The organism is Chryseobacterium geocarposphaerae (assembly GCF_002797535.1).
GTDB classification, from domain to species: Bacteria; Bacteroidota; Bacteroidia; order Flavobacteriales; family Weeksellaceae; genus Chryseobacterium; species Chryseobacterium geocarposphaerae.
Map to the genome: position 1 here is coordinate 1,441,788 of NZ_PGFD01000001.1, position 115,343 is coordinate 1,557,130.

102 protein-coding genes and 1 tRNA gene (2 of these 103 cut by a window edge) are annotated in these 115,343 nt (G+C 34.5%); 43 read left to right on the forward strand and 60 right to left on the reverse strand.

The features are described from left to right. On the reverse strand, positions 1-1,481 hold the beginning of the coding sequence (locus CLV73_RS06375) for an alpha-2-macroglobulin family protein (protein WP_100376013.1). It extends 4,435 nt beyond the left edge of the window; the window shows 1,481 of its 5,916 coding nt (coding positions 1-1,481); it begins with the start codon at positions 1,479-1,481; its stop codon lies beyond the left edge, outside the window. Between the two features lie 18 nt (positions 1,482-1,499). Between CLV73_RS06375 and CLV73_RS06380 the strand changes: the two genes are divergently transcribed. The 4 genes from CLV73_RS06380 (at position 1,500) to CLV73_RS06395 (ending at position 4,163) form a co-directional block, all read left to right on the forward strand. Continuing rightward, entirely contained in the window at positions 1,500-2,255 is a 756-nt protein-coding gene (locus CLV73_RS06380; RefSeq protein WP_100376014.1) for a UbiA prenyltransferase family protein, read from the forward strand. 3 nt (positions 2,256-2,258) lie between these two features. Then, entirely contained in the window at positions 2,259-3,338 is a 1,080-nt protein-coding gene (recF, locus tag CLV73_RS06385) for a DNA replication/repair protein RecF (protein ID WP_100376015.1), read from the forward strand. 102 nt (positions 3,339-3,440) lie between these two features. After that, on the forward strand, positions 3,441-3,815 hold the full coding sequence (locus CLV73_RS06390; RefSeq protein ID WP_100376016.1) for a four helix bundle protein: 375 nt from the start codon (positions 3,441-3,443) through the stop codon (positions 3,813-3,815). Between the two features lie 54 nt (positions 3,816-3,869). Beyond that, entirely contained in the window at positions 3,870-4,163 is a 294-nt protein-coding gene (locus CLV73_RS06395) for a hypothetical protein (protein WP_100376017.1), read from the forward strand. On the opposite strand, the gene CLV73_RS06400 is transcribed toward CLV73_RS06395, so the two are convergent. From CLV73_RS06400 to CLV73_RS06410, 3 genes are all read right to left on the reverse strand, one after another. Continuing rightward, positions 4,141-6,168, reverse strand: coding sequence for a recombinase (locus tag CLV73_RS06400; RefSeq protein ID WP_100376018.1), 2,028 nt, complete (start codon positions 6,166-6,168; stop codon positions 4,141-4,143). The two genes, CLV73_RS06395 and CLV73_RS06400, sit on opposite strands and share 23 nt — an antisense overlap. Before the next feature lie 90 nt (positions 6,169-6,258). Next, positions 6,259-6,903, reverse strand: coding sequence for a monofunctional biosynthetic peptidoglycan transglycosylase (gene mtgA / locus CLV73_RS06405; RefSeq protein ID WP_100376019.1), 645 nt, complete (start codon positions 6,901-6,903; stop codon positions 6,259-6,261). Between the two features lie 42 nt (positions 6,904-6,945). Beyond that, a complete protein-coding gene (locus tag CLV73_RS06410; protein WP_100376020.1) occupies positions 6,946-7,992 on the reverse strand; it encodes an ABC transporter substrate-binding protein in 1,047 nt (348 codons plus the stop codon). 59 nt (positions 7,993-8,051) lie between these two features. Here CLV73_RS06410 and CLV73_RS06415 point away from each other — a divergent pair. Continuing rightward, a tRNA-Arg gene (locus tag CLV73_RS06415) sits at positions 8,052-8,125 on the forward strand. On the opposite strand, the gene CLV73_RS06420 is transcribed toward CLV73_RS06415, so the two are convergent. The 4 genes from CLV73_RS06420 to CLV73_RS06435 all read right to left on the reverse strand — a co-directional run bounded on the left by CLV73_RS06420 (position 8,091) and on the right by CLV73_RS06435 (position 12,446). Further along, positions 8,091-9,662, reverse strand: coding sequence for a recombinase family protein (locus CLV73_RS06420; RefSeq protein ID WP_100376021.1), 1,572 nt, complete (start codon positions 9,660-9,662; stop codon positions 8,091-8,093). The genes CLV73_RS06415 and CLV73_RS06420 overlap by 35 nt on opposite strands. A gap of 99 nt (positions 9,663-9,761) precedes the next feature. Then, entirely contained in the window at positions 9,762-9,989 is a 228-nt protein-coding gene (locus CLV73_RS06425) for a hypothetical protein (protein ID WP_100376022.1), read from the reverse strand. 1,093 nt (positions 9,990-11,082) lie between these two features. Further along, positions 11,083-11,277: a cold-shock protein gene (locus tag CLV73_RS06430; RefSeq protein ID WP_100376023.1), complete on the reverse strand. Its 195-nt coding sequence runs from the start codon at positions 11,275-11,277 to the stop codon at positions 11,083-11,085. Between the two features lie 50 nt (positions 11,278-11,327). Then, positions 11,328-12,446 carry a DEAD/DEAH box helicase gene (locus tag CLV73_RS06435; RefSeq protein WP_100377006.1) on the reverse strand — a complete coding sequence of 373 codons (1,119 nt, stop codon included), beginning with the start codon at positions 12,444-12,446 and terminating at the stop codon, positions 11,328-11,330. A gap of 430 nt (positions 12,447-12,876) precedes the next feature. Here CLV73_RS06435 and CLV73_RS06440 point away from each other — a divergent pair, with 430 nt between their 5' ends. Beyond that, positions 12,877-13,824, forward strand: a complete 948-nt coding sequence (locus tag CLV73_RS06440) for a beta-1,6-N-acetylglucosaminyltransferase (protein WP_100376024.1) — start codon at positions 12,877-12,879, stop codon at positions 13,822-13,824. A 149-nt stretch (positions 13,825-13,973) separates the two neighbouring features. Here CLV73_RS06440 and CLV73_RS06445 read toward each other — a convergent pair whose 3' ends face one another. From CLV73_RS06445 to CLV73_RS06465, 5 genes are all read right to left on the reverse strand, one after another. Beyond that, entirely contained in the window at positions 13,974-15,077 is a 1,104-nt protein-coding gene (locus tag CLV73_RS06445) for a calcium:proton antiporter (protein ID WP_100376025.1), read from the reverse strand. 45 nt (positions 15,078-15,122) lie between these two features. Next, complete coding sequence (locus CLV73_RS06450) at positions 15,123-15,392, reverse strand: heme oxygenase (protein ID WP_100376026.1); 270 nt, start codon at positions 15,390-15,392, stop codon at positions 15,123-15,125. A 4-nt stretch (positions 15,393-15,396) separates the two neighbouring features. Beyond that, positions 15,397-15,609 (reverse strand): hypothetical protein, encoded by a 213-nt coding sequence (locus CLV73_RS06455; RefSeq protein ID WP_100376027.1) that lies wholly within the window; start codon positions 15,607-15,609, stop codon positions 15,397-15,399. A gap of 125 nt (positions 15,610-15,734) precedes the next feature. Then, on the reverse strand, positions 15,735-15,953 hold the full coding sequence (locus CLV73_RS06460) for a hypothetical protein (protein ID WP_100376028.1): 219 nt from the start codon (positions 15,951-15,953) through the stop codon (positions 15,735-15,737). 107 nt (positions 15,954-16,060) lie between these two features. Then, the gene (locus CLV73_RS06465; RefSeq protein ID WP_228424259.1) at positions 16,061-16,621 is read right to left on the reverse strand and encodes a helix-turn-helix domain-containing protein; all 561 of its coding nucleotides are present in this window, start codon (positions 16,619-16,621) and stop codon (positions 16,061-16,063) included. Positions 16,622-16,784: 163 nt separating this feature from the next. Between CLV73_RS06465 and CLV73_RS19160 the strand changes: the two genes are divergently transcribed. The 5 genes from CLV73_RS19160 to CLV73_RS06485 all read left to right on the forward strand — a co-directional run bounded on the left by CLV73_RS19160 (position 16,785) and on the right by CLV73_RS06485 (position 21,268). After that, entirely contained in the window at positions 16,785-16,916 is a 132-nt protein-coding gene (locus CLV73_RS19160) for a hypothetical protein (protein ID WP_262496325.1), read from the forward strand. Further along, the gene (locus CLV73_RS06470; RefSeq protein WP_100376029.1) at positions 16,917-17,945 is read left to right on the forward strand and encodes a glycoside hydrolase family 130 protein; all 1,029 of its coding nucleotides are present in this window, start codon (positions 16,917-16,919) and stop codon (positions 17,943-17,945) included. A 43-nt stretch (positions 17,946-17,988) separates the two neighbouring features. Further along, positions 17,989-20,283: a glycosyltransferase gene (locus CLV73_RS06475; RefSeq protein WP_100376030.1), complete on the forward strand. Its 2,295-nt coding sequence runs from the start codon at positions 17,989-17,991 to the stop codon at positions 20,281-20,283. Between the two features lie 92 nt (positions 20,284-20,375). Further along, positions 20,376-20,801: a DUF1896 family protein gene (locus CLV73_RS06480; RefSeq protein WP_100376031.1), complete on the forward strand. Its 426-nt coding sequence runs from the start codon at positions 20,376-20,378 to the stop codon at positions 20,799-20,801. Positions 20,802-21,052: 251 nt separating this feature from the next. Continuing rightward, complete coding sequence (locus tag CLV73_RS06485) at positions 21,053-21,268, forward strand: hypothetical protein (protein WP_100376032.1); 216 nt, start codon at positions 21,053-21,055, stop codon at positions 21,266-21,268. A 691-nt stretch (positions 21,269-21,959) separates the two neighbouring features. Here CLV73_RS06485 and CLV73_RS06495 read toward each other — a convergent pair. The 8 genes from CLV73_RS06495 to CLV73_RS06530 all read right to left on the reverse strand — a co-directional run bounded on the left by CLV73_RS06495 (position 21,960) and on the right by CLV73_RS06530 (position 32,133). Next, positions 21,960-22,553, reverse strand: coding sequence for a Crp/Fnr family transcriptional regulator (locus CLV73_RS06495; RefSeq protein WP_100376034.1), 594 nt, complete (start codon positions 22,551-22,553; stop codon positions 21,960-21,962). Positions 22,554-23,496: 943 nt separating this feature from the next. After that, on the reverse strand, positions 23,497-23,880 hold the full coding sequence (locus tag CLV73_RS06500; protein WP_262496326.1) for a very short patch repair endonuclease: 384 nt from the start codon (positions 23,878-23,880) through the stop codon (positions 23,497-23,499). 31 nt (positions 23,881-23,911) lie between these two features. Next, the gene (locus CLV73_RS06505) at positions 23,912-25,765 is read right to left on the reverse strand and encodes an ATP-dependent nuclease (protein WP_100376036.1); all 1,854 of its coding nucleotides are present in this window, start codon (positions 25,763-25,765) and stop codon (positions 23,912-23,914) included. Next, complete coding sequence (locus CLV73_RS06510) at positions 25,728-27,326, reverse strand: response regulator receiver domain (RefSeq protein ID WP_100376037.1); 1,599 nt, start codon at positions 27,324-27,326, stop codon at positions 25,728-25,730. Before CLV73_RS06510 ends, CLV73_RS06505 begins: the two co-directional genes overlap by 38 nt. 3 nt (positions 27,327-27,329) lie before the next feature. Then, positions 27,330-30,311, reverse strand: a complete 2,982-nt coding sequence (locus CLV73_RS06515) for an ATP-binding protein (protein WP_100376038.1) — start codon at positions 30,309-30,311, stop codon at positions 27,330-27,332. Continuing rightward, positions 30,278-31,366: a DNA cytosine methyltransferase gene (locus CLV73_RS06520; RefSeq protein ID WP_100376039.1), complete on the reverse strand. Its 1,089-nt coding sequence runs from the start codon at positions 31,364-31,366 to the stop codon at positions 30,278-30,280. The genes CLV73_RS06515 and CLV73_RS06520 overlap by 34 nt, the downstream gene beginning before the upstream one ends. Before the next feature lie 155 nt (positions 31,367-31,521). Then, positions 31,522-31,848 (reverse strand): hypothetical protein, encoded by a 327-nt coding sequence (locus CLV73_RS06525; RefSeq protein WP_228424261.1) that lies wholly within the window; start codon positions 31,846-31,848, stop codon positions 31,522-31,524. A 24-nt stretch (positions 31,849-31,872) separates the two neighbouring features. After that, the gene (locus tag CLV73_RS06530; RefSeq protein ID WP_100376040.1) at positions 31,873-32,133 is read right to left on the reverse strand and encodes a helix-turn-helix domain-containing protein; all 261 of its coding nucleotides are present in this window, start codon (positions 32,131-32,133) and stop codon (positions 31,873-31,875) included. A gap of 946 nt (positions 32,134-33,079) precedes the next feature. Here CLV73_RS06530 and CLV73_RS06535 point away from each other — a divergent pair. Both CLV73_RS06535 and CLV73_RS06540 read left to right on the forward strand, forming a co-directional pair. Then, a complete protein-coding gene (locus tag CLV73_RS06535) occupies positions 33,080-33,895 on the forward strand; it encodes a helix-turn-helix transcriptional regulator (RefSeq protein ID WP_100376041.1) in 816 nt (271 codons plus the stop codon). Between the two features lie 127 nt (positions 33,896-34,022). Next, positions 34,023-34,505 carry a DUF6265 family protein gene (locus tag CLV73_RS06540; protein WP_100377008.1) on the forward strand — a complete coding sequence of 161 codons (483 nt, stop codon included), beginning with the start codon at positions 34,023-34,025 and terminating at the stop codon, positions 34,503-34,505. 56 nt (positions 34,506-34,561) lie between these two features. On the opposite strand, the gene CLV73_RS06545 is transcribed toward CLV73_RS06540, so the two are convergent. From CLV73_RS06545 to CLV73_RS06560, 4 genes are all read right to left on the reverse strand, one after another. Beyond that, positions 34,562-35,104: a DUF421 domain-containing protein gene (locus CLV73_RS06545; RefSeq protein ID WP_100376042.1), complete on the reverse strand. Its 543-nt coding sequence runs from the start codon at positions 35,102-35,104 to the stop codon at positions 34,562-34,564. A 145-nt stretch (positions 35,105-35,249) separates the two neighbouring features. After that, entirely contained in the window at positions 35,250-35,990 is a 741-nt protein-coding gene (locus CLV73_RS06550; RefSeq protein ID WP_100376043.1) for a hypothetical protein, read from the reverse strand. Between the two features lie 208 nt (positions 35,991-36,198). Then, a complete protein-coding gene (locus tag CLV73_RS06555; RefSeq protein ID WP_100376044.1) occupies positions 36,199-36,711 on the reverse strand; it encodes a helix-turn-helix domain-containing protein in 513 nt (170 codons plus the stop codon). Between the two features lie 243 nt (positions 36,712-36,954). Next, positions 36,955-37,875 (reverse strand): hypothetical protein, encoded by a 921-nt coding sequence (locus CLV73_RS06560; protein WP_157798735.1) that lies wholly within the window; start codon positions 37,873-37,875, stop codon positions 36,955-36,957. A gap of 396 nt (positions 37,876-38,271) precedes the next feature. On the opposite strand from CLV73_RS06560, the gene CLV73_RS06565 reads away from it, so the two are divergent. From CLV73_RS06565 to CLV73_RS06570, 3 genes are all read left to right on the forward strand, one after another. Further along, positions 38,272-38,700 carry a MauE/DoxX family redox-associated membrane protein gene (locus tag CLV73_RS06565; RefSeq protein WP_100376046.1) on the forward strand — a complete coding sequence of 143 codons (429 nt, stop codon included), beginning with the start codon at positions 38,272-38,274 and terminating at the stop codon, positions 38,698-38,700. Positions 38,701-38,807: 107 nt separating this feature from the next. Then, a complete protein-coding gene (locus tag CLV73_RS18875) occupies positions 38,808-38,966 on the forward strand; it encodes a hypothetical protein (RefSeq protein WP_157798736.1) in 159 nt (52 codons plus the stop codon). A 13-nt stretch (positions 38,967-38,979) separates the two neighbouring features. Next, on the forward strand, positions 38,980-39,288 hold the full coding sequence (locus tag CLV73_RS06570; protein ID WP_157798737.1) for a hypothetical protein: 309 nt from the start codon (positions 38,980-38,982) through the stop codon (positions 39,286-39,288). Positions 39,289-39,373: 85 nt separating this feature from the next. Here CLV73_RS06570 and CLV73_RS06575 read toward each other — a convergent pair whose 3' ends face one another. The 3 genes from CLV73_RS06575 to CLV73_RS06585 all read right to left on the reverse strand — a co-directional run bounded on the left by CLV73_RS06575 (position 39,374) and on the right by CLV73_RS06585 (position 45,344). Further along, complete coding sequence (locus tag CLV73_RS06575) at positions 39,374-40,729, reverse strand: RagB/SusD family nutrient uptake outer membrane protein (RefSeq protein ID WP_100376048.1); 1,356 nt, start codon at positions 40,727-40,729, stop codon at positions 39,374-39,376. A gap of 30 nt (positions 40,730-40,759) precedes the next feature. Continuing rightward, positions 40,760-43,954 (reverse strand): SusC/RagA family TonB-linked outer membrane protein, encoded by a 3,195-nt coding sequence (locus tag CLV73_RS06580; protein WP_100376049.1) that lies wholly within the window; start codon positions 43,952-43,954, stop codon positions 40,760-40,762. Positions 43,955-44,045: 91 nt separating this feature from the next. After that, complete coding sequence (locus tag CLV73_RS06585) at positions 44,046-45,344, reverse strand: TlpA family protein disulfide reductase (protein WP_100376050.1); 1,299 nt, start codon at positions 45,342-45,344, stop codon at positions 44,046-44,048. Between the two features lie 663 nt (positions 45,345-46,007). Between CLV73_RS06585 and CLV73_RS06590 the strand changes: the two genes are divergently transcribed. The 9 genes from CLV73_RS06590 (at position 46,008) to CLV73_RS06630 (ending at position 56,441) form a co-directional block, all read left to right on the forward strand. Continuing rightward, positions 46,008-46,910, forward strand: a complete 903-nt coding sequence (locus CLV73_RS06590) for a HEPN domain-containing protein (protein WP_157798738.1) — start codon at positions 46,008-46,010, stop codon at positions 46,908-46,910. 736 nt (positions 46,911-47,646) lie between these two features. Then, entirely contained in the window at positions 47,647-48,708 is a 1,062-nt protein-coding gene (locus tag CLV73_RS06595; RefSeq protein WP_100376052.1) for a hypothetical protein, read from the forward strand. A gap of 333 nt (positions 48,709-49,041) precedes the next feature. Further along, entirely contained in the window at positions 49,042-49,548 is a 507-nt protein-coding gene (locus CLV73_RS06600; RefSeq protein WP_228424263.1) for a hypothetical protein, read from the forward strand. Positions 49,549-49,925: 377 nt separating this feature from the next. Then, positions 49,926-50,828: a bacteriophage abortive infection AbiH family protein gene (locus tag CLV73_RS06605; RefSeq protein WP_100376053.1), complete on the forward strand. Its 903-nt coding sequence runs from the start codon at positions 49,926-49,928 to the stop codon at positions 50,826-50,828. A gap of 24 nt (positions 50,829-50,852) precedes the next feature. Beyond that, entirely contained in the window at positions 50,853-51,788 is a 936-nt protein-coding gene (locus CLV73_RS06610; protein ID WP_100376054.1) for a hypothetical protein, read from the forward strand. A gap of 13 nt (positions 51,789-51,801) precedes the next feature. After that, on the forward strand, positions 51,802-52,602 hold the full coding sequence (locus CLV73_RS06615; RefSeq protein WP_157798739.1) for a DUF2971 domain-containing protein: 801 nt from the start codon (positions 51,802-51,804) through the stop codon (positions 52,600-52,602). Positions 52,603-52,636: 34 nt separating this feature from the next. Continuing rightward, positions 52,637-53,458, forward strand: a complete 822-nt coding sequence (locus tag CLV73_RS06620) for a hypothetical protein (RefSeq protein ID WP_100376056.1) — start codon at positions 52,637-52,639, stop codon at positions 53,456-53,458. Positions 53,459-53,602: 144 nt separating this feature from the next. Then, a complete protein-coding gene (locus tag CLV73_RS06625) occupies positions 53,603-55,495 on the forward strand; it encodes an AAA family ATPase (RefSeq protein ID WP_100376057.1) in 1,893 nt (630 codons plus the stop codon). After that, positions 55,488-56,441, forward strand: a complete 954-nt coding sequence (locus CLV73_RS06630) for a hypothetical protein (RefSeq protein ID WP_157798740.1) — start codon at positions 55,488-55,490, stop codon at positions 56,439-56,441. The genes CLV73_RS06625 and CLV73_RS06630 overlap by 8 nt, the downstream gene beginning before the upstream one ends. Before the next feature lie 154 nt (positions 56,442-56,595). Here the strand turns inward: CLV73_RS06630 and CLV73_RS06635 are convergent, their stop codons facing one another. The 3 genes from CLV73_RS06635 to CLV73_RS06640 all read right to left on the reverse strand — a co-directional run bounded on the left by CLV73_RS06635 (position 56,596) and on the right by CLV73_RS06640 (position 59,122). After that, positions 56,596-57,600 carry a site-specific integrase gene (locus tag CLV73_RS06635; protein WP_317044604.1) on the reverse strand — a complete coding sequence of 335 codons (1,005 nt, stop codon included), beginning with the start codon at positions 57,598-57,600 and terminating at the stop codon, positions 56,596-56,598. Positions 57,601-57,633: 33 nt separating this feature from the next. Continuing rightward, positions 57,634-57,813 carry an Arm DNA-binding domain-containing protein gene (locus CLV73_RS19195; protein ID WP_317044605.1) on the reverse strand — a complete coding sequence of 60 codons (180 nt, stop codon included), beginning with the start codon at positions 57,811-57,813 and terminating at the stop codon, positions 57,634-57,636. Positions 57,814-58,162: 349 nt separating this feature from the next. After that, on the reverse strand, positions 58,163-59,122 hold the full coding sequence (locus CLV73_RS06640; protein WP_100376059.1) for a hypothetical protein: 960 nt from the start codon (positions 59,120-59,122) through the stop codon (positions 58,163-58,165). Positions 59,123-59,443: 321 nt separating this feature from the next. Here CLV73_RS06640 and CLV73_RS06645 point away from each other — a divergent pair, with 321 nt between their 5' ends. Together CLV73_RS06645 and CLV73_RS06655 are read left to right on the forward strand one after the other, a co-directional pair. After that, the gene (locus tag CLV73_RS06645) at positions 59,444-59,731 is read left to right on the forward strand and encodes a MerR family transcriptional regulator (RefSeq protein WP_100376060.1); all 288 of its coding nucleotides are present in this window, start codon (positions 59,444-59,446) and stop codon (positions 59,729-59,731) included. A 654-nt stretch (positions 59,732-60,385) separates the two neighbouring features. Next, positions 60,386-60,967, forward strand: a complete 582-nt coding sequence (locus CLV73_RS06655) for a Crp/Fnr family transcriptional regulator (protein ID WP_100376062.1) — start codon at positions 60,386-60,388, stop codon at positions 60,965-60,967. A gap of 444 nt (positions 60,968-61,411) precedes the next feature. Here CLV73_RS06655 and CLV73_RS06665 read toward each other — a convergent pair whose 3' ends face one another. Together CLV73_RS06665 and CLV73_RS06670 are read right to left on the reverse strand one after the other, a co-directional pair. After that, positions 61,412-62,059: a response regulator transcription factor gene (locus tag CLV73_RS06665; RefSeq protein WP_317044606.1), complete on the reverse strand. Its 648-nt coding sequence runs from the start codon at positions 62,057-62,059 to the stop codon at positions 61,412-61,414. Next, positions 62,056-62,685 (reverse strand): sensor histidine kinase, encoded by a 630-nt coding sequence (locus CLV73_RS06670; RefSeq protein WP_228424265.1) that lies wholly within the window; start codon positions 62,683-62,685, stop codon positions 62,056-62,058. The genes CLV73_RS06665 and CLV73_RS06670 overlap by 4 nt, the downstream gene beginning before the upstream one ends. Before the next feature lie 2,045 nt (positions 62,686-64,730). On the opposite strand from CLV73_RS06670, the gene CLV73_RS06680 reads away from it, so the two are divergent. Then, a complete protein-coding gene (locus tag CLV73_RS06680; protein WP_100376065.1) occupies positions 64,731-65,867 on the forward strand; it encodes a helix-turn-helix domain-containing protein in 1,137 nt (378 codons plus the stop codon). A gap of 182 nt (positions 65,868-66,049) precedes the next feature. After that, positions 66,050-67,489, forward strand: coding sequence for a serine hydrolase domain-containing protein (locus CLV73_RS06685; protein ID WP_100376066.1), 1,440 nt, complete (start codon positions 66,050-66,052; stop codon positions 67,487-67,489). Positions 67,490-67,776: 287 nt separating this feature from the next. Here CLV73_RS06685 and CLV73_RS06690 read toward each other — a convergent pair whose 3' ends face one another. Both CLV73_RS06690 and CLV73_RS06695 read right to left on the reverse strand, forming a co-directional pair. Further along, on the reverse strand, positions 67,777-69,318 hold the full coding sequence (locus tag CLV73_RS06690; protein ID WP_100376067.1) for a DHA2 family efflux MFS transporter permease subunit: 1,542 nt from the start codon (positions 69,316-69,318) through the stop codon (positions 67,777-67,779). A gap of 125 nt (positions 69,319-69,443) precedes the next feature. Next, positions 69,444-70,163: a hypothetical protein gene (locus CLV73_RS06695; protein WP_100376068.1), complete on the reverse strand. Its 720-nt coding sequence runs from the start codon at positions 70,161-70,163 to the stop codon at positions 69,444-69,446. Positions 70,164-70,750: 587 nt separating this feature from the next. Between CLV73_RS06695 and CLV73_RS06700 the strand changes: the two genes are divergently transcribed. Continuing rightward, entirely contained in the window at positions 70,751-71,929 is a 1,179-nt protein-coding gene (locus CLV73_RS06700; RefSeq protein WP_100376069.1) for an acetyl-CoA C-acyltransferase, read from the forward strand. Positions 71,930-72,207: 278 nt separating this feature from the next. On the opposite strand, the gene CLV73_RS06705 is transcribed toward CLV73_RS06700, so the two are convergent. The 4 genes from CLV73_RS06705 to CLV73_RS06720 are packed head-to-tail and all read right to left on the reverse strand — an operon-like array spanning position 72,208 to position 76,406. Further along, positions 72,208-73,797: an MFS transporter gene (locus tag CLV73_RS06705; protein ID WP_100376070.1), complete on the reverse strand. Its 1,590-nt coding sequence runs from the start codon at positions 73,795-73,797 to the stop codon at positions 72,208-72,210. 3 nt (positions 73,798-73,800) lie between these two features. Then, on the reverse strand, positions 73,801-74,847 hold the full coding sequence (locus tag CLV73_RS06710) for an HlyD family secretion protein (protein WP_100376071.1): 1,047 nt from the start codon (positions 74,845-74,847) through the stop codon (positions 73,801-73,803). A gap of 9 nt (positions 74,848-74,856) precedes the next feature. After that, entirely contained in the window at positions 74,857-76,164 is a 1,308-nt protein-coding gene (locus CLV73_RS06715) for a TolC family protein (RefSeq protein WP_228424267.1), read from the reverse strand. Positions 76,165-76,202: 38 nt separating this feature from the next. Then, positions 76,203-76,406: a hypothetical protein gene (locus CLV73_RS06720; RefSeq protein ID WP_100376073.1), complete on the reverse strand. Its 204-nt coding sequence runs from the start codon at positions 76,404-76,406 to the stop codon at positions 76,203-76,205. 89 nt (positions 76,407-76,495) lie between these two features. Between CLV73_RS06720 and CLV73_RS06725 the strand changes: the two genes are divergently transcribed. Beyond that, entirely contained in the window at positions 76,496-77,275 is a 780-nt protein-coding gene (locus CLV73_RS06725) for an AraC family transcriptional regulator (protein ID WP_100376074.1), read from the forward strand. A 71-nt stretch (positions 77,276-77,346) separates the two neighbouring features. Here the strand turns inward: CLV73_RS06725 and CLV73_RS06730 are convergent, their stop codons facing one another. After that, on the reverse strand, positions 77,347-78,096 hold the full coding sequence (locus CLV73_RS06730) for an NUDIX hydrolase (protein WP_100376075.1): 750 nt from the start codon (positions 78,094-78,096) through the stop codon (positions 77,347-77,349). A gap of 413 nt (positions 78,097-78,509) precedes the next feature. Between CLV73_RS06730 and CLV73_RS06735 the strand changes: the two genes are divergently transcribed. The 6 genes from CLV73_RS06735 (at position 78,510) to CLV73_RS06760 (ending at position 90,634) form a co-directional block, all read left to right on the forward strand. Then, complete coding sequence (locus CLV73_RS06735) at positions 78,510-80,768, forward strand: TonB-dependent receptor (RefSeq protein WP_228424269.1); 2,259 nt, start codon at positions 78,510-78,512, stop codon at positions 80,766-80,768. A 10-nt stretch (positions 80,769-80,778) separates the two neighbouring features. Then, positions 80,779-83,070 (forward strand): glycoside hydrolase family 3 protein, encoded by a 2,292-nt coding sequence (locus CLV73_RS06740; protein ID WP_100376077.1) that lies wholly within the window; start codon positions 80,779-80,781, stop codon positions 83,068-83,070. A gap of 87 nt (positions 83,071-83,157) precedes the next feature. Further along, complete coding sequence (locus CLV73_RS06745) at positions 83,158-84,324, forward strand: esterase (RefSeq protein ID WP_100377010.1); 1,167 nt, start codon at positions 83,158-83,160, stop codon at positions 84,322-84,324. A 382-nt stretch (positions 84,325-84,706) separates the two neighbouring features. Then, positions 84,707-85,582, forward strand: coding sequence for an alpha/beta hydrolase (locus CLV73_RS06750; RefSeq protein ID WP_100376078.1), 876 nt, complete (start codon positions 84,707-84,709; stop codon positions 85,580-85,582). Between the two features lie 113 nt (positions 85,583-85,695). Next, positions 85,696-88,158: a glycoside hydrolase family 3 C-terminal domain-containing protein gene (locus tag CLV73_RS06755; protein ID WP_100376079.1), complete on the forward strand. Its 2,463-nt coding sequence runs from the start codon at positions 85,696-85,698 to the stop codon at positions 88,156-88,158. Between the two features lie 763 nt (positions 88,159-88,921). Continuing rightward, positions 88,922-90,634 carry an RICIN domain-containing protein gene (locus CLV73_RS06760; RefSeq protein ID WP_100376080.1) on the forward strand — a complete coding sequence of 571 codons (1,713 nt, stop codon included), beginning with the start codon at positions 88,922-88,924 and terminating at the stop codon, positions 90,632-90,634. 134 nt (positions 90,635-90,768) lie between these two features. Here CLV73_RS06760 and CLV73_RS06765 read toward each other — a convergent pair whose 3' ends face one another. From CLV73_RS06765 to CLV73_RS06800, 8 genes are all read right to left on the reverse strand, one after another. After that, positions 90,769-91,785 carry a serine hydrolase domain-containing protein gene (locus CLV73_RS06765; protein WP_100376081.1) on the reverse strand — a complete coding sequence of 339 codons (1,017 nt, stop codon included), beginning with the start codon at positions 91,783-91,785 and terminating at the stop codon, positions 90,769-90,771. Positions 91,786-91,870: 85 nt separating this feature from the next. Next, positions 91,871-93,211, reverse strand: coding sequence for a S41 family peptidase (locus CLV73_RS06770; protein WP_100376082.1), 1,341 nt, complete (start codon positions 93,209-93,211; stop codon positions 91,871-91,873). A 45-nt stretch (positions 93,212-93,256) separates the two neighbouring features. After that, positions 93,257-93,775 (reverse strand): hypothetical protein, encoded by a 519-nt coding sequence (locus CLV73_RS06775; protein WP_100376083.1) that lies wholly within the window; start codon positions 93,773-93,775, stop codon positions 93,257-93,259. A gap of 169 nt (positions 93,776-93,944) precedes the next feature. Beyond that, on the reverse strand, positions 93,945-95,363 hold the full coding sequence (locus CLV73_RS06780) for a S41 family peptidase (RefSeq protein ID WP_157798741.1): 1,419 nt from the start codon (positions 95,361-95,363) through the stop codon (positions 93,945-93,947). A gap of 91 nt (positions 95,364-95,454) precedes the next feature. Continuing rightward, a complete protein-coding gene (locus CLV73_RS06785; RefSeq protein ID WP_100376085.1) occupies positions 95,455-96,975 on the reverse strand; it encodes a serine hydrolase domain-containing protein in 1,521 nt (506 codons plus the stop codon). A 202-nt stretch (positions 96,976-97,177) separates the two neighbouring features. Next, a complete protein-coding gene (locus CLV73_RS06790; protein ID WP_100376086.1) occupies positions 97,178-97,864 on the reverse strand; it encodes a CPBP family intramembrane glutamic endopeptidase in 687 nt (228 codons plus the stop codon). Positions 97,865-97,932: 68 nt separating this feature from the next. Further along, the gene (locus CLV73_RS06795; protein ID WP_100376087.1) at positions 97,933-98,514 is read right to left on the reverse strand and encodes a Crp/Fnr family transcriptional regulator; all 582 of its coding nucleotides are present in this window, start codon (positions 98,512-98,514) and stop codon (positions 97,933-97,935) included. Positions 98,515-98,573: 59 nt separating this feature from the next. Then, positions 98,574-99,038, reverse strand: coding sequence for a winged helix-turn-helix transcriptional regulator (locus CLV73_RS06800; protein ID WP_228424271.1), 465 nt, complete (start codon positions 99,036-99,038; stop codon positions 98,574-98,576). 27 nt (positions 99,039-99,065) lie between these two features. On the opposite strand from CLV73_RS06800, the gene CLV73_RS06805 reads away from it, so the two are divergent. Both CLV73_RS06805 and CLV73_RS06810 read left to right on the forward strand, forming a co-directional pair. Beyond that, a complete protein-coding gene (locus CLV73_RS06805) occupies positions 99,066-99,857 on the forward strand; it encodes an SDR family oxidoreductase (protein ID WP_100376089.1) in 792 nt (263 codons plus the stop codon). A 23-nt stretch (positions 99,858-99,880) separates the two neighbouring features. Beyond that, a complete protein-coding gene (locus CLV73_RS06810; RefSeq protein WP_100376090.1) occupies positions 99,881-100,198 on the forward strand; it encodes a nuclear transport factor 2 family protein in 318 nt (105 codons plus the stop codon). Between the two features lie 164 nt (positions 100,199-100,362). Here the strand turns inward: CLV73_RS06810 and CLV73_RS06815 are convergent, their stop codons facing one another. The 7 genes from CLV73_RS06815 to CLV73_RS06845 all read right to left on the reverse strand — a co-directional run bounded on the left by CLV73_RS06815 (position 100,363) and on the right by CLV73_RS06845 (position 107,808). Then, a complete protein-coding gene (locus CLV73_RS06815; protein ID WP_100376091.1) occupies positions 100,363-101,940 on the reverse strand; it encodes a Na+/H+ antiporter in 1,578 nt (525 codons plus the stop codon). Positions 101,941-102,018: 78 nt separating this feature from the next. Next, on the reverse strand, positions 102,019-102,555 hold the full coding sequence (locus CLV73_RS06820; protein ID WP_100376092.1) for a dihydrofolate reductase family protein: 537 nt from the start codon (positions 102,553-102,555) through the stop codon (positions 102,019-102,021). A 70-nt stretch (positions 102,556-102,625) separates the two neighbouring features. Further along, positions 102,626-103,360 carry a helix-turn-helix transcriptional regulator gene (locus CLV73_RS06825; RefSeq protein ID WP_100376093.1) on the reverse strand — a complete coding sequence of 245 codons (735 nt, stop codon included), beginning with the start codon at positions 103,358-103,360 and terminating at the stop codon, positions 102,626-102,628. 21 nt (positions 103,361-103,381) lie between these two features. Continuing rightward, on the reverse strand, positions 103,382-104,167 hold the full coding sequence (locus tag CLV73_RS06830) for a hypothetical protein (protein WP_100376094.1): 786 nt from the start codon (positions 104,165-104,167) through the stop codon (positions 103,382-103,384). A 198-nt stretch (positions 104,168-104,365) separates the two neighbouring features. Next, positions 104,366-105,496 carry an L-dopachrome tautomerase-related protein gene (locus tag CLV73_RS06835; protein ID WP_100376095.1) on the reverse strand — a complete coding sequence of 377 codons (1,131 nt, stop codon included), beginning with the start codon at positions 105,494-105,496 and terminating at the stop codon, positions 104,366-104,368. 132 nt (positions 105,497-105,628) lie between these two features. Beyond that, positions 105,629-106,564, reverse strand: a complete 936-nt coding sequence (locus tag CLV73_RS06840) for an NADP-dependent oxidoreductase (RefSeq protein ID WP_100376096.1) — start codon at positions 106,562-106,564, stop codon at positions 105,629-105,631. Positions 106,565-106,734: 170 nt separating this feature from the next. Then, the gene (locus CLV73_RS06845; RefSeq protein WP_100376097.1) at positions 106,735-107,808 is read right to left on the reverse strand and encodes an L-dopachrome tautomerase-related protein; all 1,074 of its coding nucleotides are present in this window, start codon (positions 107,806-107,808) and stop codon (positions 106,735-106,737) included. A 241-nt stretch (positions 107,809-108,049) separates the two neighbouring features. On the opposite strand from CLV73_RS06845, the gene CLV73_RS06850 reads away from it, so the two are divergent. Both CLV73_RS06850 and CLV73_RS06855 read left to right on the forward strand, forming a co-directional pair. Continuing rightward, positions 108,050-109,225: an ImmA/IrrE family metallo-endopeptidase gene (locus CLV73_RS06850; RefSeq protein ID WP_100376098.1), complete on the forward strand. Its 1,176-nt coding sequence runs from the start codon at positions 108,050-108,052 to the stop codon at positions 109,223-109,225. A 10-nt stretch (positions 109,226-109,235) separates the two neighbouring features. After that, positions 109,236-109,721 (forward strand): hypothetical protein, encoded by a 486-nt coding sequence (locus CLV73_RS06855; RefSeq protein ID WP_100376099.1) that lies wholly within the window; start codon positions 109,236-109,238, stop codon positions 109,719-109,721. 90 nt (positions 109,722-109,811) lie between these two features. On the opposite strand, the gene CLV73_RS06860 is transcribed toward CLV73_RS06855, so the two are convergent. From CLV73_RS06860 to CLV73_RS06880, 5 genes are all read right to left on the reverse strand, one after another. Next, entirely contained in the window at positions 109,812-110,702 is an 891-nt protein-coding gene (locus tag CLV73_RS06860; RefSeq protein ID WP_100376100.1) for a helix-turn-helix domain-containing protein, read from the reverse strand. Between the two features lie 57 nt (positions 110,703-110,759). Next, a complete protein-coding gene (locus tag CLV73_RS06865) occupies positions 110,760-111,593 on the reverse strand; it encodes an alpha/beta fold hydrolase (RefSeq protein ID WP_100376101.1) in 834 nt (277 codons plus the stop codon). Positions 111,594-111,725: 132 nt separating this feature from the next. After that, the gene (locus tag CLV73_RS06870; RefSeq protein ID WP_100376102.1) at positions 111,726-112,550 is read right to left on the reverse strand and encodes an SDR family NAD(P)-dependent oxidoreductase; all 825 of its coding nucleotides are present in this window, start codon (positions 112,548-112,550) and stop codon (positions 111,726-111,728) included. Between the two features lie 189 nt (positions 112,551-112,739). Continuing rightward, on the reverse strand, positions 112,740-113,279 hold the full coding sequence (locus tag CLV73_RS06875; protein WP_100376103.1) for a carboxymuconolactone decarboxylase family protein: 540 nt from the start codon (positions 113,277-113,279) through the stop codon (positions 112,740-112,742). A gap of 32 nt (positions 113,280-113,311) precedes the next feature. Continuing rightward, positions 113,312-114,046, reverse strand: coding sequence for a hypothetical protein (locus CLV73_RS06880; RefSeq protein ID WP_100376104.1), 735 nt, complete (start codon positions 114,044-114,046; stop codon positions 113,312-113,314). A 211-nt stretch (positions 114,047-114,257) separates the two neighbouring features. Here CLV73_RS06880 and CLV73_RS06885 point away from each other — a divergent pair, with 211 nt between their 5' ends. Next, entirely contained in the window at positions 114,258-115,061 is an 804-nt protein-coding gene (locus CLV73_RS06885; RefSeq protein ID WP_100376105.1) for an SDR family oxidoreductase, read from the forward strand. A gap of 37 nt (positions 115,062-115,098) precedes the next feature. Beyond that, positions 115,099-115,343, forward strand: the beginning of a protein-coding gene (locus tag CLV73_RS06890) for a helix-turn-helix domain-containing protein (protein WP_100376106.1). 673 nt of this gene lie beyond the right edge of the window; 245 of the gene's 918 nt are visible here — the first part of the coding sequence; its start codon is at positions 115,099-115,101; its stop codon lies off the right edge, out of view.

Here is a 115,343-nt window from a genome sequence, read left to right on the forward strand (position 1 = left end):
CCTTCGGCTTTAGTGAACGTCTTATTTCCAACAAATTCATAAAATGTAAGAGTTTCATTAACAGCAGGTTTTCCGTTCTCACTATTCACCAATTTCAATTCATCAGACAGCGGATTATTATTTGTTTTTTTCTGATAAATAATTTTATTATCTGAAACCAGGAAATAAAAATCTTTCTCATCTTCACTGTCCTTATTGTCAATTCCGGAAACAGAATATTCCGCGACATAAATCCCGGAAGGAAGCGGCTTTATTTCCAAAGATGTTTTATGGGTTTGAAAATCTTTCGAATCGTTTAATGGATATGCTTCTTTTCTAACCAGACTTTTTTTAATTTTATTCAATGGGTTTCCATAAGAATTTTTTGCATACTGTAAAAACGATGTCAGATCCTCCTTCACTTCATAAATACTGATTGAAAACGCAGAAACATTCTTGTATTCAGCTACAAAGTGAATCGGCTTATTACTTTGTGTCTGTGCTTCATATTTAATATTCAGAGAAGGATTCAGAATCTGGCTTTCCTTATTTTTAATATTATCAATAAAAGGAGATTTTGGATATTGAGTCTTTGCCTGATTAATGAATTCAATCGCTTCCTTTTCTTTATTCTTACCTACCAGTTCATCCACAATATCACCAATAATCAAAACTTTGTAATCACCATTAACGTCAGATTTCAAAAGAGTTTTAAGCTGCTCCAGTTTATCCTTACATCGAGTAAAATCACAATTATCCTGCAATTTTTTGTGCATGAAATACAATTTGGGATTTCCTGTATTTTGAGCAATTAGCTCATCATAAATTCCATTAATAATGGTATGGTTTGCTTCCAGCTCATTTTTAGTAAAAAGATCTCTACTGGAAAGAAAATCTATTTTTTTAACGGAATACCAATCCCATAAGGTTGGGAAATAGGAAATATAATCATTATATGAAAAAACCTGCTCGTATTTTTTAAGAGCTATTTTTTTCATTTCAGCTTTTTGCTGATCAAGCTCCTGATAATTTTTATTCAGATAGTTTTTAAAATCAAGCTTACTCCAGGTTTCAATTTCTGAAGTATTCTGAGAATTGATATTCGTCCGGCTTTCAATCTCCCAGGAATGTTCATTATAATAATCCATGAGAAAGCTGTTCAACAGTATCTCAAATACAGTTTTATCTTCTCCTTTCAGCTGTTTCTGAACCTCTGTCAGTTTTTTAAAAAGCTGACTTACAGAATCGTTTTTTTCATCATCTCGTGTCCGATTCACAATGTTGAATTCTGCTTTCAAAGACTGTATAAGCTGTACAATATTATTTTCTTTCATCGCCTGTTTTTGTATGTCTAAAATGATGGGTAGACTGGATTTGTAAATGCCCTTCTGGGAATTAGCGGATACTTTTTTCCACTGTTCATCATAATATTTCTGGGCAAAAACCGCAGAAAAATTCAATAGGAACAGCAAAAGCAGAAAAATCTTGGATTTTTTTTTCATAAATGTTATTTTTGATAAATGAACCTTCTAAAAATACTGAAAAAATCCGTCATTGACAGTCAATTGTATGTGTCTTTAATGGGAACTCTTTTTGCAGTGTTTTTCATGGAAGAGCAAAATACATTCCGTTTACCCAGTGTTGTTCTAATTTTCATCACCTATTTCAGCGGTTATCTTTATACAAAGTATCAGCACACTAAATATTTTTTTAAAATTTTAATGTTAAATGGTGTTGCAGGTATCATATGCGCTTTTCTGATTTATCATAATCACAATGAAATAAGACTGGTGAAATGGTTTGTTATTGTTGTTTTGGGATTGCTTTACAATAGTTTCTTTCTTGATGTCTATATCCGTAAAATTCCTCTTTTAAAAGTATTTTATGTAGGCTTGGTCTGGGCTCTTGTCAATTGCTGGCTTACTTTACCTGAGTTTAATTTCCCTATATTTTTTATCAGCCTATTTTTTATTACAGCATTGGTTTTGCCTTTTGACATTCGGGATATGAAACGGGATACAGTACAGACTTTTCCCATGCTGATCGGGGTTCAGAATACAAAATACATTGCTTATTTACTCATTTTTATGAGCAATATTATTGCTATATTATATTTAACTCCTCATTATTCCATTCCTTTTTTTCTGTCGGGAATTATTTCTTATATTTTTATTTATTTTTCTGAAAATGAGAGAAGTGACGCTTATTTTTCATTCGGAGTAGAAACCTGCTCTGCACTTCCTTTTTTATTTTTACTAATAATGGAGTATTTTTGACGAATGATTATTAAGAGACTTTCCCTGTACAATTTCAAAAACCATTCTGAGAAAAAATTTGAATTTTCTCCGCAAATCAACTGTTTTGTGGGAAACAACGGTGTAGGGAAAACCAACATTCTGGATGCACTGCATTATCTTTCTGTGGGCAAAAGTTTTTTAGGCAACACAGATCTTAATAACATTCTGAAAGATGAAGATTTCTTCACCATTGATGCTGAGATCCAAAGTGAAGACAGTGAAGACAACATCAAAATCCTTCAGCCTAAAGAAGCAAAAAAAGTCATTAAAAAGAATGATAAAAGCTACGATAGAATGGCAGATCATATCGGATATTTGCCCAGTGTGATGATTTCTCCATATGATTCCAATTTAATTTCAGATTCAGGGGAAAGCAGAAGAAAATTCTTGGATTCCATGATTTCCCAAACAGATTCAGAATATCTTTTTGATTTAATTCAATATCAAAAAGCGATTCAGCAGAGAAATGCCTTATTAAAATATTTCGCTAAAAATCGTGTCTGGGATAAAGATTCACTGGAAATTTATGATGATCCGATTTCTAAATTCGGAACTAAGATTTTTGAAAAAAGACGGACTTTTGTTGAAAAGCTGAATCCTATCGTTCAGAATTTTTATCAAATTATTTCCGGCGGAAAAGAAACGGTTTCTGTTATCTATGAATCTCATTTACTAAACGATTCTTTTGAAAGCCTATTAAAGGAAAGTCTGGAAAGGGACAGAATGCTTACCTATACATCAAAAGGAATTCATAAAGACGACCTTTTGTTTGAAATGGATTCAGTATTGATCAAAAAAATCGGTTCACAGGGACAGCAGAAATCATTCTTAATTTCATTAAAACTGGCACAAATGAGTCTGGTAAAGGAATTAACAAATAAAACTCCGATCCTTCTATTAGACGATATTTTTGATAAACTGGACGACCACAGGGTTTCTCAATTGATTGAGCTGGTAAACCGGGAGAATTTCGGACAGATTTTCATAACCGATACTCATAGAGAACGTACGGAAAGTGTGGTAAAAAAAATAAATGAGGAGAGTATAATTTTTGAGATATAATTGAAATGTTGCTTTCTAGGTTCGGGATTCGAGATACGAGTTTTTGATTGAGTATTCAATGTTGATCCACTATCAAATTTAGGAATAACAATAAACACAACTATGAGTTACAAAAATTTAGACATCTACAAAATGGCTTTTAATTTATTTATAAAAACGCATAAAGCCTCTTTTTTGCTTCCCAAATATGAATTACATGAATTAGGAAGTCAGTTAAGAAGATCTTCAGATTCAGTTATAACTAATATTGTGGAAGGATATGGAAGATCTCATTATAAAAATGATTATTTCCGTTTTCTTGTATTCAGCCATGCTAGTAATGATGAAACGATATGTCATTTAGAGAAAATAATCATGTTATATCCTGAATTTTCGTCAGAATTTGAAGTTTTAAAAACAGAATATAATTCTTTAGGAGGAAAGATAAACAATTATAAAAAATGGGTAAAAGAAAACTGGAATGAAAATAACGCTTAAGTTATTGTAAAACTTATAACCCGAATCTCAAAACCCGAAACACGTATCTCATTTATGAAGAAAAAAAAACGCGAATACCAATCCTCAGAACTTGTAAAATCTTTTGCAAGAATTCACGGTTTTGAAAGCAAACTGGTTGCTTTTGAAATTAAGGATTTTTTGGAAGAATACCTTGATGAAAGCCTTTTCCGTGAAATAAAAAGTGTGAATATTGAAGACCGCTGTGTAATCATAGAAATCAATTCACCTTTATTAAAACATGATTTTCAGCTTCGCAAAAGCTTTTTTCTGAAAAAATTCCAGGCTCAGTTTGGGGAAGATAAATTTAATGATCTTCAGATTTTGTAATCGTACTATTTCTTAAATCATCTGCTCTCTGATCTAATTTTGAGCGTAACGGGATAAAGAACCTCAACGGATTTTTCAAAAAGTATCTGAAAATTTCTTTATAAATTTCACTTACCTGACCAAAGTTTAATTTTCTGGATCTAAACGCTAAAAACATTGACAGTGTGAAACTTACCAGAAAGTTAAAGAATCCAATAAGAAAAACCGTAACAAAGGAAATCCAGAATGTATAAGAATCTACTGAAAAGTCCTTTCCGTAAAGACCTAAAGCAAAGTTTCCGGCTGCAAAGGTAATGTGGCGAATATCCAAGTCTAATCCTAAAAATAATCCAACCGGAGCAGTTGCGCCTAAAAATACCCCGAACCAGAAATTAGATATAATTCCCGGCCAGTTTTTAGCATAATATTTTGAAAGACCTTTAGCAAATTTTTTTCCAAAGAATTTTCTGATGGACAGGTTTTTGGCAATACGTTCAGGAATCTGATAAAAAACAGAATTGTTCCCGATATTTCCGGAAATAATCCCCGAAATAAAAAGATAAAATCCGGCAATACTTGCATGCAGAATTGCTTTTGACTTAAACGGATCCAGATCTTTCAGCAGTTTATCTGCTCTGTCTACCGCCATATTCTGAGAGGTAAAAACATCTAACCCATAAATGATAGCCAGTGCAATAGGAAAAGAAAGCAAAACATTACCTACAAAAGCAATAAACTGACTTCTGAACAGTTGAGAAACAAGGTGGGCAAATTCTGTATTATTTCTGGTTCCTCCACCTTCTTCCGAAAGCACTTTGGTCATTGTTGCCGCCGTCATGGCAGGCTGCTTGGTTGCCAGTGTGAATCCCATCAGATAAATCATGATAAATCCCATTGCATAATTCATTGAGTATAAAAAAGCATGGAAAAAATCACTTCCCGGAAAGTATCCGTAAAGCATTTTTAATACACACAAAGCTCCTACAATAATCCCTCCTCCACTGGCTTTATAGAACATTTTCATATATTCTTTCCGGGAAGAAGTAATGTAATGACTTCCTGTTTCCGCTGTGTGATTGGTGATAAGATGAGAAATCAGCCTTGTACTGTCATTGACAAGCTCAGAAATATTATTTTTATGAGATTTATACCTTATAATATTGAATATCAGTTGTTTTGAATTGATAAAAACATCTTTATCTTCATCAATGACCAGCAACTGAACTATTTCATAAATTCTATTGGTCTGCTGACGAATCTTCAGTAAAGACTGATTAATTTTACCCGAAATACCATATTTTGCCGAGTTTTTAAAGGCAATCGTTACAAATTCCAGACATTGTTCTGCGTAGATTTTTATCTGCTTATATCGGCTGTCTTTGGAATGAAGCTGTAATTCCGGATTATTATCAAGTTCTTCAGCAAGCCCTTCCAATTCATTTTGCAACGCCAAAAAAGGATTATCAAAATTCCTATATTCCGGTGCCATTCTTACCACCTCAACTTCCATTGCCATTCCTGTAGCACGCCAAGAAAGGATATTCATGGCAAAGATCAGCTCTTTTTTGACTACGGATTTGGTAATAAAATCTGAAGCTCCAAGAAGTTTTAAAAACTCATCTACTTCATTTTCGGGAAGATTATGGAAAAACTTAAGATCTTTTTGTGGGCTTAAACTTACATTATCAATCATATACCACACCGTATTTTCATTTTCTACAGGTGGCAGTACTTTATTTAAGATTCGCTTTTTAAGCTCAGGAAAAAAGGAGTTTTCGGATAGAATATTCGCTTCTGTTAGCGATAAATTAAAAGGTCTTCCTTTAAAGATATTATGAATATAATATTTAAAATTTTCAGTAACCTGAGAATTGCTTTTAAAAAAATTGAGTACATCTGTAAAGTCTGCCCTTTTAATACTCTCCAAGAAATCTGCAAATGGTTCTAGAGAGAGGGTTTCGTTCTTAAAGGAAAAATATTTTTTAAGAACAGACTCAAAGTTTGTGCTGGAATTAAAAAGCTTCATCACTACAAAGATACTAAACTTGTTTAAACTTCTTAATAACAATAAAAAGATACCCAACTTAAATTCTTAAGCTGGGTTAAATTTTCGCTTTTATTTCAGACTTACATTCCTCATCTGTCTCATGATCCAGTTATGCTTTCTGGTCAGATATGGCGAAGGATTTTTGGGATCATATTTTTTGGGATTAGGTAAAACAGCGGCAATCCAGGCTGCTTCAGAAGTTGTAAGATCTTTGGATGATTTTCCAAAATAATATTTTGAAGCGGCTTCTATTCCAAATACCCCCTGTCCCATTTCAATAGAATTCAGATATCTTTCTAAAATGATATCCTTACCCCAAACTTTTTCGATAATAAAGGTATAGACTGCTTCCAATCCTTTTCTCAACCAGCTTCTTCCCTGCCAGAGAAAAATATTTTTTGCTGTTTGCTGCGAAATCGTACTGCCACCTCTTATTCTTTTTCCTTTCTCATTATGCTTCATTGCCTTTTCAATGGCAGAATAGTCGAACCCATCATGCATAAAAAACTTTTGATCTTCGGATGCAATGACGGCTTTCTTTACTTTGTCTCCCATTTCATCATAAGAAACATAATCTCTTTGAAGTTTTCCATACTCAAAAAGTCCTCCGATCTGTGTAATGGTAATTGGTGGGTTGAAAAATCTTCCCCAAACAATAAATAAAACATTCAGAATAAGGATTATAAAAATAATCCGCTTAATTTTTTTCCACATAAGTTCTAAAAAAGAGACACAAAAATAAATAAATCCTTCAAGTTATTTTACTTCTTTCATATAAGTAAGCTGATAATCTGGTAATAATTCCGGATGAAAAATTTTAATATAATCTTTCAGTACCCAATCTGCTCTTACAATACCGCTTTCGAAGAAGTCGTTAGCTTTTTCTTTTTCTCTGCCTCCAATTCCGTAGACATAACCTTTATTAAAAACATTCAGTTTACCATAAAACGGATTCATATTCAGCATCTCTTTTTTAGAGATATGGTTTCCTGCATTTACCCAGTACTTCACGCTTTTAGCTTTTGAAAACACTTCCTCAAAGCTCATTGGTACGGCTTTCTCTTCTGTATTGTTATTCAGAATATATTGAGCATTCGCATCTGAAATATAATTAGCTACCGATGTTTTCCCTCCCGGCAGATACCAAACATCACCGTACATTTCATTCGCCAGAACCAAAGGCTTTTCTTTTGCTTTTAAAGCTAATTTTCTGAGCTCATTATAATTTTTTTCTATTTCGGTGTATTCGGCCTCCGCTTTTTTATCAATTCCGAAAAGCTTTCCAAAAAGCTTTAAATAAGCAGTTTTTTCCAATGGTTTCTGTTCCTTATACTCATCCAGGAAAATCACCTGAATCCCATTGTTTTTCAATAATTGATAAGTATTGTCAAAGCTGGCAATATGATTGGTAAAAATCGCGTCCGGTTTTAGAGATATAATCTTTTCCACATCATATTTCTGTTCATTTCCTACATTCTGTATACTTCCCCTTTTTATTTTCCCTTGAATTTTTTCAGAAAAAATATATTCCGGACTGGATACCCCAATAATCAAATCTTCAGCTCCGAGTTCCGAAATATAGCCTGCCATACTTGCATTTAACAAAATCACCTTCTTAAAAGGAATCTGATTTTTCTTAAAATCGTAGGTGAAATTTCCCGATTTTAGTTTTAAAGCCTCTCCGGTTTCATTGTATTGTACATATTCTGATACAGAAATCCATTGTGAGGATGAAATTTTTGATTCTCTTTTACAAGAGATTAGCGCACAAATGGCCAATATTAGAAAAATTCTTGATTTCATCTTTCAAAGAAAAGAAAAAAGCACTATATTTGCAAACCTTTAAACAACAAGGAAACAACGGCCTCGTGGCGCAACTGAATAGCGCATCTGATTACGGCTCAGAAGGTTACAGGTTTGAATCCTGTCGAGGTCACAAGACGGGGATTAAGATTTTTCAAATTTTGATCCCCTCTTTTTTTCTCACCTAATTCCTTCTTAATCAAGAAAATACTTTTAGCAAAACTATTCATTTTAGCGGTTCGAAAACTACTTCCGTCAAAAGTTAACTTTTCAGGAAATATCGAACCAACAATCGCGCGTTTATCAATCAGATTGGCATTTCTATAACGATCTGCTACATTTGTTACAGCATGTAATGCCAAAGAAAGTTTTGTTTCAATTTCACTCTCTGGGCTTTTCTTTATCAAACCTAACTTTTCTTTTAATTCGTCCAGTTCACTCTTATACCTATTCTTAATGTCTCTAAAATCATCCTCATCGATTTTATCAGATAAAAACATATCTCTTGCTTTTGAGATTCTTTCATTTAGAGAGTTGATTCTATTTGTAATAGTAGATCTTTCATCTTTTATCGTTGATGAAACACTTTTGAAATTATGTAGAATTATCGTATTTAAAATTTTTCTAATACCAGGCTGAAACTCATATTTTGAAAGTTCACTTTCAAATAGTTCATTAACTAAATCAGAATTATGTCTAAATCCACAGGCAGAACTGCAATGATAGTAGTAGTAATGCTTTTTTCTTCCTTTTGAACCGCTCGCAGTAAGATTGTTCCCACATTTAGGACAGAGCAAAATTCCTCGCAAAGGGTATCTTTCATCATTAATTGCTTTTTCTCCTGGCAACCTCAGGTCCTTGGTCCCTTTTCGCCGTAAAACATTTTGAACCTTCATAAAGAGCTCTTCTGATATTAACGGCTCGTGTTTTCCCTGCACTATTTTCTCCTCTTCTTTTCCATTAGCACGTAATAATAACTTCCCACAATAAGCTACATTCTTTAAAGCTTCCATAAAAGCATTTAAAGAAATATTCTTCCCATCACGTTTGTTCATTTCAACACGCACTATAGCTGTAGGTAAATGACCTTTGGCCACTTGTTTAAATGCCCATATTATATTAGAAGCTTCCGGCTCCTTTATAGCAACGTATTTCCTTCCATCTTCTGTGCATTTATTAATATAGCCATAAGGAGCAATTCCCATCATTCTACCTTCCTTTATAGCTCTCCTCATACCATTTGTTACATTCAAGGCTATTCGATCGTTTTCAACTTCAGGTGTAGATAAGTAAATTGCTAACAACACCTTATTTTCAGGGATGCTCAAATCCAAAGATTGCTCAATGGCCTGAGGAGTGATATTTTTCTTTTTAAGATGACCGATCATGTGATATGCGTCGCTTGTATTTCTATTAAATCTGTCCCATTTTGTAAAAAGCAACAACCGTCCTTCTTTCTCTGCTTTCCTCCTGCTAAATTCAAGGATATATTTTTTCCATTCAGGACGTTCAAAAGACTTTGCTGAATGATCTTCAAAAATCACCTTACCAATTGTTAATCCGGATCGAAAGCAATGACTGCGCAGCCTCTCCTCTTGATCTCTTTGTGAATACCCTTTATCCGCCTGTTCATCTGTGGAAACCCGTATATACAAATCAGCAATAGTCATAATGGAAAAAATTTAAAATTGGAAATCAATATAAAATCAAACGACACTGTAATAAATTGATTATTAAAGCATTTTAGAAAACTAAATTACAAAAAAGATTTATTTAGCAGAGAAAACCTCTTTCAAAGTTATTTTTACTATAATGTTCAGAAACTGCATTAGCTCAGTTACCTCTTCGTTAGTTAAATCAAAACCCGAATCTATCAACATTTTCTCTGACTGCTCCAATGTCAACTCTTCAAATTTCATAATAGGTTCCAGCTCAAATTTTTCTGTGCAGTCTCCTTTATGATTTTTTAAAGATTTTTTCCTTTTGTTAGCAGCCATCTTATATATTCTAAAAACAGAAATGAATATATTCAGCTGGTAATAAAATGGATGTTGAATCTTGTGCAAAGGGGTAATTTGACCTATAGTTTCCTATTCACTATAAAAGAGAGGGTTAAAAGGATTAAGAAAATCTGTCACGGAGAGAGAAGGAGTCCTGTCCGAACTATTTTTACCAATTTTATCCTTCTTTGAAAATATTAAATAAGCTTCATCTTTCAGCAAGCTAACAAAAAATTATTAGGAACATACAAATTGCAAGTAAAAATGCATTAAGACAATATTAGTACACAAAACCTACAGGATATTGTCACAGCTAAAACGGCTTTCACGCTGGAGAATTGAATAAAAGCCATGTACTTTCAGTTCATGGCTAAAACTTTTTACTCATTGTTCTGTATCAGCAGAAATAGTAATCTAATAATATTGACGATTGTTTCACGATAACCGATGTTAATATATTTCTGATTTTTATTTCTACTGTGGGATAATGTTCTGCGACCGTATACTGGCATTCATTTCTTCTGAATGATCCTGTGGACAAACTTAAATTATTATTTGTATATGTACGGATTCAACATAAAGTGGAGACTTCTTGGAAAAATGTATTTCGAAGCACTAAAACTATTTTGCCTATGATCAAATTGACTAAGGTTTGCTCTATAATAAATTTCATATATTTTACTGTTTAAAGTATGTCCGGATCCTGTATGAATTGGTACTCTCTCATATTCATTGATATTCTGTAATTTTAAATCTATCAATAACAAATATAAATCCTGAGGTACTAAGAAATTGGAATTGAGATCAACTTCGCTCAACGACTGCCGTTGTCTATATTTTGAGCTCCCAAGTTATAGGTATATAAAATTTGCAACTTAATGAAAAGATATATAAGTTTAATTTGTAAATATATCTGCCTAAATTGATTTTTTAATTTTTAGTACTAAATCGAAAAAACCTCTTACAATAAGCAAGAGGTAAATGAACATACTGGAAAATAAAAATAATATACGCATGTTTGTTCAAACAATATATTCAAACTAATAAAACGAAGTCCATTTTATTTTTTAAATTCTAAAAAAGGTTTAAATTATGCTAATTTTACGTTGATTGCATTCAACCCTTTGTCACTTTCTACTATATCAAAAGTTACTTTATCATTTTCACGGATCATTTTTGTGCTTAATCCTGAAGAATGTACAAATATATCTTTCCCCCCATCTGAAGGAGAAATGAATCCGAAGCCTTTTAATTCATTGAAAAATTTTACTGTGCCTTGTTGCATTGTAATTATTATTAAAATTATATATTATTATCTGTAAATAGTTACAGATTTTATTTGTAAAATGACCTGACAGGTAATGTAAACCCGATCAGCTTTTGAATATTCTTGAAATCTATACGTTCATCGCTATCACAAAATGAAATAGCAGTACCTTCAGCTCCTCCTCTGCCTGTTCTTCCTATTCTGTGTACATAGGTTTCGGGAACATTAGGGAGCTCATAATTGATCACATAAGGAAGATCGTCTATATCAATTCCTCTGGCTGCAATATCTGTAGCTACCAGAACCTTAATCCTGTCATTTTTAAAATCATCGAGCGCATTTTGCCTTGCTGCCTGCGATTTGTTTCCATGAATAGCCGCTGCAAAAATCCCTACAGTTTCCAGTTGCTGAACAAGTTTATTGGCCACATGCTTAGTACGGGTAAAAACAAGCGATCTTGTTGTGCTTTTTTCCTGCAATATATCGATCAACAGTTCTATTTTATCTTTTTTCTCCACAAAACATACTGATTGCTTCACTGTTTCGGCAGCTGAAGACACCTGATTTACTGTAACTTCAACGGGCTTATTCATAATGGTTTCGGCGAATTCTCTTATTTTTTTTGGCATGGTAGCTGAAAAAAATAAAGTCTGTCTTTTAGTCGGGAGTAATTTTAAGACCTTTTTTACATCATTTATAAATCCCATATCGAGCATTCTATCTGCTTCATCCAATACTAATATTTCAATCTTGGAAAGATCAATATGTCTTTGACTTTCCAGATCCAGCAATCTTCCTGGAGTTGCTACAAGAATATCTACTCTTTTTCTAAGGGCAGCAAGCTGGCTTCCTATTGAAACTCCTCCGAACACAGAGAATTGGGATAATGGCATATATTTACTGTATATGCGAAAGTTTTCTTCTATTTGTATTGCTAATTCCCTTGTGGGAGTAAGAATTAAGGTTCGGATTTCTCTGTGTTCGGGTGTATACTTTTTCAGTAACTGCAGTATCGGCATGGCAAATGCAGCCGTTTTTCCGGTTCCTGTCTGTGCACATCCTATAATATCTTTTCCTGACAGTATATGCGGAATCGCTGCATTCTGTATTTCAGTAGGTTGAGAATATCCGGCTTCTGTAACTGCTCGAATAATCGGATTGATTAAGTTTAAATTTTTAAAACTCATTATAAATTCCGGACTTCCGGTACTTAGTAAACAAATCTGATAATCAGAATTTAAATTGGGGTATAGGATAAACAAATAAAGAATACTTTTCCGGTTTATCATTTTGCTTGCTTTGTCTATAACAATATTGTTGAAGACCTGCAATAACATATCGCTCCTATTGATCGTAGGACTTTATAATCCTTAACATTTCACTGATGAAATCAGGGATTATAAATGGGTAGCTGAAAAAGCAAAACTGATAAAGAAAATTGTGATTTTAAACTTACAGAATAGCAAAGGCAGAGACCTGTTTTATAAATGTTTTGCAAACCTACGATAAAAAAAATAAACACCACAATATTTAATTAATTGATTATCAAAAATATATTCATACCTTACGCACATTAATCAAATTGTTTGCTTTGCGGATGATTTTAAGCTCCCTGATATGCAAACTACCTTTCCTATCACAAATCCTCAGACACAAAGTCTGAAGTTGAATACTCCGCCTCTTGTTAAAATTGCTTATTTCATTATGGTTCACCATAAACCGAATGTATTCAAAGCGATGTTCCAGAAGATTTATACGAAAGATCAGTTCTATCTTATCCATATCGACAGAAAGGCTAAATCAGAATTAATTGAAGAAATACAGTTCTATATAATTCAGTTTCCGAATGTTTATTTGTTAGAAAGCCTGAATATTGTTTCCGGAGGTTTCAGCATGATTCAGGCAGAGCTTAATGCTATGGAATTTCTTCTAAATGCAAGTTTGGAATGGGATTATTTTATTAATCTAAGCGGTGAAGATTACCCGCTCAAATCTCAGCAAATAATTCGTAAATTCCTTACGATTAACAACGGTCGAAATTATCTATTTTATTATGACCAAAATTTTTGCAGACCAGACACCCTAAAAAGAATACAAAACCATTTTACCGAATTAGCTTACAAAATTTCCACTTTTTTCTATAAAAGAGAGTTTATGAAAGGAATAACCCCCTATATTGGTGGAAAATGGTTCATTTTTACAAGAGATACCTGTGCGTTCTTAACCAACAACAAAAAAGTAATGGATTTTGAAGACTATTATCTCCATACTTTTCTACCTGCCGAATCGTTTTTTCAAACTGTTCTCATGAATACTTCGTTCAATGATATTATTGTAAATGATGATAAAAGAGCCATATTCGAGAAATCAATTTTTCACACCAGGCAAGATACGCTGAATTTTATAGAGTCTATGAAATCAAGCAATCAGATTTTCATCAGAAAGATAAACAATAAAACCGATGAAGATATCCTTAGGTATATTGAAGATAGTTTTCTTCTTCCTTTAGCAGAAATTGATGAAATTGAAAAAGAATTAAGAAGAGATGAACGAAATAATAATTGATTTTGGAGTAACTTATTAAATATTCTTTCAACTGACATTTGCCAACTATCCGCTGAACCTATTATTTAAAAAATAAATCAATTGTAAATTGAAAGATAAAAAACATTCAACAATCTAAAGAAGCGATTTATTAAAATAGATATTCAGAATTATGGTACAAGCGTTGTAAAAAGATAAAGAAGGAAAATAGAAATCAGCACCATCCCCTGCATAATATTAGTGCGTCCCGTTGCGAGAGAAATTGTAATGATCACTAGAGACAGGCCTAAGAGTAACATTGACTTTAAACCTATTCCTAACGACATTCTAAAATCTCCAATAACAGAAACAATAGCAACGGCTGGAATACTAAGACCTATACTTGCTAATGCAGATCCAAAAGCCAGATTAAGACTTGTCTGCAAACGGTTATTGTAGGCCGCTCTAATCGCTGCAATACCCTCAGGAAGCAATACTACTCCTGCAATAATTATTCCTACGATAGCTTTGGGTGCTCCTGCTTTTACAATCAAGGCATCAACATCTTTTGATAGATATTTCGCTAACAGAACTACAATTCCCAGACACAGAATCAAAAATATAATACTGATATACATTATTTTTCGAGTTGGTATTTCGGGAAGAATTTCATGTTCATCCTTATCGAAGTTTGTGTTCTTTGGAATAGGTGCAATAAAAAAATCCCGATGTCTAATTGTTTGTACCATTGTAAAGCCTATATACAATAGTAGACAGATCATAGCTATAAAAACTAGTTGTAAAGAGGTATATTCACCTTTACTATGGCTTGTCGTAAAATTAGGTAAAACCAATATAAACGTAACAATAACAATAAGGGTTATTAGCGCTGTACTTACTCCCTGTAGAGTAAAGAACTGTTCTTTATACCGAAGTGATCCTACGATAATACAAATCCCAACAATTCCTGTAAGGATAATCATCACAGCAGCAAAAACAGTATCTCTCGCAAGGCTGATAGTCTCTAATCCTACTGAGCTTAACATAATGGAAATGATAAGAGAAACTTCTATCACAGTGATTGCAAAAGCAAGTAATAAAGTTCCATATGGCTCTCCTAAACGATAAGCAATAATTTCCGAATGGTAGACCGCCGCTAAAACAGAACCTATAAGAAAAAATGTCAAAACAACTGAATACAAATGCCCACTAACGGAATAATGGGCAAAATAAATTATCCAGGCAAGTAGTGGAACAAGGATTGTCCACCCTACAAGATAAATTTTATTTTTCATAAATTTTGATTATCAGTTATTTTAAATAGCTTTACGCTGCAAAAGCTATATAACATCATAATCATTCAAACGCGTTACAAAATGATGTTCTATAAACTTTTTCGAGGTATTGCATAGTTCAATCAATTCATTTGTATTATAATTTTCAAAGTCAAAATCGTCAGCGACATCAACCGTATATTCAGTCACTTTTTCTGTATCTGAAAACTGAATTTCCGCAGAAAAATCAGGCGAAATGAGCATGGATTTCCCTTCAAAAAAGGGAATTTTCTGGGTTACCAAATTCTTAAATTTATATAATGTTATTGTTTTCATTCTTTCATTTTTTGTCTTTCTTAAAAGTAATAAGTTGCATTCGTATTGTAGTAAGATACTGCTTCAGGTCTTGTAATGTAATATTTTTATCATTGGATGACATCCATAATGGAGTTTCATTCAACAGGAAATATAACTCAGGATACAAAGACTGAATTGTCGTTGTCACCCTAAAAATCTTTCTTGTAAGATTCTGGAAAGTATCTGGCGATTTCATATCTTTTTATTAAAAAAGTAGTACTGTAATATTCAAATAAAAAAGAACAGAAGCTTACAAGCACCTGCCCTTTTTATATTAAAACCTCTAAAATATAAAAGCTTTCTCGGGTTTTAATATACCCATTATGAAAATTGAGTGTCATTCAAAATTTTAATGACTTCTTCACGGTTTTTACTTAACTTATTTCCAATTCTTTCCAGCAATTCATCCTCTTTTCCCTTGTCCAAAACCAAGTCCGAATCTTTAAGCTGAGAAAACTGTTTTTTTAACTGCTGAGATTGTTTTTCCCAATTTTCTGAAATTTTAAAAGCATTATAGCCTTTATTATGCTCTGTATTCATAATTAAAGTTTTTATGTAACAGAATTATTACTCTCCAAAGTTGAATGTTTATTGGCGTATCTATACTATACTTTTTATAAATAAATTTACAGATTTCACAGATTTAGTTATAAGTCTTCTAGATTTTTAAGGCGTTTATGCTTGAGTTGCTTATAAAATGAAGGCGAAAGCCCTGTTATTTTTTTGAATTGATTGGAAAGATGAGCAACACTACTGTAATTGAGTTTATAGGAAATTTCAGTAAGATTTAACTCATCGTATAAAAGCAGTTCTTTTACCTTTTCAATTTTATTAATGATGATAAAATGCTGCAGAGTTATTCCTTTTACCTCAGAAAATGTATTGGCTAGATAGGTGTAGTCATACCCAAGTTTTTCACTGATATAGTCTGAGAAATTCTCTTTTGGAAGAGATTCTGAATAATGAATCATTTCTGTGACCACATTTTTTATTTTTTCAATCAAAATGCTTTTTTTATCATCTAATAGCTCAAGTCCCGTCTTCAGAAGATTTTCTTTTAACATCAGTCTTTGTTCTGAAGTAATATCATCCAGGATTTCAACCAAACCAAGATCTACCACAGCATTTTTAATGCCCAGTTTTTCCAACTCCTGATGGACCACCATTTTACAGCGTAGACTTACCATATATTTTATATACAGCTTCATAGTCTTTATATTTTTCAGCCTGTTAATCAGTATGCTAACAGCGACTTTTTTCAAAGGTAGTTCATTAAATTCGAATATCTATGATTTATATAACAATTGGACAGACTATTGCAAAGTTTTAGGATTCTAATCAATGATCTTTACCTACCATAAAAAAGACTATATGTTAAAAGGAAAGGACACCAAGAAAAAATCGGATAAGACACCACCTTCAAAATCAGCAAAAGAGAAGCGCCAGGATAAGCAAAATAAAAAGAGAAACAAAGAAAATGAAAGTCGCAATGTAGCAACCTAAATGATAGAAATAAAAAAAGAAGGAATCATCCTCAGAAAAACCGCCCTAAGCTTTGAGAACGAAAGTGTTTTAAACCCGGCTGTTATTCAGGAAAACGGGAAAATACATTTATTTTACCGGGCTGTTGCCAAAGGTAATTTTTCAAGCATCGGATATTGTGTACTATCTGACCCTCTTACTGTAGAAAGCAGATCTGCCTCCCCTATTATTATTGCTGAATTTGAATATGAAAAGCATGGTATCGAAGACCCCAGAATCGTAAAAATAGATGATTTGTTTTATCTTACCTATACAAGTTACGACGGCATTAATGCATTAGGAACATTGGCGACTTCAAAAGATTTGAAATCTTGGAAAAAAGAAAGGATTATTGTTCCTAGAATCCCCTATGAGAAGTTTAAATGTTTAGTAGAATCTGAAGGTTTAATCCCTGAAAAATACAAAAGATATAACGAATTCCAAATCAGCCATATAGATAGTGATCCTATCTTTTTATGGGACAAAAATCTGATTTTTTTTCCAAAAAAAATAAATGGCAAATTTTATTTTCTCCACAGAATACGACCTGATATTCAAATTGTAAGTGTAGAAAACATTGAAGATTTAAACTTTGAGTTCTGGGAAGATTATTTTTCTCACTTTAAGAATCACATCTTTTTATGTCCCAAATATGATCACGAATCTAGCTATATTGGAGGTGGGTGCCCACCCATAGAAACGGAATACGGATGGCTGATGATCTATCATGGAGTTCACGATACCGTCGACGGATATGTTTATAATGCTTGTGTAGCTTTACTGGATCTTGAGAATCCGGAAAAAGAAATTTCCAGACTTCCGTATCCTCTTTTTGAGCCGGAGAAAGAATGGGAAATTAAGGGCGAAGTTAATAATGTCTGCTTTCCTACAGGAGCTATTGTAGAAAAAGATACACTTTATATCTATTATGGAGCCGCAGACGAAAGAGTTGCCGTTGCCTCTTTAAGTATTTCAAAGCTATTGAAAGAATTGATGAAGCATGCATTATAATTGATGGTTCAATAGAATTATCAAATCTAAAAATGAAAATAAAATGAATAAAAATATTAATTCAGACGTGGAGGACAAAGCCAGAAGACTATCTTTAAAAAAAGAAAAACACATCGTGTATAATAAATCTGAGATTATCTTTATCAGTACTTTTCCTCCAAAGGTATGCGGAATTGCCACTTATACACAAGACCTTATAAAATCGCTTCACTCGAAATTTGGAGAATCATTCGAAACAATTATTTGCCCTATGGAAACGGAAGGGGAAAATTATGAGTATGAAGAACATCCTGAATACAAATTAAATATCTCAGACGCTGTCTCCTTTCTGGAATTGGCTGAAAAGATTAATAGAAATGACAATATTCAACTTGTAATGCTTCAGCACGAGTTTGGCTTTTTTAATGAAACCAAGAACGGATTATCTCTTTTCCTACAAAGCTTAAAGAAAGAAATTATTATCACCTTTCATACTGTACTCCCCAATCCAGATATAGAATTAAAAACAAAAGTGAGAGACCTTGCAGATTTTTCCAAGTCAATTGTCGTAATGACAGACCTCTCGGCGGAGATTCTTTCAAAAGATTATAATATTTCTTCTGGCAAAATCACCGTCATTCCGCACGGAACACATTTGTTACCTTTTACAGATAAAAATGCATTGAAAGAAAAGTACGGACTTAAAAACAAAAAGGTCTTGTCTACATTTGGGCTATTGGGTTCAGGTAAAAATATTGAAACCACCCTAAAAGCTTTACCTCATATTGTTGCTCAAAATCCTAATGTCATTTTTCTAATTCTTGGCAAGACCCATCCTGCTATCGTGAGAAGCGAAGGCGAAAAGTATCGTGATCTTTTAGAAAACCTTACCTGTAAACTTCATCTGGAAAATCACATCCGTTTTATTAATGAATATTTGCCATTGCCTGAATTATTAGAGTATCTTCAACTTACCGACATTTATCTTTTCACTTCAAAAGACAGAAATCAGGCAGTAAGTGGTACTTTTTCCTATGCTATCAGTTGCGGCTGTGCTATTGTTTCTACTCCTATTCCACATGCTTTGGAAGTTTTAAAAGAAGAAACAGGAATTATCATTGATTTTGAAGCCCCAAAACAATTAGCTTTTGCTGTTAATACTTTACTGAAAAATGAAAACAATCGTGAAAAATTACGCACAAAATCTTTGCAAAAAATGGCTCCCACCGCTTGGGAAAATTCGTCTATTTTACACGCTTTATTATTCCAGAAATTCAGAAATAGCAGTGCAAAGCTCAAATACGTCTTGCCTAAATTCAATCTTGATCATATCCAAAATATAACTACCGATTTTGGGATGATACAGTTTGCTAAGATCAGTGAACCAGATATCGATTCTGGCTATACTCTGGATGATAATGCACGTGCAATGATCGCACTTTGTAAACATTATAAAGTCAATAAAAACAAATCTGATTTGCAATTAATTTCAATTTACTTAAATTTCATTAAATTTTGTCAGCAAAAAGATGGTAGTTTCCTAAATTATGTGGACAAAGAAAAACAATTCACCCGACAGAATTACGAAACCAACCTTGAAGATTCTAACGGAAGAGCAGTATGGGCTTTGGGTTATTTAATTTCATTAAAGGAAATTTTACCTCAGGAATTTTATAAAGTCGCAGAAGCTATGCTTCAAAAAAACTTGGCCATTGCTGAAAAAATATATTCCACCAGAGCCATGGCGTTTATAATAAAAGGATTGTATTACCAGAATTCTGAAAAAAATATCCCTTTATTAGAAGAATTAGCGAATCGTTTAGTGAAAATGTATCAACACGAAGCTAAAGGTAACTGGCTTTGGTTCGAAGGTTATCTTACTTATGGGAACAGCGTATTGCCGGAAGCTTTATTATTTGCTTGGGTTGCAACTAAAAATGAAATGTATAAGCAAATAGCGGAAAAATCTTTTGCGTTCCTCTTATCTAAAATAATTGTCAACGATACCATAAAAGTAATCTCCAACCAAGGTTGGTTGCAAAAAGAAAGTAAGGAAAACAACACATCCAATGGCGGAGAACAGCCTATAGATGTGGCTTATACTATCCTGGCATTATCTTCATTTTATAAGATTTTAGATAATGAAAAGTATTTACAGTTGATGCAAAATTCTTTTAATTGGTTTCTTGGAAAAAATCAGCTAAATCAAATTATTTACAATCCTGTAACCGGAGGTTGCTATGATGGGCTTGAGGAAAACAATGTGAATATTAACCAAGGAGCAGAATCTACAGTCAGCTACCTAATGGCAAGACTCAGCATGGATTTTTCAAAGAGTAAGACTTATGACAATATATAGAATACCCATCAACTTCAATGATAAAACCAGCATGTAAAGCCAGAGACTTACAATTGTTACAAATTTATTAAGTAGTATAACGTAGAGATTTCATGGAAAAAGATATATCATATTACAGAGAACGATTACAAAATTTATTAAATAGTGGTTTTCCGGAATTAGTTCATGACAATGTACTAATAGAGCAGCGTTCAAAGCAGGCTAAGATTGTATATGATGGTGCCATAAAGTCGGGATGTTCTATTCAACAATGTGAATTCTACGCTGATCATATCCTTTTTGAGAAGTTTCATTTCTCAAAATACGAGACCGTGTTAGACATTGTCACTAAAAACTTTGCAAATCTCATGAGATATGATGAGCTAGAACATTTTAGTATGAAAATGTTAAAATTATGTATACCCTTATTTGATAAATATGACCTTAGTGATGATTTTGCATATACTTATGATTACGACAAACTGTGCATGGAGATAACCACTTTAATTATTACCTGGGTCAGTGAGTCAGAGCTTTGAAAGCTTTCCAAGTATTTAGTTCTTTCAATAGATATATAAGGAATATTCTACGAAACTAAGCTAATATGCTTAGTTTATTAAATTTCAAACCATTACAATACAATTCCTTTTCTAAACAATCCTTTTGAAAAAATTTCAAATACTATAAAGAGTGCGATATATGCAATATAAAACCAGCAATTTGCAATACAATTGATCGTAAAATATTCAATTTTGTTAGGTAGCAATTAAGCTGCACTTAAATCCTCATTATGGAAACAAATGACAACAACAACCATGCTTTTAAAATTCTGAAAAACTGGAGCGAACACTCAAAACAGCTTAAAGAAAAATATTCGACATTAACGGATCATGACCTCAAACTTGAAGAAGGAAAAGAAAAGGAAACACTTGAAAGAATTGGAAACCGGCTAAGAAAAAATAGAGAAGAAGTCCTTGATATTTTAAAAGAGATTAATCTTTCTTAAAATTTTTAAAGTTTTTTCAACATCAGATAGAACCCATGAAAACATTTGGTTTTATAAAAGGTTCATCTGAGAAAGGATAGAAAATTAGTTATTTCTGTCCTTTTGTTTACCCTAATCAACCTCTTACTTTTAAATAAATTATGATGAATCATTAAAGAATTTGAAAAATCAAAAATATATGTTACCAATCAAATTGTGGAGCATATTTCAACTTCTATAGTTAGATAAATTTACTTCATAATTCAAAATTACTCACAGTGAAAGCAATACATCTTTTTCGTTTTAAAGATTCGATATTTCATAAAATCCCCTACTTTAAAGAAGATCACAAGTTAAATTCTGATATAGAAGGATTTGATTTATTAACTATTGAAATAGTTACAGAATATATCATTAACACGTATGATGATTTTACCTTTGAAAATACATCTCAGCCTGATCTTCTATTAATGTGCAATAATGCTCAGACAATAATTGAGCATTATTTTGTAATAACACTGGATGATTATGGTTTTGTCTGAAACAATATACCATAATGTAGAACAGTAAGTTTTTTTAAAGTTGGAGCTATATATAATCTCCATATCATCAAAGAAGAAAATGGTATCACCATAATCCCTTTTGATCATTCGGATAACCAAACCAAAAAAGATTATCTTAGAACATGAAGCAGTATTAAATAATGTTAAAATCAATAATGGATTTTACCCTCGAGAATAGTTAGTAATTTAAGACGTTCCATCTTTTTTATAGTTCTTACTACTGTCTCTAAACGAAGTCCTATTAATGATGCAAGTTGTTGTCTAGTATATGGTATGATAAAGTTTTTTTTATCACCAAAAGTGTATATATTTTTGATGTAATCTAATAGAATAACTATTTTTTCAAGCGGACTTAAAATACCCAACATTGGTAGCATTAAATTATTGTAATGAGCTCGTTCGGCAGTATGTGAATAAATATCTATCAGGAGGCTTGGGTGCTTTTTTATCAGGGTATGAAATTTAGTTTTTTTCAATCTAATTATTTCACAGTCCGAAATGGCACGTGCGTTAAATGGGTATTTTTCATTGATAAACATATAAGCTTCTGCAATACAAACACCTTCATAAGGTAATCCACAAAGGAATTCTTTTCCAAAATTTGTGACACTTATTTTAACATTTCCTTTTTTTATCTGTAGGTAATATTCTGCAAATGAATTTTTCTTAAAAAGAAAATCACTCGATTGGTACTTTATTATCTCACCACCGTTTTCAAGAAGAATATTTTCTGAGATGACCATTTTTTTATTTATTTAAATATAGTGTATTAATATAATTCACACGTCTTTATATATAGCATTTTTTAAAATATGCAAAAATCCGACCCCTTTTAAACCATTGTAATACATAAAATCAGAATGTGAGGTCCTTTTCAGATTTTTAACGAGCAAAATCGTCCCTTTTATTTTTGGTACAATTAAATATATGATTATATATTATTTATGATATTCCAGATCGGTAATTTCATTCGCCCAAACTATTTCATCTTTTCTCATTCTGCATCCAATAGGATAAAATTTAAGGAATTACACCCCTATATTTACAAAAAATATATTTGAAATCAATACAGATTTCATCTGAATCAATTATGAGATTATCAAACAAAAATAAATTAATTACATAGATTGATTTAATCCAAAAGAGTGATTTGGACATTTTTTTTAAATAGTTTAAGGGAGAGTGAGGGATTTTGTACCCAATCCTCATCGCTTTATGGATAAGATTTTCGCTGTAGCATCTCCGTGAATGGCCTCAAATAGGACATTTGCAAAAAAGTGGTAAAATCCTAATTTAAATTTTACGTAGTAAAACTAAAAATTTCTGCTCAAATCTGCAAGTAAAAAGTCCAAAATTGAACAAGTTTTTTAGAATTCAAACCAAGAATCTATCCTTCTCTTTGACCTGAAATTTCTCCGTTGAAATATTTATAAAAGAAAACGAAGAAAAAAAAATTAAAAAAAAGAAAAAAAGAAAGCCTTATGAAAATGAGCGTGGTATTCTGTCAAGGTTTTTTGGAAAAAGTTTTTGCGTAGATTTTTATACGTAAAAAGTTTTTCTGAAAATCCGGAGGGCTTGACCTTGACAGAATTTAAGCTGGTGGGCTCGGTAGCGAATTATCTTTGGTTTCTGTTTTTATTTTAATCTTCACTTAAATTATTAAAGATTGAAATTATTTAGCGCTGTTTAAGGGTGATTATTCATTTTTTTCATTATACAAATTAATGTTTCCTCAAATACCTTACTCTTTAATTTACATTCCCATATTACAATGACATTCCATCCTTGATTTTCTAATTCTTCAATGTTAGATTTATCTCTTTGAATATTTTTATTAATCTTATTTTCCCAAAATTCTTTTCTGGTTTCAGGTAATTTAGATTTTTTGCAATCTTTATGCCCATGCCAAAAACATCCATTAATAAAAATAATTGTTTTATATTTTGGTAAAACTATATCCGGCCTTCCTGGAAATCTTTTGTCATTTTTCCTAAATCTATAACCTTTTGAGAACAAATACTTACGAACTAAAACCTCGGGCCTAGTATCCTTTCCCGAAATTCTAGACATAATATCTGATCTTTTCTTAGAAGAATAGATGTCAGCCATTATTAATTATGGAATTAATAGCATCAATTAGAATCTGATAATCCTGGTTTTTAGCATTTACCCACTTCCTAACAAATACTTTTTGAGTGTTCAAAATATCTTCAGAGGTATTATTTCCAATCATATATTTTGTATATACAGAAAATTTCTCTTTAAAACTATTAGCAGCATTACATTCTTGTGAATATTGAATAAATTTTAGATTATCCAATACTGATTGAGCCATCATAGTTGAAAATTCATCATCCCAGATTATTTCTTCAGGAGTATTTTTTGGTAGATAGAAAACGTTCCTCTTGTAATATTCTAAATACTTTTTAAGTAATTCTATTTGTTGCTGCTCATTACCTGCATTTCCTAAGCTATCTACAGAGAATTTTATCTCTTCATTTGTCTGTTCTCGTATTTTAGATTTAAAAAAAGCAACTGTTAAATCAGAAACGGCAAAATTAGTCCAATCGTAATGACTATTATTGGGTTTCTGATCACCATCAAAAAAAATATAATTAGAACTATTATTTTCTCTACAGAACACAGATATAAACTCTTTTTTAATAACACTTTCACCTCCCGGATTAAACTTAATATTAAACATATTTCTAGTTTCGGACCCAATTTCTGATAGAAGAACCGAAAGTATTTCTTGAGCCAGAATATCCTCTACTATAATTTCTTTTTTCCTTGTTAAAGGAAACTCTATATGATAAAATGCTTCCTCAGGAGAGAGGTTTTCTTTTACTAAAAATCTTTTAGTATTAGGATTTTGATAAAATACTTTAATAGCTTCTTTAGGTAATCCCTCTACTAATGATGGAGAATGACTTGTCAGAATTATTTGATGTTTCTTAAGTTTTATTTGCTCTAATAAGAAAATTTTTAATCTCTCTTGAGCTCCCGGATGCAATGAAACTTCCGGTTCATCAAGTAAAATAAGAGAATAACTTTGAGCTTCTAAAATTTTAAGAACTAACTTTACTACGGCAATTTCTCCGCTTCCAGCGAAAGCTTCCGAATATTTTGCATGTCCCGTGTTAAAGATAACGGTATAACCAAAATTTCTAAAAAAAGAATGTTCAATATATTCTCCTGATATATATTCTTTCCCCAATATAAAGGATATCCACTTAAGCTCTTCCAAAGTTAATACCCTTAACGGTTTGTTAATAGCTCCTGCCTTGGTATATACAAATGATTTTCGTCCAGAAATTATATCTTGAAGCTGTTTAGATTTCTTCCGGATAAACTCTTGTTTATTTCTTGTTGAGGTCCTTGAAGTGTTTCCAAAATGAAAAAATTTATCAAAGGCACTCAACTCAGCTCTAAAATCAATATAAACAACATCTTTAGCAATTGGGGTATCTCTTTCTCCATCATCTCTGGATGTCATTCCTGCCCATACTAATGGGCGGCTAGTTTCCCAATAATTAGGGTCGTTATTTCTTCTTATCCTTGCTTTGACTACCTCTTTATAAGAATTATCATCTCCTTTAAACCTATACCAAAAAGAATGTCTTTTTTTCTGATCATCATAATATTCTACTGGGTCTACACTTGTATCAAACCAAAATTCATAAGGAGTTTTTCTTCGTGGTGCCCCGTATAAAGCGTGTAAACAGGAAGACTTACCACAACCATTTTGACCAATAAAAACAGTTAGTGGAAATCCAAAACTGATCTTTGTATTTAATTCAAGATTTCTATAAAATGGGAACTGAATAAAATCTATATATTTTTGAACACCTCCAGAATTTTTTATTCTTCTTACTGTATTTATTAACTGGTCTAGCTGATACATGTTTTTATTATATTTAGTTTCCAGTCCACCTTCGTAGCCATTCTGACTCATTTAAACCAACTCTTGCTAAAACAGATGTATATTGTGTAATGATTCTTTGAGAATGCATATCTTTTAAGTCAAGTATCCATTCGAAGTTTTCTTCTGATGATTTATACTTCTGTTTAAAATAAAACTTTCCTGTTCGAGCTTTTCTTGCCTTTATAACACCTGTTGTATCAGAACATATGAATTTAATAGTTCTAATTGAAAAAGAAGATTTATCAACTTTTAATTTAATGCCATCTGGTGTTAAGACATCAAATTTATCTTTTGATATGTAAAGAGGTATAAAAAGAAATTTCCTGTCTTGATTTTTTAAAATTCTCACACTATCACATTTTTGCTGAATACAAACGTAATAAATATTTTGACCATCAGTATCAGTATTTGAACTTTTAATCAAGGTTCCTAAAGTAAGTATTGGAGATATGCTTTTAGGTATAAATATACTTTTATGATGAGTTAAATTTGCAAACAATATATCATTTGATTCTGCCTTGGCAATATCAGATTTATTCAGAAATAATTTGGTGCTTGTTGTTATTAATTGACGTTTGTCTTTTTGTGATAAACCTAAGTCGGTAATAGTGTTATAAAATCGTGATTCAACATCTTCAACAGAGGAAAACAATAAATTACGGAGTAATTTTTTATTCCTTTGAAAATTTTTGGAATTAACTTCATGAACTTCATCGATAATTATTGCGTTGATCCATCCATTTATTTGATTGCGCAAACTTTTACTTATATTTTCGTAAAATAAAAGGTCGACTATACAGTCACCAAATAATTCTATTAAAAGTTCCTCCGCGTCTTCCTGTTTTGGAATGATTGATTTATGTCCCAAATAAGCGCTATCCATTTCATTAGAAAAAAGACCGAGTAATTTTCCTGTATTATTACGTAGTGTAGAAAGCGACATTAATGCAAAATTTGATACCAATCCAGTTGTCATTTTTGTGAAATGACTTAGTAAAGTATCTGGCATATTTTCATAATCGATAATCCATTTCTTTAATTCTGGAGTATGGGCAAAACTCGATTTTAATGATGGTTTTCCTCCTACAACTACTCTAAAATTTGAATTGCCTAATATATTTTCCGATATCTGTTCTACACCATATTTTTTTAAATTAGTTAATAATACTACTACAATCTTTTGTAAATCAGTTTCAGCAGTATAAATAAATACAAGTTTTAAGTCATTTTTTCTTTCTTCTAATAATTTTTCAATTAGTTTCAAGGTAAATGTCCCTCTACTATCTATTGTATCAATATCTTCTTCTTCATCTAATGTGTGGGTTTTAGAACTCTCTATATTTATTTTCCAATCAAGTACCGAGATGTCCGTTTTTTTAGCCATTTCAATAACATTATCAAAATCTTCCTCAGAAGATGGGTTATTAAAAGAACAAAGTTTTTTAGCTTTTGAAAAGGCTTTTATTAATTTTTCTGTTTCGAGTTCGTGATTTTTATCTCCTTCACCATAGATTTGATCATCCACAAAAAGTATATTTCGAATGAAAGCATCAACAATCTCTTTCGACTTTGTAGTAAAAGATGTACTCATAAATTATCCGTTTACAGGGTTATTTGTAGCTATTTTAAATGTGACATTACTATCTTTACGTGGAGAATCCAAAAATAAATTGTATCCTTCTGCATTTAAAACTTCTCGGCTTATATGTAAACCCATACCACGACCATTTAATTTTTTTGTGTATCCCAAATCGAAAATTCGTTCCGAATCTTGAACTAAGATTTCGGGACCATTATTTGAAATGTAAAACCCAGAATCATCAGCATGCAACCTAATGATTTTTTCTTCCACATTTGACTGATTCAACCAGTGTATTGCATTATCAATTATATTTACAAAAACAGGATAAAATGTGGAACGGAAACCGAATAGTTTACGTTTTTGAAATCCAGCCGTATGTTTAAGTTGGATGTTATGTCTTTCTAACCTTGCTCCAAATAAATCCAATAAAAATATTTTTATTTCATTCGAAGGAATTTGCTCCTTTTCTCTGTATAATCTTCTATTAAAAGGCGTAAAAAGCCCTAAATAACCGTCTAGATGTTCAAAGTTTACTCGGATATTATTGTAAACATTTTCTAACTTGTCATTAACATCTGCCCAAGCTTTCAGATCTCGAATACTACCTCTAATCGAATTTACTGTACTACTAAATTCATGATGTATAACTCCTACGGCTAGTCCTAACTGGCTCAATTCCACATCTGCTTGAAGGCGATCTCTTAATTCTTCTAATTCTTCAGACATAGCATCTGCTATTTGGTCGCTTGTAACTATTTCAGCATTATTATCTTTATTCCAATAAATTTCGTGTAATTGTTTAATAACACTTTCTAAAGTAAATGTTACTTTGTCTCTTTCTTTAGAAATTTCATCCTCAATCCTTCTTCTTTCATTGACTAAATCAAAATCTTCTGAGCTATTTATTTCAATATTTTTAAAATCATCTTTAATATCTCGTATTTTGTCTTCCAATCCGATCATCAATTCCCTCGCAAGATCCATAACATTTTTTGATACTTCTGCTAAAGCTTCTTTTGCTTCTTTTTGTTTTTGTCGTGAAGCTTTTTCAGCTTGTATAGATATGAAATCAACTGCCTGTTCCAATCTTTTTCGTTTACTCACTTCAATTTGTAAACGGGTAGAATAATCATTTATCCAATTATCTATCTGATCAGAAGCTTCTCTATATTTTCCATTTTGAATTTTATCAAATTCTATTAAATAAGCCTCATAATCTTTTCTGGTCTCTTTTGAAATGGTAAAACCTTTAGGTTGGTTTATTTTAATTTTATTAATATAATCAGAGATAATTTCTCTTGCTTCATTTTCAGTATCAACTAATAATTGACTTGCTTCCTCATCATCTTCAATATGAATTACTCTTTCGAATCTTTTCTCTATCTCATTCAAAAGTTTATCTATCTCTTGGCCATATGCATTTTTGCTTATATTTTCAAAGAAAGAATTTAATGAACTTTGAAACTTATCTTTTCTAACTTTTGCTTGTTTGTCTCTTCTCTCTAAAGCTTGATAGTATGACTTTCGCTCTTCTCTTTTTCTTACCCAAGTTTCAGATTTTGGACCAGCACCATTACCTTCTCTAAAAAAGTCAGCTGCTAACTGAACAAAGAAATTTTTTAAGATATCTCTGAACTGACGATAAGCTTTGTTTTCTATAAAACCTTCTCTACCAGCTTTTTCATTAAGCTTCTTATTGAGTTCACTTGATATATCAATAACACCAAACATCCTTCGAAAAGAAAAGAAATAATAAGAAGCACTTTTAGTCCTATTTCTTTCAATATCTAGCCAATCGTAATCTGAGTTTCCATAAGGTAATATCCTAATATTATCCTTATATAAGTATAAACCTCCGTGTCTATTTGTTTTTGCTATTAAACGAGAATGATTTTCAGCATCCATAATTGATTGCTTAAGTTCTCCTTGTAAATATGCTACATTTAATTTAAAAGGTCCGCATTCGGTTTTTATGTAATTATTACCCGACCAAGGTATTTTATGAGAAAACTCTTCTACCTGATATATATTAACATTTCCAGAGAATTGACCATATTCATCAAATTCACCCGAAAAGTGGTGATCTGCTATTCTAAAATCTTCAGGATTGAAGAAATTTTCTTTATTAAAAATATCAGTATATGTATTTTCTATTCCCTTATAATCTCTAAAAGCCGGCAAAATCTTAGGAATTGGATGATCAGGAGTCATTGTATTTGTAAACCCCAAAAGCATTTTTTCCATTTTTGTAGACACAGATTTGTCCTTTTCTCCGTCTATATCAAAGTTTAGAGACTCGTCCGTAGGGTTTATATAAAAATGAGTACCTGTAGTATCAATCAAATTAAAATCTCCTATTAATGATTGATCCAGGTCAAAAGGGGAAATTCGAAAATCTTCTACAAGGGAGATTATTCTTTTAGTATCTTCTTCAGATATCTTTTCGGTTTGATAAAGAGAGTTTAGAGAATTGATCAGATCATGCTTCATCAATTGAATATCTTCAAATGTAGGTATATTCTCAAACATTCTAATTGGTATAACTACATCTTCTAGATTTAAACCAGGTAATTCAAAAATCCTCCAATTTATAAAGGCAGCAACAATCTTTTTAGTAGGCTCTTTATTTGATTTAGTAAGAATTAGTACTTGAGGACCAATTGAAGCAATAGCAAGGCGCCCTATTCCTTTTTCTCCCATTATAGGGCGAGGCTCTTTATTAGAATCTACAGGAGGTAAAGAGGTTTTGGAGTTTTGAAATTTACTTTCGGTACCCAACGTTAACCATCTTGATTCAAATTCATCTTTTGTCATGCCTAGACCATTATCTCTAAGCACAAAAAGTTTATCTTTTCTTATATAATCTATATCAACATTATCAGCATATGCGTCATGAGCATTTTTAAATAGTTCATTTATTGCAGTAGGTATGCCTGCAATCTGCTGTCTTCCCAATAAATCTAATGCTCTTGCTCTTGTTCTGAATTGCGCCATAATTTCCAATGTTCAAAAATTGTTTCCCCTATAGCCCTAGCTAATTTGGGAGGAACTGCATTACCGATCATTGTCGCTACAGCACCTTTATTTGAAGAGTAAAAGTTGTAATCTAAAGGAAATGATTGCAATGTTGCACCTTCCCGTAATGAAATAGCTCTATCCTGTTCCGGATGTGAATAACGCCCTGTACTCGTATATATGAATCTTGTAGTAATAGTTGGAGAAGGTCTATCCCAATACATTCTTCCATAAACATCATGATGACCATCATGCTCCTTATAGCACTCTAATTGTAAATCTTTATCATTTTCCCAGTTTTTTCTGGAACCGCCATCTTTTGGTGTATGTTTTAATCTTCGCAGATTTAAATCGCTAACTTTTGAAACTGTATGCATATATATCGAATTATCAATATAGCCTGCTTCAACCTTTGGAAAAAGTTTTTCATTACCAATAGCTTTTTTTACCGTTAAGATATTTTCCTTTTTTTTATCTTGTAAAGGTAACTTAATCTCAGGGTTAAGTCTTGATGCTATTAACACAAAACGTCTTCTATTTTGAGGAACATTAAAGTATTTTGCGTTAACAACTTTTTGATCAAAAACGTAACCTTCCTTTCTTAAACTTTTTTTAAAATTATGTATTGGACTTCCTACCTTTGTTTCCAAACCAGGAACATTTTCTATAAAAACGAAACCAGGTCGAAAATAAAGAACAAATTCTTTAAAATCCTCAAGTAACAATCTGCTCTTTTGAGATTTTGTTTTATCAGATTTTAAGTTAGAATAATACTGACATGGACTACAGCCTACAAAGATTAGATTGTCATCATTTTTTTTTACTTCAACATATTTATTCAAATCCTCGGGAGATAAATTTGAAACATCTTCATTAATGAAAATTGCATCATTATTTTTAACATAAGTGGCTTTAAATTTTGCATCAATATCCACTCCTGCCAAAACTTTTATTCCGACTTCTCTAAAACCACAAGTCACTCCTCCTGCACCGCAAAAAAAATCTATAGCCTTTAATTCATTTGTTTCTTCCATAAATAGAAAATTCGTAATATACAAAAATATATAAAATAATATTTTTTTATATTGTTTTGTAAAAAAATATCATGGAACTTTTTATTAGAACCGTTTTAGTTTATAAATTATGAGTAAAAATGGAACTCAGCATAGATTTAGAAAAGCTAATAAATTTATTTTTTATCTCTCTTCCCGCCGACCTTCAACTCCCCACCAAAATCCAACATCACCACCTGACTTCCCTGAAATGGGTTATAAGACGGCTGATAATCAATATAGCCCGAAGAATGCAGATTCTTCAGGCATTTATGGTAGGTGGCTTTTGATCGGATTTTACTGATACGCATCACCTCATCGCGGGAAATACTGACCGGATTTCGGAAACGGCTGAAATTCCAGAATTGGAATAGGGCTAAATAGAGGCTGATGTGTGATGGGTTGAGCGTATGATCCTGAGCCACCTTTTCATAGAAAGCTGTGAGGTGTTTTATATAATTCATAATTGGTTTCGGTATTGTGAGCTATCATTGCTGCTGCTTCAGCATTTCTTCAATGTCTTTGTAATTGTAATATAATGTCCCGCCGACACGGGTGTACGATAAGCTTCCATTGGTACGGAGGTTTTGCAGTGTTCCGGAGGAGATTTTTAGAAGTGCTTTGACCTCTGACGAACGAAGCCATAATTTCTGCTGGGAAATTTTTATTTGAAACAGGTTTTGTAGGTCTTCCAGCAATTCGGTTTTGAATTCCTGAAGGTCTTCTTTAGTAATTAGGTTTACGATCATAGCTACTTCATTTTTGTTTTTGACTAAATTTTCTTCTACAAATTTGGGACATCAAAAGCTTGAAAACAATAGTGATAAAGGGACCTGGGCTACAAAAGAATAATCTGGATTCCTTTGTAACCTTTGGAGATTAAAAAAGAATAATTTGGATCATTATACCTGATTTTAGAAAAAAAGACGAGTTCCGAAGTCTTTTCCCCTTTTTGCAAAAAAGGCAAGAGAGTCTTGGATATAAAACTTGAAAAGTTTGTATATACAAAGACACATCTTGCTTAATTGTACTGCTGATTTTTCAGAGCTCTAAAAAAAATTGCACTTAATTGATTATTAATAAGTTGCAATAATTGCTTTTGAAAAGAAAAAAAGCAGAAAAGACAATAACATCAGGGTTGTTCAATTTTTGAGCCGCATTGACAGTACCCGGCTTAAATTCTGCACTGGGTTAGAATTGACCGGCTCACTTTTTGAGCCAGGTAAACCCTTTGTGGTAACATTTTTGAGCCGGTTTTCAAAAAAGTGGCTCAATTTTTACGCAGGGATATGAGCTGCTTTACTTTCCTGGATACAGTTTAGCAATATGGCGGTTTGATTTTTGAGCCGCATCGACAGTACTCGTCACAAATTCTTCGCCTGGTTATTGATGAACGGCTCACTTTTTCAACCAGGTAAGTGTTTTGTGGTAACTTTTTTGAGCCATTTTCAAAAAAGTGGCGCAATTTTTAAGCAGCTATGAGGCTGCTTTACTTTCTTGGAAGTGTCGAGTTGCTTAATTTTTGAGCCGGTTCTAAGCTGACCTGTGCACATTTTGCACAGGTTTCCAGCTAACCTGTATTTAAATTACGCAGGTTGATGATAGATTATCCATCAATCTCTTGTGCGAAGATTGATTATATTTGAATCACTATGAAGTTTTTAGGTAGAATAATTTTTATCAAAAAGAAGCCAAATGAATTACCAGATATTTGAACCGGATCAGGACTTGACAGCATTTATCAGATGTTATTGGACATTGGAAAGCCCGAAAGAAGAAACGCCTGAAAAGCAAACCATCGTTCCTGACGGATGTATGGAGATGATCTTTCATTATGGCGATCTATACAAACAATACTTGAATAATAGGAACAGCATTATCCAGCCCAGATGTTTTGTCATCGGGCAATTGACTCGACCACTTGAGATCGAGCCAACTGGCGAAACCGGAATTTTTTCCGTTCGCTTTCATCCGGAAGGTTTTTTGCCTTTTACTACCATTCCGATAAAAGAGATGGAAAACACCGCCGTTTCGTTGGAAAAGCTGTTTGGAAAGGATGGACAGGAAATTGAGCAACAGGTCATAAATGCTAATTCCACTTTGGAGAGAATAATGCTTATTGAAAAATTTTTACTGGATCGGCTGACTGACATAGAAACCATTGACCGCATTGTAAGATCAACTGTCGAAACGATTATAACAGCCAACGGACAATTCTCGGTCGATGAACTGTCCAAGCTTATCCAAGTCAATCGAAGACAATTGTTGCGTAAATTTTCTTCGGCCATCGGTCTAAGTCCCAAACAACTATCCAGGACGATTCGATTGCAGGCTGCACTCAAAATGTTGATGAACGATAAGTTCTCCAATCTCGCAGAACTGGCTTACGAAAACGAGTATTACGACCAGGCACACTTTATCAAAGAGTTTAAAGAATTTACCGGAGCTACGCCCAAAGAATTTTACAGTAGTCACCTTACGATGTCTTCGCTTTTTTACGGAACGGATTAAACTTGTCCCATTTTTACAATTTTAGTTTTTAAAAACATTGCAACTTTGCTATCTAAAATTTTCAACAAAGAAATAATCCCGTGTTTGGAAATTAAATAAAGTGACAATTATTCAATCAGCTAAAATTATGAAAACAGGAGCAAAATTTTTTATTACAGTCATTAGTTTGGCTATTCTTTATGCCTGGACAATAAAGCAGACAAACGACATTCAAAAAGCGGAATGGCTGATCGGTACCTGGGAAAATAAAACCCAGAAAGGCAGCATCTATGAAACCTGGACCAAAACTGGCAATAATGAATTGTCGGGGAAAAGTTATAGTGTCAAAGGCAAAGACACGATCGTTTTTGAAAATATCCGGCTCGTGCAGGAAAAAAAAAATTTATTTTATATTCCGACTGTTAAAAATCAAAATGAAGGTCTGCCTGTTCGTTTTGCCGCCAAAACTATTTCTGAAAATCAATTGGTTTTTGAAAATCCACAGCACGACTTTCCACAGATCATCGCTTACACAAAAATCACTTCCGATTCATTGATAGCCGAAATTTCAGGTATCATAAACGGACAGAAACGCAAACAGACCTTTCCAATGAAAAGAGTGAAAAGGTAATAATGTAGACAAGCTTCGGTTAATTCAATAAGTTCAAGTATATAATTGCAAAAATTCTACAGATCGCCCGCTACCTCACCGTCAGGGATATAAAGATCCTCTAAAGAACTTTTACCGCCTGGAGAATCCGATTTTTTGATGACGCTGATCTCTCCATTGAGCTCAATGACAACTGCCAAAACATCATCCAACCTTTCAATTCCTTCCTGACGCACTACAGCGTTAATCTCATCAACCGTTATGGCCTCGGTGTTCATATTTTCTTTGAGGTATTTGCCTTTATAGAACAGTAAACGTGGAGAGGAATTGATCAGGTGCTCCATCTTATCGGAGGTACTGGCCAATTTAGCAAACAGGTATTGTAAAGCTATTATCAGAAATAAGACCATTACACCTTCTGCCAATGGAACCATCGCAAGCATCATATAAGCCAATGTGGAACCGAGAGCAACCGTCACCACAAAATCAAAAGCGTTGAACTTTGCCAGGGTTCTTTTTCCTGAGATCCTGATGAAAAGGAATAGAATGACAAAAGAGGCAATGGTCATCAATCCAACCTGTCCAAGCTTTTCCCAATTTTCAAATAACAAATCTTCCATTTCCCATTTTTATCATTAGTGTTGATAAAATAATGCCAGAAATGATCTGAAATGAAAATGATTACCACACAAATGTTTACAGTACAATCTCTTCCGTCAAAGTTGTTTTTCCGAATCTATGGGAAACTGTAAAATCTAAAGAGTTTTATCTTCCACTCATATTCTGGTCATAAAAATCTGTGAATTTATTGATCAGGTCGTCTAAATTTTCTCTATTAAATTCTCCAAAGCCTAATGTCATAACGTGTCCTTCAAAATTATTTGATAAGACACGGTTGAAATTTTCGATATACGTATGAGCGTGTCCCTGCAATTGCAATTCAGCATTTATCATTTTTACCCAATGTTCTTCATCTTTATCATCTATCGAGTAAGTTAAATAAGGCAGAACAAAAGGAACGAATTTATCATATTGCTTATTCTTATGGGGATTTAAATTGTCATTTGGCCAAATCCTGAAATTCTCCAGTAGATTTAAATTTTCAGATCGAACAATTGTAGCAGTTTCATTTCTTGCAATTTCAGAAATAATTTTCCCTTGGTTCTGAGTATACAACCAAAACCAAGCTAAATCCCAGGCAGTGGCGCCTTTATGATTTATTAAATTATACGGATGGAATATCGAATCTATTGCGATATAGCCTTTTCCACCACCAACAGTATTTCTGATAATTTCTATTAAATCATTATGATTGGAGATTTTTTGCATAGGATTTCCATTAATGAATCCATAAATATAATTCGATGTCCAATTTGATGGTTTATGGTATCCGTCATCAAGAATAGAATTTTCAATGATTTTTTTCGATTGTGAAATTGCGTTATCACTTTCTTTTAATTCATTTTCCTTTTTTTGTTTTGTCTTGAAAAAGTCAAAAAATCCCATATTTATCTCTTATTTAATTATTCTTGAACATTCCAAATATACGCATTGAATCAATATCTACACGATTTCAGCAATTGAATCTTCCTCAATCTCCTTCAATCTCTTGAATCAGAGAAAATCTATGAAATTGATTTGGGCAATTTTAAAATGCAGATATCAGGAAACTTACGATTTGAGGAGTCTTGACATCTATCCAAAAACAACTTAATTAGAATCTGTCATTCGCAGCAAACTTTTCTCTGCACTGATGCTGATACTCTTGCAGCGACATACCATAGATCTCCGAAAACAGTTTTAGAAAGTTGGAACGAGAGGCAATTCCACATAGTTTGGCAAGAACTTCTGTTTTCTGATGAACTGCTAAATGATCTTCTGCGAGCAATTCGGCGATATACTTAATGCGCAACTCACTTAGGTAACGGTTAAAATGCATTCCTTTCTCCGTGTTAATGTAGGAAGATAGATAATTAGGGTTTGTCCCTACTCTTATTGCAATTTTTTTCAAACTCAGGTTCGGTTTCAAAAACTCTTTTTCGTCTTCAAATTTCTGTAGATTCTTCCGAATTCTGTTGCGAATCTCTGCACTCAATGTGGATTTTGGCGGTGAGACATCATTTTTTAATCTCTCAATATCAACACCCACACCCGCTAAGACCACATCGTATGTTTTCTCGGACTTCTTTTCCAGATAAGTGTTTATAGTGAATATAAGTAAAAACATAGAGACTGCTACAACGCCGAAGAGAATATTCCTGTAACGCTGTGTAATACTCGAATATTCAATATTTATCCGCTCGGCCTCAAACTGAATAAAAAGATGATGTGTGTCTTCTATGTTTATTTTTTCAATTTTGTGGAGGGTATTGGCAAAAGATAAGCTCTCATCTATATTTGATTTTTTATGGGCATTCTCCAGTAAAATCTTATAGTTTTCCGTAAGCTCAGGAAAGAAAAAATGGTATTTCTAATAAAGAGAATCAACTTTTCTAAAAAAACTAAAGGATTCTTGTTCTCGGTGCTGAGCCAATTTATTCTTTCCCAGATAAAAGTAGATCACCGATACCCCGGCAAAGTCATTTACCCTGACCAGTTCCGGAAGTGCACGATTGAGATCGGCAATACTTTGCTCGTAATTTTCTTTACGGAATTTAGAAATGCCTTCTGATTTAAAAAAATAACTCCTTAACTGGACGAAATCTAAATCTTTGGGTATTTCCCTCTTGCCTATTTCAATTAAGTGGTCGGCACTATCATCATCTCCCATTTGCTGGTAGCAATAGATAAGTTGATTTAAAGTATTATAATAGCCTTTGCGCATATTATACAGGATATCTGGGGAATTATTTTTCAAAATTTCCTGTCTAAAGAATGCTGAACAGGCCTCAAATTGACTGACTGCCTCATCATAATATCCTAAATAACTCTTCATTACACCCAGGTGATATAATATAATATACTTTATGTATGGACTAGTGCTATATCTGGCGTAGGATAACGCTTTTATATAATCATCCAATGCGGGTTGATAGTCTTTAAAAATAAAGTAAGACACAATTCCCCTTCCAAGATAAGCAGAGGCAATAAGATCATTATTACAACTATGCTGAGCGGAAGTTATTGCACTGTCTGCATACAGCTTTTTGCGGCATCCTGATGGCTCAAAATGTAGGGCATCTTGGTATGCATACGTTAATTCGGAATAATTTTTTTCTTTTTTCGCGAGGGCAATTAAAAGGTCAACGTAAGAAAGTGCTGTAGTATCATTAACCTTCTTGTAATCGTACTTTTTTCTGATTTGATGATAGGCCACATTGTCTGTACTCTGCGCAACCCATAATTCTGCAGTGGAAACCAAAAGCAATATAAACAACCTGAACATCTGCACGTTACCTTCATTTTTATTAAAACGTTTTATAAAATTACGTTATTTTTTATGGAATATCCAAGTGTTTTGTAAACTACATAACCAAAATGCTATCGGTCATGGTTCTTATTCACACAAAATAACATTTGATGTGCTGAATAAGCATCATTTGTCTTTTTGAGCACAATGTCTAATTCCAACTTATAATTACTTTTATGAAAAAAACTACAGTCTACAGCTATGCCGCTCTGGGATTTTGATACAGAGGATCAGTTTATAAACTGGCATCAGACATAGGAAACAGGCATCGTAAATCATTTTTTTTTGTTGAATTTCTGTTTTACATTTGATCAGTAATTGTTTGAAAAATAGACATATACTTTACACAGAATACTGTCAACAAAAAAAACTAATGTCATGAAATATTTAAAAAAAATAATACCATTTGTGGTAAGCATTTACTTTGTTATTCTCTTCTGCTATGCAGCTATCAGTAAGATATTGGATTTCGAAAAGTTCCAGAATCAAATTTCAGCATCACCATTGTTGAATGGATTTTCGCAATTCCTGCCTTACACGATAATCATTGTTGAATCTTTTATTGCAGGATTATTATGCTACCGGAAAACCAGAACTATTGGACTGATAGGAAGCTTTATTTTGATGCTCATCTTTACTGGATATATTGCTTTACTAATAAGGACAAGTAAAAATCTCCCTTGTTCCTGTGGCAGAATATTGGAGAAAATGAGCTGGCATCAGCATTTATATTTCAATATTGGCTGTGTTATTCTTTCTCTTATCGCTTTAGGTTTAAATCTAAAATACAGCAGGCCTGCTGAATAAGTATGTTACCGTAATATTTACGGATGATCGATCGTGACTGAATTTGTAATTAATGTTCAACCTTAAAATTAGACAGCCGAAAGCTGTTTAATAACCGACAATTTTTAATGTATTTATCAACCACAATTTGTCCGGGAACACAAGAATATGGTATAGTGGTACAACAAGTTTTTAAAACTATGGGTACAATGAGTAATCCTTACCGGCTCGTAGTACTTTCCGGACAGATTTCTAAAGTTTTTATGGTAATCTTTTTTGATGTATAAAAAGACCGCAATTATGAAACTTAATCAAATTTTAAAAGTCAATGCGGTAGCCATTGCTGCCGTGATATTCTCAGGGGCGGTGATGTCCTTTAAAGTGGCAGAGAAAAAAGCGGCTACAACGTATTTCTATAACAACTCGAGTATTGCCTCCGGAGCATTTTCTAATCCCTCACACTGGCAAACCACCAATCTTTCAGGGTGTGAAGATGAGGGAGAAAGACCTTGTAGTATTGTGGTTCCCGACGGGCAAACCCTGAATGATGTTTTGGATGGAAAAAGCAATGCGCAGGTTTTATCCATGAGTTCTGGTCGCAAGCCATAATTATTGTTGACAATAAATGAGGAATAAATTGAAGGCTGGCACTTGCCAGCCTTCTTTTATAGATCTTATTCTATTGCTTTCGTCTTTATCTTGGATTCTGAGGCATTCCGCTTAGCGTTATAATTTCTTCCGGGATGGCTATTGCATACCGAAGGTCATTCGGAGGCAACGTATAAGTTTGTCCTTTGACCGTTCTTGTTAACGTAATATTGGCCCCGTCCCGGTTATACCTCTTAAGATCTGCCCAGCGAATTCCCCTGAACAAGAGTTCCTTGCATCTTTCATTTTTAATGATCGCTAAGGCCTCTTGCTTTGAGCCGGCTGTAAAAGGGATATAGGTTCCGGTTTTCCATCTTTTAATAAGGAGACTATTTAGTGTCATCATAGAATTTGTAATGTCGTCTGTTTGAGCATAGGATTCTGCTGCGATCAGGTACAATTCATCCACTGTAACACTTGTCATTTTCCCTGAGGAGCCTCCGGTATAATTGCCCTTAAAAGAAATATCACCGTTAGCATTTACTGTGAAATAAGCGGACTTTCTGATGTCATTAGAATGATAACTCTGATACAGCGTATCAGTCACTTTAGCTGCTGCAAAGCGTACGGGTGCTGAAATCCTCATAGTTGTCCGCAGCAAAACTTCAACATTCATATTTTTGATGGGGTATGATTCTGTTACGTTCAGTGTATTGAAATCCAAGAGCGTATTTTGATAGCTCAACGCCTGCAAGGCATAGGCTAGGGATTTCTGATAATCGCCCATAAATAGATAAGTCCTTGCAAGGTATGCTAATGCCGTAATTTTAGATGGTCTGCTGGCAGCAACCTGTTTGACCGGCAAAAGATCCACAGCTTCATGCAGGTCTTTCAGGACCTGATCATAGGTTTGTTTCACTGTAGAACGCTGGGAGGGAATATTCATATCCGGATCCAAACGCAGCGGAAGTCCCAAATCTGTTGAAGCTTTACTACTGCTATAGGCAGGACACCAGATCTGCGCTGCGTCCAGATACCGTATCGCTCTCATTGCCAATGCCTGTCCTCTTACGTTTTCGGCTCCCGGGATGGCGTAGGTGTCCAGGTTATTGAGAACAACATTGGAAATATAAATACCTCTGTAAGTATAATACCAATCATTGCCTACACCCTGGCTGGCGGATACATGATCTTTCTGCCATGTATACAGGCTCTTATCCTCCTGATATTCCATAGCATCAAAATCGGCATCCGACAAATAGAGCTCATCACAGGAAGCCAGTCCGCTGGATGCAAAATTGATGACCACATCAGAAAGGCGGTCCATCAATGCCTGATTATCTTCAAGGCTCACAGCCACGGCCAGTGTCGAATCAGACTTTTCATCTAAAAAGCGGTTACAGCTTGTCGATATCATTAATACAGATAATAATCCTAATGTTATTTTAAATGACTTTTTCATAGTATAATAAGTAATGTTAGATCAGAAGTTTTAGAAATTGGCGCGTAATCCGATGGTATACACGGAAGGTGGTTTTAATCCGTTGCCACCGAGATTAAAATCCGGATCGATTCCACTTTTATTGGCTTTCCACAACAAACCAAGATCACTAAGGTTTATAAACAAACTGAGATCTTTGAACATTGTCGATCGTAAAAAATTTTCACTGAAACGATAGTTGAGATTGATGTATTGCAGACGGATATGGTCAGCCTTTTCTACCAGTACGCTTGAACCACTGTAAAAGGCATCCCTGTTGGCGTTGCTTTGTAACGTATTGGACGGAACATCCGTGAACGCTTCATCACCCTCTTTCTGCCAGCGGTTTTCAAAATCGCTATGTCCTGTCCAGCTCCTGTATAAGTTGGTATAGTTAATAGAACTCCTTCTGAAATAGTATCCCAATTTAAATACAATACCGATATCGAGACTAAAATTCTGATAGCCCACAGAGTTGATGAATGAGCCATATGCCGTTGGTAAAGCGGAACCAAAGAACACCAGATCATTGACCGATGTTCCTGCACCGGTAAGAGCTGAATAGTCATTGCTTACTGCGCCATTAAGATAACCTCTGGGGTCTCCCGTTTTGGGGTCCAGTCCTGCCCATTGGTAAGCAAAGATGGAATACACCGGTTTTCCTTCAATTCCTGAAATCGGCACAGAAGACCCATTGCCGATAAATTGATTGGCCATTGGGTTCAGCAGGTAATATTTTGAGATCTTATCGTGGTAAATGCTGAAGTTGAGAATCGTGTTCCATTGAATGACCTTATCAATGTTGAACGTTTTCAGAACTATATCCATCCCTTTTCCTTTGATCTCTGCCACATTGGAACGCATATAATCAATACCGGTGGTATAGTCCATCTGCGCAGGGCCAAAGAGATTGGTTCCTTTCTTGGTAAAATATTCCACGGAGCCGCTGATCCTGTTGTTCCGGGATGAAAAGTCGAGGCCTATGTTAACCATACGTGAGGTTTCCCATCGAAGGTTTGGATTGTAATAATTGTCGATTCGGGCCATTGGTGTTCCTGTATAAACTGAGTTATCCAGATCGTAGGCAATTGTACTTACGGCCACCATTGCAGGGTCAATATTTCCATTATACCCGAAAGAGCCTCTAAGCTTCAGGCTAGGAAGCCAGACTATCCTATAGAAATTTTCTTTTGAAATATCCCATAAAGTACCGACTGACCAGAAAGGATTCCACTGGTCATTCGTTTTAAGCCCGAACAGGTTGCTGGCATCCCTTCGGAAACTTGCGGAAATCGTATATCTGTTATCGTAAGTATAGGCTGCATTGGCATAAAGGGAGACAAAACGGGTGGTGCGTTTTCCCAAAGACTGGTTTCGCTGTATGAAATCAGTGCTGCCTGTGGGAAGCAGCGGGTATTGATGGGCATAATCTACGGCGCCGGAGGTCATCCGTTCCTCATCAAATCCATAATAGCGGTTGTAATGGTAGGTCCTGACGGCATCACGGCTTTCACCTCCTGTTATGGTGGAGATGTTATGCCTGTTCCATTGCCCGTTGTAGCTGAGCTGCCCTCTGATGTTGTTGATGGTGGTTAGAGAAGAGGATTGGTCTAAAATACCTCCTTTGGGAACAATGAACGTTACATTGCCGTTATTGATCTGCGCAAAACTATTGACGTAGTTCCTCGCATAGTAACTCCGGGCATTATGCAGATTATCAGAATTGTCATTCAAACGTTGATGCTGGTATTTTACATCTGCTTCCAGTCCTTTCCATATTTTATAATTAATGCCAGCGTTTACCATTACTTCCGAGGCTTTGGTTTTTACCTGGTCGTTCTGCCAGTCCGTCAGAGGATAATAATTCCAGTCATTCAGCTTGCCCTTTTCAAAGCTGTCCTTGTAGTTTTGGTTATAATCTTTGTTCACGACAAGAGGACGGCCGTTCTCATCTGCCAGCTTCATATAGGGAACGAACGAGTTTCTTCCCATTATAATTCCACCATAAGCAGTACGCCCGCTTTTCGTAGTAGTTTCCGTATAATACAGGCTGCTGGTGAGCGATAATTTATTGACAGGTTTCCATACATTCTGGAAACGCAGGTTCATCCTGTTATAGTCTTCCCCTAAATTGCCGGTATTATCATCATACCCCAGTGCAGTGCTCCATAAAAATGCAGGAGCTCCCCCTGTGACGCCCACGTAGTATTGTCTTTTTTCCGAAGGCGTGTACATATAGCGGCGGAACTGTTCTTTGGCGTCAATACTGCTCAATTGCCGGATCTGACGATCAGCTTCATCGGAAGAGATCAATCCGTTTTTTGCTTTATTCAACAGATCGACTACAGGTGACAGGACTGGATGAGAGGAAGAGTTGATATCACTGTTATAAAAACCTTTTTGAAATAATCCTTTTTCAACCTCTATAAAATCGGAAGATGACATTGTTTTCAGATAGCCAAAATCCGGCTTGGGGCTATAGCTTGTATTGAAATTGAATTCCACTTTGACAGGCTGATTGAATTTCCCGGTTTTTGTAGTAATGACAATGACCCCATTGGCGGCTCTTGCGCCCCAGATACTGGCTGCTGAGGCATCCTTAAGTACAGTAATGCTTTCCACCATATTGGGATTGATGTTACTGATGTCGCCTTCATAGGGAAAATTATCGACCACGATCAGAGGGGATTTGGGGCCGTTGATGGTACTGAGCCCTCTGACCATCAGCTGGGGACTTCCGGAACGTCCCCGTTCCAGGAAAACACCTCCCGCAACATTGGCAAGCCTGTCGAGTATATTGGTACTCACCTGTTGGTTGAGCAGTTTATTATCCGTGAATGTAAATGAACCGGTAGCTCTTTCCTTGGGGATCTTCTGGTAACCGGTGGAGATATTCACTTCCTGAATGTCATTCACTTTGTGCGAAAGAACAATTCTCAGGGGTGTATCGAGCGGTAATGTAACATCAAGCGATACAGATCTGTAGCCGCTGTGCGAAATATTCAGGGTGATCTTTTCCCCACTTGCAGGAAGTTTGAAAAAGCCATTCTTATCAGTGATTATAACTGTTTTTGAGTTCAGAATATTGATCGTTGCTCCCGAAAGAGGAAGCGAATTCTCTTCAGTGATCACATAACCTGAAAGAGTATGCTGTGCCGTGAGTGACAACGTACAGCATAGCAATAGCGGGATGTATAGTTTCTTCATAGTTAAAAATTACAGTTTGAATAATTGTTTAGTTTTTTAGAGAGGCATAGGAAAGCTTCTCAATGACAGCTCCACTAAGTATATCCCAGAGCTAATTTTTTAGTTTATCCCTTATGATCAGCATATCAATTTCACGCTCTTCTTCCTGAAGGTCCAGGTCATATTTTGAAAGTGCTTTTCTGATAGAAGGTACATCCGAGATCGCTCCCATTGTCATGTCTACATTGCCTGTTATTCCTGTATCATCTACTATGGGTAAGGAAACCGCAGGAATGGCATTCAGGTTATTGACCAATTTATAGAGTGAAGCATTTTTTAAGGTCGTCTCTGTCATTGAGAATGAAAAACGCGTTGGGCCTCCTTTGGTATTTAGCTTATCGATGGATGATGTCCTCTTTAGTACCATACATCTAACCTTTCTTTTTTCGATGGTGGCCTTGTAATCTGCATACTCGCTGAGATTTCTCAGCATTAACGGATAGAGTGAATCTGCCTTGGATAGCGGAACAATGTACTCATAGCTGTAGAGATTGCCGTCTTCTACAGATCCGTCAGCCTTTTTGATGTAGTCCAGTAATGTTGGGTTTTGGACTTCAACAATTCTTCGTTTCTCGCTAAAAGATTCTTTACGCATCTGGAATATCTCATCGGCAAGCGCGGAAAAGATCTCGAGAAGGGACAGATTGGTAAACTCTCGTCCATATATCTGGTTACCCGATCTTCGAAAACCGGAGCCAAAGCCCATTCCTCGTATTCTTCCTTTGGCAAAAATGGAATAATTGATCATTGACAATCCTTTCTCACGATCAAAATCTTCGGAAAGCATCAGGGGTCTTTCCCTACTCATCTGGATGACGGTCTGAAGTCCGGAACTTTCTCCTCCCAAGACCTTACTGATGGTATTTTCATTGACCTGCGCACCGTCTGTTGTGCTGAGCAGCTTTCCATCTTTGATCCATACAACATAGGGAACGCCCTGATGCGGAAACAAGGGATGAAAAAGCTGGTCTCCCGCTACGGAGACAACATTATTGAAACGCTGTCCGTTTTTGGAAGCAAAAAACTTTTCAAGAGTCTGGCGGTCCTGATTGCTTACGGCCAGAATTTTTACTTTATCTCCGAACTGTTCCTTAAGCTGCTCCATTTTGGGAAACGCCTTCAGGCAGGCACTGCACCAGGTGTTCCAGAAGTCCAGGAGAATGAGTTTATTCTTATCGTCAGAAAGATTTAAGGTTTTTTGAGGATGGTTGACTACCTGAAAAGAAGTTGTCCAGAAGCTATCGGGAAGAGGTTCTCCGACTTTAACAGATTTACTCTGGGCAAAGGATGTGATAGCCGCCACAAAGGTAAAAACAAGGGACAGGATTCCCCTGCAAAAGATATTTTTCATACTTTTGAATAGGTTTTTAATGATTATTAATAACTGATTATGCTCTTTCCGTTTGGTCGCCAAACTCTTGCGGAAAGGGCTTTTTTATTGTTCTTTGAGGTTGATTAATTTTTATTGTCTGTTTCTTGATTTGATAGTTTTATAGACCGTATCGACGGAAGCTTCACCAGTGCAGAAAACTCCCTGCCGATACAGGTCAAAATTTAATATGAATGAAATTTACTAATTGTGTGAGCTATAAAGCTCCAATGGATTTGCTGCCATTGTATCCTTCCTAATCTATACTTTATAGTAAAAGCAGCTTAGAAAATGTAGAGATAGCGAACTGCATAGGAAAATAAAAACGGCGTGGTACTCTACAATATCCGAACAGAGGTACTGCCATACCCATAGCAACAGATAGAGAGAGCCCACGCCGCGGACGTGAGCTTTCAACTTATCATCCCGTTGCTATTTGAAAATTGGCAGTTTTCTGGAACGAGATTCTAAGTAATAGCTTCGCGAACATTACATCGAAAGGTGTAATGTTTTTTGTTATACAAACGGAAAGTTATAGCTTATTAAAGATTATCTAAATAGATTTATAGTGTATATTTGAAATTGGTATCAATAATCTAAAATTGATAAGAGTTACTTAAAACTGTTACCCTATAAACTTAAAGAATGAATTATTTTAGTTTTAACCCTTTTGGAAATAAATCGTTAACTGTAAGCTTTGATTGTGATAGCTGTGGTATGAAAGTTAAAAGTGAAGATATTTTTATTCCTGCCCCAAATTATGCTGCAGATAAGGCAAGCGATAGCCAGGTAGAAGAAGAAGGTTTTGCCATATGTGACTGTGGTAAAGAGTTCCCAATTTCAATCTATGTAACATACGCTGGTGGTGATGGTCACGTAGATAACTTAAATAAAGGCGCAAACATTGAGGTGGAAGAAATTTCTGATTATGAATTGGAAGCAATATTAAGTAATACCGACTTTTATGATAATTTCGAAGACGAAATCCTAAAAATAAAGGAATTAAATGACTTTAATATAACGACAGAAGAAGATAGCAAGATCGAGCGGGACTTTTTCATTTCTGCATATGGAGTGATTTTACCTGATGAATTGATCTATACATTAAGAAATCTGTTATACATAAATGTAATTACTTGTCTGGAAACCTACTTGTCAAGCGCATACATAAACACCGTTATTTCTACACCAGATCATTTGAAAAGATTTTATGAGAACTACAAAGATTTTCAAAAGGAAAGAATACCGATGTCCCAACTCTATGATCTGAAGGACAAAGTTGAAGATAAGGCAAAAGAGGCAATGTATAAAGTTGTTTACCATAATTTAGATAAGGTCAAGCCAATGTACAAAGATACTTTGAACATCGAGTTCCCTAATTTTGCGAAAATAGCGCGGGCAATTGAAATTAGGCATGATATTGTACATAGAAACGGTAAAACAAAAGAAGGAGAATATATTACAATAAGTAAAGATGATATCGGTGACCTCATATCTGAGGTAGAAGATTTCGTTAATGAAATAGAAAGACAGATAAAGGAAATGTAACTATCTCAATAATAATTATAACGATGATTTTTCTAATCCTAAAAATGAATTAGAATCAGAGATTTCGTATTATATTTTTTAATATCTTCTAGGCAGAGTTGGAACAAAAATATTTATCCATATTGAAAATTTTCAATCAGTTTTTATTGATTGCTTAGCAACAATGTTGGCTATTCACAAGAAGGATAGAAATATTTGATAGAACTAATCAAACGATTCATTATAAAGATCATTATCAAACAATTCAAAAATGATTTGTCATTAGATTACTGGGAGGATAAAGTAATCAATTCAAAAAAAATTGTGATGGACAGAAAATAAAAAAATTTGATCTTGAAAAGTTAGAACAGTTAGCAGAAACTTTTTTAAAGTAATTATTAAGTCCTAAGTTTTAGTTTTTAGTATTAATAAAGATTTGTTAAACATTTTATTACTATTTTAAATCCCACGATATTGATTTATACTGGTTTGTCCGTACGAAAATTCTAAGCGGTAGCCTCGCGAACATTACATCTAAAGATGCAATGTTTTTTTGTTTTTATTATCTACTTCTTTATAGAACGTTTGAAACAGTTGAAATAGATTCTTGCTTTTTTTGCTCTAAATTTAATATGAACGCAACATTGTGGACCTGAAATCATATACAATCTTTAGCTTAAAAATAATTAAAATCAAAAAAAGAGAAAAAAAATGTTTAAAAAATTGTATATTCGTTTGATAACCAATCGACTGAGCTATGAAAACTAAAATTTTATTTTTTGCAGGCATTTTTATTTCACAACTACACTTCTCTCAGCAATTAAAAAATATATTGGAGGGATATACAATTAGTAAAATACCCACAAATCATTCGATTGTTGGTGCAAAATGGGTTACTAATTTAGGTGCCACGACAGATGGACTTCCTGAAAACCAATTAATTATTTCTCAATCATTAAATAATTTAGCGCTGGATACAGAAAATACTGGAAGTTTATCATTGGGATTACTATCTAGTCTCGGGTTAGGAGGTTATTCTTCAAACGATTTAAAAGTTGTCTTTAATAAACTTGAGGTATACACAGTAAAAGATTTATATAAATTACCATTAGTAGAAGGCGAAAAAATGGTTTTCTCCTCACTGAATGCTGCAGCATTTGATCTCATATTTAATGATAATATTTCTGCTAGTATTATGGCAAAATTACCAAAAAACACTCTTGAAATTGAAGGAGAAGTTGATTACGGGAATAAGAAAAGAATTAGTGTCAATGGTACTAATTTGTTTGTAGCTCACAAAATTGTTACAATTGATAAAATTAAAACAAAAACAAAAACCAAAAGCTTTCGGGAAGCTTTTGAGATAAAGGATTTAGCTGGATATGATTTTGTATTTAACTCTAATGAGCTTGTTCGCAAATCGATAATTGAAGCTGTATCCACCGAAGGATTAGAACAACTGAGTAATTTTAAATATCTGGATAATTTTATTGTAAAATACTCTAAACGTTTTCCAATTAAAGTAAACATTACAAACACATCGAAAGGAAATTTAGGAGTAGGAATGTTTAATGAAATTAAAGAAATCTGCTATTGCGAATTAAATAACGGAGATAAACATATTTATCCTATTACGGTTGTGAATGTCGGTGATCAGGTGACATATGATTATTTCCAAGTAGATCATTTTTGGATAACATATTCTATGTTTCCAGGTGTGACTAAGGACAATATGCCTGTTGGAATCGTAAGTACAGACAAAAATAGTAAGTTAAGTCTTATCTCTAAGACATACTATATATCAAAAGCCTTAGAATAGATGGTATTAACTTTAAAATCTAACATTGGAATTTTAATTTAATACAATAAAATGTCAACTTTTGGTTCAACACTAACCGATAGGTTGCGAACATTAATCAGAATATTTTAGCAAATGTTAGTAAAAAAATATGATTGATGAAATTTGAAGATTTTAAGAATATAATGTCTGAACCTAGATTAAATAGGTATTTATTAGCTGTTAGCGAGAATACAAAAAAGGCAATGACATCGTAAAAATCTGAAGCTTTCACAGGAGATGTTTACCGTTGTAAGCTGTTTTGAAGTTGCTCTACGAAATGCAATAGACAAACATTATTCAAATCTTTTCGGTATGCAATGGTTAAATGATTTTTGTTTAATAGGAGGAAGATTTGATACGCACCAATCAAGAACTACTAAAAATATTATTATACCAGCCAAAAATAAGTTGAACTCTTCATATACGCATCCCAAATTAGTTACAGAGCTTGATTTCGGATTATGGAGATATTTGTTTGCACAACCACAATTTAGAGTAGCTGGACAAAGCTTATTGCAAATTTTTCCTTCAAAACCTGCCAGTACACCGACAATTCAGTACAATCATACTTATATGTTCAATGAACTTGCAAAAGTCAATGATTTACGGAATAGAATTGCACATCACGAACCTATTTGTTTCCTTTCTAATAATCCTGTAATTGATACTTGTATAAGACAAGATTATAATTTAATACTACAGTTTTTCCGCTGGATGAAAATCAATGAGGCAGAATTACTATATGGACTCGATATATTATTAATGTATGTAATGAGATCGATAATATTTAATGAAATAATGAATAACCGAATTTTATGAAAATACTAATTGATAGTACTGCGTACAAACAAGACAAAACACATATGCCTATACACAATATTTTAATTGGGAAGCTAATGCGTTTTAATTCAATCAACATAAGATTGTTTAAGAATTAGCTTTTTAAATTACATTCTAATATAAGATTTATACCTTTATACTGGATTCTCATGCCTATTTGAGTTTTTATGGTTATTAGTTTTATCCTCGTTAATATGGAGATTTTTTTGAAATAATAGGACTATTAAAAATTACATCTTATCTGTATTGAAAAAATCAATTTCTAAAAATAAAATCGTTAATTTAGTTAACTATTTTCATGTTGTATTTCCCATTAAATACAGAACATTGATAAATAGGTAACTAAAAACTAATACATGACTAAACTTTATATCATTGGGAATGGATTTGATAGATATCATGATCTTCCGACCAATTATAGTGATTTCCACATATTTGTTAATAAAACTAATCATGATTTAGAAAACACTTTTGAAGAGTACTTTACATTTAATGTAAAACAAAGTTCAAATAATCAGTATTTATGGACAAACTTTGAGTATGATCTAAGTACCTTTAATTCGAAAGCGTTCTTCGATGATATAAATCAGATTGATATTCTTGATGAAAATTTTAAACCAAGCTATTTGTTTGCTCTTGAAGATGATTTGGAACAAGAGACTGAAATATTACTTAATAAAATCAGAGATGCATTTGAAAACTGGTTGACTGATTTAAATCTGGAATCAGCTGAAAAAAAACTTGATTTAGAAGAAAATTCACTGTTCTTAAGCTTTAATTATACAATGACGTTAGAGGAAGTCTATCAAATCTCAAGTGAAAAAATACTTCATATACATGGAGATGTTGAAAATGATCAGGGAAGCATGATATTTGGACACAATAAAACCGTAAAAAAACAACCTCTTTTTGACGAAAATAGTGAAAGCACGAGAACCCCATTTTCTGATTCAGAAGCCAATGCTCAACAAACTTTTTTTGCACTGCAAAAACCTGTAAAAGATACTATCCGTAATAACCACAGTTTCTTTAAAAGTCTCAGTAAAATCAATGACATCATAGTACTAGGCCATTCTCTTAATTCTATTGATATGCCCTATTTTAAAATGATAAAAAAATATAGCAATGAAGCAGCAAAATGGAAGATAAGCTATTATAGCAATGACGAAAAAGCCAGGCATTTAAAAAGTCTCCGAAAAATTGGAATACAAGAAAGTAGAATAGAATTTTTTAAGATGTCTGATTACGATTTGCTTTAGCAATTATTAAAGTTATCAATTATTATGGAATATAGTTTTAGAGAAAAAGATTACAAGGTTTCCAGATTTAAAACCTTCCTGACAAATCAAATAAAAACAAAATCACTTGAAACAGTTTTTAATTTTCTAGGCGAGTTCATTGAGCAAAATGATTTTGAGTTCAGTGATTTATTGTCAATTCTAGACAGATACATTGATTATTCAAAAAAAATAGGTCTTGAGAACGCAAATCTGTTTGCTTTTGTTGATAGTAAGATCAAAAAGCTATCTGATTCTAACAACCCCGAAATACTGTTATCTGTATCCAGTTTACATCACAAAATTGAATCTAAATATGCATTGAATTTCATTGAAGATAATCTTGATAAAATACCTAACAACACTAAAGAAAAAGTGTTAGTGCTACTTTTCAAAGCAGACATACTCTTAAAAAATAAAGAATTTGACAAAGCTTTTTCAATACTAAGAGATTGTTCAAATCAATCTTATGGCTTATACATATATGATTCTTTAGAATTGAAAAGAACAATTTTTGAAAAAATGGCCTTTATTGGTGAATTGCAGGGCCAAAGTGATGTCGCAATAAACTTCTACATATATCACTGTGCATTTCAGGCGAGCTTGGAATTCTTACATTTTCCTTACTTAGAACAGTATCGTAATTTTAGACTACCATACTCAATCGTGGAAAATCCCGAGCAGGAAGTTATTTCAATCGATAAACATTTAAAAGAAAAAAATATAGACATTCATTTATTTAATGCTTTCTTACAGAATTTTTATTATACTGAAATTCCAAAAGCTTTCAAACTGGAACATATTAATATCAAAACTTTTATGGTCACAGAATTACCTGTAAAAGAATTGACTTACTATACATATTACATTTCAAATCTTTCTGTCAATGAACTAGTTTCGACAATAGAATTTTTAATCTCACAGAAAATAAAGAATTTATAAAAGCATTATGAATATGGATAATTATCCTCCTATAATCTATAAATATAGAGACTGGAATAATAAATTTCACAAAAAAATATTAACTGATGGTGAAGTGTATTTATCATCACCGATGCATTTTAACGATCCATTTGATTTCGGTATTGTACAAAATTTCTTAACGCTGGGCACTCCAGAAAAAATTGAAAGATACGTTGATGAAGGAATGATTAAACATAAACAATATCTTTTAAGTAGGGGTTATGATTTAGCGAAGGAAAGAGACTTTCAAATAAAAAGACTTCAAAATTTAGACGAGTATCAAAAAGAATATGAAAAATTAAATGCTGAAGCAGTTAATAAAAGTTATGGTGTTTTATCTCTATCAGGAAGATGGGATTCTATTTTAATGTGGTCTCATTATGCTGATTTTCATAAAGGCTTTAATATTGGCTACAATGAGTCCAAAATGAGAAACTCAGGACTATTTGGAAAAGGTGGACCAGTTATATATTCTGACGAGTATCCCCATATCGATGCATTTGCAAGGCACACTATTGAATCATCTTTTCAGCAGACACATTACAAGTCACTAGAATGGGCATATGAAGAGGAATATAGACTTTCAAAATTATTTTTTCCCAAACCTCCAACCGAGGCCGATAGAACTGTAAAAGTTCCATTTGAGTTTGTAGAAGAAATAAACCTTGGAATTAAAATACCAGAAACAGATAAAGCTGATATTTTAAAACTTGCTGACCATCTGAATATAAAAGTTTTTCAAACGGAAAAAGTTCCATTTAAATTTAAACTTGCAAGGAATCGCATTTTGTAAATGTAAAATTTATCAACTAAGAAAATAATATATTATGATAGAGTTAAACGATGACTACGAGGACTTAGAGGATTTTTTTGAAATGTACGGAATCTCTACAGCTAGTCCTGGATTTTATGACGACTTGAATTTTACTAGGTTAGAGCAAATGATACCCAATTTTTTAGAATATTATGCTGCTTTTGTACTCAAAAAGTCTTTTAGTCCTGATTATCTACAAGAATCTGAAGAAAAGATTTTTAAAATTTCTAAAATACTTCACAAAGAATTAATTAGGGATGGTCGACAAGGTGCATGTATTGATTTGTCGCTGGTTTTGAGTAGAATTTTGGATTTAGAAAATGTTTGGAATTACATAACTAAAGGAAGTGTTACTATTGAATTTCCTCCTGATTCAAATATCAGTAAAAAGTACTTTTGGTCTGTATATTACGGACAATTTAAAGCAGGTCATGTATGGGTTGTAGCACCTCCGTTCAAAATAGTCGACTTAACAATTCATCAACAGCCTTACAAAATGAATGAAGAAAAATATATTCCAGACATAATTTTACAGAAGGAGGCAAGTATTTCTGATATGCAGTTATCAGATATAATTTCTCCAGAAGTTATGCAGCAGCTAAATATCAAAGCAGGTAGAGATCATTTAAAGATATTAAATAGTATTAATCCTCGATTGATCCCATTCTATGATTTTTTTGAAGTTGATAATTTTATTTCAGGCGAAACTAAATTTAAATATACTCCATTTGGGATTACAGCTTCCGACCAACCGCTGAAAAATATAACATCACTGAAATTAAATGGGATCTATGGTTTGGAAATATATAATGATCTTATTAAGGGTAAATTATAATCCATACAATTTGATAATATTCCATTGATTACAAGCTATGTTTCAAAATTTAGCCATTTACGGTTAAATGTAAAGCTCTGCACACTCTAATTAATACTTTTAATTTTACAAACTTTATGAATCGTTAAACCAACTCATTAAACAATGAACGAATTTAAACTAATAGCCCTACGACCTTTAGAAGGTTGTGACAAAAATTATAAAAAGATTCTACATGAAAATGAAACTTATGTTTTTTATAACGAATATGACTTTTCAAGATACAATACGAAAAGGCGTGAAATTAGCATAAAAAAAATACACTCTCCTGATTTATATTCGTTTACGAACGGCCTAAAAAAAGAAATTAAGCTGAATATTAGTGCAATTGTAGGACAGAATGGCTCGGGCAAAAGTAGTTTAGTAGAATTATTCTATGTGTCCTGTTATAACATATCAGTTATAAATCATGTTCTATACGACGAAGAAGATCAAAGACTATTGGGGGCTGATGATATTGTAAAAGATATTAATATTGAAATTTTTTATCAATTGAACAATAATGTTTACATGATAAATATGATTGGAAATAAGATTAGAAACTATGTTTTACAAGATAATATCTTCATGATATCAAAAGACAAATTTAAATTAGATAGCTTTTTTTATACCGTCGCAATTAATTATTCGCTTCATTCTCTAAATTCAGAAGTTTTAGGTAATTGGGTCCGAAAAATATTTCATAAAAATGATGGATACCAAACACCTATTGTTTTAAATCCATATCGACACAAAGGGATAATTGATATTAATAATGAAGAGTATCTGGTCAAATCCCGGCTGATCTCTAATATTTTAGGAAGGATAGATTCAAGAGTCAAACCTGAAGAAACTCTGCGAAATATTTTAGATAGTAAAACAGCATATCGTCTCAGAGTGGAAATAAATCGAGACAAATTTCAGTATGAAAACTCTAAACCAATATTTCCTATTACTGAAACAATTGGCAAAACTATTTTGCCGTTGGTTTATAAATATTTTTTGAAAGATGAAAATTTTGAACCTAAAAATACTTTGCTCAACAGATATGCTAAAGAATATATTCTTTACAAGTTACAAAGCATTTGTTCTAAATATCAACCTTATAAAAAACTTTTTAGATCTTTTACTGATAATATTGGACAAGCAAATGACTATCTGAGAATGTTATCCGAAGAAAATAGCCATGTCACTTTAAAATTAATTCAAGCCATAAATTTCTTAAGAAATGAATTATATTTTGATCGTAAAGAATCTTTTGATCTTACAGTTGCATATCTATCAACTCAACTTGATAAGCAAATCAAAACAAAAGATCAAAAACTGATAGATATTCTTCCACCAGCATTTTTCAAGGTTGATATTGAATTTAAAGATTCTGATTCATTTAGCCACCTAAGTTCTGGTGAGAAGCAACGAGTTTACAGTCTTGCAACATTAATATATCATATTAATAACTTAAGCTCAACAAATGCGAAGATTGTAAATAACAAGTACAATAATGTAAACGTAATTTTTGACGAGCTAGAGCTTTATTTTCATCCTGAGCTACAGAGAAACTTAATAAATGACATTATTGAAAACGTCAAGAAAATTAATCTAAATGAAATCAATTCCATCAATATTCTTTTGATTACTCACTCTCCTTTTATTTTATCAGATATCCCTAACGAGAATATATTGTTTTTGTCAAATTTAGGAGCTGCTGATCAAACTCCTAGAAATACAAAAACTTTCGGTGGAAATATTCACGAATTGTTAGGTAATAGTTTTTTTCTTCGAAATGGATTTGTGGGGGAATATGCGAAGAATAGAATACAAGGAATTATCGACATTTTAATTGATAGTGATAATAAAAAGAAAAGCAAACTTGATAAAAATTCTATTTGGAATGAGATTCAAATTATAGGTGAGCCATTTTTAAAGCAGAAGATCGAGGAAATGTTTTATCTAAAATTTGACAAAGAACTTAAAATATCAGAGCTTAGAGAAGAAATTAAAAGACTGGAAAATGGTTAAATTAAAGAAAAATACTAACGGTGCACAAGAGCATATGGTAATTGCTTCGTCATTAATTAGGAAGCGTATTAATTCAGTAATAAGTAAGGGATCAATTGGAAGAGATAAAGTTATAGCCCTAACAAATGATGTTAAAAACTTTTTAGAAAATCTCCTTATTGGAGACAAGTTAGAAAATTTAATTTTAACTCAACCGGAAGATTTAACTTCTTTAATAAGAGGAATATCAATTAATTACCCCAATTTTATAAATCCAAATTCTGATGAAAATTTACTACTTAGAAATGTTTTCGTCGTACACGGATATAATCACGATGATTTTGATAAATTAGAATTTATTAAGCGGATTAATGTTGATACATGTCCTTACTGTAATAGATCATATATATATTATTTATCAAGAGTAGGAAAAATAAAACCGCAAATAGATCATTTTTATCCTACAAATCTATATCCATTTTTAGCACTTACATTCTACAATCTTATCCCATCCTGTCAAACGTGCAATGGATTTGGTGCAAAAGAAGGTAATTGTCCCATTTTACATGATATGATCAATCCATATTTGATCGAAAATGAAGATTTTGAATTCACTTACAAAATAAAGCATATTAATTTTTTAAATCCCTTAATGGATAAAAACAGTGTTGAACTTTTGATGCGTCGTAAAATAGATGGCAATACTAAAATTTTAAAGTTAGATCAACTTTACCAACAACATTCTGACCATTTACTTGAACTGATCATTAAAAGTAAGGTTTCTTACTCTGACAAGTATCGAACATATTTAAAGTCCTATGCTGGTCTAAAATTTAATAATTCTGAAATTGATCGTATGATTTTAGGCAATTATTCTGAGGAAGATGATATTCATAAAAGACCTTTATCCAAGCTGTATCAGGATATTGGATTATCATTAGGACTCATTAAAAGGTCAACGCAATAAATCTTAAATTTAAAATTAAACGGAAGTAGGTGGCTGGTGGATGATAAATACGAATGAAAATGTACGAATTAGTTTATTAATCTGAATTAGTCAATACTTAATCTGACAGTTATAATCAAATTAGTATTGACTAAATTCAACACTAATATCCCTATTATTTAGTTTTAAGACTATCCCTCAAAACCGCCATATCATCGCTCACTTTCTTATCCAGAATCTTTGCATAATGCTGAGTAGTTTTAATATTCGTATGACCCAGCATTTTACTCACACTTTCAATAGGAACGCCATTGGACAAGGTAACAGTAGTAGCAAATGTATGCCTTGCAATATGAAACGTCAGATCCTTATTGATTCCACAAACGCTTGCAATTTCTTTGAGATAAGAATTCATTTTCTGATTGCTCAGAACCGGAAAAAGCACATCTGCGTTGACACATTGTGGATGATTCTCATACTTTAAAACCACTTCCTGAGCCACAGGCAATAGCGGAACTCTGGTTGAGGTATCGGTCTTTTGACGATGGGTAAAAATCCACTGGTCACCATCAATCCCGACGTTGATGTTAGACTTAGACAATTGCTTGACATCCACATAAGCCAGACCTGTATAGCAGCTGAATAGAAAGATGTCACGAACTTTGTTCAATCGGTCAGATGCAAATTTCTTTTCATAGATCATCTGAATCTCTTCTTTGGTAAGATAAGGACGCTCCACAGCTTTTATTTTTGCTTTGTAACCAAGAAAAGGATCTTTGGTAATCCAGCCGTTCGCCATACATAATCGCATAATCTTTTTGAAATTTTTGAGGTATTTCACAGCGGTATTATTTCCACATTTTCTTACACTGCGCAGCCAGAAATCATAATCACTGATAAAACCGTGATCGATTTGCGTGATATCAATATCAGAAACTTTGTATTTCCAACTAATGAATTCCTGGGTATGCTTTAAAGATGTTTTATAACGTTCTAATGTACCGGGAGCAAAATCCTGACCGACCAAAGCTTCCACTTTGTCATTATGCTCCTGAAAGATGGGAATGAGCATTCTTTGATCAATGTCAGTTCCAAGTAGTTTAGATTTTAAACTCTCTGCGGTTACAAAGTTTTCTTCTTTCAACATCAGGTAGTGGAAATCGTAAACTTTCTGTTCCAAAGTTTTAAGATAGAGATTCAGTGTTTTAGCTTCTTACGAATTACCCAATGCCTTGTGTGCTTTAACATCCCACTTCTTCGGATCGATATACCTTTTAGCGGCAATGTCTGCTGCCTTGCCGTCTATCGTAATTCGTAAGTAGATGGGAGCGGTTCCATTTGTTCTGATCTTATTCTTTTTGATAAAGAATAACAGGTTGAATGTTTTGTTCATTGTGTGATAACTTTAATGGTTTAATAATTTACTTTTTGTTACCACTTTTTGCAAGATGTACAATCGTTAGATAGCCTATTGGTCGGGTTTTCATTGATTTTTCGTGACCCATTTTTGTAATTTTTTGAATGGGACACGAAATAGGACATATAAATCGTGACCTATTTTGATTTTTTTTGATAAAAGCGTAAAACAAAAAACGCTGTAAACATCGATGTTTACAGCGTTTTAGCTTATTTTGGTTTCCCAACTGGCGGAGAGTGAGGGATTCGAACCCCCGGACCTCCCCTACAGACCTGCTAAACCACCTATATAAAGGTATTTTAATGAATAAGCCATTGAATGTACTTTATCTATAAAGTCTAATATGAAATGCTTTACTATTATCATCTTCTTCGAGTCCACAATCTAGAAAAATAGTCTCCCATTCTTCATGCTTATTATAGAAATTCAATTCACAATATTCTTGGCAACAAATGTGTAAATCAAATATACTTGTCATCGTAATTACCGCTAAAGGAAATAGAATATCTTCACTTATTTCCCAAGCTAAATCAATCCAATTAACATCTTTATTGGATTCATCAACAAACTTTTGGAACATTTTTCGTATCTCATCCTTTCTAGTCTCAATATTCTCATTTGATCCTATGAATACTCCTGTTTGCTTAAAATTATAATTAAGACAAATCTCAAATTCATCAGACATCTTAGAAAGGAATTTATGCTTACCAATATTTTCATCATATATTTCACTCCACATATCTGCATCAGTCAGCTCTACTATATCTAAATATCTTTTGTTTTTAATAATTTCCTTCAGCAAAACTGATCTTCCAAGATAGGTGTCCATTTCATAGATTTCATCTTTAGTATGAAAATGTAGTGCATAATCTATAATTTTAACTTTATAATCTTTCTGTTCTAGCCCTGTAAATTTTTCAAATGCTTGTAAATACTCATCATAACTATCTAATCCGAATTTACGTCCATACATATCAAAGATATTCCTTGAAATACTGTCAATTCCTGAATCTTTTAATAGGTCCAAAGACTCTTCTTTTAAAGCTTCTAAAATTCCCTCTCTTCCTAACTTTATCAAGTCATAATACCTTTTGAAAAGATATGCTTCAAAGTTTTTTAAGGTAAAAAAATGAATATCCGAATCACTTATTTTTTGGTCCTTACAATTCCATATACTGGGATCAACACGATATTGCATGTTAAAGCTTACTTTCATTTCTTCATCAACAAGTTGACAATATAGATTTTCATTATTGTCCAAATTTAAATAATACTTAATAGTCATAGTCGAAATTTAATAATGTTAAACAAATATTTATATTGTGTTAAAGAATATTTTTATGAAGATTCATACATATATTCTTTAATTTGTAGTGAATTTATCTTATTTGACTTTCAATTCTTAATCGAAAGGAATTTATATCCTTGTTTTTCCTTTGGTTTCCTATTTAGTTAGGTTATATTATTTTAAAGCATTTTGTTTCAGCAAATTTTATATTCCAAATTCATTATATATGAAATTTTATTCACACTTTAAAAACCAATTAAACAACTATTAATCAAGCAAATAGATAAATATACCATATATTTAATGGAAATATTAAAAATGGAAATATCACTACTAACAAAAGAAGATTTACTGGAATTTAAAATCGAACTATTGCTTGATATAGAAAGAATATTAGATGAAAAAATACAACATCTGGAATATACACCTAAGAGTATGGACCCAGAATGGGTAAGAAGTAAGTCTATACGGGATTTTATGAATATTTCTCCGGGTACACTTCAAAATCTTAGAGTAACAGGAAAGATCAAATTTAAAAAAGTCTTAGGTTCATATTACTACAATATCGATGATTTAAAAAAACTATTTGAAAATGAAAAAGGATAATACAATTAATTGGCTCTATTTTTTAATTCAAATTACAGCAGATCAAAGACTCAATGTTTGGCATATTTCATTACTATTAGCAATAGTAAAAATTGCTTATATCCAAAATGATAATGAAACTATATTCGTTAGTAGAAGCAAATTAATGTATCAATCACATATAAAATCAATTCCTACATACCATAAATATTTTAAGGATCTTCAAAATTTTGGATATATAAAATATACACCATCATACCATCCAGGTTATCAAAGTACTATTGATTTCTTGAACTTCAAAATTATCTATTAAATACATTTAAAATTCGATCAATATCAGCAAGAAATTGGTTCGAAGATAATACTGTCAAGTTCACACAAAAAGCCAAATGGCGCCACTTTAAGACAAGTGGCGCCATTTTTAAATATACTATTATATACTATTCTGTAAATTTTCTATTTTGAATTATCCAATATTTATTTCCTAAATCAAGAACAAAAAAGAAATGTAAGACTGTTCTTTATTTCAGTAATTCAGACGGTATTCCCAATATTTCTTTCATTATCAGAAATTACAATAATAATCAATTTCCTAATATAGATTATTCTTAACAATCTTGATTGTAATGATAACTTTCAGTATATTTATATTTACATCAGGTAAAATAACAACTAATGTACGACACTTTAATTGAATACATCAATTCACGGGTCTCAAGACCTTTAGCAGCTAATGAAATTAACATTATAAAAAATAATTTTGTTCCTTATAAACTCAAAAGACGGGAATTTTTTTTGCATGAAGGAGATGTAAGTACTTATATGGGATTTCTTGCTAAGGGTTCCATGAAAAAATACAGTACAGATACTAAAGGTACCGAACATATCATAAGTCTTTATATTGAAGGCTGGTGGGTAGGTGATCGTGAAAGTTTTTCAAAACTATCACCCTCTTCCTTCAATATTGAGGCATGTGAAGATACCGATTTATTGGTCTTAACAAAACAAGCCGGAGAAGAAGTATTCACACTTCCTATCATGAATGAACTTACCCGTCATTTGGACCAAAACTATTCTTTCGCCACTCAGAAAAGAATCAATGCTGCTATAAGTATGACAGCAGAAGAACGATATAATATACTCATTGATAGCTACCCTGAATTTTCGCAGCGATTTCCACAGCACCTGATTGCATCATATTTAGGCATTACGCAGGAAACGCTGAGCAGAATTCGATCCCGGGCGGTCAAAAAATAATCAGGCTTTATTGACAATAGGGATTACCTTCGTCCCGATTAATTCAATGGCCCTAAGTATATCATCTTTAATCAGTCCGGGATTATCCATCTGAAATGTAAATCTTGATATACCGCCTAGCGCCTCACTATGTCGTAAAATCTTTTCTGCAACTTCTTCTGGATCGCCAATAACATAAGCTCCGGTAGGAGCAGCCCATCCTCTCTCCTTTCCAATTTAATTTAAATTGGAGGTATTTTTTTATTCTTGATTTCAAACAAGCCAGATGTTTTGGAAGCTATATATCAAATGTTCATCACGACTTCGAAAAATTCCAGTTTCGAATGCCAATGGATCATCACTTAGAACTCATTTCGTTACTGTAGGAAAAACCAGAAAGGTGAAAAAAAAGCAGCATAGTGCATAAATATGATCGAATCACAATCAATTTTTTTGATAGAATCCCTACTGATTATACAGCCTAAGAATCTCTACCAATTCGGGTATGGATCGTATTTTCAGCTTTTCAAACAATCTGTTTTTATAAGTACTGATCGTAGATGAATGGAGATTCAATTGATTAGAAATTTCTTTAAGAGGAAGACCTTCCGCAATTTTATTAGCAATTTGCAATTCGCGGTCTGATAGTGCTTCAAAGGGAGAATTTCCGGCAGCACCAGTTAGTGATTCTAAAAAAATAGCTTCTTTTATACTATCACTAACATATCGACCCTTACTGAACATCGCAGTTAGAGCAGTTTCAATTACTTCAGCAGAGCTTTGTTTGCTTAGATAGCCACCAGCACCCATTTTTAGGTAGCGTATCCCATACAGTTCTTCATCCTGTGAAGAAAATATTAGAATTTTTAGTTCAGGTCGGTGAATTTTTATATAATCTATTGCGTCCTGAACAGCACCATTAGGCATATTAACGTCCATAATGGCCAGATCCAATTCTTCTTTCAGAATGAGTTTGTACAACGATTTATAATCCTCTACTTCAAAAATTATGGCATTCGGCATGAGTCGTTTGATTGTTTGTATCAAACCCATCCGGACGATACCATGATCATCTGCTACAGCAATACGAACGTTTACTTTTGAACCCATCATTCTATAAATTTACGTAAAAATAGGGAAACCGTAGTGCCTTTATTTTCAGCGGAAATGATTTGGATGTCTCCATGCAGCAAGGATATAAAATTTTTTACAATTTTCAAACTTAACCCAACTCCTTTCTCACCGGCAGTTCCCAGGAATATAGGAATGTTATAAGTGTAAATCTCAGATAAATATTTTTCATTCATTCCCGTTCCGAAATCAATCACCGAAAGTACCACGTTATCATCTTTCGTGATGGCTTGTAAATATATATCTTGTCCAGGCAGAGAGTATTTTACTGCATTGTTAAATATTTTGTCTAAAACATATTCGAGTAACACTCGATCGCCCGCAAGAAATGCATTGTGCTCTCCTTTAAAATAAAAATTAATATTTTTTTCTTTTAATTTAGCTGCATATCTTTCTTCTAAATAGTGAAAAAGATCCGTCACCATAATTTTAACGGGTTTAATCTTAAATTCCCCGTACTGTGTTTTTAGCCAGGTAACACTGTCCTGAACAGTTTGCAGATTCTTTTGGGCATCCCTTTTTATCTGGGGCAACAATTTAAAAAAATCTTCCTCACTTATGTTCTTTTGCTCTAGCTCTTCTATAAGCAAGAAAAATGTTCCAAACATTTCTTTTGAGTCATGAGATAATATCGAGATCAGCCCGTTTTTGAAATTGATTTCGTTTTCCAGTCTTTCGATTTTTGATTGCAGTTCGTTGACAAAATTACCCATAAATGTAGTATTAATGCTTAAAAAACCAACTACTATTTTTTAAAGTATGGTTATTAAGGTTAATAAAATCCCTGATATTCATGTTCGGAGACATTTTTTTCTCATAAAGATGATTTAATGCCATCAATGCAATAATAGGTAATTCGATTGTCTTTTCCAAAACTATTTTTTGATTTGATCCCAAGAGACGAACGGCTCTGATTATCCTATAGAAAGTGATGACATCTGAGCATACTTCTGAGAAAAAACTAAGTACTGGAACAAAAAGATAGGCATATTCTTAGCCGTACTTACAATACGACGGTATGTTAGTTAACTGGTAGCAATACAAACTGATAAATTAAAAACACGGAAATATTTTTTCCTGATCAATTAGGTCTATGTATAATTCTACTCCTATGATTGATTTTAGATTATATTATCTATACTAAAACTTTAAAAGTATTGTTAAATTTCGGTAAAGCTATAATAAACATTAATAGAGTAAGTGGTATTTTCCTTTCCAACCAAACTTTGGGCTCCCGCAGCTGGTATGGTGTATCGTACGTTCAATTCCAGATCCAAAATCGGTGTTCCGTTTAAGAGTATTTTTTGAGGAGTTTTGGATAAAAGAATTTTTAGTGTGATGTATTAAGATTTTGAATTTTCTCCATATTGGTATCAATACATATAAAATCAAAGGCCTCCTATAGGAAACCTTTGAAACACCAAATCACAAAATATTAATATGAAAAATATTTACTTTTCAGTCAGGAAATAAATTTTGCTAACATCCTAATTCCCGATGTGGAAGCTGCAGATCTTTTTAGGCCAACAGCTTACTAACAAATAAATTAACCTTTGATACTATTTAATCCCAGCAGATATGCTTTATATACTATTATCTATTTACTTTAATAAATTCTGAACGTGATAATGATAATGAGCTGAGAAAAGTTATACTTGTACGGCTTCCATTTTCATCTACTTTCAAAATAATTGATTTACAGCAGGGTGATGCTTTAAAATAGTTCTTATAACGTGTTCCACATTTGAAGCACTCTGTTACTATACTTTCATTTTTTTCCATAATATATCTGGTTTAAAAAATAAATAATTTTATTAAAACTCAGTAATTATAAAGCTGTTGCTGTATAAGTTACTGCTTGGGTATGTGTCTTCTGAGCCTGAACATTGCTAGTTCCTAGTATGGTGGCTCCGAAAGTTAAGACTGCGATTACGATTTGTTTTTTCATGATAATATTATTTTTAATTTTTATTCTTGTGTAATTGTCCTCTTTTGATATTACAAATCTACAGCGGTAAAAAAAGTTTCTTTGTAGTGGAACATGGAAGTTCATGTAGTAAAATAACTACACGGCTTATTCATATGATTTAAATAGAAAAGCCCTCAACACCAGAAAGTGTTGAGGGCTCATATAAAACTTTTTGTTTTACTTAGAGTACTGTTGCTGTATATGTTACTGTTTTAACTAGTTTATACATTAATACCTTTCATTATAAAAACGATTATTAATTTCTAAAATTCTTTCCAAATCTTGCACCCCAATGTTTCAATATTTCTTCGGTCATGGGTACAAGACTGAAACAGCCAATTAAAAACTTACTATTCCATCCAATATTGGATGCTAACAGTTTTGAAAATTAAATTGTATTAAACAAAAGCTACGAGAATTTGTTTGATAAAATTGAGGGATATAATTCATTTTTGATTTGACTTAATCGAACCAGGTCATCTATAAAAGTGTTTGAAGATACGCTCGTCTTGATTACCAAAAAACCAATAGCACTACTTCCTTTCCGAATGTATACTCACAATGGGACAAATCAGAATATTGAAAGTTAAATATCCTATTATACGGTCTCATGTTAAAAAAATACAATAAAACATCAAATATTTTAATCTGATAAGAATTAAATTTGTATTTCTATTAAAAACAATGGACAAGTTTAACTTTCTGCATCTCGTTTCCACTATTGGGATTTTCATGGTACTTTTGCTTGCCCTGTTTTTGATTACCGTAAAATCTAAGCACAGACTTTCAAACTGGCTTCTTGCTTTCTTTCTTTTTACCAATGCTGTAGATGCGGTCAAATTTTTGACGCGAGATTTTCCAATAAATCATATCAACCTCGAGGCGTTTCGTTGGAGCATTGTCTATCTGGCTCCGGCATCATTTTATCTTTATGTGTTGTCCGTTTGTTATACAAACTTCCGATTAAAACCAAAACATTTAGTACACCTAATTCCTTTTGTTGCTTATAATTTGTACTTGATGTGGGGAATTTATTCAGTAGACAGAGTCTCAAAAATACACTTTATAAATGGTATCTCTGAGATGCCTATAACGCAGTTTTTTTACTTTCTGTTCGAATTTCTATTTCAGGTGTATTTTATTGCTTCATTTCTTGTGATTAGAAAATCCAAAACGGTCTATCTTGAGAATTATACCAACCCAAATATTTCTGCACTTCACGCACTTTACAGAATAACAATTCTATATTATGTCATACATTTTATAGTCCTTATAAGATGGCTGGTTACTTTTATATTGGGTCCGGGCGAAATTCGAGCCTGGATCGTAACGCTTGATGGTTTTGCATTTTTATTTTGTACCTGTTGGTATCTGTTTGTTGCGTTAAACAATCCTGAGTTTTTCCGAGGAGTAAATTCAGACCTAAAACCAATTACAGAAGCTGTTCCGAAACGAAAAACCAGCACCGTAATCGTTGATGAAAAAAATAAGGAAATTGAACTTTTAAAAAGCTTCATGGTGGAAAAAGAACCTTATTTGGATTCTTCATTAACGATTCAGGATCTGTCGGAGCAGGTAAAAATGCCTGTCAAAGATTTGTCTACTCTGATCAACTTGTATATGGATAAACATTTCTTTGATTTTGTTAATGAATATAGAATTGAAAAAGCAATGCAAATCCTTAAAGATCCCTCTCAAAAAGAACTGACGGTTTTGGAAATTTTGTATCAAGTTGGCTTTAATTCCAAATCTTCATTTAATACTTCTTTTAAAAAATACACAGGAAAAACACCAACTGATTTTAGAAAACAAGCTTTGTAAAATAAATTATTTTCAAAAAAATGAGTTCGATTTTTTTTAATCGGTCGCGTATTAATGCATTCTGATGCATTTTTGCAGCAAATAATTAAAAATAAAATAGAATTGCCGTCAGATCAAATCAAGAAAATGATGAGATTCAATTTAATTAAAGAACGTCGTAAAATCAAACTCAAAAACTACTAATGAAAAATATATTTGTAATCTTTTTTTGCCTTTTTTCAATACATGTCTTTTCTCAAAAAAAGACAAAAAATATCCAATTTGCTAAGCCAACAAAAACAGATCTAAAAGTTGATAAAACCAATAAAAAATTAATTAATCAAATTGATTCTGTTATGGCAAAATCCTACGAAAGGGGATTATTTAACGGGAACGTGCTTATCGCTAAAAATAATAAAATCATCTATCAAAAATCATTTGGATTTACTGACGAAACGAGACAAACGCCTTTAAACAACAAATCAATATTTAATATAGGTTCTATAGCAAAGGAATTTAATGCGGTTGCCATTATGATTTTGGTGGAACGTAGACTACTTGATCTTGATGATCCTATTTCAAAATTTAATTTAGGATTACCAAAATGGTCTGAAAAAGTTACTGTAAGGCATCTTATTAATTATGCGAGCGGCATTCCTCGAATCGACCCAATTGCACCTAAGAATGATGAAGAGGCTTGGAATATTTTGAGAAATAATGATAGTTTACTCTTTGAGCCGGGGACTGGTTACAAGTATGACAATAGCAATGTCTTTTTACAAAGAAGAATCATTGAAAAGGTTACCGGAATGTCATTTGAGAAATTTGTTTCTAAAAATATAATTGAGCCTTTGAAAATGACCAATTCGGTCTTTGATCCCAAATCGGGATATAAAAACCGAACGTCTTGTTATGATTTTGACAATGTTAAATGCCCTGAAATGCAATTTATTAGTGGATGGCTTTGGGTGGATATTAATGATCTTTATAAATGGATTGAAGCAATGAATTCTAACCGATTAATATCCCAAGAATCCTTTCAGACTTTACTGAATAATCCATATGCAAAAGACGAAGGTGGATCGCTTGGCAGATACTTTGAAAAAGAAGAGCTACAAAGGCACAATGGTGTATCGTATAAATTTGAATCCATTTTTTTAAACGATTTTAAAAACAATATCACAATAATTCTAGTGTCCAATAATCTGAATAGAGTTTGGGATTTAGGACATATTATTTATAATCTGATGTTAGGAAAGGAGTACGAAATTCCTAAAAAATCTATTTATCAAACGATAAGAAAGGAATCACTCAACGATGTAAATAAAGCGATGGAAACCTACTTTTTACTCAAGAAAAATGCTAAAAATGAATATAGCTTTGAAAATCCGGGAGAACTTAATAAGTTAGGATATGAATTATTAAGAGTTGGAAAAATTAATGAATCTATAACCATATTTAAATTGGCTATCAACGAGTTTCCTAAAGATGCTAATCTATTCGATAGTTTGGGAGAGGCTTATTTTACCAATAAGCAATATGATTTGGCCTTAGAAAGTTATAAGAAAGCAATCAGTCTTGGCGGAACCAACGGTAATGCTGAAAGAATGATAGAAAAAATCGAGAACGCAAAAGATAAATAATTAGTTTACTGTTTAATCTAAAGGACCTAAATACTAAAAATTATATTGAAAAAATTTAGTCTACAAGAAATTGCTTTATAAAAATAAGCTTTGCAATTCTTATTTAATTTGATTTAAAAGTAACAAGAAGAAACATTTATAATTGCTGATTCTTTTATCCTGAGGACAAAAATTTTCATTTAATCAGATAATAGATAAGTAATTTGTAAGCATTTCTTCTTGTACTTTTTGGGACTATGACTATGTTATTTTTGTTTATAATTTTATTTTTTTAAGATTAAATTTCATTAATGGTCTGTTGATGCAATCACTAATTTTTTATTACCATTCTTCCTGGAGAAAAATAACAATAGCGGTAATGCCAAACCAAATGCCGCCCCGATAAAAAGATAAGCATCGATATAACTTAAAATGAAAACTTGTTTCTGAACAATCGCATCCATTAGTCCGATGGCTCTATGGTGCGCATCACCTAGGCTAAAACCTTTACTTTGAAAAAGGGATGTATACTTATTCAGTCTTTCTACCACTGAATTGTTGGTGTATGTAATGTTTGAAACCAGATCTGACCTGTGTTGAGCCATTCTTCTGACAATAAAAGTATTGATAATAGAAATGCCAAAAGATCCTCCCAGCTGTCTCATCATATTATTTATTGCCGTTCCCTGCGGTATATCTTCGGGTCTTAATGAAGAAATAGCAAGCGTAGAAAGAGGAACAGTCAGTAATGCCATTCCCAGTGCCCTGAAAATTAAATTAACCGAAATTGTAGCGAATGAAACCTCTAAAGTTACCTTGGACATTGACCAATTGAAGTAGATGAAGCAACAAAAGCCAATGAGTACAATTATTGCAGGTGGCACACCTTTCTGTAGCACACGCCCTGTAATAATTAAGGCAAATACGGCAATAATAGATCCGGGAAGGAGCATTAAACCAGCCATTGATGGTGTAAACTGTAAGAGCCTCTGAGCAAATACAGGAGTAAGATAAATAGAAGTAAACATCCCCATACCGGTAATAAAGGTGAGCAATGCGGAAATACTTAATGAAGGGGATTTTAAAATTGATAACTTAACGACAGGATATGCAGTTGTAAGTTCCCTGTAAACAAAAAGAAGAAGTGAAATAAATGCAGTAACCGCAAGTATCGTAATATAGCGGGTTTCAAACCAATCTTCTGTTTCTCCACGTTCCAGAATGGTTTGTAAAGAACCGACTCCTATGATCAGTAATATGATTCCCATCCAATCTATTTCTTTTATCTTTTTTCTTGTTGGAGATTCAGGAAGTATCCGATAACAGATAACAGCAGTGATAATACCAATAGGAATATTAATATAAAAAATCCATTCCCAGGAATAGTTATCAATTATGTTTCCGCCAAGTGTTGGTCCAATCGTTGGTCCGATAAAAACACCGATACCAAATAGGGCGCTCGCTATATTTTGTTTTTCTTTCGGAAAGCATTCGTAAACAACCGTTGCAGAGACAGAGAGCAATGCACCTCCACCGATACCCTGAAAAAAGCGAAAAGCTACCAGTTCCCATATTCCGGAAGCATTCCCACACATAAAAGAACAAAATGTAAACAGCACAAGAGAACCAATATAGTAATTTCTGCGTCCCAGGTTATTTACAAGAAAACCTGTCATCGGGATAATGATAACATTTGCAATGCCGTAAGAAGTCACAACCCACGAAGTATCTTCCAAGGTTGCTCCCAGACTTCCGCTCATATGATTGATAGCCACGTTGACAATGGATGTATCAATCAATTCCATAATAGCTGCCGATATTACGGTAATAATCAAGAGTATTCGATTCATTTTTTATATTTTTCCCTTTTTAAGATTAAATATACCGATCAGTATATTTAATCTTAAAAAAAAATCCTTAAAATAGTTATGACTTTTTATTATTGTATGTAGTTGTGAAGAAGCTTTTTTGCGAACTACTCAAGAGCAACATCCACCACATTTACAACTACCAGAACCGGCTCAGGCTGATGACTTGTATTATCATAGTTACGAATAAATACCTGTCTTTTGCTCGGAAATTTTATTCCCTGTACCTCTATATAATCATACAGATAGTGAGCACTTGCCACATTTTCAGAAATTTCCACATTATAATCATGCCTGCGCATTAGACCATTTTTGTCGATATAAAATGTCTGAATACGGCTGTGGCTTTCGACTGTTTCAGGAAAAATAACCCTCAGTCTACGGAATGTTTCGCCATCTTCTTCCCAGGGATCAATTTCTGTTACCTCAAAAGCAGGATTTGCAAAGCAAAACGGTGCGTTGAAGTAAATCCATATGGCATAGCTTGCAAAATAAAATGCCTGTAAGCGCGTCCAAGGTGTTTCCCTCTTGTGATTAATAAATGACTGTCTGGGATTTGAAAGTTCCTCAATTATTTCATTATTCAGTGTTAAAGCAGCGACATGGTCTGGTTCAAACGATGTTTTCCAATCTGCATAAACCGGCTGAAAAGATACTGATTGCTTTTTGGTACTTACAGAAACATACGTATCATTTATGATTCCCGGTTGTTGTTTCCTAATCCAGGTTAGCCCATCAACTTTTAGATGTGCCGATATGTTATTAAACTTGTCCCAGTTTTCAAGACCGCCATGTGCCTCGATCGTTAATTTTAAGAGATCATTCATAAATTATTTTTATAGTTATTCTTAGTTATACTGTTGATGATATATATATATAAAACAGGCTATAATTAGTATAAAATAGCGGTCATCTTCAGCATAAAGTTTATTTGTTGTGGCCCTCAATAATTTATCTATGTATTATTGAAGGTTTCGGTGACTATAAGCAACGCGTTAAACTCTTTAACTACTATCTATATATCTTTTTTTCATTTTTCAGCAATTCTAAAATATACCAATCGGTATATTAATATTTAAAAAAATAACCCTTGTAATTCTTGTTTAACAATAAGTTAATTCTTGATGCATTTATTTGTAAATATTCGGATCATTCAATTTTAAAAAGTGATACATCCCTCTCTAAAATACAGTGAATAAGAGCAATATATTTCAACAACTATATCTTTTTAAACTCATTGTTTCTCCTGATTTCTAAAAATAAAACTTTAATTGCATGCAAATATAAATAAAATAAAATACCGATTGGTATATTTTTATTACATTTGTATGTAGTAAGGTTCACTCCAAAATAAACTGGATAGAAAATTATAAATATCAATATACTCATCGGTATATTACAAAATATAAAAATTATGAAAGATGTATTTATCGTATCCGCTAAACGAACTCCTATAGGCAGCTTATTAGGTCATTTATCAGGATATACCGCTACGCAATTAGGAAGTATCGCCATCGAAAATGCGCTGAAAAGTATTGCATTAAGCCCTGAATGGATTGATAGTATTTATATGGGAAATGTGTTGAGCGCAGGAGTTGGACAGTCACCAGCCAGACAAGCTGCAATTTTTTCAAAAATCCCTTATGAAAAAGACGCTACCACCATAAATAAAGTGTGTGCATCAGGAATGAAGGCAACAATGCTGGGAGCACAACAAATCCAAACCGGACTGGAGAACATTGTAGTGACAGGCGGTATGGAAAGCATGAGTAATGTGCCCCATTATGCCTTTTTGCGGAAAGGTACAAAGTTAGGGAATGTCAGTCTTATCGATGGTATGACCAAAGATGGATTATGGGACGTGTATAATGATTTTCATATGGGAAGTGCAGCTGAATTAGGAATTAAAAAGTATGGACATACCAGACAAGAAATTGATGCGTATGCATTACGCTCTTATGAAAATGCACAAAAAGCCACAGAACAGGGTAAGCTCAAGAATGAGCTTGCTATAGTAACTATTCAGGAAAAGAAAGAAACTGTTATCATAGACAAAGATGAAGATATCTATAAACTGATTCTGGAGAAAGTAGCTCAGCTAAAACCTGTTTTTGAAGAAGACGGACTACTTACTGCCGCTAATTCGAGCAATTTGAATGATGGTGCGGCAGCTTTATTACTTGCTTCTGAAGATGCCGTATTGAAATATAATTTACAACCATTAGCTAAAATTCTATCATATGCCGATGCAGCCCAAGCTCCAGAGTGGTTTACGACCACACCGTCCATTGCTATTCCCAAAGCTTTGAAACAAGCAAACTTAAATATTGCGGATATCAGTTATTTTGAAATCAACGAAGCTTATGCTTCTGTTATTCTTTCCAATCAAAAAATTTTAGGATTAGATCTAGAAAAAATTAATGTTTACGGAGGGGCCGTTGCTTTAGGCCATCCAATAGGAGCTTCCGGCGCAAGGATTATTGTGACACTTCTGAATGTACTACAGCAAGAAAAAGGGAAATATGGAGTAGCTGCCATATGCAATGGTGGTGGTGGTGCCTCTGCTATTGTTATCGAAAACTTGGTTAGATAAATAGCAAAATCTTCACCCAAAATATTAAAAATAAAGATAAACTGTAATTACACGATAATGTAAAAACAAAAAACTCCGGAACATCCGGAGACAAAAAGCACAAATGATGAAAAAATTATTTAAGGTTCTAAATAAAGCTTTTCTTCAATTAAAAATATTAAGATAATCATTCCCTAATACGATAACTTACAGCTGATTGACAACCAGATTATAAAAACTGTATTTTATTTTGAGGAAATCCGGAATAACTAAAAAAACTTGAATTGAGTCTATTACCGTTAAATAAGCCAATTCTTGTTCTTTAATTTCAAAACAGCATGTTGAATTTGAGGAAAGCAGAGTAGAATAATGATTACGGAAATCACTCCCATTAACATCAAATCATAATAATCTCGTGTAGCGCGAGCCAATATCTGATGCCCAATCAGCTGATTAAAATAGCCAGTTGATCCCGCTTTAGAGGTATATACATCATTACCTGCACTCATATATTGCTTTTGGATATCCAATAAAGTAACTGGTAATTGGGGATTAATATCCGTGAGGTTTTCTCTTACCTTTTCCCGAACTGCCGACTTTGCAAATAATTGAAGTTCATTATTAAATGCCAGACTAACCGTAAATCCAGTAAACCTTGCGAATATTCCAATAAGTGATGCACTTATTAAAATTTTAGGAGGTACGGATGAAGCCATAAATAAAACAATCGGAACAAATAATATTCCTGTTGCCATACCATAGATAAACAAAGGTAGGATGAAATCAGTTGTTTCTCCCTGCACAGAAACAAATAGCAACATATAGACGTAATACACTGCCATAGTGATAAAACCAAAGATGATAATTCTTATCAGGTTAAAGCCCATCAAGATAAAGCGGGAGGTAATAAACATGCTCAAAATTGTTCCTGTAATTACGGCTATCCATATGGGAATAGTACTTAAAGGATCATTCCCTAAAATCACTTCAAGATAGCCATAAGCAAGACCTGTACTTCCTTTAAATATGTAAAATATAAAAAGAAGTAAGAGACCAGTGACAAAATTCTTTATCTTAAAAACCCTCAAATTGATTAATGGCCTTTTAAGCTTTAATTCTCTCATAATAAAAATAGAAAGGATGACTAGATTGCTTATGCTAAGGATAAATATCAATAAACTATCTAGCCATCCCAACTGTCTTCCATACACAAGGATGTATCCTAATATTAAGATAAACAATACATACAACAGATAACCTATCCAGTCCACCTGGTAGAGTGGAATTTTTTTTGTAAATCGTGCCTTACCGTTCATGGTAAGCAACACAATACATGTCAGAATAATGAGTATGATATTGAATCCATAGAATAGCCAGTTAAAATCAAAAAAATGAATTACTATGCTCGTATAGATGGAATAGAATGGCACTGCGATCTGTATACTCCCGTAAAGAAGAGTATAAGCAATTACACGGGCTCGTACGGACTCTAATCTTGGGAAAATAAGTTGTAATACTATACCAGACATCAGTGCACAGGTAATCCCCTGCAAAAACTGGAAGATAATAAATAATGTCCAGTCTTTGAAATGAAAACATATCGTTGAACCCAGGACATTGATGGCAAGTGCTGTTAATAAATATTTTCTGGGCTCAACATACTTTACAATACGAAAATCAAGGGCCAGGAAAGCTACAGTTGAACCATAAATAATGACCATGCCATATTGTACATCTGTAGGCTGTATACCGTAAAAGCCCATTGCCGCAACCGGACTGTCGTAGAAGGCAAAGCTAAACAGGCAGGTCATCAGAATGGCAAATATTACAGATCTTGCCATCCATTCGGAAACCCATGATTTAAAAATAGGTATTTTATATGCTTGCATCGTTTACTTTTTTAAAACATAAACATTTGCATTCATTCCTGCAGAAAGTTTCGCTAATTTGCCTGGCTTATCTGTCAGTTTGATCCGAACAGGAATACGCTGGATGATTTTAACAAAATTTCCTGTAGCATTATCAGGAGGAAGTAAAGAATAACGGGAACCTGTGGTAGGCGAAAGCGATTCAATAACACCATTGAATTTTTCATTTGGAAAAGCATCTACTTCAACAGATACCGCTTGCCCAATTTTGAAGTTAGCAATCTGTGTTTCTTTAAAATTTGCCGTTACCCATTTTTCTTCGGCTCTGTTCAGCATAAATGCCAGAGTTTGCCCTGTCTGAACCAGCTGTCCCTCCTGAATGGTCTTTTTTCCAATCTGACCATCAAAAGGAGCAGTGACAATGGTATATTGAATGTCCAACTCCTGTCTTTGAAGAAGATTTTCTTTGAGCTTTATTTCTGCCTGTATTGCGTTTCGCTGCGCCCTGAAATCATTTAGTTTTGATTCGGCTACATGTAAAGAAGCTTTTGCCTGGCTATAATCTGATTGTGAGATCGATAAAGAAGTACTGACATTATCGAATTTTTGTTGCGTGGTAGATTCATCAGCGAATAGGTTTTTATACCGTTCAAATTCTTTTTGTTGTTGATTCAATCGTGCTTGAGCTCCTGCTAACTGCGCCTTTATCACCTCGATATTTTTAATTTGTGTTTCCTCATTTGCAGCCAGGATAGGTAACTTGGCATGTGCTCCCATTAGTTCTGCTGATGCTGCATCTTTTTTTAGTTCATATTCGTCCAATTCAATTACCACAAGTGTATCTCCTTTTTTAACCTGTTGATTGTCTTTGTAATATATTTTATCAATATAACCACCTACTTTTACATTAATTGGAGACAGATAGGCATCAACCTGAGCATCATTCGTCTGTTCATAACGATAGCTTTTAAAAAAATAGGTTGTTGCCCAAATAATGATTCCCGCCAATAAGGCGATCCCAAACCATTGGGTAAGGATTATGATAATTTTATCTGTTTTATTCTTGTTCATGATGTTGTGTTAAAGAATTCCTACGATTGCCAATAATCTGATCTTTGTGAGTTGTACGTTTGTTTGTGCCGTTATTAAATTGAATTTTGCTTCCAATAATGTATTTTCAGCTTCAAGCAGATCTGTAAGAAGAGATTCCTGATTCAGATAACTGCTTCTGATAACCCGGACTGTTTCGGTATTTTTTGCTATAATTTTTTCAGCTGTTTCAACGCTTTCCAAAGCTTGCTGTTGCTGTAAATAGGCTTCTTTTACCTGGAGAGAAATTTCATCCTTCTTCATTACAGCTTTTTCTTTTGCCTGATTGCTGACAACCTCAGCATGAGCTATTGAATGTTTACTCTTGTAGAGATTGTCGATAGAAAACTGTGCTTTAATTCCTGTTTGACCAAATCCCCACAGATCATTCGAATACGGATAAAATGAAATCTGCGGATAAGTATAATTGTAATTGGAGTATAACGAGATTTTAGGCAATCTTGTAGCTTTAATCTGTTTGATGTTTAATTCGCTCCATTTGATATCGCTATTGACTATTTTGTAATCTGGAGATTGATTTAATGCAATATCTATATAATCATTGTAATCAGTAGCTGTGATGGTATCAAGCTCAACTCTATCTTCATAATTGATCGTTAATTCATTTCCAGTTTCATGCCCCATTAAGATGTTGAGCCTTTGTTTGGCAATTTCTATCTTTTTCTCAATATCGGACAGGCTGAGTTTCAATTGTGATAATTTTACAGATGTTCTCAGTACATCACTCTTTAGCACAATACCGTTTTTATGCAAGCTTTCTATCAATGCCAGCTGTTTCTTTTCCGTTTCCATTTCTACATCAAGAAAATCATGGAAATGCAGAAACTTATACAAATCAAAATATGCAGCCGCCACATTGTATTTTACACTATGTCTTTGTAGATCAACTTCATATTGTTTTCTTAACTCCTCTTCTCTTTTCATAACAATGTTTCTTCGGTCTTTACCTCCATTGAAAAGGTTGAGATTTAAGCTGTACCCCAGTCCATACCCATAACCTTTTACAGGTACATCCTGAGGTGATGCGAATAAACCATTGTCATAAATCAAAAATTTGGAATTGAGCTTTACATCGGCTCCTATTGAGAATTCCGGCAACAAATGATCTTTGGCTTCAAGTATTTCTAATTTGCTTTGCTGCAGATTTAAATCAGCCAATCTTAGTTGACGATTATTATCTTCGGCAACCTTCCATATTTCTTCCAAACTTAATGTTTGAGTATTTTCCGCCTGCTGAGCATGTAGAGAATGTCCAAATAAGAACAATAGGATGCTCAAAAATGAGGCTATTTTATGTTGCTTCATCAATTTTCTCGCTATAAATTCTTATATATTTTTCTCTGCAATCCATTTTTTAGCAGCTTTTTCAATTCATCAAAAGCAAAAGTTAAATCGATCATAGGCATAAAAGGAGAATAATAAGAACAAGCAAACCAATAGATATTGGACTGCAATTTATTATCAGAGTTTTTATCTCTAATTTCAAGCTCTTTAGGAAGAGATATTTTTCTATATTTCATAAGATTACTATTATTTACACAGCAAAATTATCTACTCCACCCTGTCTCTTTTTTATATAATTAGCCTAATATTTGTTATATTTGGCCAAATGGAAGATTTTAACCAATTAATAGATATTGTTGATCAGCATCCAGCTTCAATCCTGGTGATACGGCAGCAGACGGAACAGCTTTTTCCTTCACATCAGCATGCTAAAGCCCAGTTGTTATTGGTTTATGGAGGTATCGCTTATTTACAAACGCAAGAAAAAGACTTCTATATCCCATCTAATCATTATATATGGATACCAAAAAACTATCCCCACAATTTAATGTTTAATACACAGGATCTTTATATCATCAATATCTATTTTCCAGATGATGAAGCGAGAGATTTTTATGATGAATTGGGTATTTATCCGGTGAGTAAGCTTCTGGCAGAAATGCTGTCATTTAGTGAAAAATGGCAAGGAGATTATTATCCGGGGTCCTGGGAATTTGAATTTTTATCAACACTTAAGAATGTACTCTCAAAAGAAAATCTTAAAAAATTTTCCATTCAACTTCCTACAACAGACGATCAGCGGCTCAATGCTATTATTGATCATATCAGAAATCGGTTAAATGAAAACTTCAGCTTAGATGCTATTGCCCGGCAATCCGGAATGAGTGTGAGAAGTTTGACAAGATTATTCCAAACGAAGCTGCACATCACTTTTGTTCAATACTTAAAAATGCTCCGGATAATCCGCGCCATGGAATTAATAAAAGATACGGATCTGAATATTACCGAAATCGCATATGAAGTTGGTTATTCAAACATATCAGCGTTCAGTAATAATTTTCAGCAACTAACAAATATGAGACCCAGTGAGTTTAAAATAAAGTAAAAGGATGTACAATCAATTATAGAACCTCATGGAACTTCTATGAAAATTCTAATTTTTTGTACTTATTATAGTTACCAACTATTGACCCCGTCCTGCAGTGCCTTTTCATAATTTTCCTTATTAAAAGAATATAGTTCCTGTGCTTTATGAGCACCACCCGTACGCAGTTCGTTCAATTTTGTCAAGATTCCCATATTTTTAATTTTTCTATAAAAATTACCCCGGTTAAGACTCTTCCCCAATATCGTTTCATACAACTTTTGCAGTTCCGTCATCGTAAATTTCTCCGGTAAAAGATTGTATCCTATAGGTTTATAGGTAATACGTTCTCTAAGAGTCAAGAGTGCTTTTTGGATAATTTCCTTATGGTCCATGGTAATACTATACTGATCCAGATTGTTGACATCCAGCCAGTCAAATTCTTCACTCATTTCATCTGCTTTAGGAGAAACATTATGATAGTTGACCAGTGCATAATACCCAATGGAAACAAATCTTTGCTTATGCCACAAGCTGTCTTCATAATCCGCAAAAAAATCTTCGCTTCGTCCATACTTTCCGAATACCGCAAACTCCTCCAAAAATATATTGGTTACCCCGGCACGCTGAGACAGAATTCTCACAGCAGCATCATCTATATGCTCTTTCTTTTGAAGATAACCACCGGGAAGAAACCATTGCTGGTTAAATTTCATCTTAATCGCAAGTACCTTAAGCTCATTTTCGCTAAAGCCGAAAATAACTGTATCGATGGAAATATGTGGTAAATATAGCTCATAGGACTCAACTGATTTCTCTAAGATCTGCTTATGGGGATTCATTTATTTTCTATTGTTTGACTGGAACAAATTTAAGGTCATATTTAGGAAGAACCAAAATTTGCGCCTCCAGATTCTATTTTTGGGTAATGTTCAGTTTACGATTTTTTAATATTTCCAAAGCTTTTCGACAGTATTCGCAACAACACTACAATTTAACAAGCTAATAATCAACAAAATACACAAATGTTAATTTTTCCTAACATTTCTTTTGGCCGTATCAAAAAAAGAATGTAATATTGGTTGCTTCCTAATGAAGCAACTAATATTTATATGAAAATATCACCCCCCTACCAGATATAATTCTTGTAGAAACCACTATTTATGATGCTAAAAATCAATTATTAAGATACTGCATATGCAATTCTATATCTCCTTGTAAAAATTAAACTTTAATAATAGATTGATTGATAATTATGAAAAATCCAAAACTGAAAATTTCCGCATTGGGACTGCTGCTTTCGTTCAGTGGGGCGTTCGGGCAACAGGTCGATAGCCTGGCAGTGAAAAATGCTGTGAATACTGCTACAAAAGGTGGAGAAGGTGTAAAGACTGTTACCACCAAAGAAGATAATAACAGAAATGTAATGTTAAATGCGGCCAACAATACAAGTCCAAGAGACGTGAATATCGGTCTGCCATCAACCGTTGGAGGAATAACGATCCTTGAAAACGACCTTCCCGTCGTTTATTTTTTCTGGCCTGAGTTACCCAATAAAACATGGAGACAAAGTGTAGGTCTGGAAAAAACCGGACTCCTGAAAATGGATCAATTAGCCAATACCATGGGAGATCTTGGTTTTGCAGTGAATTCTTACTCGCAAACCGGAACAAAAGATTTTAAATTAAAAGGAAAATTCACAACGAGTACTTTCGGTTGGTTACAAGGTGATGTAAATGCTTCAGGACCGATTTCTAAAAATGGCTGGACGTACACTGTAGGTGCTTTTGCCAACTTTGATCCGAGTACGTACAAACTAGGCTTTGCAAGAAATGCTGATGAAACAAAGATTTTCAGGGCAGGTGTCACCAAATATTTTAATAATGATAAAGGTAAAATCTCAATTTTATATAAATACGCAGATTCTTACAGCATTACCAATTATGCAGTTTTCCAATACGGCGAAAACGGGAAAGTAACAGAACTTGATAATTTCAAAATTGGTAGAGATTCTTATGTCGTACGAGACGGGCAGATGAAAATTAAAGATATTCTTACGGGAGAATCTTATTGGGCGTCCATGAGTGGCAAAGATAACAGGTCGACATCACACAACATTGATATTTTTGGTAATTACCTATTAAACAACGGATGGAATTTCAAATTCACTACAAGAGCGCATTTTTCAAAAGTGAAGATGGCCAATATGATTCCTTTAAGTATTTTCAATGCTAATTCTACGGCAGGATATACTTTAGCTTCCAATGGTCAGCCTTATTCAGGGCAGGTAGGAACTATTTTGGGGATGTACACACCAGAAACTCCAATTACCAGTGTTGCCGGTCGTTTTTCTTTGAATAAACAGCTAGGGAATCATAACGTGACATTGGGAGTATTGGAACAGTACTATCATGTTGACAAATTCACATCCAACCGTACTTTTTTCTTCCAGACTGTTGAACCACAGCCTCAGAGACTAATTGGTCCAAATACGGATGCTGATGGATTCTACAACTACAATGCAGGTGGAGAATACCATAGTGGAACAGAAAACAAACTTTCACTGTATGGTACGGATGAATGGAAAGTTACCGACAACTTTAATCTGAGTTATGGTTTACATTTGAGAAACCACATCCTTGACGGAGAATATTCTTTGACGCCGAGAACGGTTGGTTTCAGCTTTACAGACCCGAGTCAGTTCAACCATATCAGTCAAAGTTTCTTTCAGATTGCAGGAAGTCTAAATGCGACTTACAACATTACTAAGAACTTTGGAGTGTTAGCCAACTTCTTGTACACTGAAGAAAACAGAAGGTTGGAGAGTTATTCACAAGCTTTTGAACCGAATACTAATAAAATTAAAAGTCCGTTGGGAGCATTCGGGGTTTTCTGGAATACCAACTGGATTCAATTGATTTCCCAGGCGACTTATCTTAAAAAGAACAACAACCTGAACCGGTACAACCTTGTAAATCCTGCCAACAGTTCTCAGGCACAGACTACAACGGTTTATTACGATATTCAGACTTTGGGCTGGACGACGGATTTTGTTTTAAAACCATTCAAAGGATTTAATTTACATTATCTCGTGACGTTCCAAAATCCGGTGTATAAGAAATTTAATTTCAATGCCTTCGGAAAAGACTATAATTACAGTGATAACAATGTGTTAGGCGTTGCTAAAGTATTGATGGAAATCGACCCTAGTTATTCTATTGACAAATGGAGGTTCTGGGCAAGTTTCAGGTATTTCTCAAAACAATATGCGAACCTTACGAATGCCTTATACTTCGCTCCAAGATGGGAAACATTCGGAGGGGTAAGTTATACAGTTAACAAAAATATCAACATTGGTGCAACGGTCATCAACTTCCTGAACCAAAGAGGAGCCAGCGGAACCATCAACGGTGCTGAATTAATTACCGACGCAAGTCCATATTACGGAAAACTGTTAACAGGGACATACATTATGCCTTTAACGGGACAATTCTCAGTAAGCTTTAATTTCTAAAATATAAACAATGAAAAGAACGGTTTTAAATGTTGCTGCATTATTTTTAGGAATAACAGCATTTGCACAAAATATTCAGACGGTTACGAATTCTAAAGGTCCGGTTTTAGGATATTCCGCAGATTCAGGAGTGAAGATTCTGACAGTTGGCGGAAATAAATTCAAGGATTTAAATAAAAACGGAAAACTCGACAAATACGAAGACTGGAGACTTCCGGTTGACGAAAGAGCAAAAGATTTAGCTTCAAAAATGACGGTCGAGCAGATTGCAGGTTTGATGTTGTATAGTGGTCATCAATCGGTTCCTGCACCTCCAGATGGCATAAGAGCAGGAAAATATAACGGCAAATTTTATAAAGAAAGCGGCGCAAAAGCCTCTGATTTAACAGACCAGCAAAAGAAATTTTTAAAGGAAGACAACCTTCGTCACGTTTTGGTAACAACGGTTGAATCTCCTGCAATTGCAGCACAATGGAGCAACAATATTCAGGCTTATATTGAAGGTTTAGGATTGGGAATTCCTGCGAACAACAGTACAGACCCGAGACATTCCGCAACAGTAACAGCCGAATTTAATGAAGGCGCTGGCGGACAGATTTCTCTTTGGCCGGATGGTTTGGCAATGGGCGCAACATTCGACCCGGAATTGGTGAAAAAATTCGGAAATATTGCCGCTCAGGAATACAGAGCATTAGGAATTTCAACGGCTTTATCACCTCAAATCGACTTAGGAACAGAACCTCGTTGGTACAGAATTGCTTATGTTTTCTCTGAAAGTCCGGAATTGACAGCAGATATGGCCAGAGGGTATATTGACGGTTTCCAAACCACCAACGGAAGCAAGAATGGTTGGGGAAACAAAAGTGTAAATGCAATGGTAAAACACTGGCCGGGAGGCGGACCTGAAGAAGGCGGTCGTGACGGTCATTGGGCAATGGGAAAATTCGCGGTTTATCCGGGAAATAATTTCCAAAATCACGTAAAACCTTTTACAGAAGGTGCTTTCAAACTAGCTGGAGGAACTAAAGAAGCTTCTGCGGTAATGCCTTATTACACGATTAGCTTTAATCAGGACACAAAGAACGGCGAAAATGTTGGAAACGGTTACAGCAAATATTTAATCACAGATTTACTTCGTGGAAAATACAAATATGACGGCGTAGTTTGTACCGATTGGTTAATCACCGCAGACGAACCAAAATCTCCGGGCGGATTTGCCGGAAAACCTTGGGGTGCTGAAAAACTTTCCATTGCGGAACGTCATTATAAGGTGTTGGAAGCCGGAGTTGACCAATTCGGAGGAAATAATGATAAAGGGCCTGTTTTGGAAGCCTATCAAATGGGCGTGAAAGAACACGGCGAAAAAGCGTATCGTGCTAAATTTGAGCAGTCTGCAGTCCGTTTGCTGAGAAATTTCTTCAGAACCGGATTGTTTGAAAATCCTTATGTCAATGTTGAAGAAACCAAGAAAATCGTTGGTAATCCTGAATTTATGAAAGCAGGCTACGAAGCTCAGGTGAAATCTATCGTGATGTTGAAAAACAAAGCCAATATTCTTCCGATTAAAGAAAGAAAAACAGTTTACATTCCGAAGAGATATTCTCCAGCAACGTTCAATTGGTGGGGAGTTTATACAGCTCCGTCTCTAGAATATCCCGTTGATATCAAGAAAGTAAAAAAACATTTCAACGTAACCGAAGACCCTTCAAAAGCGGATTTTGCATTGGTTTTCGTGAAAAGTCCACACAGTGAAGAAGGCGGTTACAGCGACATCGATGCGAAAGAAGGAGGAAACGGTTATCTTCCGATTTCTCTTCAATACAAAACGTACACAGCCACAGAAGCTCGTGAAAAAAGTATTGCAGCGGGCGACCCGGTTGTTGCACCTAATGTTCACGACAGAACATTTAAAAACAAAACTTCGACAGCAACCAATTTCACAGATTTATTAGCCATAGAAAATGCATACAAAGCAATGAACGGAAAGCCTGTCATTGTTTCCGTAACAGCTTCTAAACCGATGGTTTTCAACGAATTTGAAAAGCACGCTGATGCGATTCTGATGAACTTCAATGTATCCAATCAGGCGGTTGTGGATATTATCACAGGAAAATATGAGCCTTCAGGGTTGCTTCCTCTTCAGATGCCTGCGAATATGGCAACCGTTGAAAAGCAAAAAGAAGACGTACCTTACGATATGGAAACACATAAAGATTCCGAAGGTCATAACTATGATTTCGGATACGGAATGAACTGGTCTGGTGTTATTAAAGATTCGAGAACAGAGAAATATAAAAAATAATTGATGATTCTGGGTCTGTATTTTACAGGCTCAGAATTTTATTTTTGAATGAAAGCGTTGCTAAAATCAAAAGTCAAAAAATGTAATATGAAAATCAGATACACAATCTATTCATTAATGCTAAGTTCATTAATGTTTGCCCAGGAAAACCTTGATTTCAGCGGAAAGAAAAACTTAATTTCTCCCGAAATCAACGGTCAGAATGTGACCTTTCGTTTGCTCGCTCCCAATGCAAACAGCGTAAAACTGCAGGGAAACTGGTTTCCGTCCAAAGGAATGGAGCCCGGTTCCGTAGATTTGCAGAAAGATAAGGACGGTGTTTGGTCGTTCACAAAAAATGATTTCAATCCCGATATTTATACCTACTCATTCGTTGTTGACGGCGTAAAAGCTAACGACCCGAACAATTCGTACCAGGTGCGTGATGTTTCGTCGGTGATGAGTATGATTTTGATTGACGGAAAACAATCTGAAAATTATAAAGTTCAAAATGTCCCGCACGGAACGGTTTCCAAAAGATGGTACCATTCAGATGGACTGAAAGAAGACAGAAGATTGACTGTTTATACACCTCCGGGTTACGAAAATTCTAAAGAAAAATTCCCGGTTTTGTATTTGCTTCACGGAATGGGTGGCGACGAAGAAGCGTGGATGACTTTGGGAAGAGCATCGCAGATTTTAGATAATTTAATTGCTCAGGGAAAAGCAAAACCGATGATTGTCGTAATGCCAAATGGTCACACCAGCAATTCCGCAGCGCCGGGCGAATCTTCCAAAGGGTTTTATAAAATCGATATGAGAACGCCGGATATTTTCAGTGGTGATATGGAAACCTTTTTCAAGGAAATTATAAATTTTACGGAGTCCAATTACCGGGTAAAAGCCGATGCCAAAAACCGTGCAATTGCCGGACTTTCGATGGGTGGATTCCACTCGTTGTACATTTCTGCCAATCAGCCGAAAACCTTCGATTATATAGGCTTATTTTCTCCGGCGATTCTTCTTCCTGACGAAAAGAAAAGCCCGGTTTATCAGAATTTAGACCAAAAACTGAAAACCCAGCAAAACAATTCGTACAAACTGTATTGGATTGCTATCGGAAAAACCGATTTTCTTTACAAAAACGTCACAGAATATCGTCAGAAGCTCGACAAAATGAACTTTAAATATCAATATGTAGAATCTGAAGGAGGTCACACGTGGAGCAATTGGAGAACCTATCTCAACGAATTTGTACCGCAATTGTTCAAGTAGGATATTAATATTTGGGCAGCTATTTCCGCCTTCCGCTCTCAATCTTTTTTGCAAGACGATTTCAGGTTACTAGAACTTAAAGTATAAGCAAAAAAGGATTTCCGTTCAAGTCGGGCTGCGTGAAATTCGCTGTTAAAATTAACAAAATAGGTTACAGCATTTTTGTCATTCAGAGCATAAACTGAAAGTTTACGAACGAAGTTCTGAAGTGAAGCGTGGAATCTAAACTTTCAATTCGTGCTTAGATTCCTACGGAAAGATAAAAAACTGTCAGTTTATTGCGGTCTTCGCTGAGCGAAACGCCTTTGCGAACGAAAAATTTGCATAACAACATTAAAAAAAACTTAGCGCTCTTTGCGTTAAAATTTAAAATCAAATCAAAATGAAAAAATTAATCATAGCAAGTATCTTCCTATTCGGAATAAACACCAACGCTCAAAAATCAATTCCATTATACCAAGGCAAAGCACCAGGCTCAGAAAACTGGACATATTCCGAAAAAGAAATGGATTCCGATTTATTCAAAACCCATTTGGTGTACAACGTTGCGGCTCCGGCAATAGAAATCTACGAAGCACCAAAGGCAAAAGCCAACGGAACAGTAATCGTAATCGCTCCCGGAGGTGGATTTCAAAGTCTTTCCATCAATAAAGAAGGAAGAGATTTAGCCAAAATTCTTCAGGAAAAAGGAATTACAGCGGTTGTTTTAAAATACCGTTTGCTGGAAACCAAAACCGGCGACCCGGCGCGCGAAATGATGGAAAACATCAAAGACAGGCCGGCTTTTGATGCGAAAACAGCACCGATCAAAGTAATGGCAGGAAATGATATTAAAACTGCCATTTCTTACATCAGAAAAAATGCAGCAAAACTCAATGTAAATCCGGAAAAACTGGGTGTTATCGGCTTTTCAGCGGGTGCAAGTGTGATTCTGGAAAGTGTACTTCATAGCGAAGATGTTTCTACCATTCCAAATTTTGCAGCTTCCATCTATGGCGGTCCTAGTGATGCGGTTTTAGGTTATCAGGTTCCTGAGCAAAAGTTGCCTTTGTTCATTTGCGCAGCAGACGATGACCAATTAAAATTGGCTCCGAAATCTATTTTATTATACACCAAATGGCACGATGCAAAACAACCTGTAGAACTTCATATTTATGAAAAAGGTGGTCACGGTTTCGGAATGGGAAAACAGAACCTTCCTGTTGATAAATGGTCGGATGTATATTTGGATTGGTTACGGTTTCATAAGTTTTTATAACATTTTAATCAAAAAAACAATCATATAATTTCTTTTACGGCAGTAGTTGTGCCTGCACAGCTTTCTGCCGTAATTTCAGAAATCCTTAATAATAACAAAAAGTAAAACATATTATGAACAAGAACGAAACTACTTTGCTGATGCTTTCGAAAAAAGCAAAGTTCGCAGGATTGTTCCTGGCTTTATTAACAGCTTCGCCTTTTGCAAAGGCTCAAAATAAACCTACGGTTACCGTTGCCGGAAAAATATTCAAAGACCTTAACAAAAACGGAAAGTTGGATGTCTGGGAAGATACAAGACTTTCGGTGGACAAAAGAATTGATGCCATTATCAAACAGATGACCAATGAAGAAAAAGTCAATCTTCTTATTGGAACAGGAATGCCCGGAATTGAAGTTCTGACCGGACCTGTCGGAGATTCAAAACAAGGTTTGGTTCCAGGAGCGGCGGGTGGAACAGCAGATTTCGAGAGGTTCGGAATTCCTGCGACGGTAGTTGCGGACGGACCTGCCGGTTTGAGAATTGCTCCAATAAGACCGAATGATTCAAAAACGTATTATGCAACCGCTTTTCCTGTGGGAACAGCTTTGGCTTCAACCTGGAATAAAACACTTTTGGAGCAGGTGGGAAAAGCAATGGGAAATGAAGTGAAAGAATATGGTGTAGATGTACTTTTAGCGCCCGCTTTGAATATTCAGAGAAATCCGTTGAACGGTAGAAACTTCGAATATTATTCCGAAGATCCTTTAATTTCGGGAAAAACTGCAGCCGCTATTGTAAACGGTATTCAGTCTCAAGGTGTGGGAACTTCCATCAAACATTTCGCCGCAAACAACGAAGAAACCAATAGGTTGACCATCAACGCTCACGTTTCTGAACGAGCAATGAGAGAATTGTACCTTAGAAATTTCGAAATCGCCGTTAAAGAATCTCAGCCCTGGACGGTAATGTCTTCTTACAATAAAGTGAACGGCGTTTATACATCAGATTCAAAAGATTTATTAACTCAGGTTTTGAGGAACGAATGGGGTTTCAAAGGAATTGTAATGACCGACTGGTTCGGTGGTTTCCCCGGATTTGAATCCATCAGAAACGGCGGAATCTCAGATGTTGTCAAGCAGATGAAAGCAGGAAACGACCTTTTGATGCCGGGAATTCCTACGCAGAAAAAAGTGTTGCTGGAAGCTTTAAATTCAGGGAAATTATCTCCGGAAACTGCGAACCTCAACGTAAAAAGAATTTTAGAATACATTTTCAAAACGCCGACTTTCGACCAATATCAATACAGCGACAAACCTAATCTTGCAGAACACGCAGAAGTGACAAGAAATGCAGCAACGGAAGGAATGGTTTTGCTTAAAAATGAACAAAATGCTTTGCCTTTTGACAACAAGCAGAAAGAAGTTTCGTTATTCGGAGTGACTTCTTACGCCTGGATTACAGGCGGAACAGGAAGCGGAAGTGTAAACAACAAACACACCGTTTCTTTATTGGAAGGATTGAATGCAGCAGGTTACAAATTAGACAAAGAATTGGTCAATTTATATACACCACACGCTGAAAAAGAATTAGTTGCCGAAAAAGAAAGAAGAAAAGCAAAAGGAATTTTGGCTTTACCGGAAAGACTTCCCGAAATAAAACTTGATGATTCATTTTATGCTAAAAAAGCGCAAACTTCGGAAATTGCTTTCGTGACGTTGGGAAGAAACTCAGGAGAAGGCGGTGACAGAGTTGTTGATAATGATTTCAATTTAGCAACAGAAGAAATTGAAATGCTGGATAAAATTTCCAAAGCTTTCCACGCAAAAGGAAAGAAAGTCGTTGTAATCCTGAATATCGGAGGCGTTATCGAAACGGCTTCGTGGAAAGATAAAGTCGATGCTATTTTATTAGCTTGGCAACCGGGTCAGGAAGGCGGACATTCCGTTGCAGATGTGATTTCAGGAAAGGTAAATCCTTCCGGAAAACTAACGATGACTTTCCCTGTGAATTACGCAGATCACGCTTCGGCAAAGAATTTCCCGGGAGTTCCTGCAGATAACCCGAAAGATGTGACGTATCAGGAAGGGGTGTATGTTGGTTACCGTTATTTTAACACGTTTGGCGTAAAACCTTCGTATGAATTCGGTTTTGGGAAATCTTACACGGATTTTGCGTATTCAAATATTAAAACGAACTCAGAGACTTTTAATAACCAATTAGAAATAACTGTTGATGTAAAAAATACCGGAAAAGCTACCGGAAAAGAAGTCGTTGAATTGTATCTTTCAGCTCCGGGGAAAAATATCGACAAACCAAAATCTGAATTGAAAGCTTATGCTAAAACCAAAGATCTGAAACCTAGAGAATCCCAAACCATTACTTTGGTATTAAATCCGAAAGATTTAGCATCATTTGAAACCGCAAAATCTGCGTGGGTTGCAGAAGCCGGAAATTACAAAGTATTTGTCGGAGCTTCTTCTTTAGACATCAAACAAACAGCAGAATTCTCTGTTCCGAAAGAATTAGTGGTTGAAAAAGTTCAGCACATTCTACCTGCGGATGAAAAGTTTGAAGATCTAAAGCCTAAAAACTAATACATCATTTCAATTATCAGAACGACCTAATTTGACTGTATTGCGAGAAATAATATTCAGGAATTAGGGATATTTAATATTTCATTGTTTGACAACGCCAATACTTTTTGTATTGGCGTTGTTTTTAGTAGAAAGCGCAAAATCTAAAATAGATTCAAAGATTTGATTTGATCAGTGACATAATGCTGGATTTTTATAATGCAAATTTCCAACAACGCACACAAGAAAAAGTATCTCAATTCCCGAAATATGTAACAGAATCTCTGTTCGTATCTAATTGCATGAAATTTTTGAAGCTTCTTTTTTTTAATCAAAGCTATTTTTATGATTTTTTGAGCCAATGACGGAAAACTTCAGACAAAGTAAAAATATGATAAAATTCTCCTATTTTCTTTTTAGTACATAGCATTACAACCATTTGTTAATTACTCCATTTATGATATTGATTCCATTTGTTAATTTTTAACAAAAATTTAATTTATATTTAATAATTTACATATATTTATGCAAAACTAATAGATAAATCAAATGAAAATTAAAAATTCAACAAACATATCATTTGTTTACATTTTCAAAAATATTTACTCCGAAAGTAATCTCACAGAAAGATATTTATATTCTACATCACAGTTGCCCCAAGAAAATCTTAAGGATTATACTTTTTTATAAAACGGGTAATCAATTATTATCATGTTCACAAGGATAAAAGCCAGGAAACTGATAGCTAAAAACGACATCATTAATCACCTTTAAATATTTAATTATGAGAACAAACAAAATGTGGCTCCTAGCCTTTCTGTTAATCATTCTTTCCAGCTGCTCTACGCTGGAAGAAAAAAGTTTAATGGAAGAACCTGAAACAAATCTAGGTGCCGGTGCAAGAGCATTGGCGGCAACACCAACTCTGCATGTCGGAGGCAGATACCTCAAAGATCCGTGCGGCAATAACGTTGTCTTACATGGGGTTGCCATAACACCTAGCCCTTGGTTTAACGGGTGTCAATATGGTGCCAATTCCGGCTACTGTACCTGGGACAATTATAATGTTCAGGGGGCTTTGAATTATAACAAAGCTGTCATGGACAAACTCAGCAACCCTACCGATGGCTGGTATCTCAATTACATCCGTCTTCATATCGATCCGTATTGGACCAATGATCCCGGACCGGCTATTCCTGAGAACGATATCTCAAGATTCAATTATAACCGTCTGGTCACCTATACGGATCAGGTGATCATTCCACTGATCAACCATGCCCGCAGCCTGGGAATGTATGTCATCCTGCGTCCGCCAGGCGTATGTCCAAATCGTATTGCTGTGAACGATGCTTATCATAGCTACCTTAAAACCGTATGGACCTTTTTGTCACAACATCCGGGTCTAAAGAACGCTGACAACGTAATGTTCGAATTAGCTAATGAACCTGTTGAAATCCTGGGAACAAACGGCACATGGGGATCTACGGGTAACGAACATTTTGCAGCACTTAAAAACTTCTTCCAGCCTTTAGTTAGCATTATCCGTAACAATGGAGCAAATAATGTTTGCTGGATACCAGGTACGGGATGGCAATCACACTATCAGGGCTATGTCAATAATCAGATCACAGGGGGAAATATAGGCTATGCTGTTCACATTTATCCTGGTTACTGGGGTGGTGTCAACAATTATCAATCTTTTCAAAATGCATGGAATATCAATGTTAAACCAATCGCAGACATTGCACCAATCGCCATTACAGAGACTGACTGGGCTCCGCAGGGATATGGCACCTTCGGTATTGGTACAACCGGTACTGCGGGCGGAAACGGATTTGGTGCAAATTTAAAGTATATCGTAGATCAATCAGGCAATGTGAGCTGGAATCTCCTTGCCCCGGATGATCTGCTCCACAAGGGTGATCCCAACGCTGGAACAGCCTTCAACAATGATTGGGAAGCTTGTGCCGCCCCGGTCAAACAATGGTTTCAGCAATACGCGTCCTCTAACTATCCTGTTGGAAACTGTAATACCACCAGCAGTCTGGTCAATAATGGTATTTACGAGATCGAGTTCCAGACCGATGCCAACAAAGTACTCGATCTAAAAAATGGAGAAGACGCCAATGGCGCAGTACTAAGACCATGGACAAGAAATGGGGCTAATGCACAGCGCTGGGTTGCTATTGATGCCGGCAATGGCTACTGGCGTTTTGTATCTAAAGCGAGTGCTTCCAATCGTTGCATTGACCTGACTAGTAATAGCAATACACTGGGAACATCAATCCGGCTTTGGCAGAACTATACTAATGATGCGCAGGCGTGGCAGGTAGTTGCCGTCTCCAATGGTTATTACAAAATCCTGTCAAAGGTAGATGCCACACGTGGTTGGGATATTCCCAACTGTACCATGGATGGTAATTCAAACCTACAGCTTTGGGATTATTACGGGACATCCTGTCAATTGTTTAAGTTCAAGTTTATAGCGATGAATTAAACACATGGACGAGAATAAACATTGTTTTAAAGAACTTCAAGATTTAGGTTATATAAAATAACCATGTTGGCGTCAACTACCTTCAGTTGACGCCATTTTTTATATCAGAAGGGACTATTCTTACTTCGGTTCCATTATTTCAAAGTTTTTTTTATGTCGTTCAGAAAATCAAATACAGGAAAGACATCCCCTTGATTGGTCAATGCAATGATCGTATTCCCGTTTTTCAGATCTCTCCAGAACAGGCTTCTGAAACCGGCCAATCCACCCGTATGTTGAGCAATCATCGAACCGTCAGATTTCTCGATAAACCAGCCCGATCCATATTCAGAATGGGTACCGTCCTCCAGAATCGGTGTCTGATATAGTAATTTAGTACTTTCTTCTGATAATAGTTGATTGGTTCTTAGCGCCTTGTCAAATTTATAAAGATCTTCTGCCGTAGCATAAATACCGCCGTCTCCTGTGGTAAGAATAGAATAATCATCTACTTTTTTATCCCTGTTATACCCTATAGCTTTATCGGGAATGACTGTATTAGATTCATAAACTGTGGTGTGATGCATTTGCAAAGGATCGAAAATATTCTTTTTCAAAAATTGGGCATAGGACATTCCGGAAATCTTTTCGATAATTAAGGACAGGATAATGTAACCAGAATTGCTATATTGAAATTTTGTTCCGGGTTTGAAGGCTAATCCGTCCTGATTTTGAAGCCAATGGATAACCTCATTATTGGTCAAACCTTTTTTTGTAAGTCTATTTTCATAATCTCTTATTCCTGAGGTATGATTCAGCAATTGCTTTATGGTAATATGATGGGCATAGGAAGGAAGATCGTCAACAAACTTTACGGCATCATCATCGAGTGAAAGAAGTCTTTTTTCCGCCAGTTGAAAAATGGCAATGGCAGTGAAGGGTTTACTTAATGAGGCAATATAAAACGGGGTTTCTTTTGTGAGCTCCACTTTTTGATCCAAATCCCGGTAGCCGAAAACGGTATCTATAATGACTTTATCATTTTGAGCGATTAATATGCTTCCATTGAACTTTCCTTTCCGGTAATAGTTATTAATCACTTCATCCGGAGTTTGACTCGTAGTCTGACACCCCATTACTATTAAACAGAAGATAAAATAAAAATGTTTCATATAAACCCTAGACTGTATTATTTATAGATGTAAGAATTTCTTAGCTTAAAGATTTGTACTGGATGTAATGATAGCTGGTTTCATTTTATTTTGTCCTATTGATCGTTTCTTCATACCCATCATCCCAATACATTTTAATAGCATTACATACATTGTTGCTATCCGTTATAAACTCTACTTGATAATCAGTGCCTATCTGGAATAAATTAGCTGTTATGGCTATTGCTTTTCTTGGTTCGTTACTTTTTTGATTGGTATCCCTAAACATTAGCTGATTGCCTGAAAGCGTAACTTCAAACTCCGAAAATCGTCCTGCAAACTTGGTTGCCTCTGTTGGATTGATGATTACATTTGAGGATTTTGATTTATTAAAATTGATTTGCCAGTTAATTTTCCTTTTCTCATCTTCATCTTTTTCGGTCAGTAATTTTTGATTCAGAAAGTGATTTTGAGCGGTCAAAATACAATTTTGCTCTTCTGTTTCAATGTCCGGAATTACGCCAACACCTTCCCAATCGGTTTTAGTGATAACATTTTCTTCACGTGAATATGGAATAAATGCTACAAAGCCATTTCCCATGCTGAAACTTCTTGTTGCATGAGCACCGCCTTTTGATGTATTTCCAATGATAACAGCCTTTTTCATACTTTGTAAAGTGTAAGCAAAACTTTCAGCAGCCGAAAAGGTTCTCCTGCTTGTTAGAATATATAAAGGCATTCCTAATTTTAAACCGTCTGTTATTTCCTTTTTATTTCCAATATAAGAATCTGTCCATTTATTTTCGATTCTGTTATAAGTTTTCCCTGTGTAAGTTTTTGTAGGAAAAAAGTAACTTAGAATTTCACCTAACATTTCACCGTTACCTCCGAAATTATTTCTTAGATCAATGATCAATCCGTCAGTATGGGAAATAAACTGCATTGCTGAATGTACTGTCTTTCTTGCAGAAGGACTGGGAACAGCGAAGTTTGTAAATTCTATGTAGCCCATATTTGAAGGCATAATTTCTAACTTTTTAAAATAGAAATTTTGTTTTTCATCTTTTTTAATTTGGTCTGCTAAAATTGCATTTGACCCTTTTTTATTGGCAAGAAATTTTATGATGTCTTTTTCTAATCGGGGATTATATTCAATTCGCAAATGATTGTCTTCATTTACTGAACGAAGTGCTTTTTGAATCTCATTGGCGAATTGGTTGGGGTCTGTGACAGACCTAAATATATTGTTTTGAGTTTGTTGCTTCAAAAAGTCTGTCATTACTTTTGCCTTATCAGGGAAAACATAATTATTGATCAGCGAATTACAAATGCTGTTTACAACTTCTATTTTCGTTAAACTGTCAATCTTTTGCGACTCATTATTTTGAGCAAAAAAAAGTTGTCCAATGAAAATGAATAAGCCCTTCAAAATGTTTTTCTGTATCATTTACTGTCCGTTTTAAAAACCATTAATAAACTTTCTGAGCTTAGATTAATTACGCTGTTTTTTGTAAACATATTCATGTCTTTTAATCCATGCAGTTTCTCCGGAAAAAAGGACATCTTTCTGTGTGGATAAAGAAGTATTGCCTAATATGTAAGTCTGTCTTATGGTTGCTTTCTTACCATCGTTTCCATCCTTGCCTTCTTTTTCAGTTATGATTCTTATATCGCCGTTGGAAAGTTTTGTCCTGGAAACCAGCTTTTCTTTACCAATGTATTGCCCATCTTTTGAAATAGAAAGAGTATCGGTCTTATTTGCACTTTTTTCTTTGGGATAAGTGTGAACGAAAAGGAATTCATTCGTGTTGGAAATTCTTTTTATCTCAAGATCCGCAGACATCATATAAGGTTTTCCGGAGCTGTAATCCAGATAGGTTAATTGCCCTGTCCAGTTTCCTTCAACCTTCATAAAATCATTGATTAGCCGATTGGATTTTTTCTGAGCCTGCATTAATATTACTGTCAGTAAGAAGAACCCGATAAGTAGAATGTTTGTTAATTGTTTCATATTAATTCTTTTGATTAATTAATTTCACTTATATAAATCTTTCAACATTTTACCGCCTCAGAATGAGAAATTGATTGTGTGATTTTTAGTTTATATTTTAAGACAATTATTATTTTAGAACTATTACATTTCGGTTTGCCCGTATATGTTTTGCCTGATCTAAATTCAATCAATTTCTATTAATTAATTGAATCGTATAATCCAGTTCCACATCTTCCTTATTGATCCAATTTTCGAATGTAGTTGCTGTTTCGTGATCCGGTATTGTACCGCGGCCGAAATTTTTATCCAGATCAACCGCATTGGTGTATTTCTGTAAAGGTATAGTAATAACCAGCCCGGTCGGAATTTTAGCCTGGCTCAGCATTCCGCTTGTATTGCCCTGATAACCGCCACCCGTTTCCTGCCCGATCACTATAGCTTTTTTGTTATGTGATATTACTGCCGTAAAATCAGCACAGGATGAAAGACACAGACCATTGATTAATAGATAACTATTTCCTTTAAAATTCATCTTGGCAGGTTCCTGCGGTTCGTAGTAATCGAATTCTTTTGTGATCCAGGATTTTTTCCAGAGATACAATCCGTTATTTTCTTCAGGTTTTTTGTAGAACATCTTGTTGACACCTTTAATCTCCTTCGCGACAGCTTCTGTAACTTCAATCTTATCCCAGTATCTGAATGTCTTGTCGAAGAAGAAAGATGCCAGCAAAGCTGCATTATCATCTGTCCCTCCTGTATTGTTCCTTACGTCAATGATAAGATCTTTGATATTCTGTTGTTGCAGAGTCTGGAATACGTCCTTGATAAATTTCTTAAAATTCTGCCCGCTTTGCTTTATTGCAGTATCGGCAAAGGAATGAATTTTTAAAATAGCTATCCCATTTTTCACCTCAAACTCAAGGGGTAAATCATAGTTCTTTTCAAGCTGTTCTAAAGGAGGAAAAACATCTTTGAAAGCTCCATTTAGCTCAAAGGTCTGATCAATGCCTTCTGATCTCACAACCACTTTAAAAACTTTGGGCGCATCTATTATTTCCTGATACCAAAATGGAAATCTGTAATTCAGCAAAAGAATTTTTTCCGTTTGGTTATATCCGTCTGATGGAATAGCATCGAGCAATTTATTTAATATCGCTGAAATCGGAGTTCCATTAATTGAAACCAATTCTACCCCCCTTTTAATACCTTTATTTTCCGAGTAATTCTTTGAGATTAATACCTTCTGATTCTTGGCATCTACAAAAATTTCTAACGGCAACAAAGTATTGGAAGCATTAATAGAAGTCTTGGATTCTTCCGGCAGCTCAATTCCGGTATGGAGGCACCCGATCTTAGCAAACAAAGGTTTCAATTTTCTGTAATATTGCAGTTGGGTCAAAGAATCCTGAATGCTCTGTCGAGTGGAATCAATTAAAAATCCAAATTTTTCCTTGTCTGTATATCTGTAGAATCCGGGATGTTTTTTGCTGATCTCATCCATTAATCCTGATGTCCATTGACGTAAGCTATCTGCCGGATATTTTTGCTCAGGTTTAAATTCCTTTGTCTGCCCAAAGAAATTTAGCGTTGAAATTATCAATAGCATAATTATTAATGCCGGTTTGATAAAATAATTTCCTTGTTTTGATAGATGTATCATTGTTATGCTATACAAAAAGATTTAAGTTTAATACAAGTTAATTTTTCTTTCTCAAAAGTCCTTCCAACACTTTTTTCCCGTTTTCGTTATCGGGATTGAGTTCAACAGACTTTTGATACATTTTGATGGCTTCTTCTTTTTGTCCGTTTTCAAGAAGCGCTTCTGCATAACTATCAAAGGCATTCCAGCTGTTGGGGAAGAGATCAACATTTGTTTTTAATGTTTCAACAGCTTGTTTGTAGAAATGTTTTTCCGGCAAATGATAAGGATTGTTGTTCCCCATAAAATCATACCCGAGCGTGTTCATTTCATTCTCACTCAGATAATAATTAAGCGTATCTTTTCTTAAGCTTTCCAATGTTTCTCTCGCTTCTGTTGCACCTTTGTTAAGTAAAATATTTCCATAGATCTTGGCAATATTTTTTTTGGGTGTATCCACTTTTTTGCGGTTCAGAAGCATCATAACTTTTGTAGCATTTTCGTGGGCATTGAAATGAGCATTGTCAAACAGGATGACGGTTTGATGTTTGGTGACGTTTCTGAGAATATTGGAGCTCAGTCCCATTGCTGCCCCACTGTGGTACACCAGTTTTCCCATTGTAGAGTCTTTTTCAATTTCCCAGCCTAATCCGAATTCATCGGGATTATTTTTACCGTTATTTAATTTTACCGGGACAAATGCTTCTTCCAGGGTCTCTTGTTTTAGCAAAGTGTTATCATAAAGTGCTTTGTCAAATTTCCATAAATCCCGGATCGTACTTATATAATCGGCAAATCCTCTGAAGGCATAAGAATGCCAGTATTCTTTCACATAAGGAATTGAATTGGATTTAACAGGATTATCATCATACAAATGAAGATAGATGTGAGGAAATGCAAAATTTTTTATTTCAGCTCTGTTGAATTGCTCAGGTAAAGGGAAAAGCACAGTTTCTTTCATCTTTGCCGGTCTAAGAATATTTCTTTTAATGTATTTTTCATAAGATATTCCCGAGACTTTTTCAACAATCAAAGCTAGGATAAGATAGTTGATATTATCATAATTTCCTTTTTCACCCGGTTGATAAACAAGCGGTTGTTTGTTTGCAATAACTCCCGGAAGAAAATCTTCGTTGGTGAAAACTTTATCGGGATTTTCTTTTTGCTCTTTGTCAAAAAAAGCATTGTAAGGTGGAAGTCCGGAGGTATGTGAAAGCAAATGTCTGATCTTTATTTCCGGGTAAGGAAACCCCGACAGATACTCCGTAACAGGATCTGTTATTTTCAGTAAACCCTTTTCCTTGAGCTGCAAAATAGCAGTTGCTGTAAATATTTTTGAAATACTGGCAATGGGAAAAGTGATATCGGGTGTATTTGGCGCTTTGATTACGTGATCTGAAAACCCAAAAGATCTTTCATACACAATCTTATTGTTATCAACCACTAAAACATTGCCACTGAATTGTTGATTTTTAGCCAATGCATTGAAATAATCATCGATTATCTTTTCCTTTGATTGCCCGGAAATTTTTACCAATAATAAAAGAAGAAAGCTGGTTAAAAGCAGTTTTTTATGCATATTCAATGTATTTTGTATTATAAGCTTGTTTAACCACAAAAGGAACAAAAGACTTTAGATAAAGTTTTAAAGTTTACTATAAACGAAGAAAAGAACGCATAAGCATTTAAAAATCTTTGATTTTTATTCTTTTGAGAGCTTTTGTCATTTAAAATACATTTACAAATATCTTTTGTGTCTTTTGTGGTTAATTTAAACAGATTTATTGTATATCCTGATATTTTTTATAAGAATCATAGCGAATAATAAAGCCTATCCAGATGACAAGCAAAACAGCAATTAGTATCAACTCTGTCTGATGAAGGCCATTTCTGAAAAAATTATTCAGCGAATGAAATCCGGATACAGCCAGTAATGAATAGGTCTTATTATAGACTTTGCCAATTCCCCAAGTCCCTAAAAACAAGATACCAAGAAAAATCAAATTAGAAGTGGTGAATTCAAAATTCAGATGCCAGATAAACCATAAAACGGCGATAATGATGATACTTTGAAGCTTCGGCAGATCTTTTAATTGTTCCTGTAAAAATCCGCGCCAGCCGATCTCTTCCAATAAACCATACACCAAAACTGTGGAAAGCAGCACAAAAGGAAATTGTCCCTGCTGAATATAGCTGACTGTTCCAATAAGCAAGACCGGAACAATCCAGAAAACAAGAAAAGGCAAAAATATGTTTCGGTAATTTCCTTTCAGGGAAAGCTTTAAGGGAATATTAAACAATTTAACCGAAACAAAAGCACCGATAGCCGGACCAATTCCTCGTAGTAAAATTTTTATAAATTCGTTGTCGGTAAAGTCAAGCAGATTGGTTTTCACTGCCAAAAAGCGAAACAGAATGGCAATAGCATAAAAAACGATAATGCTTCCAAGTCGTTTTCTTTCTTTCATATTTTTTTGAATTAGATCATCCAAAATTAATTATAAGAAAGCCAAATCCACTTGACGATGGGTAAGTTTTACTTCCCGGTAACTCTTTTTCTGAGGCGGCTAAGACTTTCCGCAGTTAACCCCAGGTAAGAAGCGATTATTTTGAGAGGTGTACGCTGGAAAATTTCAGGGCGTTGGCTAATGAGATTGAGATAACGTTCTTCCGGACTCAGTGTCAGAAGATTGATCTGATCCTGTTGTTTTCGCAGGAACAATATTTCGGGGATCGCTTTGCCAATTCTTAATCCTGTTTCATTACGGGAATAGAGCTCATTGAGATCTGGATAGCTGATCGACCATAATATACAATCTTCCAATGCCTGTGTTTTAATGCCTGAAGGCTGCTGTTTGAGGAAAGAAAAATAATCGCTCATAAAACTGTTTTCATACAGCAAATTGATGCAGATATCTTTTTTCCCGTTCCAAACGAATAGGCCGACAGAACCTTTGGCTACAATATTCAAATATTTTTCTACACTCTGATAATCTTTTATGACCTCATTTTTCTGAAATTCTCTGACCTCTATTTTTTCTGAAAAACGCTCCCAGATATTGGTCTCAGCATTATAGAATGGAGAAAAAACATTTTGAATTTCTTGTGGTGTAGGCATATATTCTGTTTATATACGCAAATTTAATATTTCCAGCCATATTACTAATTGGAATCATCCTATTCTCCACCTATTCTTTGTAAAATTACCCGTCTTAACCGTTCTTCATGCTGATCTCCCCACTGTCCCAAAGCGCCTACGACAGGAATCAGACTTTCACCAAACTCAGTTAAGCTATATTCTACTTTTGGGGGTACGACAGGGTAAATTTTCTTCGTGACCAACTCGTGGTCTTCCAACTCTTTTAGCTGGATATTTAAAACCCTTCGCGATGCATCCGGAATTTTACGCTGCAATTCGCTCGGTCTTTTATGTCCCTGATAAATAAACCAAAGAAGACGGATTTTCCATTTGCCATACAGCACTTCACCGATCAGGTCAAGACCACAATTCAGATTCGGAATTATTTTTCTTTCATACATAATGTAAAAGTAAGCGTATGTTCCGATTTGTACAATAGGGGAATAATTTATCCCTATATGAATCGTAATTCCGTACTTGTATGAACTGTTTTTATACCCCAATTTTGTCCTATAAAACAAGTCTAAAAAATGGAACAATTTAATTACAACAATGAACTATCTGGTAAAATTGCATTAGTGACAGGAGGTACGAAAGGAGCCGGTAAAGCAATTGCAGACAGGCTGCTAGAAGCTGGAGCAACGGTTATTATTACCGCAAGAAATGCCCCTGAACAAGAAAACAGTAATCTGCATTTTATTGCATCCGATCTGAGTACAGCAGAAGGTACCCAAAAAGTAATCAGCGAAGTGCTTTCGGGCTACGGAAGACTGGATATCCTGGTTAATAACCTTGGTGGATCATCTACTCCGGCAGGCGGATTTACTGCGCTTAATGATGAAGATTGGGAATCAACACTACAGGCTAATCTTTTGGCTCCGGTTCGGCTGGACAGGGGATTTTTACCGCAAATGATCGAACGAAAAACGGGTGTTATTATTCACATCGCTTCTATCCAAGGTAAACTGCCTCTATATGATTCTACTTTGCCTTACGCAGCTGCAAAAGCAGCACTGAGAAACTACAGCAAAAGCTTATCGAACGAAGTTACTCCTAAAGGTGTTCGTGTACTGGCGGTTTCTCCCGGATGGATCAATACCACAGCATCGGAAGCATGGCTGGGCGAAATTGCAAGAAATTCGAACAGTACAGTAGAAGAAGCGCAACAGGGCGTAATGGATGCATTGGGAGGAATCCCTTTCGGAAGACCTGCTGAACCTGCCGAAGTAGCCGAATTTGTAGGTTTCCTGGTTTCACCAAGAGCCAACTATTTAACCGGAACAGAATATGTAATCGATGGCGGAACAGTACCAACCATTTAATAATCATTTAAAAAATAAAAAATATGAATTTACCAAATGTGATCAACGAGTTAGTAAAAACACAGAATAATTTCGACAGTGCTGCTTATGCCCAATGTTTTGCAGAAACAGCCGTAGTTTTTGATGAAGGTAAAACCCATAATGGAAGAAAAGAAATTGAACAATGGATCGACAAATCGAACAAAGATTATAAAGCCACGATGGAGCCGGTAGATTATGATGAAAAAGAAAATATCCTATTGGCAAAAATTTCAGGTACATTTCCCGGAAGTCCGATTATTTTAAAATTTCATTTTGAAATTGCTGACGAAAAAATTCAGCACTTAAAAGTGACAGATTAAGGTACACAAAAAATATCTCTAAAACTGATGTTGTAGTTTGAGAATCGTTGATCAGAAACCTTTTCTCTGAATTGAAGCTTGATCAAAGTCATAAAAAGAGCCCGTTATCACGAGTTGTGAGACGGACTTTTTTTATTTAAAACTTAAATAATATTTCAACAGTATCAACCTTTCATATTCAGTCTTTCTTCCTGCAAATCCAATAGTCTCAGGTGCTTCCTGATGATATTTTCATCCAGTAAGAGTTCTTCGCGGTTTTTGTTGATAAGCCAGTTTCTTTGAGTGTCGAGAATATCAATATAAATACGTCTGTACTCCTCATAATTCAGAATAATTTCAGAACTGCTCAATTGATTCTCATATTTCTGTAATTGATCTTTTAACGCCGGAAAACTTTCTACTTTGTCAGCATAGTCACTTCGGATTTTATCAATGGCTACTTTTGCCAGATTGTTTAGAATGTCATAATCTATCTCTTTTGCACTTCTTATGAAATCCCTGTCTACCGGCGGAAATCTTTTAAGTAAAAAAGGAAGAGTAAGCCCCTGTAAAAGCAGCGTCAGCAGAATCACAATAAAAGTAATAAAAAGGATCATATTTCTTTGTGGAAACGGAGAACCGTCATCTAACGTCAGGGGAATGGAAAGCGCCGCCGCTAAAGAAACCACTCCTCTCATTCCGGTCCATCCAATAATTAAAGGCGTTTGCCACCCAGGTGACTGCGGATCGGCAACGGTAATGAAATTTCTCATAATTAAGGTTGTAATCAGCGCTCCGTACCCTGCTAAAATCCTGACAATAATAAGCACTACGGTGACTGCAATTCCATAACCAATGGCAGTATAAATATCTGTGTCGCCCAAGCCTGAGACAATTTCAGGCAAATCTAAACCGATCAGCATGAAAACAATCCCGTTCAACAGGAAACAAAAACTTTCCCAAACGGTTACCGTACGTATTCGCGACGCACTGCTTAAAAAATCATGACTGCGGTAAGAAAGAAATAGTCCTCCAGTAACCACTGCCAAAACTCCGGACGCATGCAGCTGTTCAGCCGCCAGATACATGGAAAATGGTGCAATAAAGGTCAGCAGTATATCTATATTGGCGTCAGTAGGCAATATTTTATGCATTTTCAAAAAAACATATGCAATACAAAGTCCGATTCCTAAACCTCCGAAGCACATCCATACAAAACTTCCGGCTGCTTCATGCCAGACAAACTGTCCGGTTGCAGCAGCAATCATCGCAAACCTGAAAATGATCAACGAAGAAGCATCATTCAGCAAGCTTTCGCCCTCAAGAATGGAAGCCAGCCTTTTCGGAACTTTTACAAACTTTAAAATTGCTCCGGCGCTCACTGCATCCGGTGGCGAAACAATACCTCCCAGTAAAAAACCAAGCGCCAGAGAAAATCCCGGAATAAAATAATTGGCAAAAACAGCAACTGAGAGTGCCGTAAAGAAAACCACTACGAAAGCAAAGCTGAAGATAATCCTTCGCCATCGCCAAAGCTCCTTCCAAGAGGTTGACCATGCCGCTTCATACAGTAACGGAGGCAAAAAAATGATAAATAATAATTCGGGTTCTATCTTGATAGGTGGTACTCCGGGAATAAAACTTATGACAAGTCCTGTCAACACTAGTAATACCGGATATGCGACTTTAATCTTATTGGCCAGCATGATGAGCATCGTAATTAAGAAAACCAGGAAGAGATAAAATTCAAAGTCTTTAAGCATATACAAAATTTTAGATACTTAAATATATATTAAATTCTTAAAAATTTTACATTTCTACAGAAATTTCCCCTTAGAAAACTAATTGTTTTTTCGTTCATACTTCAGCTGGACCAATCCTGTTTCAAATGTTTTTGCTGTAATGAATTCAAGCGCCTGTTCCGGTCTTCCGTCTTTAAAAAGCCTTGTTCCGCCACCTAATAAAATCGGGATCACCGAAATTGTAAACTCGTCGATCAGATAATGTTTCAATAGCTCATTTATAATTTGGGCACCACCGTCACAATATATATTTTTTCCTTCTTCGGACTTTAGATGGTTGATTAATTCTGTTATATCTCCTGTATAGAAAGTCGTTCTGCCCACTTTTTGTCTTTCAGTTCTTGTGATAACGTAAATATCCCGTTGACCATTGTCATAATGAGATGGGCCGATTTCCTTAAGTACATAATCATAGGTTTTTCTGCCGATAATTATTGTATCAATTTGGGAAGTAAAGTCCGCGTAACCGTAATCTTCCCCTTCTTTTTCTACAATTTTCAAAAAACTCAGGTCATCGTTTGGTTTTGCTATGTAGCCATCTAAACTCATAGCAATGAAAAGTGATAATTTTCGCATTGATTTAATTTTAATATTTCTGCAAATTTACTTTTACACAACTACCTGTACTTTGTAAAAATGCGACAAATTAAAGTAATGATGGAGCAAGTCCTGTATTTCGCTTGATCTCATTACTAAGATGCGAATGATCATAATAACCACATTCAAATGCAATATCCAATAAGTTGCGGTTTTGACCTGAATTTTTAATCAACTGCAATGCATGCTGAAAGCGGATAATATTTGAATATTCTTTGGGTGATAATCCGATCAGCTTTTTAAAATTCCGTTCGAGTTGTCTTACTGTTGTAAAATTTCTTTTAGCCACCTCATCAATGCTTAGCTTTCCTTTTGTTGAATGTATATTTTCAAGTGTGGACTGTAGCTGGATATTTTTGCTCTTTAGCCTATCTGAAAAGAATTGATCAAAATAATTGAATGGATTATCCAATGTTTTATCGATATTAAAGGAATTGGATTTTCCAAATTCAACAGTATCGTTTGTTAATTCATTTTGTGAAGCATAATGATAGAAATTGGCAAAGGTTGCAGGTTTTAGGCACACGCCCAGTAAATGAGTATCCCTGTCAATAATGCTGTCCTTGAAAGAATTCATGGCACCTACGACATAGGTTTTTCCAAATTCCATTGAAAATGAACCGTTATCCGTCAAGCATGTATTTCCTAAATTTATGAGTACACCTGCACAGCCATCCGGGAAAACGCGCTCCCACTGTTTTTCTATCTCATTTCCTTTCAATTCCCAATAAAAATGAATAAAAGGCTCTAATTCTCTGTGAGGTTTTATTTTTTTGTACTGCATGGTTTTATAAGGTGTTTTTAACTACCTGTGTTCGTTTTCCAATTCTTCAAAATACCTCATCACTTTTTCTTCAGTGTTGATTTGCAAATTTACCTTACTGTCAAAAAGTTCTGTTCTTAAATGTTTATATAATAACACTCCGTCTCTCAGGCTTTGCAATAAGGACTGTCTTTCATAACCTGGAATGGTAAGTTTTAATTTTTCAAAGTCTGAAGTTTCTAAAGTAGTTTCCATTTTTCTCACACCTCGAGGTAAATTTCCATTCTTGATGTGGAGTAATGGCCCGAAAACAATACTGCGTAGAAATCCCATAAAATCGTAAGCTTCAAAATATTCTCCACGCCCTATTTTCAACAGTGCATAATGAATCCATATCCAAAAACGATCCTCGATCCACTGATAATCCGGATAGGGAAACCTGGCTTCTGTATGATGAATGATGTTCGCAAGTTTTTCACCTTTGTCGATGAGAAGAACCGGAGTTTCAATACGGCTTTCAAATTCTTCAAGGGTTAAAAACTTTATATCCACATGTAAAAGAGGGTCATCATAAAGGCATATCAGCAATCTTGGTTCACCGACATGTTCTCCTGTAAACCCCGACAAAAAATTTCCCAACTTTTTTGCATATTCAAGCATTACATTTTTATCGTTAGAAATTTTCTGTTCGGTCACAAGAATAAGGTCTAAATCTGAAAATTCATCTATTTCATCAGTAAGCCAGGAGCCGGCTACAGCTAAGCCAATAACATTGTCGTCTGACTCTAAGATTTTCTTTGCATTGTATGCAAATTCCTGTTGTATCATTATTGTTTCGTTTCTTTAGGTTATATGTAACTGTAAAATCCAAAGGGTTTGCTAGAATTTTTTAAATATACAAAATAAGATAATGACATCTTTAGTGCACAAACTATATTCCAAACAGATCAATTTTTAAAGTTTTTGGCAAATAGCATAGTCATCATTAATAATAGATTCTCATTTTTGTAATTGAATTGATTGGAGTTAAATTTTAATTTTAAAGACTTTAAAAGGCTTTTTAAACTGCTCTTTTCCGTTGTGAAACCAAGGCATCAACTGAATCTGAGAATTGGAAATGTACAAATATCCATCATCAGAAATACTGTAACTGTCCGGCCAGATCAGTTTTTCATCATCTTTTATAATCGTATGCATTTTCAAATCCGGCGTAATTTTCACAATTGAATTCTTCTCCAGATCTCCCAAATACAGGTTTCCTTTTTTATCGAAAATCATCCCATCTGTGGTGGCGAATTTTCCTAAATCCTCTACATTTTTGTTTAAAACAGCTTCATTGGTTTTAAAGTCTCGTAACAAATCAGTTTTAATTCTGTACAAACGGTTATCCGTAAGCGGTTTGTAGTATAAATATTGATTATCAGGAGTCAGCGCAATACCGTCAGAATTAACTTTCAGCAAAGAACCGTCACCTTTTTTAAGCTCCGTTCCTAAAGGTGAAAAATGGTAGTTCGGGTCAGATTTCACTGATGGAGAATTGGCTAAAACCAATCTTGAATCTCCTGTATTAATATTCAAAACCACGATTCCGCCTGTATTTGAATTGCTTAAATACGCAAAACCATTTTCATTATCCACGCGGATATCATTGATGTACACCTCTTCGCTCACCACATTTTCTGGAAATCTGTAGATTTTCTCAATTTTATTGTTGGCTAAATTGATTTTCACCACTTTACTGCTGTGTTGGTACACTTTTCCGAGCCCGATTCCTGCGGCATCGACTACCCAAAGAAATCCTTTGTCATCGGTAACTACTGATTGTACCGTTACAAATTTATTCTGTCCGTCTCCGCCTTTTTTAAAGCTGTTCCATTCTGCATTAGGATAAGGAACCGGTTTTCCGTCTTTCACTTCAACCACTGAATAGGAATGCGTGTCTAACCAGTAGGGATAGTTCACAAAAACCCGGTTATCTTTTGCAACGGCAACACCCGTTAACTGATACGTGTTGTCTGAGAAAACCTCTTCTAATTGCACATTTTTTTCTGTTGAAATTTCACTCCCAGGCTTTGAATTGGCCTGATTCGGAGATTTGTTGCAGGCGGCCAAGGAAACCAATGCCATTGCCAGTACTGCTGTATTTTTTAAGTTCATTTTGATGATTTTATTGTTAATTTTAAAACGTTGAATTGCAGCAACCCAACTTGAACGGAGCTCTTTTTCTTTTGAAGAAAGAAAAAAGCGGGAGTGGAAGGTGGATTAGTTGCCCCAATAAAAATTATGACATTACAAAGTCACCACGATTTTACCAACTGTTCTGCCCGTTTCCTGTTCCAGATGTGCTTCTCTCATTTGCTCGAAAGGAAATATTTTTGAAACGTGAGGTTTTACAGCACCGCTTTCCAACAAAGAAGCAATATGCTTCATATCTTCACCGCTGGATTGCACGAGAATGAAATACCCTTTTACGCCTTTGGATTCTGCTTTTGATGTCACCTGTTCATTCAAACCCGTCGGAATACTGATGATGGAACCGCCTTCTTTCGTCACTTCAAGGGAATGATCGATATTGTCTCCGCCAATCGTATCCAATACAAAATCAAAAGTTCTGCCTGCTGATTTCCAGTCGAAACCCTGATAATCGATATGTGAATCTGCTCCTAGATCCAAGACAAAATCTTTATTTTTTGCGGAAGAAGTTCCCGTCACTTTCGCCCCCAGATGTTTGGCCAACTGTACTGCGATATGTCCTACTCCACCTGATGCAGCGTGAACCAAAACATTTTGCCCTGACTGAATATTCGCATTGTGAACCAAAGCCTGATACGCCGTAAGCGCAACCAAAGTAGAAGCTGCAGCGTCTTCAAAAGAGATATTTTGGGGTTTTAAAGCCAGTTGATTCGCCGGAGCAGCGACATATTCGGCATACGCTTTTCCGTGTCCAGGGAAGTTGACCATTCCGAAAACCTCATCGCCCACTTTAAAGTCTGAGCTTTTAGTTTCTTCTACAATTCCGGAAATATCCCAACCCAAAATCAAGGGATTTTCTGTTTTGATTCTTCCGTAAACACCTTTTCCAGCACGGCTTTTCACATCTACCGGATTGATGCTGATGGCTTTTACGTTTATTAATACTTCGCCTTCTTTAATGGTTGGTTTTGCCAATTCTACGTATTCTAAATTGTCTACGCTTCCGGCTTCTTTTAATACAATTGCTTTCATAATATTGATATTTTTTTAATGTTATTTATTTTTGATTATTTGTTATTCTGCCTGATTTTAACACAAAGTGCACTAAGTTTTTTTTAATTATTAACTGCATCTAAGTTTCACAAAGCCGTTTTACTTATAGAAGCTAACAGAATTTTACTTTTCTGACAATGAGTTTGAACTTAATTTCGTTGCGGTTTTGCATTAATTTTCAGCTTATAAATCACGACTGGAAATTTCACTTTACTTTTTCCGTTCTGAAATGCAGCCAAACGGTTCAGCTGACCGGTCGGAATCCATAGATATCCGTCGTCGTCAATCCATAAAGCGTCTGCCCAAAGCAATCTTTTATCTTTAATGACCAGGCTTTCTTTTCCTTCCGGTGATATTTTAATGATTTCACTGGTATTGACGTCGCTTACATAAATATTTCCTTCTGCATCGATAGCTGTTCCTCCTGTTGATGGAGTTTTGTAGAATAATTCAACTTTAGACGACAAATCTTTTTCAGATAGATTTTCATCATTCAGATATTGAGTTTCAACTCTCCAAAGCGGGCCGCTTGCAGGCTGGAAATAAAGCCACTTTCCATCGGGAGAAAGCTCCAATTGGTCTGCGTGGATTCTCACTTCATTTCCCTTTTCATCTTTTATTATTTTTCCTTCTGCTTTTATGGGTAAATTGTCGGTGGTTGAAGGGTGATTTTCTAGAACACGTCTGCCTTTTCCCGTCGTTTTATTCAAAATAATTAAAGCCGGTTCGCCCGCGTCGGTCAGGTAAATCGTATTTCCCAAAATTCTGAGATCATCAATAAAAGTCGAAGGTTTTGCAATTCCAGAAAGCGGAATAATCTGCTGGACAGTATTAGTTTTAATATCAATGGAAACCAATTTTAACGCATTTCCTGATAATGGATTTTGTCCCATCGAAGGCGTTCCCGTATCGACAATCCAAAGCAAACCGCCCGGTCCGATTCTCAGAGAATTGGTTCTTACGAACTTCTCATTTACATCTGCTCCTGATTCCCAATTGTTCCAGTCTTCATTTGGATAGGGAATGATTTTTCCGTTTTTAAGAACTTCTCCGATTCTCATTCCTTTATCGCCCTCAATTCTTGGAAAATTAACAAAGATTCTTCCGTCTGAACTTGTCGTAACGCCATTCCAAACTACATCTGATATTGCTGCTTTTTCTAATTGTGCATTCGCTAATCCGAAGAAAAGAAATAAGGAAATAAAGTTGAATTTAGTTTTCATTTTAAATTGATTTTCGATGATTTTGATAAGTCAAAGGTAGAAGCATTCCGGCTGAATAAATAATACATTTCGGGGGAAGAATAGCACAGATTTACAGAAATGAAAAAAATCTTTTTAGAAAAAATATTTATCAGAATTATTAAATCACAAAACCAATTAATTTTAAAAAAAGGTAAATTCACCTCTATTATTTTGGTTTTTAAATTAAATTTTATACTTTTGAGGTAAATTTACCTCATAAATGATAAATTCAATTTTAAATAAAAGTTTTAATTATGATGGTCCTTCTTTAGAGGATTTATTAGTTGAAAAACTAGAAAGTTCTGGCTTGACAAAAACTCAGTTTGAGAAACTTGCGGGGATTGAAAGAAAAAGTCTAGATTCGATAATATATAAAACCTCTAAACAAACTGATATTAGTAAATTAATAAAACTTGGAGAGTTTTTAGATTTAGATTTTGATAAACTTTTAATATTACATTATCATAATAGACCTCAAGAAGAAATTGGAGACCTCCAAGATTCAATGGATATAACATTTATTAATAAATATTTTGACTTAAAGACTTTATCATCTCTAGGATTTTTGGACAAAAAATCGGAACTCGAAGAGTTAAAAAATAGAATCTGTACATTCTTCGGTATAAAATCTATTTACGAATATGATACTACTTTAAATGATGTTCTTTTTAGTAGGACAAAAAAAACCTATAGTGACAAAATGAAGGATTTTTGGATAAAATCCAGTTACAAATATTTTGAGCTAATTAATAATCCTAATGAATTTGAAAGAAGAAGTTTGATTGAATTAATTCCAAAGATAAAGCCTTATACAAGGAATATTGAAAATGGATTGAAAACTATTTTTCAAGCATTATATAACGTTGGAGTAACGGTCATTTTTCAACCATCTTTACCCAAAACCCACATTAGAGGTGCAACCTTTTTTGTTAACGATAAGCCTTGTATTGTAATAACCGACTATAATAAAAATTACGCCACAATTTGGTTTGCTTTGATTCACGAGCTACATCACGTTTTATATGATTTAGATATAATAGCAAAAACAAGTTATCATCTAACAGGAGAACCAGATTTATTTTTATTGCAAGAAGATAAAGCCAACAACTTTGCTTCCGAGTATTTGATTTCTGAGGAAAAAATGAGATATATAGAGAAGATGATTCATAATAAAGTGATGGTATCTCGTTTTGCCGAACAAAATCAAATTCATCCCTGCATAATTTATTCGCAATTCCAATGGAGACAGGCAGAAATTGGAAATGATTATTGGGGAGCATTTAAAGAACAATTTCCAAATATTTCTTTAGCAACGAAAAATTTGAATATTGCTAATTGGGATGTTGATTCGATTAAAGAAACAGCAAAAAAAATGAGAGATTTATTAACCGTATAAATAAAACATAATGGACGAAAATAAAAAGAAATTAATAGAAGAAAAACTTTCTAAAGAAGATTTAGAAAGATTGGAAATTCTACAAAAAGCCGAAGAAATCAAAGGTGAACAGCTTGTTTTAAATCTAGATGCAGAATTAGCCGTAGAAAATGAGGCAGAAAAATTACTAGGTCAAAAAATTGATGACCCTGTAACAAAATTCCAACTTTATTATCACGGACTAACAAAACTATTAAAAGACAATCTCCCTAAAGGTAAAGAAAATGAAGAGGTAAGAAGAATAATATATGATGAAAAAAATATCCTAATAAATCGTGGAGCAAAAAAGGATGAAAAAGGAATCAGGGGAAGCGATGGAAGAATGGCATATTTGGATGACTTGGAACTTGCAATCAAAATAGTTGCAGATTGGACAAGTACAAAAAGTTCTCCTGCCGAATTATTCATTGCATTTTGGAGCAAAAACGAAGAACTTGGTTACGGACATCAAGATTAAAAAAAACTTTTTAAAAACAATTTTTAGTTAATAAATCATCACTCGAAATTATAATCTTGAGTGATGATTTACTAGTTCAAAATAAAAAATTTAATTCATCTGCGACTTCCTGAATTCCAAAGGCTTCATTCCTGTCTGTTTTTTGAACAATCTTGTAAAATAAGAAGCATTTTCAAAGCCTAATTCGTAAGCGATTTCAGCAACTCCTTTTTCTCCTAACCTCAACAGGTTTTTTGCTTCTGATATCATAAAAATGTGAATCAGTTCCATTGCGGTTTTTCCTGTTTCCTGTTTTAACAAATCACTCAGATATCTTGGCGACACAAAAAGCTGGTCGGCTAAAAAAGCGACATTCGGAAGTCCGTATTTTTCCAATAAACCTTCGCCGATGTATTTTCTCAACGCATCATTGAATTTTGAAGCCGTCTTTCCTGTCACCTGCGCTCTGTCGATAAACTGTCGTTTGTAATATCGTTGTGCGTATTTTAAAATCGATGAAATATGACTTAAAATAATATCACGGCTGTATTCATCAGGATTATTAAAATATTCGCTCTGAATTTTCGAGTGAAGTTCCAGGATAATCTGCTCTTCTTTTGGCGAAAGATGCAAAGCTTCCGTCACTTCATAATCGAAGAAACTGTATTTTTCAATTTCCTTAAAAAGCTCGTGGCCGTTCAGATAATCTTCGTGAATCAATAGCATATAGCCTTTTTCTTCAAACTCAAGATTTTTCATCTCAATAATCTGTCTTGGTTTCGCAAAAAACAGACAGCCATTGTCGTGGTCATACGGTGTGCGGCCGTACATAAAAATCCCTGATTTTATTTTTTTGAAAGCTATCACATAACAATCTGTGGTAAACTCTCTGTTCCCCAATTTGCACTCCGACTGGCAGCCGATCATACTGAAAAGCGGATGTTCCGGAGCGTCCCAATGATTACCCAAATGTAATTCGGTAAGGGTTTTGTAATGTTGCATCGGTTTAATTTTATCTAAGTTAAATTAATTTTACCGAAACTAAAAACAGAAATTATACTATCCTAAAAAAAGGTTGATGTATCCTGCCGTAAGCTCCGGATATTGATGTTGAGGACCGTGTCCCGCATCATTTAAAATAATATGCTGCATTGTAGGTGCATTTCTCAATAGCGGAAACCAGTTCTCTGTCGCAAAGCTGATGTCGTGGTCCCCGGAAATAACCAGAACGGGAGATTTTAGGGTTTTATAGCCTTCTCTGAAGTTCAGTTTATCTTCTTTCATTGTTCCCGAACCCGCAATATATCTCTGGAAAACCTCCATTGTAGAAGGAATCAACGAACGCTCTAATCTCTGCGCTATCCTGTCGTGAGATTCTTTGGCTGCCTGTCTGCTTTTTTCGGAAGCCGGCTCAAAGAACAGATAATATTCATCTTCCAGATCATTAATAGGTTTTAAAGCGTGGTCAAAAAACACCTGCTCAATTGGGATTGCATTTTCTCCCGGAGGATTGGTTCCGATTAAAACGGTTTTTAATACTCTTTTCTGATTCTGAAAGGTAACAGCCTGCGCCACCAATCCGCCGTAAGACCAACCCAAGACATTAAACTTATCGATTCCCAAATGGTCTGCCAAAGCCGGAACCGTACCCGCCACTTCTACAATATTCAAAGGCAACTCACCTTCTGAACTTCCGATTCCCGGATAATCAAAAAGAATGACTGTATTTTTTTCTGCCAGTGAATCCAGAAATAAAGGATCCCAGGTATCCATAATTCCTCTGAATCTGTTGACAAAGAACAACGGAGCTCCGTTTCCGAATTGTCTGTAAGCAATTTTATTGTTGTTAATTTCTGCGAATTTTGTTTCTGCGTTTAAGGCTGTCGTTTTCATAAGTATTAAGATTTTGCTTGATATGTATTAATTCAAACTTGGAAATATTTGGTTGGAAATAATTTATCAAAACAGCGGAAAATTAGCACAAAAAAAAACGATGTTATTATTCCGCTGATTTGAATTTTTTAATTAATGACCGTGAGCTGCGATACTCACTTCTTTCCAGTTTTGAATATCATTTAATCTTTTCGTGTAAACTTCATTCACGACGTGATAAGCAATTTTACCAAACAATAATCTTTGCGGAGGATTTTGGTTGTCGATAAGGTTTAAAACAGGTTCTACTGTTGCTTCCGGTTTTCCCCAGGTATCCGGATTTTCTCCACTTTCTGCAAAAGCCGCCCGCACCGGATTATAATCTGCAATATCCGAAGAAGTTTGAACTGCAGAAGCTCCCGCCCAATCTGTTGCAAATCCGTTAGGTTCAATTAAAGTGGTTTTGATTCCCAAATGTGCCGTTTCCGAACCAATGGTTTCAATTAAGCCTTCTACTGCAAATTTTGATGCGTTATACAATCCTAAAAGCGGCAAAGTCGTTAATCCCAAAAAGCTGGAAATCTGAATGATATGCCCACTTTTCTGTTTTCTCATCACCGGTAAAACGGCTTGTGCTACCCAAAGTGAACCGAAAAAGTTGGTTTCCATCTGTTCTCTCGCCTGTTGTTCCGTTGTTTCTTCCGTCGTTCCGAATAAGCCGAAACCTGCATTGTTAATCAAAACATCAATTCTTCCAAAGTGTTTTTCCACCTGTTCCGTCACTGCAAAAACTTCTGAACGGTTGTTGACATCCAGCTTCAAAGGAAGAATATGATCTCCGTATTTATCTTTCAAATCCTGTAATGCAGAAACGTTTCTTGCTGTTGCCGCTACTTTGTCTCCTCTTTCCAAAAGTGCTTCAGCCCATAATTTTCCGAATCCTTTTGATGCTCCTGTGATAAAAACTATTTTACTCATTGTTTTAATTTTTTAGTGTTATTGAATGAAGCAAAGTTATCATCAAACCCATCCGAATAGGTAGCCCATTTTAGCTTAAAAATAGCACAGAAATACGTTTTGGAAAAAATTTCTCAATAAAAAAAGCCTTCCGAAAATACATCCGGAAGGCTTTCACTTAAAACTAAATACTTATTATTAAAACACTTCTTAAATAGCCTGTGCCAAAGGAAAATCAATAGGAATCTGAGTGTTGGCAAATACATAGTTGGTAAAGCTTCTCAGCGCCACCAAAGCTGTCAGTTCAATCAAAGCTTTTTCATCAAAGCCTGCGTTGAAGAAATTTTCTAAAGCTCCGTTTCCTGCATTGCCTTTATTGTTGGCAATAGATTGAGCCAACTTAATCGCAGCGTCTAATTTTCCCTCTGAAAAACTTCCTTTTCTGATTTCCAGCGTATCTTCCTCTGTAAAGCCTCTCATTTTCGCTAAAGTCGTGTGTGCCGCCAAACAGTAATCACATTCGTTGACTTGTGAAACGATAAGATTGATGGCTTCTCTTTCTTTTGCCGTAAATGATGAATCGTGAGCCAAAGACGCCTCGGTTTCTAACATCGATTTTAAAGCGGATGATGAATAACCTATGGTCGCATACAAATTGGGAATTTTCCCCATTTTTTTCTCTACAGATTCTAAAATGCTCTGTGCACCAAAACTTAGCTGTTCTTTTTCAGGTACTGAAATTGTTTTCATTTTTTATGATTTTTAATGTTATTTATTATAATTTATTTTTCAAATTTTACATCCAGAATATCGATGGAAACCAATACAAAATCTTTATTGTAAGAGTTATCTTCGTCATTCAGAACATAAATATTTCTCTTTGTTCCTGTTTTTATGCCTTCAAATTCTTTGTAGTCTTCAATAATCTGCGTTGCGGAAGAGCCGCCCAAAACTTCAGGCCAATAATCGTGACGTTTTAAAAGTCCGTCTTCATTAAAATAAAATATCTGTCTTTTGCTGTGAGTAGCGAAACCATCGGGATAAATCACTTCTAATCTATCCAATATTTCACCGTTTTCATTCCAAAATCCAAGATGATTGATTTCCACTCCTGGAACCAGAAAATTAAAAGGAGCCGTTGTGTAATTCCAGGTTGCATAGCTGGAGAAATAAATAAGCTGAGCTCTCGTCCAGGGCGTTTCCACCGTATGACCTTTAAAAGACTCTCGAGGGTTTTCCAAAGATTCTATAAGTTGTCCGTTTTCGTCAAATAACTGAACTTTTCCGGGCTCGAAAGATGAACTGTAGTTTTCTTTAAAAATATTTTCCCATATGCTTTTCTGCTCTTTTAAAGAACCGATAAACTGTACATCGCTTAAAGCGTTTTCGTGTCCTTTCATTCTCCACACTGCACCACCGATTCGGGTATGGATTTTTACCGTCTGAAATTCTGCAGCATTATTGATTCCGTGAGCGTTTAAAATTTTATTGACCAATGTTTGAGTTGAAGTTTCCATTTTATAATTTTTTGATTGTTATTGATTTGTTTCATTTTGTTGAGACAAAGTTAGCTCGGCTTCAACCCTAAAGTCTAGTTCATTTCAGCGGAAGAATAGCACAGAATTACCCAACCGAAATCGTAGAAATGTATAAGACATTCCGTAAAATCGACAAGCGAATCGTATTTGCTTATCGGAACTTTGCAAAGAGATTTTAAACAAATTCATTATGAAAAATACAGTATTGATCACCGGTGCGTCATCGGGATTGGGAAAAGCAAGCGCTAAATTATTTCAGCAAAACGGATGGAATGTCATTGCCGCTATGCGTTCCCTGGAAAACGAAAAAGAACTGAATCTTCTTGAAAATGTTCTATTGGTAAAACTGGATGTTACAAATCCTCAACAAATTCAGGAAGCGATAGCAAAAGGAACAGAAACATTCGGTTCGATTGATGTTCTTTTGAACAGTGCAGGCTATGGATTGATGGGCGTTTTCGAATCTTCAAGCCCTGAACAGATTCAGAAACAGTTTGAAGTCAATGTTTTTGGCCTGATGAATGTTATCAAAGCTGTTTTACCCCTTATGAGAAATCAGAAAAAGGGAACCATCATTAATATTTCTTCTTTCGGAGGTATTACAGCGGGACCATTTGCCAGTTTGTACAACAGCTCAAAATTTGCGGTGGAGGGATTTTCCGAAGCATTGCATTTTGAAGTTTCTCCATTTGGAATTAATGTGAAAATTGTAGAGCCAGGAAGCATTGCTACTAATTTCAGAAGCGGAATCGAGATGATTCAAAATACGATTGAAGAATACAACACGGAATTGGCAGCATTTATCCCAAAATTCACCAAACGGACAGAACATCTTCCCAAAGCAAGCGCAGAAGACGTTGCAGAAACTATTTTAGGCGCCGCAACCGATCAACTTTCCAAACTAAGATATGTGATTGGCGAAGATGCGCAGTTTTACATTGATCTGAAAAACAAAAATTCTGAGGAGGATTTTCTGAGACTGATGCAGAATTAATCATTAGAAAACTTTAATTTTAACTAAAATCAGAAAAATGTCAGAAGCCTTCATTTCAATACAAACTATTTCGGATCTACACCGTTTTTACAATTATGGAGGCCCAAAACATCCTTTGATTACGGTAATTGATTTGAAAAATGTTACCCGTCCGGACAAGAATTTTGCGAACTACCTTTACACCATTGATTTGTATATGATAATTTACAAAAAATTTAAAGGAAGTTTAAAATACGGGCGTTCAACCTATGATTTTCAGGAGGGAACTTTGATGTTTACCGC

Bases quoted from the DNA above. Each gene is read 5' to 3' on its own strand.
- CLV73_RS06740 (WP_100376077.1), top strand. From the start codon at position 80,779: ATGAAAAGAACGGTTTTAAATGTTGCTGCATTATTTTTAGGAATAACA.
- CLV73_RS06545 (WP_100376042.1), bottom strand. From the start codon at position 35,104: ATGGAAGATTTGTTATTTGAAAATTGGGAAAAGCTTGGACAGGTTGGA.
- CLV73_RS06760 (WP_100376080.1), top strand. From the start codon at position 88,922: ATGAGAACAAACAAAATGTGGCTCCTAGCCTTTCTGTTAATCATTCTT.
- CLV73_RS06790 (WP_100376086.1), bottom strand. From the start codon at position 97,864: ATGAAAGAAAGAAAACGACTTGGAAGCATTATCGTTTTTTATGCTATT.
- CLV73_RS06885 (WP_100376105.1), top strand. From the start codon at position 114,258: ATGAAAAATACAGTATTGATCACCGGTGCGTCATCGGGATTGGGAAAA.
- CLV73_RS06820 (WP_100376092.1), bottom strand. From the start codon at position 102,555: ATGCGAAAATTATCACTTTTCATTGCTATGAGTTTAGATGGCTACATA.
- CLV73_RS06530 (WP_100376040.1), bottom strand. From the start codon at position 32,133: ATGATCGTAAACCTAATTACTAAAGAAGACCTTCAGGAATTCAAAACC.
- CLV73_RS06595 (WP_100376052.1), top strand. From the start codon at position 47,647: ATGAAAACTAAAATTTTATTTTTTGCAGGCATTTTTATTTCACAACTA.
- CLV73_RS06435 (WP_100377006.1), bottom strand. From the start codon at position 12,446: ATGAGTTTTAAAAATTTAAACTTAATCAATCCGATTATTCGAGCAGTT.
- CLV73_RS06485 (WP_100376032.1), top strand. From the start codon at position 21,053: ATGGAAACAAATGACAACAACAACCATGCTTTTAAAATTCTGAAAAAC.
- CLV73_RS06735 (WP_228424269.1), top strand. From the start codon at position 78,510: ATGAAAAATCCAAAACTGAAAATTTCCGCATTGGGACTGCTGCTTTCG.
- CLV73_RS06670 (WP_228424265.1), bottom strand. From the start codon at position 62,685: ATGTTTGGAACATTTTTCTTGCTTATAGAAGAGCTAGAGCAAAAGAAC.
- CLV73_RS06515 (WP_100376038.1), bottom strand. From the start codon at position 30,311: ATGGCGCAATTCAGAACAAGAGCAAGAGCATTAGATTTATTGGGAAGA.
- CLV73_RS06480 (WP_100376031.1), top strand. From the start codon at position 20,376: ATGGAAAAAGATATATCATATTACAGAGAACGATTACAAAATTTATTA.
- CLV73_RS06835 (WP_100376095.1), bottom strand. From the start codon at position 105,496: ATGAACTTAAAAAATACAGCAGTACTGGCAATGGCATTGGTTTCCTTG.
- CLV73_RS06455 (WP_100376027.1), bottom strand. From the start codon at position 15,609: ATGAAATCGCCAGATACTTTCCAGAATCTTACAAGAAAGATTTTTAGG.
- CLV73_RS06585 (WP_100376050.1), bottom strand. From the start codon at position 45,344: ATGAAAAATATCTTTTGCAGGGGAATCCTGTCCCTTGTTTTTACCTTT.
- CLV73_RS18875 (WP_157798736.1), top strand. From the start codon at position 38,808: ATGTATTTATCAACCACAATTTGTCCGGGAACACAAGAATATGGTATA.
- CLV73_RS06865 (WP_100376101.1), bottom strand. From the start codon at position 111,593: ATGAAAACGACAGCCTTAAACGCAGAAACAAAATTCGCAGAAATTAAC.
- CLV73_RS06850 (WP_100376098.1), top strand. From the start codon at position 108,050: ATGATAAATTCAATTTTAAATAAAAGTTTTAATTATGATGGTCCTTCT.
- CLV73_RS06710 (WP_100376071.1), bottom strand. From the start codon at position 74,847: ATGAACAAGAATAAAACAGATAAAATTATCATAATCCTTACCCAATGG.
- CLV73_RS06780 (WP_157798741.1), bottom strand. From the start codon at position 95,363: ATGCTATTGATAATTTCAACGCTAAATTTCTTTGGGCAGACAAAGGAA.
- CLV73_RS06565 (WP_100376046.1), top strand. From the start codon at position 38,272: ATGAAATATTTAAAAAAAATAATACCATTTGTGGTAAGCATTTACTTT.
- CLV73_RS06500 (WP_262496326.1), bottom strand. From the start codon at position 23,880: ATGTCTAGAATTTCGGGAAAGGATACTAGGCCCGAGGTTTTAGTTCGT.
- CLV73_RS06610 (WP_100376054.1), top strand. From the start codon at position 50,853: ATGGAATATAGTTTTAGAGAAAAAGATTACAAGGTTTCCAGATTTAAA.
- CLV73_RS06700 (WP_100376069.1), top strand. From the start codon at position 70,751: ATGAAAGATGTATTTATCGTATCCGCTAAACGAACTCCTATAGGCAGC.
- CLV73_RS06690 (WP_100376067.1), bottom strand. From the start codon at position 69,318: ATGAATCGAATACTCTTGATTATTACCGTAATATCGGCAGCTATTATG.
- CLV73_RS06615 (WP_157798739.1), top strand. From the start codon at position 51,802: ATGGATAATTATCCTCCTATAATCTATAAATATAGAGACTGGAATAAT.
- CLV73_RS06765 (WP_100376081.1), bottom strand. From the start codon at position 91,785: ATGAAACATTTTTATTTTATCTTCTGTTTAATAGTAATGGGGTGTCAG.
- CLV73_RS06630 (WP_157798740.1), top strand. From the start codon at position 55,488: ATGGTTAAATTAAAGAAAAATACTAACGGTGCACAAGAGCATATGGTA.
- CLV73_RS06520 (WP_100376039.1), bottom strand. From the start codon at position 31,366: ATGGAAGAAACAAATGAATTAAAGGCTATAGATTTTTTTTGCGGTGCA.
- CLV73_RS06600 (WP_228424263.1), top strand. From the start codon at position 49,042: ATGCAATGGTTAAATGATTTTTGTTTAATAGGAGGAAGATTTGATACG.
- CLV73_RS06410 (WP_100376020.1), bottom strand. From the start codon at position 7,992: ATGAAATCAAGAATTTTTCTAATATTGGCCATTTGTGCGCTAATCTCT.
- CLV73_RS06450 (WP_100376026.1), bottom strand. From the start codon at position 15,392: ATGAAAACAATAACATTATATAAATTTAAGAATTTGGTAACCCAGAAA.
- CLV73_RS06550 (WP_100376043.1), bottom strand. From the start codon at position 35,990: ATGGGATTTTTTGACTTTTTCAAGACAAAACAAAAAAAGGAAAATGAA.
- CLV73_RS06755 (WP_100376079.1), top strand. From the start codon at position 85,696: ATGAACAAGAACGAAACTACTTTGCTGATGCTTTCGAAAAAAGCAAAG.
- CLV73_RS06725 (WP_100376074.1), top strand. From the start codon at position 76,496: ATGGAAGATTTTAACCAATTAATAGATATTGTTGATCAGCATCCAGCT.
- CLV73_RS06870 (WP_100376102.1), bottom strand. From the start codon at position 112,550: ATGAGTAAAATAGTTTTTATCACAGGAGCATCAAAAGGATTCGGAAAA.
- CLV73_RS06655 (WP_100376062.1), top strand. From the start codon at position 60,386: ATGTACGACACTTTAATTGAATACATCAATTCACGGGTCTCAAGACCT.
- CLV73_RS06640 (WP_100376059.1), bottom strand. From the start codon at position 59,122: ATGACTATTAAGTATTATTTAAATTTGGACAATAATGAAAATCTATAT.
- CLV73_RS06445 (WP_100376025.1), bottom strand. From the start codon at position 15,077: ATGAAAAATAAAATTTATCTTGTAGGGTGGACAATCCTTGTTCCACTA.
- CLV73_RS06605 (WP_100376053.1), top strand. From the start codon at position 49,926: ATGACTAAACTTTATATCATTGGGAATGGATTTGATAGATATCATGAT.
- CLV73_RS06730 (WP_100376075.1), bottom strand. From the start codon at position 78,096: ATGAATCCCCATAAGCAGATCTTAGAGAAATCAGTTGAGTCCTATGAG.
- CLV73_RS06620 (WP_100376056.1), top strand. From the start codon at position 52,637: ATGATAGAGTTAAACGATGACTACGAGGACTTAGAGGATTTTTTTGAA.
- CLV73_RS06570 (WP_157798737.1), top strand. From the start codon at position 38,980: ATGAAACTTAATCAAATTTTAAAAGTCAATGCGGTAGCCATTGCTGCC.
- CLV73_RS06855 (WP_100376099.1), top strand. From the start codon at position 109,236: ATGGACGAAAATAAAAAGAAATTAATAGAAGAAAAACTTTCTAAAGAA.
- CLV73_RS06860 (WP_100376100.1), bottom strand. From the start codon at position 110,702: ATGCAACATTACAAAACCCTTACCGAATTACATTTGGGTAATCATTGG.
- CLV73_RS06425 (WP_100376022.1), bottom strand. From the start codon at position 9,989: ATGGCTGCTAACAAAAGGAAAAAATCTTTAAAAAATCATAAAGGAGAC.
- CLV73_RS06380 (WP_100376014.1), top strand. From the start codon at position 1,500: ATGAACCTTCTAAAAATACTGAAAAAATCCGTCATTGACAGTCAATTG.
- CLV73_RS06825 (WP_100376093.1), bottom strand. From the start codon at position 103,360: ATGCAGTACAAAAAAATAAAACCTCACAGAGAATTAGAGCCTTTTATT.
- CLV73_RS06625 (WP_100376057.1), top strand. From the start codon at position 53,603: ATGAACGAATTTAAACTAATAGCCCTACGACCTTTAGAAGGTTGTGAC.
- CLV73_RS06460 (WP_100376028.1), bottom strand. From the start codon at position 15,953: ATGAATACAGAGCATAATAAAGGCTATAATGCTTTTAAAATTTCAGAA.
- CLV73_RS06815 (WP_100376091.1), bottom strand. From the start codon at position 101,940: ATGCTTAAAGACTTTGAATTTTATCTCTTCCTGGTTTTCTTAATTACG.
- CLV73_RS06745 (WP_100377010.1), top strand. From the start codon at position 83,158: ATGAAAATCAGATACACAATCTATTCATTAATGCTAAGTTCATTAATG.
- CLV73_RS06525 (WP_228424261.1), bottom strand. From the start codon at position 31,848: ATGAATTATATAAAACACCTCACAGCTTTCTATGAAAAGGTGGCTCAG.
- CLV73_RS06505 (WP_100376036.1), bottom strand. From the start codon at position 25,765: ATGAGTCAGAATGGCTACGAAGGTGGACTGGAAACTAAATATAATAAA.
- CLV73_RS06785 (WP_100376085.1), bottom strand. From the start codon at position 96,975: ATGCATAAAAAACTGCTTTTAACCAGCTTTCTTCTTTTATTATTGGTA.
- CLV73_RS06665 (WP_317044606.1), bottom strand. From the start codon at position 62,059: ATGATGGGTTCAAAAGTAAACGTTCGTATTGCTGTAGCAGATGATCAT.
- CLV73_RS06680 (WP_100376065.1), top strand. From the start codon at position 64,731: ATGGACAAGTTTAACTTTCTGCATCTCGTTTCCACTATTGGGATTTTC.
- CLV73_RS06845 (WP_100376097.1), bottom strand. From the start codon at position 107,808: ATGAAAACTAAATTCAACTTTATTTCCTTATTTCTTTTCTTCGGATTA.
- CLV73_RS06470 (WP_100376029.1), top strand. From the start codon at position 16,917: ATGATAGAAATAAAAAAAGAAGGAATCATCCTCAGAAAAACCGCCCTA.
- recF (WP_100376015.1), top strand. From the start codon at position 2,259: ATGATTATTAAGAGACTTTCCCTGTACAATTTCAAAAACCATTCTGAG.
- CLV73_RS06440 (WP_100376024.1), top strand. From the start codon at position 12,877: ATGCAAACTACCTTTCCTATCACAAATCCTCAGACACAAAGTCTGAAG.
- CLV73_RS06580 (WP_100376049.1), bottom strand. From the start codon at position 43,954: ATGAAGAAACTATACATCCCGCTATTGCTATGCTGTACGTTGTCACTC.
- CLV73_RS06880 (WP_100376104.1), bottom strand. From the start codon at position 114,046: ATGGAAACTTCAACTCAAACATTGGTCAATAAAATTTTAAACGCTCAC.
- CLV73_RS06750 (WP_100376078.1), top strand. From the start codon at position 84,707: ATGAAAAAATTAATCATAGCAAGTATCTTCCTATTCGGAATAAACACC.
- CLV73_RS06555 (WP_100376044.1), bottom strand. From the start codon at position 36,711: ATGTTTTTACTTATATTCACTATAAACACTTATCTGGAAAAGAAGTCC.
- CLV73_RS06420 (WP_100376021.1), bottom strand. From the start codon at position 9,662: ATGACTATTGCTGATTTGTATATACGGGTTTCCACAGATGAACAGGCG.
- CLV73_RS06465 (WP_228424259.1), bottom strand. From the start codon at position 16,621: ATGAAGCTGTATATAAAATATATGGTAAGTCTACGCTGTAAAATGGTG.
- CLV73_RS19195 (WP_317044605.1), bottom strand. From the start codon at position 57,813: ATGAACAAAACATTCAACCTGTTATTCTTTATCAAAAAGAATAAGATC.
- CLV73_RS06840 (WP_100376096.1), bottom strand. From the start codon at position 106,564: ATGAAAGCAATTGTATTAAAAGAAGCCGGAAGCGTAGACAATTTAGAA.
- CLV73_RS19160 (WP_262496325.1), top strand. From the start codon at position 16,785: ATGTTAAAAGGAAAGGACACCAAGAAAAAATCGGATAAGACACCACCT.
- CLV73_RS06510 (WP_100376037.1), bottom strand. From the start codon at position 27,326: ATGAGTACATCTTTTACTACAAAGTCGAAAGAGATTGTTGATGCTTTC.
- CLV73_RS06705 (WP_100376070.1), bottom strand. From the start codon at position 73,797: ATGCAAGCATATAAAATACCTATTTTTAAATCATGGGTTTCCGAATGG.
- CLV73_RS06400 (WP_100376018.1), bottom strand. From the start codon at position 6,168: ATGAAGCTTTTTAATTCCAGCACAAACTTTGAGTCTGTTCTTAAAAAA.
- CLV73_RS06775 (WP_100376083.1), bottom strand. From the start codon at position 93,775: ATGAAACAATTAACAAACATTCTACTTATCGGGTTCTTCTTACTGACA.
- CLV73_RS06805 (WP_100376089.1), top strand. From the start codon at position 99,066: ATGGAACAATTTAATTACAACAATGAACTATCTGGTAAAATTGCATTA.
- CLV73_RS06590 (WP_157798738.1), top strand. From the start codon at position 46,008: ATGAATTATTTTAGTTTTAACCCTTTTGGAAATAAATCGTTAACTGTA.
- CLV73_RS06430 (WP_100376023.1), bottom strand. From the start codon at position 11,277: ATGCAACAAGGCACAGTAAAATTTTTCAATGAATTAAAAGGCTTCGGA.
- CLV73_RS06720 (WP_100376073.1), bottom strand. From the start codon at position 76,406: ATGAAATATAGAAAAATATCTCTTCCTAAAGAGCTTGAAATTAGAGAT.
- CLV73_RS06810 (WP_100376090.1), top strand. From the start codon at position 99,881: ATGAATTTACCAAATGTGATCAACGAGTTAGTAAAAACACAGAATAAT.
- CLV73_RS06390 (WP_100376016.1), top strand. From the start codon at position 3,441: ATGAGTTACAAAAATTTAGACATCTACAAAATGGCTTTTAATTTATTT.
- CLV73_RS06575 (WP_100376048.1), bottom strand. From the start codon at position 40,729: ATGAAAAAGTCATTTAAAATAACATTAGGATTATTATCTGTATTAATG.
- CLV73_RS06475 (WP_100376030.1), top strand. From the start codon at position 17,989: ATGAATAAAAATATTAATTCAGACGTGGAGGACAAAGCCAGAAGACTA.
- CLV73_RS06535 (WP_100376041.1), top strand. From the start codon at position 33,080: ATGAATTACCAGATATTTGAACCGGATCAGGACTTGACAGCATTTATC.
- CLV73_RS06695 (WP_100376068.1), bottom strand. From the start codon at position 70,163: ATGAATGATCTCTTAAAATTAACGATCGAGGCACATGGCGGTCTTGAA.
- CLV73_RS06395 (WP_100376017.1), top strand. From the start codon at position 3,870: ATGAAGAAAAAAAAACGCGAATACCAATCCTCAGAACTTGTAAAATCT.
- CLV73_RS06645 (WP_100376060.1), top strand. From the start codon at position 59,444: ATGGAAATATCACTACTAACAAAAGAAGATTTACTGGAATTTAAAATC.
- CLV73_RS06540 (WP_100377008.1), top strand. From the start codon at position 34,023: ATGAAAACAGGAGCAAAATTTTTTATTACAGTCATTAGTTTGGCTATT.
- CLV73_RS06830 (WP_100376094.1), bottom strand. From the start codon at position 104,167: ATGATACAACAGGAATTTGCATACAATGCAAAGAAAATCTTAGAGTCA.
- CLV73_RS06875 (WP_100376103.1), bottom strand. From the start codon at position 113,279: ATGAAAACAATTTCAGTACCTGAAAAAGAACAGCTAAGTTTTGGTGCA.
- mtgA (WP_100376019.1), bottom strand. From the start codon at position 6,903: ATGTGGAAAAAAATTAAGCGGATTATTTTTATAATCCTTATTCTGAAT.
- CLV73_RS06685 (WP_100376066.1), top strand. From the start codon at position 66,050: ATGAAAAATATATTTGTAATCTTTTTTTGCCTTTTTTCAATACATGTC.
- CLV73_RS06495 (WP_100376034.1), bottom strand. From the start codon at position 22,553: ATGGTCATCTCAGAAAATATTCTTCTTGAAAACGGTGGTGAGATAATA.
- CLV73_RS06795 (WP_100376087.1), bottom strand. From the start codon at position 98,514: ATGCCTACACCACAAGAAATTCAAAATGTTTTTTCTCCATTCTATAAT.
- CLV73_RS06770 (WP_100376082.1), bottom strand. From the start codon at position 93,211: ATGATACAGAAAAACATTTTGAAGGGCTTATTCATTTTCATTGGACAA.